The sequence below is a fragment of the Myxococcota bacterium genome (assembly GCA_040387835.1).
Lineage (GTDB): Bacteria > Myxococcota > UBA727 > UBA727 > JABDBI01 > JAZKCZ01.
In genome coordinates this window covers 497768-613110 of sequence record JAZKCZ010000002.1, presented here as the reverse complement: position 1 = coordinate 613110, position 115343 = coordinate 497768, and the positions used below count along the sequence as shown (strand labels likewise).

General features: G+C 47.5%; 110 protein-coding genes, 2 tRNA genes and 1 pseudogene (1 of these 113 cut by a window edge). 63 read left to right on the top strand and 50 right to left on the bottom strand.

Annotation, left to right across the window (positions count from 1 at the left end; all coding sequences use genetic code 11):
• The 8 genes in view from recG to V4534_05650 are tightly spaced (at most 32 nt apart) and all read right to left on the bottom strand, a layout consistent with a single transcriptional unit that may run on beyond the window.
• Positions 1 to 1723, bottom strand: partial view of an ATP-dependent DNA helicase RecG gene (gene recG, locus V4534_05685; protein MES2504353.1) — the 5' portion only. Its footprint begins 284 nt before the window's first position; 1723 of the gene's 2007 nt are visible here — the first part of the coding sequence; the start codon lies at positions 1721 to 1723; its stop codon lies off the left edge, out of view.
• Positions 1713 to 1907 (bottom strand): hypothetical protein, encoded by a 195-nt coding sequence (locus V4534_05680; GenBank protein MES2504352.1) that lies wholly within the window; start codon positions 1905 to 1907, stop codon positions 1713 to 1715. Before V4534_05680 ends, recG begins: the two co-directional genes overlap by 11 nt.
• Before the next feature lie 8 nt (positions 1908 to 1915).
• On the bottom strand, positions 1916 to 2383 hold the full coding sequence (gene greA, locus V4534_05675; protein MES2504351.1) for a transcription elongation factor GreA: 468 nt from the start codon (positions 2381 to 2383) through the stop codon (positions 1916 to 1918).
• On the bottom strand, positions 2380 to 3390 hold the full coding sequence (locus V4534_05670) for an isocitrate/isopropylmalate family dehydrogenase (protein MES2504350.1): 1011 nt from the start codon (positions 3388 to 3390) through the stop codon (positions 2380 to 2382). The genes greA and V4534_05670 overlap by 4 nt, the downstream gene beginning before the upstream one ends.
• On the bottom strand, positions 3377 to 3622 hold the full coding sequence (locus V4534_05665) for a hypothetical protein (GenBank protein ID MES2504349.1): 246 nt from the start codon (positions 3620 to 3622) through the stop codon (positions 3377 to 3379). Before V4534_05665 ends, V4534_05670 begins: the two co-directional genes overlap by 14 nt.
• Positions 3623 to 3654: 32 nt before the next feature.
• A complete protein-coding gene (locus tag V4534_05660) occupies positions 3655 to 4326 on the bottom strand; it encodes a hypothetical protein (GenBank protein MES2504348.1) in 672 nt (223 codons plus the stop codon).
• On the bottom strand, positions 4323 to 5909 hold the full coding sequence (gene yidC / locus V4534_05655; GenBank protein ID MES2504347.1) for a membrane protein insertase YidC: 1587 nt from the start codon (positions 5907 to 5909) through the stop codon (positions 4323 to 4325). The genes V4534_05660 and yidC overlap by 4 nt, the downstream gene beginning before the upstream one ends.
• A gap of 21 nt (positions 5910 to 5930) precedes the next feature.
• Complete coding sequence (locus V4534_05650; protein MES2504346.1) at positions 5931 to 6614, bottom strand: RNA pseudouridine synthase; 684 nt, start codon at positions 6612 to 6614, stop codon at positions 5931 to 5933.
• A gap of 9 nt (positions 6615 to 6623) precedes the next feature.
• Here V4534_05650 and V4534_05645 point away from each other — a divergent pair, with 9 nt between their 5' ends.
• From V4534_05645 to V4534_05630, 4 genes are all read left to right on the top strand, one after another.
• Entirely contained in the window at positions 6624 to 7529 is a 906-nt protein-coding gene (locus V4534_05645; GenBank protein ID MES2504345.1) for a diacylglycerol kinase family protein, read from the top strand.
• Between the two features lie 19 nt (positions 7530 to 7548).
• Positions 7549 to 8172 (top strand): peptidoglycan-associated lipoprotein Pal, encoded by a 624-nt coding sequence (pal, locus tag V4534_05640; protein ID MES2504344.1) that lies wholly within the window; start codon positions 7549 to 7551, stop codon positions 8170 to 8172.
• A 25-nt stretch (positions 8173 to 8197) separates the two neighbouring features.
• Positions 8198 to 8836, top strand: a complete 639-nt coding sequence (locus tag V4534_05635; GenBank protein MES2504343.1) for a tetratricopeptide repeat protein — start codon at positions 8198 to 8200, stop codon at positions 8834 to 8836.
• Between the two features lie 108 nt (positions 8837 to 8944).
• Positions 8945 to 10639: a PD-(D/E)XK nuclease family protein gene (locus V4534_05630; protein ID MES2504342.1), complete on the top strand. Its 1695-nt coding sequence runs from the start codon at positions 8945 to 8947 to the stop codon at positions 10637 to 10639.
• Between the two features lie 109 nt (positions 10640 to 10748).
• Here the strand turns inward: V4534_05630 and V4534_05625 are convergent, their stop codons facing one another.
• Complete coding sequence (locus V4534_05625) at positions 10749 to 11345, bottom strand: hypothetical protein (protein MES2504341.1); 597 nt, start codon at positions 11343 to 11345, stop codon at positions 10749 to 10751.
• Between the two features lie 195 nt (positions 11346 to 11540).
• On the opposite strand from V4534_05625, the gene V4534_05620 reads away from it, so the two are divergent.
• Positions 11541 to 11807, top strand: a complete 267-nt coding sequence (locus V4534_05620; protein MES2504340.1) for a hypothetical protein — start codon at positions 11541 to 11543, stop codon at positions 11805 to 11807.
• On the opposite strand, the gene V4534_05615 is transcribed toward V4534_05620, so the two are convergent.
• Positions 11808 to 12824, bottom strand: coding sequence for a DUF1566 domain-containing protein (locus tag V4534_05615; protein MES2504339.1), 1017 nt, complete (start codon positions 12822 to 12824; stop codon positions 11808 to 11810). It abuts the gene before it with no gap.
• Positions 12825 to 13082: 258 nt separating this feature from the next.
• On the opposite strand from V4534_05615, the gene V4534_05610 reads away from it, so the two are divergent.
• From V4534_05610 to V4534_05600, 3 genes are read left to right on the top strand one after another with little or no spacing between them, the layout of a single operon-like run.
• A complete protein-coding gene (locus V4534_05610; protein MES2504338.1) occupies positions 13083 to 13412 on the top strand; it encodes a PqqD family peptide modification chaperone in 330 nt (109 codons plus the stop codon).
• Positions 13413 to 13438: 26 nt separating this feature from the next.
• Positions 13439 to 13735, top strand: coding sequence for a lasso peptide biosynthesis B2 protein (locus tag V4534_05605; GenBank protein MES2504337.1), 297 nt, complete (start codon positions 13439 to 13441; stop codon positions 13733 to 13735).
• A complete protein-coding gene (locus V4534_05600) occupies positions 13726 to 14706 on the top strand; it encodes a nucleotidyltransferase family protein (GenBank protein MES2504336.1) in 981 nt (326 codons plus the stop codon). The genes V4534_05605 and V4534_05600 overlap by 10 nt, the downstream gene beginning before the upstream one ends.
• Before the next feature lie 138 nt (positions 14707 to 14844).
• On the opposite strand, the gene pssA is transcribed toward V4534_05600, so the two are convergent.
• Complete coding sequence (gene pssA / locus V4534_05595; protein ID MES2504335.1) at positions 14845 to 15597, bottom strand: CDP-diacylglycerol--serine O-phosphatidyltransferase; 753 nt, start codon at positions 15595 to 15597, stop codon at positions 14845 to 14847.
• A 317-nt stretch (positions 15598 to 15914) separates the two neighbouring features.
• Here pssA and V4534_05590 point away from each other — a divergent pair, with 317 nt between their 5' ends.
• Both V4534_05590 and V4534_05585 read left to right on the top strand, forming a co-directional pair.
• The gene (locus V4534_05590) at positions 15915 to 17516 is read left to right on the top strand and encodes a M24 family metallopeptidase (GenBank protein ID MES2504334.1); all 1602 of its coding nucleotides are present in this window, start codon (positions 15915 to 15917) and stop codon (positions 17514 to 17516) included.
• Complete coding sequence (locus tag V4534_05585) at positions 17516 to 19054, top strand: cation:proton antiporter (GenBank protein MES2504333.1); 1539 nt, start codon at positions 17516 to 17518, stop codon at positions 19052 to 19054. The genes V4534_05590 and V4534_05585 overlap by 1 nt, the downstream gene beginning before the upstream one ends.
• Here the strand turns inward: V4534_05585 and V4534_05580 are convergent.
• Positions 19035 to 20240, bottom strand: a complete 1206-nt coding sequence (locus V4534_05580) for a M1 family aminopeptidase (GenBank protein ID MES2504332.1) — start codon at positions 20238 to 20240, stop codon at positions 19035 to 19037. The genes V4534_05585 and V4534_05580 overlap by 20 nt on opposite strands.
• A gap of 153 nt (positions 20241 to 20393) precedes the next feature.
• On the opposite strand from V4534_05580, the gene V4534_05575 reads away from it, so the two are divergent.
• Positions 20394 to 20783 (top strand): hypothetical protein, encoded by a 390-nt coding sequence (locus V4534_05575; GenBank protein ID MES2504331.1) that lies wholly within the window; start codon positions 20394 to 20396, stop codon positions 20781 to 20783.
• Between the two features lie 122 nt (positions 20784 to 20905).
• Positions 20906 to 21541: a hypothetical protein gene (locus tag V4534_05570; protein ID MES2504330.1), complete on the top strand. Its 636-nt coding sequence runs from the start codon at positions 20906 to 20908 to the stop codon at positions 21539 to 21541.
• 61 nt (positions 21542 to 21602) lie between these two features.
• Here the strand turns inward: V4534_05570 and V4534_05565 are convergent, their stop codons facing one another.
• The 6 genes from V4534_05565 to V4534_05540 are packed head-to-tail and all read right to left on the bottom strand — an operon-like array spanning position 21603 to position 26936.
• A complete protein-coding gene (locus V4534_05565; protein MES2504329.1) occupies positions 21603 to 22202 on the bottom strand; it encodes a peroxiredoxin in 600 nt (199 codons plus the stop codon).
• Between the two features lie 13 nt (positions 22203 to 22215).
• Positions 22216 to 23340: a tRNA guanosine(34) transglycosylase Tgt gene (gene tgt / locus V4534_05560; protein MES2504328.1), complete on the bottom strand. Its 1125-nt coding sequence runs from the start codon at positions 23338 to 23340 to the stop codon at positions 22216 to 22218.
• The gene (locus tag V4534_05555) at positions 23337 to 23993 is read right to left on the bottom strand and encodes a queuosine precursor transporter (protein ID MES2504327.1); all 657 of its coding nucleotides are present in this window, start codon (positions 23991 to 23993) and stop codon (positions 23337 to 23339) included. The genes tgt and V4534_05555 overlap by 4 nt, the downstream gene beginning before the upstream one ends.
• An 8-nt stretch (positions 23994 to 24001) precedes the next feature.
• Entirely contained in the window at positions 24002 to 24556 is a 555-nt protein-coding gene (gene orn / locus V4534_05550) for an oligoribonuclease (GenBank protein MES2504326.1), read from the bottom strand.
• 11 nt (positions 24557 to 24567) lie between these two features.
• On the bottom strand, positions 24568 to 26070 hold the full coding sequence (gene guaA, locus V4534_05545) for a glutamine-hydrolyzing GMP synthase (protein MES2504325.1): 1503 nt from the start codon (positions 26068 to 26070) through the stop codon (positions 24568 to 24570).
• 44 nt (positions 26071 to 26114) lie between these two features.
• Positions 26115 to 26936, bottom strand: a complete 822-nt coding sequence (locus V4534_05540; GenBank protein MES2504324.1) for a hypothetical protein — start codon at positions 26934 to 26936, stop codon at positions 26115 to 26117.
• A gap of 154 nt (positions 26937 to 27090) precedes the next feature.
• On the opposite strand from V4534_05540, the gene V4534_05535 reads away from it, so the two are divergent.
• Complete coding sequence (locus V4534_05535) at positions 27091 to 27342, top strand: hypothetical protein (GenBank protein ID MES2504323.1); 252 nt, start codon at positions 27091 to 27093, stop codon at positions 27340 to 27342.
• On the opposite strand, the gene miaA is transcribed toward V4534_05535, so the two are convergent.
• Positions 27305 to 28168: a tRNA (adenosine(37)-N6)-dimethylallyltransferase MiaA gene (gene miaA, locus V4534_05530; GenBank protein ID MES2504322.1), complete on the bottom strand. Its 864-nt coding sequence runs from the start codon at positions 28166 to 28168 to the stop codon at positions 27305 to 27307. The genes V4534_05535 and miaA overlap by 38 nt on opposite strands.
• On the bottom strand, positions 28150 to 29931 hold the full coding sequence (gene mutL / locus V4534_05525; protein MES2504321.1) for a DNA mismatch repair endonuclease MutL: 1782 nt from the start codon (positions 29929 to 29931) through the stop codon (positions 28150 to 28152). The genes miaA and mutL overlap by 19 nt, the downstream gene beginning before the upstream one ends.
• Positions 29932 to 30284: 353 nt before the next feature.
• Here mutL and gltX point away from each other — a divergent pair, with 353 nt between their 5' ends.
• From gltX to V4534_05505, 4 genes are read left to right on the top strand one after another with little or no spacing between them, the layout of a single operon-like run.
• Positions 30285 to 31706, top strand: a complete 1422-nt coding sequence (gene gltX, locus V4534_05520) for a glutamate--tRNA ligase (GenBank protein ID MES2504320.1) — start codon at positions 30285 to 30287, stop codon at positions 31704 to 31706.
• Positions 31703 to 32119, top strand: a complete 417-nt coding sequence (ndk, locus tag V4534_05515; GenBank protein ID MES2504319.1) for a nucleoside-diphosphate kinase — start codon at positions 31703 to 31705, stop codon at positions 32117 to 32119. The genes gltX and ndk overlap by 4 nt, the downstream gene beginning before the upstream one ends.
• Before the next feature lie 13 nt (positions 32120 to 32132).
• Positions 32133 to 32648: a hypothetical protein gene (locus V4534_05510; protein ID MES2504318.1), complete on the top strand. Its 516-nt coding sequence runs from the start codon at positions 32133 to 32135 to the stop codon at positions 32646 to 32648.
• Complete coding sequence (locus V4534_05505; GenBank protein MES2504317.1) at positions 32605 to 33075, top strand: TrmH family RNA methyltransferase; 471 nt, start codon at positions 32605 to 32607, stop codon at positions 33073 to 33075. The genes V4534_05510 and V4534_05505 overlap by 44 nt, the downstream gene beginning before the upstream one ends.
• Here the strand turns inward: V4534_05505 and V4534_05500 are convergent.
• From V4534_05500 to V4534_05490, 3 genes are read right to left on the bottom strand one after another with little or no spacing between them, the layout of a single operon-like run.
• Positions 33061 to 33813: an alpha/beta hydrolase gene (locus V4534_05500; GenBank protein MES2504316.1), complete on the bottom strand. Its 753-nt coding sequence runs from the start codon at positions 33811 to 33813 to the stop codon at positions 33061 to 33063. The two genes, V4534_05505 and V4534_05500, sit on opposite strands and share 15 nt — an antisense overlap.
• A complete protein-coding gene (locus V4534_05495) occupies positions 33788 to 34594 on the bottom strand; it encodes a symmetrical bis(5'-nucleosyl)-tetraphosphatase (GenBank protein ID MES2504315.1) in 807 nt (268 codons plus the stop codon). Before V4534_05495 ends, V4534_05500 begins: the two co-directional genes overlap by 26 nt.
• The gene (locus V4534_05490; GenBank protein MES2504314.1) at positions 34594 to 34860 is read right to left on the bottom strand and encodes a hypothetical protein; all 267 of its coding nucleotides are present in this window, start codon (positions 34858 to 34860) and stop codon (positions 34594 to 34596) included. Before V4534_05490 ends, V4534_05495 begins: the two co-directional genes overlap by 1 nt.
• 96 nt (positions 34861 to 34956) lie before the next feature.
• Here V4534_05490 and fmt point away from each other — a divergent pair, with 96 nt between their 5' ends.
• From fmt to V4534_05475, 3 genes are read left to right on the top strand one after another with little or no spacing between them, the layout of a single operon-like run.
• The gene (fmt, locus tag V4534_05485; GenBank protein ID MES2504313.1) at positions 34957 to 35910 is read left to right on the top strand and encodes a methionyl-tRNA formyltransferase; all 954 of its coding nucleotides are present in this window, start codon (positions 34957 to 34959) and stop codon (positions 35908 to 35910) included.
• An 11-nt stretch (positions 35911 to 35921) separates the two neighbouring features.
• A complete protein-coding gene (locus V4534_05480; GenBank protein MES2504312.1) occupies positions 35922 to 36812 on the top strand; it encodes a site-specific DNA-methyltransferase in 891 nt (296 codons plus the stop codon).
• 1 nt (position 36813) lies between these two features.
• Positions 36814 to 39387 carry an ATP-binding protein gene (locus tag V4534_05475; protein ID MES2504311.1) on the top strand — a complete coding sequence of 858 codons (2574 nt, stop codon included), beginning with the start codon at positions 36814 to 36816 and terminating at the stop codon, positions 39385 to 39387.
• Between the two features lie 90 nt (positions 39388 to 39477).
• On the opposite strand, the gene V4534_05470 is transcribed toward V4534_05475, so the two are convergent.
• The 3 genes from V4534_05470 to hemW form a co-directional block, all read right to left on the bottom strand.
• On the bottom strand, positions 39478 to 39864 hold the full coding sequence (locus V4534_05470; GenBank protein MES2504310.1) for a PIN domain-containing protein: 387 nt from the start codon (positions 39862 to 39864) through the stop codon (positions 39478 to 39480).
• Complete coding sequence (locus tag V4534_05465) at positions 39861 to 40070, bottom strand: type II toxin-antitoxin system VapB family antitoxin (GenBank protein MES2504309.1); 210 nt, start codon at positions 40068 to 40070, stop codon at positions 39861 to 39863. Before V4534_05465 ends, V4534_05470 begins: the two co-directional genes overlap by 4 nt.
• A 101-nt stretch (positions 40071 to 40171) precedes the next feature.
• The gene (gene hemW, locus V4534_05460; protein MES2504308.1) at positions 40172 to 41329 is read right to left on the bottom strand and encodes a radical SAM family heme chaperone HemW; all 1158 of its coding nucleotides are present in this window, start codon (positions 41327 to 41329) and stop codon (positions 40172 to 40174) included.
• 15 nt (positions 41330 to 41344) lie between these two features.
• Here hemW and V4534_05455 point away from each other — a divergent pair, with 15 nt between their 5' ends.
• The 10 genes from V4534_05455 (at position 41345) to V4534_05410 (ending at position 50361) form a co-directional block, all read left to right on the top strand.
• Positions 41345 to 42175: a sigma-70 family RNA polymerase sigma factor gene (locus tag V4534_05455; protein ID MES2504307.1), complete on the top strand. Its 831-nt coding sequence runs from the start codon at positions 41345 to 41347 to the stop codon at positions 42173 to 42175.
• Between the two features lie 16 nt (positions 42176 to 42191).
• Positions 42192 to 43478, top strand: a complete 1287-nt coding sequence (locus V4534_05450) for an aminotransferase class III-fold pyridoxal phosphate-dependent enzyme (GenBank protein MES2504306.1) — start codon at positions 42192 to 42194, stop codon at positions 43476 to 43478.
• A 125-nt stretch (positions 43479 to 43603) separates the two neighbouring features.
• Positions 43604 to 44479, top strand: a complete 876-nt coding sequence (locus tag V4534_05445) for a hypothetical protein (GenBank protein ID MES2504305.1) — start codon at positions 43604 to 43606, stop codon at positions 44477 to 44479.
• 416 nt (positions 44480 to 44895) lie between these two features.
• Positions 44896 to 45081: a hypothetical protein gene (locus tag V4534_05440; protein MES2504304.1), complete on the top strand. Its 186-nt coding sequence runs from the start codon at positions 44896 to 44898 to the stop codon at positions 45079 to 45081.
• A 3-nt stretch (positions 45082 to 45084) separates the two neighbouring features.
• Positions 45085 to 45357, top strand: coding sequence for a hypothetical protein (locus V4534_05435; protein ID MES2504303.1), 273 nt, complete (start codon positions 45085 to 45087; stop codon positions 45355 to 45357).
• Positions 45358 to 45463: 106 nt separating this feature from the next.
• Entirely contained in the window at positions 45464 to 45913 is a 450-nt protein-coding gene (locus V4534_05430) for a hypothetical protein (GenBank protein ID MES2504302.1), read from the top strand.
• 34 nt (positions 45914 to 45947) lie between these two features.
• Positions 45948 to 46232: a hypothetical protein gene (locus tag V4534_05425; GenBank protein MES2504301.1), complete on the top strand. Its 285-nt coding sequence runs from the start codon at positions 45948 to 45950 to the stop codon at positions 46230 to 46232.
• Between the two features lie 31 nt (positions 46233 to 46263).
• Positions 46264 to 47097, top strand: a complete 834-nt coding sequence (locus V4534_05420) for a hypothetical protein (GenBank protein ID MES2504300.1) — start codon at positions 46264 to 46266, stop codon at positions 47095 to 47097.
• A gap of 59 nt (positions 47098 to 47156) precedes the next feature.
• Complete coding sequence (locus V4534_05415) at positions 47157 to 48968, top strand: OTU domain-containing protein (protein MES2504299.1); 1812 nt, start codon at positions 47157 to 47159, stop codon at positions 48966 to 48968.
• 178 nt (positions 48969 to 49146) lie between these two features.
• A complete protein-coding gene (locus V4534_05410; GenBank protein MES2504298.1) occupies positions 49147 to 50361 on the top strand; it encodes a hypothetical protein in 1215 nt (404 codons plus the stop codon).
• Positions 50362 to 50900: 539 nt separating this feature from the next.
• Here the strand turns inward: V4534_05410 and rsgA are convergent.
• The gene (rsgA, locus tag V4534_05405) at positions 50901 to 51719 is read right to left on the bottom strand and encodes a ribosome small subunit-dependent GTPase A (GenBank protein ID MES2504297.1); all 819 of its coding nucleotides are present in this window, start codon (positions 51717 to 51719) and stop codon (positions 50901 to 50903) included.
• A 90-nt stretch (positions 51720 to 51809) separates the two neighbouring features.
• On the opposite strand from rsgA, the gene V4534_05400 reads away from it, so the two are divergent.
• Complete coding sequence (locus tag V4534_05400) at positions 51810 to 52082, top strand: HU family DNA-binding protein (GenBank protein ID MES2504296.1); 273 nt, start codon at positions 51810 to 51812, stop codon at positions 52080 to 52082.
• A 48-nt stretch (positions 52083 to 52130) separates the two neighbouring features.
• Here the strand turns inward: V4534_05400 and V4534_05395 are convergent.
• Positions 52131 to 52206, bottom strand: a tRNA-Val gene (locus tag V4534_05395).
• 51 nt (positions 52207 to 52257) lie between these two features.
• Between V4534_05395 and V4534_05390 the strand changes: the two genes are divergently transcribed.
• The gene (locus tag V4534_05390; GenBank protein MES2504295.1) at positions 52258 to 53664 is read left to right on the top strand and encodes a hypothetical protein; all 1407 of its coding nucleotides are present in this window, start codon (positions 52258 to 52260) and stop codon (positions 53662 to 53664) included.
• Positions 53665 to 53699: 35 nt separating this feature from the next.
• Positions 53700 to 54350, top strand: coding sequence for a hypothetical protein (locus V4534_05385; protein MES2504294.1), 651 nt, complete (start codon positions 53700 to 53702; stop codon positions 54348 to 54350).
• A gap of 17 nt (positions 54351 to 54367) precedes the next feature.
• On the opposite strand, the gene speA is transcribed toward V4534_05385, so the two are convergent.
• Positions 54368 to 56284, bottom strand: coding sequence for a biosynthetic arginine decarboxylase (gene speA / locus V4534_05380; GenBank protein ID MES2504293.1), 1917 nt, complete (start codon positions 56282 to 56284; stop codon positions 54368 to 54370).
• A gap of 25 nt (positions 56285 to 56309) precedes the next feature.
• Here speA and V4534_05375 point away from each other — a divergent pair, with 25 nt between their 5' ends.
• Genes V4534_05375 through lpdA form a run of 3 tightly spaced genes read left to right on the top strand, consistent with a single transcriptional unit; the run spans position 56310 to position 59531 of the window.
• The gene (locus V4534_05375; protein MES2504292.1) at positions 56310 to 57998 is read left to right on the top strand and encodes a hypothetical protein; all 1689 of its coding nucleotides are present in this window, start codon (positions 56310 to 56312) and stop codon (positions 57996 to 57998) included.
• Positions 57976 to 58146: a 50S ribosomal protein L33 gene (gene rpmG, locus V4534_05370; GenBank protein ID MES2504291.1), complete on the top strand. Its 171-nt coding sequence runs from the start codon at positions 57976 to 57978 to the stop codon at positions 58144 to 58146. The genes V4534_05375 and rpmG overlap by 23 nt, the downstream gene beginning before the upstream one ends.
• 2 nt (positions 58147 to 58148) lie before the next feature.
• Positions 58149 to 59531: a dihydrolipoyl dehydrogenase gene (gene lpdA, locus V4534_05365; GenBank protein MES2504290.1), complete on the top strand. Its 1383-nt coding sequence runs from the start codon at positions 58149 to 58151 to the stop codon at positions 59529 to 59531.
• 52 nt (positions 59532 to 59583) lie between these two features.
• Here the strand turns inward: lpdA and V4534_05360 are convergent, their stop codons facing one another.
• The 4 genes from V4534_05360 to V4534_05345 all read right to left on the bottom strand — a co-directional run bounded on the left by V4534_05360 (position 59584) and on the right by V4534_05345 (position 62944).
• Positions 59584 to 60099 carry an N-acetylmuramoyl-L-alanine amidase gene (locus tag V4534_05360; GenBank protein ID MES2504289.1) on the bottom strand — a complete coding sequence of 172 codons (516 nt, stop codon included), beginning with the start codon at positions 60097 to 60099 and terminating at the stop codon, positions 59584 to 59586.
• 128 nt (positions 60100 to 60227) lie between these two features.
• Positions 60228 to 61718 carry a hypothetical protein gene (locus V4534_05355; protein ID MES2504288.1) on the bottom strand — a complete coding sequence of 497 codons (1491 nt, stop codon included), beginning with the start codon at positions 61716 to 61718 and terminating at the stop codon, positions 60228 to 60230.
• Positions 61636 to 62604 carry an RluA family pseudouridine synthase gene (locus V4534_05350; GenBank protein MES2504287.1) on the bottom strand — a complete coding sequence of 323 codons (969 nt, stop codon included), beginning with the start codon at positions 62602 to 62604 and terminating at the stop codon, positions 61636 to 61638. Before V4534_05350 ends, V4534_05355 begins: the two co-directional genes overlap by 83 nt.
• On the bottom strand, positions 62588 to 62944 hold the full coding sequence (locus V4534_05345; protein ID MES2504286.1) for a hypothetical protein: 357 nt from the start codon (positions 62942 to 62944) through the stop codon (positions 62588 to 62590). The genes V4534_05350 and V4534_05345 overlap by 17 nt, the downstream gene beginning before the upstream one ends.
• Positions 62945 to 62959: 15 nt before the next feature.
• Here V4534_05345 and V4534_05340 point away from each other — a divergent pair, with 15 nt between their 5' ends.
• On the top strand, positions 62960 to 63997 hold the full coding sequence (locus tag V4534_05340) for a hypothetical protein (protein ID MES2504285.1): 1038 nt from the start codon (positions 62960 to 62962) through the stop codon (positions 63995 to 63997).
• A gap of 10 nt (positions 63998 to 64007) precedes the next feature.
• Positions 64008 to 64661: a glutathione S-transferase family protein gene (locus V4534_05335; GenBank protein ID MES2504284.1), complete on the top strand. Its 654-nt coding sequence runs from the start codon at positions 64008 to 64010 to the stop codon at positions 64659 to 64661.
• Here V4534_05335 and thiL read toward each other — a convergent pair.
• The 4 genes from thiL to V4534_05315 all read right to left on the bottom strand — a co-directional run bounded on the left by thiL (position 64622) and on the right by V4534_05315 (position 68584).
• Positions 64622 to 65563, bottom strand: coding sequence for a thiamine-phosphate kinase (gene thiL, locus V4534_05330; GenBank protein ID MES2504283.1), 942 nt, complete (start codon positions 65561 to 65563; stop codon positions 64622 to 64624). The two genes, V4534_05335 and thiL, sit on opposite strands and share 40 nt — an antisense overlap.
• Complete coding sequence (locus V4534_05325) at positions 65550 to 67115, bottom strand: hypothetical protein (protein ID MES2504282.1); 1566 nt, start codon at positions 67113 to 67115, stop codon at positions 65550 to 65552. The genes thiL and V4534_05325 overlap by 14 nt, the downstream gene beginning before the upstream one ends.
• Positions 67112 to 68110, bottom strand: coding sequence for an aspartate-semialdehyde dehydrogenase (locus tag V4534_05320; protein MES2504281.1), 999 nt, complete (start codon positions 68108 to 68110; stop codon positions 67112 to 67114). The genes V4534_05325 and V4534_05320 overlap by 4 nt, the downstream gene beginning before the upstream one ends.
• Positions 68111 to 68185: 75 nt before the next feature.
• Positions 68186 to 68584, bottom strand: a complete 399-nt coding sequence (locus V4534_05315) for a hypothetical protein (protein MES2504280.1) — start codon at positions 68582 to 68584, stop codon at positions 68186 to 68188.
• Between the two features lie 85 nt (positions 68585 to 68669).
• On the opposite strand from V4534_05315, the gene V4534_05310 reads away from it, so the two are divergent.
• The 4 genes from V4534_05310 (at position 68670) to V4534_05295 (ending at position 72373) form a co-directional block, all read left to right on the top strand.
• Positions 68670 to 69200, top strand: coding sequence for a hypothetical protein (locus V4534_05310; GenBank protein ID MES2504279.1), 531 nt, complete (start codon positions 68670 to 68672; stop codon positions 69198 to 69200).
• A 462-nt stretch (positions 69201 to 69662) separates the two neighbouring features.
• A complete protein-coding gene (locus V4534_05305) occupies positions 69663 to 69965 on the top strand; it encodes a hypothetical protein (GenBank protein ID MES2504278.1) in 303 nt (100 codons plus the stop codon).
• A 733-nt stretch (positions 69966 to 70698) separates the two neighbouring features.
• Positions 70699 to 71559 carry a hypothetical protein gene (locus V4534_05300; GenBank protein MES2504277.1) on the top strand — a complete coding sequence of 287 codons (861 nt, stop codon included), beginning with the start codon at positions 70699 to 70701 and terminating at the stop codon, positions 71557 to 71559.
• Positions 71560 to 71941: 382 nt separating this feature from the next.
• The gene (locus V4534_05295; GenBank protein ID MES2504276.1) at positions 71942 to 72373 is read left to right on the top strand and encodes a hypothetical protein; all 432 of its coding nucleotides are present in this window, start codon (positions 71942 to 71944) and stop codon (positions 72371 to 72373) included.
• Here the strand turns inward: V4534_05295 and V4534_05290 are convergent.
• The 10 genes and pseudogenes from V4534_05290 to V4534_05245 form a co-directional block, all read right to left on the bottom strand.
• The gene (locus V4534_05290) at positions 72367 to 72780 is read right to left on the bottom strand and encodes a GyrI-like domain-containing protein (protein MES2504275.1); all 414 of its coding nucleotides are present in this window, start codon (positions 72778 to 72780) and stop codon (positions 72367 to 72369) included. The two genes, V4534_05295 and V4534_05290, sit on opposite strands and share 7 nt — an antisense overlap.
• 37 nt (positions 72781 to 72817) lie before the next feature.
• Positions 72818 to 75352: a leucine--tRNA ligase gene (gene leuS, locus V4534_05285; GenBank protein ID MES2504274.1), complete on the bottom strand. Its 2535-nt coding sequence runs from the start codon at positions 75350 to 75352 to the stop codon at positions 72818 to 72820.
• Positions 75353 to 75354: 2 nt separating this feature from the next.
• Positions 75355 to 75431 (bottom strand) — tRNA-Met (locus V4534_05280).
• A gap of 23 nt (positions 75432 to 75454) precedes the next feature.
• Positions 75455 to 75802, bottom strand: a pseudogene (gene rplQ, locus V4534_05275) (50S ribosomal protein L17).
• A 2-nt stretch (positions 75803 to 75804) separates the two neighbouring features.
• Entirely contained in the window at positions 75805 to 76830 is a 1026-nt protein-coding gene (locus tag V4534_05270) for a DNA-directed RNA polymerase subunit alpha (GenBank protein MES2504273.1), read from the bottom strand.
• Between the two features lie 30 nt (positions 76831 to 76860).
• Positions 76861 to 77247 (bottom strand): 30S ribosomal protein S11, encoded by a 387-nt coding sequence (rpsK, locus tag V4534_05265; GenBank protein MES2504272.1) that lies wholly within the window; start codon positions 77245 to 77247, stop codon positions 76861 to 76863.
• A gap of 19 nt (positions 77248 to 77266) precedes the next feature.
• Positions 77267 to 77629, bottom strand: a complete 363-nt coding sequence (gene rpsM / locus V4534_05260) for a 30S ribosomal protein S13 (GenBank protein MES2504271.1) — start codon at positions 77627 to 77629, stop codon at positions 77267 to 77269.
• Between the two features lie 9 nt (positions 77630 to 77638).
• Positions 77639 to 77752, bottom strand: coding sequence for a 50S ribosomal protein L36 (rpmJ, locus tag V4534_05255; protein ID MES2504270.1), 114 nt, complete (start codon positions 77750 to 77752; stop codon positions 77639 to 77641).
• 621 nt (positions 77753 to 78373) lie between these two features.
• Entirely contained in the window at positions 78374 to 79930 is a 1557-nt protein-coding gene (locus tag V4534_05250; GenBank protein ID MES2504269.1) for a hypothetical protein, read from the bottom strand.
• 49 nt (positions 79931 to 79979) lie between these two features.
• Positions 79980 to 81104 (bottom strand): ATP-binding protein, encoded by a 1125-nt coding sequence (locus V4534_05245; protein ID MES2504268.1) that lies wholly within the window; start codon positions 81102 to 81104, stop codon positions 79980 to 79982.
• Between the two features lie 121 nt (positions 81105 to 81225).
• Between V4534_05245 and trpS the strand changes: the two genes are divergently transcribed.
• The gene (trpS, locus tag V4534_05240) at positions 81226 to 82284 is read left to right on the top strand and encodes a tryptophan--tRNA ligase (protein ID MES2504267.1); all 1059 of its coding nucleotides are present in this window, start codon (positions 81226 to 81228) and stop codon (positions 82282 to 82284) included.
• Here the strand turns inward: trpS and V4534_05235 are convergent.
• Positions 82278 to 83378 (bottom strand): hypothetical protein, encoded by a 1101-nt coding sequence (locus V4534_05235; protein MES2504266.1) that lies wholly within the window; start codon positions 83376 to 83378, stop codon positions 82278 to 82280. The two genes, trpS and V4534_05235, sit on opposite strands and share 7 nt — an antisense overlap.
• 603 nt (positions 83379 to 83981) lie before the next feature.
• Here V4534_05235 and V4534_05230 point away from each other — a divergent pair.
• Positions 83982 to 85655, top strand: a complete 1674-nt coding sequence (locus tag V4534_05230) for a hypothetical protein (GenBank protein MES2504265.1) — start codon at positions 83982 to 83984, stop codon at positions 85653 to 85655.
• 439 nt (positions 85656 to 86094) lie between these two features.
• Here the strand turns inward: V4534_05230 and V4534_05225 are convergent, their stop codons facing one another.
• The gene (locus V4534_05225) at positions 86095 to 92268 is read right to left on the bottom strand and encodes a PEP/pyruvate-binding domain-containing protein (GenBank protein ID MES2504264.1); all 6174 of its coding nucleotides are present in this window, start codon (positions 92266 to 92268) and stop codon (positions 86095 to 86097) included.
• Between the two features lie 115 nt (positions 92269 to 92383).
• On the opposite strand from V4534_05225, the gene V4534_05220 reads away from it, so the two are divergent.
• The 11 genes from V4534_05220 to V4534_05170 all read left to right on the top strand — a co-directional run bounded on the left by V4534_05220 (position 92384) and on the right by V4534_05170 (position 106441).
• Positions 92384 to 94177 carry a hypothetical protein gene (locus V4534_05220; GenBank protein ID MES2504263.1) on the top strand — a complete coding sequence of 598 codons (1794 nt, stop codon included), beginning with the start codon at positions 92384 to 92386 and terminating at the stop codon, positions 94175 to 94177.
• A gap of 100 nt (positions 94178 to 94277) precedes the next feature.
• Positions 94278 to 94562, top strand: coding sequence for an Asp-tRNA(Asn)/Glu-tRNA(Gln) amidotransferase subunit GatC (gene gatC, locus V4534_05215; protein ID MES2504262.1), 285 nt, complete (start codon positions 94278 to 94280; stop codon positions 94560 to 94562).
• 5 nt (positions 94563 to 94567) lie between these two features.
• Positions 94568 to 95995, top strand: coding sequence for an Asp-tRNA(Asn)/Glu-tRNA(Gln) amidotransferase subunit GatA (gene gatA / locus V4534_05210; protein MES2504261.1), 1428 nt, complete (start codon positions 94568 to 94570; stop codon positions 95993 to 95995).
• Entirely contained in the window at positions 95988 to 96329 is a 342-nt protein-coding gene (locus V4534_05205) for a histidine triad nucleotide-binding protein (GenBank protein ID MES2504260.1), read from the top strand. Before gatA ends, V4534_05205 begins: the two co-directional genes overlap by 8 nt.
• Positions 96330 to 96381: 52 nt before the next feature.
• The gene (locus V4534_05200; protein ID MES2504259.1) at positions 96382 to 96594 is read left to right on the top strand and encodes a CsbD family protein; all 213 of its coding nucleotides are present in this window, start codon (positions 96382 to 96384) and stop codon (positions 96592 to 96594) included.
• 75 nt (positions 96595 to 96669) lie between these two features.
• Positions 96670 to 98166, top strand: a complete 1497-nt coding sequence (pckA, locus tag V4534_05195) for a phosphoenolpyruvate carboxykinase (ATP) (protein ID MES2504258.1) — start codon at positions 96670 to 96672, stop codon at positions 98164 to 98166.
• 56 nt (positions 98167 to 98222) lie between these two features.
• On the top strand, positions 98223 to 100199 hold the full coding sequence (locus tag V4534_05190; GenBank protein MES2504257.1) for a protein kinase: 1977 nt from the start codon (positions 98223 to 98225) through the stop codon (positions 100197 to 100199).
• Positions 100200 to 100244: 45 nt separating this feature from the next.
• Positions 100245 to 102338 carry a protein kinase gene (locus V4534_05185; GenBank protein MES2504256.1) on the top strand — a complete coding sequence of 698 codons (2094 nt, stop codon included), beginning with the start codon at positions 100245 to 100247 and terminating at the stop codon, positions 102336 to 102338.
• A 45-nt stretch (positions 102339 to 102383) separates the two neighbouring features.
• Entirely contained in the window at positions 102384 to 102575 is a 192-nt protein-coding gene (locus V4534_05180; GenBank protein ID MES2504255.1) for a hypothetical protein, read from the top strand.
• Positions 102576 to 105494 (top strand): proline dehydrogenase family protein, encoded by a 2919-nt coding sequence (locus V4534_05175; GenBank protein MES2504254.1) that lies wholly within the window; start codon positions 102576 to 102578, stop codon positions 105492 to 105494.
• Positions 105491 to 106441, top strand: a complete 951-nt coding sequence (locus V4534_05170) for a lysylphosphatidylglycerol synthase transmembrane domain-containing protein (protein ID MES2504253.1) — start codon at positions 105491 to 105493, stop codon at positions 106439 to 106441. Before V4534_05175 ends, V4534_05170 begins: the two co-directional genes overlap by 4 nt.
• Here V4534_05170 and V4534_05165 read toward each other — a convergent pair.
• Positions 106393 to 106944, bottom strand: coding sequence for an NADPH-dependent FMN reductase (locus V4534_05165; protein ID MES2504252.1), 552 nt, complete (start codon positions 106942 to 106944; stop codon positions 106393 to 106395). The two genes, V4534_05170 and V4534_05165, sit on opposite strands and share 49 nt — an antisense overlap.
• 30 nt (positions 106945 to 106974) lie before the next feature.
• Here V4534_05165 and V4534_05160 point away from each other — a divergent pair, with 30 nt between their 5' ends.
• From V4534_05160 to V4534_05125, 8 genes are all read left to right on the top strand, one after another.
• On the top strand, positions 106975 to 108714 hold the full coding sequence (locus V4534_05160; GenBank protein ID MES2504251.1) for an ABC transporter ATP-binding protein: 1740 nt from the start codon (positions 106975 to 106977) through the stop codon (positions 108712 to 108714).
• 81 nt (positions 108715 to 108795) lie between these two features.
• Positions 108796 to 109605: an FkbM family methyltransferase gene (locus V4534_05155; GenBank protein MES2504250.1), complete on the top strand. Its 810-nt coding sequence runs from the start codon at positions 108796 to 108798 to the stop codon at positions 109603 to 109605.
• Positions 109606 to 109762: 157 nt separating this feature from the next.
• Positions 109763 to 111124 carry a hypothetical protein gene (locus V4534_05150; GenBank protein ID MES2504249.1) on the top strand — a complete coding sequence of 454 codons (1362 nt, stop codon included), beginning with the start codon at positions 109763 to 109765 and terminating at the stop codon, positions 111122 to 111124.
• A complete protein-coding gene (locus V4534_05145) occupies positions 111121 to 112065 on the top strand; it encodes an SDR family NAD(P)-dependent oxidoreductase (protein MES2504248.1) in 945 nt (314 codons plus the stop codon). Before V4534_05150 ends, V4534_05145 begins: the two co-directional genes overlap by 4 nt.
• The gene (locus V4534_05140; GenBank protein ID MES2504247.1) at positions 112043 to 112753 is read left to right on the top strand and encodes a sugar phosphate nucleotidyltransferase; all 711 of its coding nucleotides are present in this window, start codon (positions 112043 to 112045) and stop codon (positions 112751 to 112753) included. Before V4534_05145 ends, V4534_05140 begins: the two co-directional genes overlap by 23 nt.
• Positions 112725 to 113567 (top strand): glycosyltransferase, encoded by an 843-nt coding sequence (locus tag V4534_05135; protein ID MES2504246.1) that lies wholly within the window; start codon positions 112725 to 112727, stop codon positions 113565 to 113567. The genes V4534_05140 and V4534_05135 overlap by 29 nt, the downstream gene beginning before the upstream one ends.
• Positions 113534 to 114664 (top strand): glycosyltransferase family 4 protein, encoded by a 1131-nt coding sequence (locus V4534_05130; protein ID MES2504245.1) that lies wholly within the window; start codon positions 113534 to 113536, stop codon positions 114662 to 114664. The genes V4534_05135 and V4534_05130 overlap by 34 nt, the downstream gene beginning before the upstream one ends.
• 9 nt (positions 114665 to 114673) lie before the next feature.
• Positions 114674 to 115343: hypothetical protein (locus V4534_05125; protein MES2504244.1), on the top strand; the 670-nt coding region annotated here is incomplete at its 3' end.

Genomic DNA, 115343 nt, shown 5'->3' with positions numbered 1-115343 from the left:
GTTGGGACAGACCGAAACGCTCGGGGTGGATGATCATCATGCAAGTAGCATTGGGAACGTCTACGCCCACTTCGATGACCGTAGTCGATACCAAAAAACGCGCATCGCCTCTCGAAAATCTTTGCATCGCAGCGTCTTTTTCGGCGGCATTCATGCGGCCGTGGATGAGTGCGACCTGGGTGCCTCCAAAATGGCCTTCGAGATGCCTGAAGCCGGCTTCTGCGTCTAATAGGTCGAGTTTCTCGGACTCTTCGACCAATGGATAGATAATATAAGCTTGTTCGTTATTGCGAACGCATTTCTCTGCCAACAGCAGGATGTTTTTGGTCGGTTCACCTTGCAAAATATGCGTAGAGATAGGCGTTCGCCCAGGTGGCAATTCATCGATGACCGACAGGGCAAAATCCCCGTAGGCAGTTAGTGCCAAGCTTCTGGGAATGGGTGTGGCGGTCATGGCCAAGACATGCGGCAGCCTGAGGCCTGATTTGCCTTTGTTGCGTAGTTGAGTCCGCTGATCTACGCCGAAGCGGTGCTGTTCATCGATGATGCATAGGCCGAGTTTATGAAATTCGACGTCATCTGAAATCAGCGCATGGGTGCCAATGATGATTTTTGCTTCGCCGGATTTTAGGCGCTCGATGGCTAAGCGGCGCTCTTTGCTTTTTAAGCTGCCTTGCAGGCGAGCAATTTTTTCGGGGCCGAATAATTTGATGAATAGCTGGTAATGCTGCTCAGCCAGAATTTCAGTGGGCGCCATAATGGCCGTTTGATAACCAGCTTTACTCATGTGACGCGCAGCTGAGGCGGCGACTGCGGTTTTTCCAGAGCCTACGTCGCCTTGAAGCAGGCGCAGCATGGGAATGGGTCTAGCCAGATCACCAACGATCTCATTAATCACACGAGCTTGAGCATTGGTCGGGGCAAAAGGCATGATTTCGGCGAAAAGTAATTTCGCATCTACGGCAGCTACCTGTGGTGCCGCGGCTTGCTGTTGTGCGTTACGATGCTTTTGCAGGCGCAGTTGCAGAGCGTACAGCTCTTCGAAAGCCATGCGTCTAAAAGCGGGATGATGCGCCGGGTCTAAAAGCGTGTGAAGCGCAGAAGCCTCTGGCTGGTGGATGGCTTGGTAACTTTCCAAAAGCGGCATGAGGTTTAGCTTTTTTAAAATATCGGGCGAAAAATTTTCTTGGGGAGGCTTTTCTTTGATCAGGTTGAAAGCTGATTCAATCAGGCGATTGAAATCAGAAGGCGCTAAGTTTTTGAGTTCTGGGTATATCGGCCAGACGCCTTGAAGCTCTTCAGATTTGTCGCCTAGAACCACTTTGGGGTGAGCCATTTGAAGCATGGCGTTAAAAGAGTTCACCTGGCCGATGGCGGTAAGTACCGTCATAGGCTCTATGTTTCTTAAGTAGGCGACAAATTTAGGCTGGAAGAACACCAGTTTGATATAGCCGGTGCCGTCTTTCAGCATGATTTCCAAGCGTTGTGCTTTGGGCGAGCCCATGAGTTTGAGTCTGAGCACTTGACCCACTACCATGGCCTGCATACCCGGCTTAAGCTCATCCATCGGCAATCTTTCTCTGAGCTGATAGCTGCGCGGCAGGATGCCCAAAAGATCGGCAAGGCGATGAACACCAAGCGCTTCTAATGCTTTGAGTTTGACAGGGCCAACGCCGGTTAAAGATTTAACTGGGGTATCATAGACCGAATGCTCAGAGGACACGCGCTCCTCTGGTCCATAATAGGTAGCTAATCGCGGCCATGCCAATGATAGTGATCACGCCCACAATGATAGGAATCCACTCATTTAAATGGTGTTTGGATGTGGCTGGAGCGTCAGGAGTCGGCAGCGTAGCAGCTTCGTCTTGGACTTTTTCGATTTTATACTCGGCAGTGATTTCGTCCATAACAAACACTATATCAAAATTTTGACGATTTCACATTCACGTTTGCCTTTAGGGGTGATGAGTTCCATCTGATCCCCTACGGCTTTACCAATCATAGCGCGGGCCAACGGGCTGCCGATGCTGATTTTTGATCTTTTGAGGTCCGCTTCATCTTCACCAACCAAAGTCCAGGTCTGTTCTTCGCCAGAAGTTGTATCTGCGATAATCACAGTCACGCCAAAGACGACTTTGGAGTTATTGATCTGATGTGGATGAATGACTTCTGCGTTGGCTATTTTGCTTTCGATGTCTCGAATTCTGCCTTCGACCATCGAATGTTTTTCTCGGGCTGCGTCATATTCAGCGTTTTCGGACAAATCGCCATGAGATCTCGCTTCGGCCACATCTTGAATGACCTTAGGTCGAATTTCTGTTCTGAGGCGTCTGAGTTCTTCGGAAAGAGAGTCATAGCCGGTCTGTGTCATCGGGTATTTCATAGGATTTGAGCTCTGATATAAGTTCCTACTTCTCTGGTGCCTTTTTGTCCACAGAGTTCGATTGCTGAAATGACTGCTTTTTTAATATTTTTAGCGAGATCATGGTGGCCTAAAAACTCCATCATAAGCCCGGCGCTTAAGAATGCTGCCATGGGATTGGCTAGATTTTTGCCTGCAATGTCAGGCGCTGATCCGTGGACAGGTTCAAAGAGGCTAATTTTGCCAGGGTGGATGTTCGCGCTGGCTGCATAACCAAGCCCGCCGGTAATGCCCGCACCCAGGTCGGTTAAAATATCGCCAAACAGATTGGAGGTTACGATAACTTCAAACTGCTCAGGTGCTCGGACAAATTCCATGGCCATGGTGTCAATATAAAGTTCTTTAGGCGCGATGTTTGGATATTCGCGCGCCAGAGCCTGGAAGGTCTTTTGCCAAAGCGCGCCACCAAATTTGATAGCATTCGATTTGTGACCAAGCGTTACGGAGCTTTTGCCATGCTTTATCGCATATTCGAATGCTTGCCTGATAATGCGCTCAACGCCTGTGAAAGTATGCAGGCTTTCATCGCAAGTTTGCTCTTGGTCAGTTCCTGTGTGTAGGCTGCGCCCCGCACCAGAGTAGCAATCTTGCGTGTTTTCTCTGAAGACCATGAAATCAATAGGCGCACTGCTTTTCAACACGGCTAAGCTGGGATGCAAAAGCTGAACTGGTCTCAGGTTGATATAGAGATCCAGCCCTAAACGCAGGCCCAGCAGAATTTCGCGCCCATGCGCCATGTCGGGGATGCGTTTATCTCCGAGTGCGCCGAAATAGATGGCGTCGAAATTCTCGGACAGCATTTTAAGCGCGTCTTTGGGCAAGCCAATGCCATCGCGAAGCCATTTGTCTGCGCCCCAGTCGAAAAACGTCAGCTCAAAACCAAGGGCTTCAAGCAACTCGGCACCTTCGGCAATGACCTCTGGGCCAATGCCATCTCCGGGAATGACAGCAATTTTACCTAACATCATTGATTCGTCGCATGCGAGCTTGATGCTGAGCATCCATCAGGCGTGACAGCTGCTCGAGCTCTTCGGGCGTCGTTTTCTTTTGAAAGCCAATGAGCGAATAGGCACGCTCAAAACTCCCCTCGAAGGTATCTATTGGGGAGAGGCTGCGGCTAACGAGCGACACAAATAGGTCTACGCCCGGTGTCATGGGAATGATTGGACTTTTGGGTGGAAGCGTTGAAATAGGTGGCATATATATCATTAGCAGCAGCCAAATGATTTTGGCTACGCTGCTTTAACGGCTAGCCGGATTCGATCCGAGTGTGCGCGATTAACCATTTTGTTAACCAAAAAGTTCAAAGCAGCCATCGAAATCTCATCGTTTTTAAACAGTGGTGTTTTGACTGCCACTGAGACAAATGGTTTTTCGTTCACTTGTTCAACATGGCAAGTTAGCTCAACCGGGGCATGGCCTAAGTCGAACAACTTTTTAACGGTTTGTTCGATCTGCGCGCACTTTTCTTCCGGTGTGCTGGTGAGGCTGTATTCGGCGCGGTCATCTTCATCGAATTCGAATAATCTTCGCAAGCGTTTATCATTTTGAGCTTGATTTGAAACAGGCCGGGGGGTAGGGGCCGCTTCTGCGCCGGTGACAACGGCCGGGTTGTTATCGGGGTTTAAGTGGCTGAGGCCTGCAACCACCAATGGGTTAACGCCGCCTGCAAGGTAACGCCCTAGGCGCTGAGGTGCCGCATGCTCACTTTTTTTCCGTGTGACACTGCTTAAATGATGCGTTGGCGCTGAATCAATCGAGTTGCCCACATTATCCGGCGCGTAGTGAATCTGCCCGCCATGTTCCAATTGATTGCCAATGCCATCGTAGGGAACTTTGAGGTCTTTAACAGAGCGGCGATTGCCACCGCCATCGCCAGGTTCGTTGCCGAAGAAATTTCTCACGCGCTCACCTCTGAACGTTGCTTGATGTACATTTGTTGAGCGATGGTCAAAAGATTGTTCACCAGCATGTAAATCGAAAGACCGGCTGGCATGCTGAGCATCACAAAGGTTAGGAAAACCGGCATAAACCACATGACATACTTCATCTGTGGTTGCGATTCATCAATGGCTGGCGGCATGATCCATTGGCTGATCAACATGCTGAGTCCCATGACGACTGGCATCACATAATAAGGATCCGGCTTGGTTAAATCGGTGATCCAGCCGTAAAATGGCTGTTCGTAAAGCTCTACTGAGTTGCCGAGCATCTGATACAAAGCAAACCAAACGGGCATCTGGATCAAGATGGGCAAGCAACCTGCCATCGGGTTAATGCCTTGCTCTTTATAAAACGCCATTTGCTGCTGGCCCAACATGGCTTTGTCATGAGCATATTTCTTTTGAATTTCTTTAAGCTGCGGGCTGATCTTTTTCATCTGCTGCTGCGCACCAAAAGATTTTTGAGTCAGCGGAAAAGTTAGCAGCTTAATCAAGACCGTGAGCAGAATAATGGCTAAGCCGAAGTTCAATACCCACTGATTAATATAAATCAGCAACCATAGCAGGGGCCTGCTCAGCACCCCAAACCAACCATAGTCGATGTTTTCTGAAAGCCCGTGGCCCGCTGCATCCAAAAGCTTCAACTCTTTCGGTCCAATGTAAGATGAGTAGCTAAAAAGCTGAGTCGCGCCTGGCGCCAGTGTGAAAGTTTTATGACGCAGGCTAATGCGCATACCTTCATGCTCGCCTACTTTTAAAATCTGTGTGGTGGCGCTTTCAGTCAGATTATTTTGCTCAGGGGCAACGCTGATAAAGAAGTAACGACGGTCAAAGCCAGCATAGGTGAGCGTGCCGCTTAGGGTTTCTGGCTGTTCTTTGATGTCTTTCAAAGGAAAGCGTTCGTGCGTCTTGCCAAAGCGAAATGCTGCAGCCAATTGTTCCACATCGGCCTTTTGAGCCTCGTGTGTGTCCATGACCAAGTTAATCGAGATGGGCTTTGATACGGCGCTTAAATTTTTAAATTCAAGCTCATGTTGCAAGACAAAAGGTGTTTCGGAGAAACGATACCGTCTAATAACTCGAATGTCTTCTGGCGTTGTTTTTTGAAAAGCGATGCTGGAAGCGTCTTGGTTAACCAATTGGTATCTGGAAGCTGATGAGAGCGTCAAATTACCATCGCGTGATTCAGCAACCAGATAGGGCGCCAAATGAACTGGGTTTTGATAGCCAGTTAACGAAAAATCGCTGACACGGGCGCCTTCGCTGCTAAATGTTGCTTGATAACCGCCCCTAATGCCGCCCCTGTCGGGAAGCGTTCGGGTTAGACTTTGAGTGACAATCGGCGTGTTGAGCGTTTCTACGCGAGGAGGCGCTAAAGGCATCGGCGCAGTTTTCACTCCCGCGGTATCTGTGCTTTGAACTGGCGCAGGCGCAGGCTGCAGTGCTTTGGTTTTAGGACCAAAAAAGGCGTTATAGCCCATGAGCAAAGCAGTCATTAAGAAAACCGCCATAAATAGGCGTTTAAAATCAGGAGTATCTTGCATGAAGCCTCTTAGTTGCCCCAATCAGGGCAATTTAGCAAGGGCGGCAAAGCGTTCATCGGGCTCAGCCACGATTTTTTTGCGCCCGCCTTCTGGGACCGGAAAATCAACACTGTATGCATGAAGCGCTAACGAATGGGGTGCGTAATCTCGTTTTGACCCATACAAAATATCGCCAATAATTGGAAAGCCTAAATGACTAAGATGCGCCCTTATTTGATGCATGCGACCCGTGACGGGCCTAGCTTCAATGAGCGTTAACCCGTCTGTCGTTGAAAGCACTTTCAAATGTGTCAGTGCGCGCTCACCATCTTCTGCAATGGTTTGGTGCGCTAGGCTCTTTTTATTGTTGGGCGTATCCACGCGTTTCAGACGTGCATCGACGCTTAATTTCTTGAAATCGGGCACGCCTTCAATAATCGCCAGATAGGTTTTGTTAACCAAGTGCTTGCGAAAGGCGTTACTCAAAGCTTGTTGCCCAAAAAGGTCTTTGGCCAAGATGCAGCAACCGGTAGTGCCGCGATCGAGGCGATGCACTGGGCGAATGCCTTTGCCAAACTCGGCAATAGCCACATCGAGCAACGTTGGTTTAGGCGCACCGCGCCCTGTGACCACCACCATGTTAGAAGGCTTAAAGACCACAAGGTGGTGTTTGCCTTGATCTAAAATTTGAAGGGGGGTCTTGACGCTTGCTTGGATAGAACTCATTTTGTTTAGGTGAATGGCACTTTCGGCAACCCCTACCTAATTGTCAATCCCCAATCGAATCGGGGCTTGGCGAAGGCTAGTTTAGATCTCATTTTGCCCGAAATGTTGGCAACTTGGCCTAGCCTTAAGGTCCTTGAGACTGACCGCGGCGGCCATGCCACCGACTTGGCGCTTTTGGCCATTGCTGAAAATGCGACGGTGATTTTGGTGCTCGGTGGGGATGGCACTTTAAACGAAGTGGTGAACGCCATGGGTGATCAATGCCAAATTCCTTTGGGCGTTTTGCCTTGCGGCTCAGGCAACGACACCGCAAAAAGCTTGGGCATTCCAAGTGAGACCAAAAACTTGGTCCGGCATTTACTGAATGCTCGCGTTAAAATGATCGACTTAGGTTTGGTAACTTCTAAAACTCACACTCGATATTTTTTGAACGTTGCCAGCTGCGGCATTTCAGCGGTGATCGCCCAAAACGTGCGTGCACGAGAGAGCAATTTGAGCGGCTGGGCTTATTATTTCGAAACGTTCAAAGCCATTTTTTCTTTTAAACCTAAGCAATTAAGCGTTGATATTGATGGTAAAAATATTCGGCATCCCAGATGCTCGTTGCTGGCTTTTGCGAACGGTCGATATTTTGGCGGCGGTATGCAAATTGCGCCAGGCGCTAGTTTAGATGACGGTCGCTTTGACGAAATCGCGGTATCCAATATGGGCCTGGGATTTTTTCTGAGACATGGGGCCAAGGTATACCGAGGTTTGCATCTTGAGCTTCCTCAGGTATATAAGATGCGGGGTCGAGTCGCAAAAGTAGATTGCATCTCTAAAGAACCCTTCTATATTGAAACGGATGGTGAGGATGCGGGTACGCTTCCTGCAAGATTTGAAATTTTACCCAGGTGTTTGCCTGTGTTGGTTTAAAAAGGAGAGAAAGATGTTCTTGAAATTTGTAATGGTTTCCGCTTTGTTCATGATGTCCGCGTGCCATCAATCCACTTCAGGTACCTGCAAAAAAGACACCGACTGCAAAGAAGGCGTTTGCGTATTTGGAAAATGCCAGGAATGTGCGGTAGATGCTGACTGCAAAGACGGCAAAACTTGTCAAAACGCCCAGTGCCTAAACCCTGATCAGCAACCTAAAACCTGCACTGATTCAGGCGATTGCGGCACCGGCATGGTTTGCGCCGCTGGTATTTGCGCTCCGAGCACAGGTCCTACCCAATCTTTAAGCTGTGCGATCACAGGCGTGGTCCATTTTGATTTCAATGGCTACGACGTTAAGTCAGACACTCGTGATCAGTTAAATGAAATTGCCTCCTGTATGCGCTCGAATCCGGGTCAAAAATTTGTTCTTTCCGGTAACACCGATGAAAGAGGCACGGTAGAATACAACTTGGCTTTAGGTGAAAAACGCGCTCAAACCGTAGCTCAATACTTGCAAAACTCTGGAATTGATGGTTCTAGAATGACTATTATCTCTTATGGAAAGGAAAAACCCGTTGATACAGAACACAACGAAGAAGCTTGGTCTAAAAACCGGCGCACAGACATTACTTTGGACTAGTTGCCTTTTACTGCCTGCGTGCTTCGTGCCGCGGGCAGAAGGCGACCTCATGCGCGCTGACATCGCCAAATTAAGAGGCGAATTGGCCGTAACCCAGCGTGATCAAGGCGACGCACTTAAACTGATCGATTCCAGATTGAAGCATGTCGAAGACGGCACGTTTAAGCAAAATGCTGAACGTTCTCTTGAAAAAGACAAGCTTTTAACGGAAGTCGAACAGCTTAAGGCACAGCTTGAAGATTTGCAGAGTACCAAATCGAGCGCGCCAGCTGAAGTTTCCACCGAAAGCAAAGCCGATTTGGTTGCTCAAATCAAAACTTCCTTCGAAGACAAAAGCTTTGAAAAAGCGATTGCGGGTTGCGATGCATTTTTAACGAAGTATGCAGGTGACAAGCAATTTTCGCCGCAGGTTTTGTATTGGCGCGGAGACTCGTACTATGAGCTAGGTGAGTACAAAAAGGCCGTTTTGTCTTTTCAAGAATTGCTGACCAAATATCAAAATTTCAGTAAAATCCCCGAAGCTTTATACAAAGTAGGCTTGTCTTTAGAAGCGCTGAAATTTAAAGATGACGCGGCGGTATTTTATAACGAAATCATAGAAAAACATGCCAAAAGCCCGTTTGCGGCCAAAGCCAAAGACCAGCTCAAAAAGAGGAAGAAGTAGCTGACGCCTTCGCAAACCAAACTGTTAAGGGCGCTGATCCACGGATTTTGCAGCCCAGAAGAACTTCTGGCCAAGCCAGGTCTTTCTGCCAAACTGGCTGAAATCCTATTGCCATTGGTTGGGCAATCAGAAGAAAGCTCGGATTTTAGAGCGCAGCACGATGCGTTGATCGCCAAGCCTGCTTTTGATCAGTTGGTTATTTCGGGCAGGGTAGACTTAAGCGAGCTCGAGCTATCGTATCTGTTCAAGTTGGCTAGTCTAGGCGTCAAACTGAAGTTCGAACTACCGGTAGATGAATCGGGGCAAGGCTTTAGCTTGCCCACCACTGCGCTTGCTGCTCGCATTGAAAAGCATCATAATTTAGAAAATATCGAAATCGTCTTTAAGCCGTTTTCGAAGCCCCCTCGTTGGATGCGTTACGAAGCACCTGATTTGGTTCAAGAAGCACGTCTCGTTGCGCAAGTGGCCTCAGGCTACGGCGCTGATAAACGCATTGCTGTGTCTATGCGGATGCTCGATAGGCGGGCGTTGATTTTCCAGGACGCCCTAAAAGATCAGGGACTTGATTTGACCGTGATGGCGCTTCCTGACCTTTTGGGTAAAGAGTTCGACCTGGTAATTATCGCCGACGCAGCTCATGGCAGATTGACGCTTTCTAGAGAGCCCGATTGGCCACTATCCGATGCCGATTGCTTTCTGGTTAATCGCCTGATGGGCAGGCAAGTTTTAAGGCGCTTCGAAGAAGACCCGCTCGAGCCGAGCTTGTTTCCAGCGAGGCAAGCGCTGGAGCCTATGTGGTTTCTGGGCGCCTGCGATGCGGCGACAGAGACGCTGCTGGTGACTAGCTCTTTAGTAGATGAAGTGTATCAAGCTCAGGCTGCCAGCGAGCTTACTAAGCTTAGCTGGCTGGGTGAGCCGAGTTCTCTGGATCTGGTGAATAAGCCTTTAGGCAAGCTAGAGCGCCTGATCGAAACCGCTAGCCATGCTAAATCTTCCGCAAAGCAGGGCGCTTTTCAAATGGACACGGCTCGCTTCAGAGAAAAATTCGGTGACAAGTTGGGCTTGTCTAGGGAGCGCGCTTTCAGTGCGACGCGCATTGAAGCCTTCGCAAAATGCCCTTTTCGAGCATTTATTGAACGCCTATTAGAAGTAGATCTAAACAAGCCTTCCGGCAGTGATATCGACCCACGCATTTTGGGTCAACTCGCTCATAAGATTTTAGAAGGTGGTGATTTAGCGCTTTTTAAAGCTGAGGCCGACTTGGTGTTGGCTGAGCATCCTGAAATTCACAAAGGTGTTTGGGATGCCATGATGCTCTGGCTTCATGAAGCACTGGTTCGCTTAGAGTCCAACCTGCGCAAAAACCCGCCTATCCCCGGTGCGTACCAGGTTGCGTCTGAAAAAAAACTGGGACCGATGGTATTTCCCATTGCCGGAACTGAAATATTTCTGGGCGGCGTCGCGGATCGAATTGATAAAAGCCCGAGCGCTGATATCGTTGTGGATTATAAACTGTCATCACTCAGCAGCCTACGCATGCGCTTTGCTCAGTCGGAAGTGTTAAAGACGCATTTTCAGATACCGATTTATCTAAAGCTGCTTGGATCACAGCGATCGCTTATAGGCTACCCAATATCCATCAAAGACGGCGCCCCTGGCCCCATGATAGATATGACCGAGCGCCTAGATGAACTTGACCAAGCGCTCATGGAAGTCTTAACCCCGGTACTTCAAGGCTACGTTCCTCCGGGCGGCCCAGAAAGTTGCGGGGATTGCCGCCTAAAAGCCCTATGCCGCCAATAACCCGTCATTAACTCGTTACAAAACATGGGCAAATCGTCTGTTTCACAACGCCACGTTGGTCCGGTGCCAACGAATCAAGCTTTGTTGAGCCTGGAGCCTGGGAACCGACTCAGTTCAATTCACTCGAATAATTTTTCCATTCCAAAATCAACTCCGGTTCCAATGCTTGCAGGGCCTGGTGTGCGCTAGGCCATACAGCGTCGATAGAAGATTGGCGGTCATAGCTTTGGTTACAAAAAAGTTCGCGAACGGAATCATTCACATTTCTCAATAAAAATCGAGTACCGTCATCATTTGATAAAGCAAAAACTGACGCTCGATCATAGGCAGAAATCTTCGCCCCTCGAGTGAAATCCTTTAAAGATAGCTGCCAAATTCGAGAGAATGTGGATTTAGCGATATTACGTTGCTGCTTAACTTTAAAATTAATCTCATAAATATGAAAACATAACGAAGTTATTTTTTCGACACTTTTTTTGTTAATGGAGGCTAGTTTATCTAGGTTAAACTCAGCTTGCCACGAATCTCGCACCGCAGTATTCTCGACTTCATGAATTACGTCACAAAGATGCAAAAATAACCCTCGACGTACTTCGGGAAGAAAGCCATCGAATGATTCCTTGGCGATAGCTGACTCTAAAGGAAGAATACTGCAAACGACTGTTAGCATTAAGACTCTAAAGCAGATCCCATTTTTAAGCATCATGACACATCCTCTTGTATTGAGTTCCTAAATCTTTGGTAAGCGCAATATGCATCCCTCAGATGACCGATATACTGATAATATCTGACGCTTGCTGTAAAGTGCTGCTTTTTTGGGGTTAACATGGACGGGGTATGATCTCTTTCCGATTTACGATTGCATTCGCATTATCGATCCTTTAAAACATTTTCTAATATTTTGGAGTTTCTATATGTATGGTCGGTATTATTTCGCTGGATTATTTGTGTTAGCTTCTCTGAGCGCTCAGGGGCAGGTGCTGCGCAGCAAGCGCTGCAATCGATTGCAAAAAGTGTCGCTTCCGCCACGGCGATCAAGACAATTGTTGAAAAAAGAGAAGCTGGATTTTTGATCCAGCCTAAGCAAAAAGCTTTGGGCTCAGCGGTTCGAGAGCATCGAGAACAGACCGAAGCCTTAAATCAATTCGGTGGTATCCGGAACAGCTAATTATAGACCAATAAACCACCCGTCTCGTGAGCGAACCAACCGAACGCGACTACGGATGAGCAGGCGACTGCTGTACACATGTTCACCGCTGAAGTGGACGAACCAATGAGCTCTGGGACGGCTAACGACCGCTGTATCTGACCAAAACCATTCGGTATCCAAATCACTGCCTAAAACATTCTGCTGTTGATACAAAGCTTCTAATTCCCAAATCGTTGGCAAACGCCAGTCAGCATGTGCACGCGATGCTGCATAGGCTTGCGCGTCTTCAAAGGTCATTTTAGTAGTGCCCATTCGCCCGAGCTCCCACTCTAGAGCAGGAACAGTTTTTGATTCTCTAGGACCTTGGTACCAATCTCCCACACGCGCCAAAGGCGACACTGTCATCGGCTGAGTGCGAACCGTAGGCTCAGCGGCAACAGCAAGAGTTGGGGTGGGGTTAACTATCGCTGATAGAGGTGCAGGTGCCTGCGGAGCAGGCCCAAGTTGCGGCGATGGACCGCCTGCGCCAGCAGCTGCAGTACCGGCCGTGGGTGCTGTCCAAGCAACTGGGCCTTGAATACTCTGAGCTTGAGCCGATACATCACAAAAAGTTCCTGGCACATCTTGCTGGCCGAACAGAGATGACTCTTCGCCTTGTTCGTCTGCTGGCTTCTTGTTCAATAAATCGTATAGTTCGCTCCGTACCACATTGGCCGACCGAGGATCGTTGACGCGTACATCTCGCAACGCTTCACTCAGCTCCGAGCGCAATGTTTTAATTTGTTGTCGGTGTTTTCTGACGTTTGAGCCTAAAGATCTCTCTTTGCCGAGAACAGACATGCCGCTCTCTCGTTCGGCAGCATTGCGCTTAATCGTCTCTGCTGAAGCAACGCTTTTTGTAATTTGGCTGAGCGCTTGTTGTGCTGGGCGAAGGCCAGGTGTCCATATTTCTGGCGCTCGCATCTTTAGTATCTGAGCTTGAGCCGTTATAGAAGCAAATAGAAATATTCCGGCAAGATAGTGTCGATAATGCATATATGAGCTCCAATTGCCCGAAGTATTTTAAGGGATTAATTGTCAGAATGCAATTGCAAACTAACACGGGGATTTTTACAAATCCGTGTCAAACTTTCTTGATCAAAAAAACCGGTGGCTCTAGTACGAATTGACCAACGAATCAACCTACGTTGAGAATGGAGCCTTAAGTTTTGACATTTAGTCGGTGGGCATTTCGTAGGGTGTTTTCCTATTGCAAATCGGGAATGGGTTGTTTCGCTGGTTTGGCGATCTCTAATGTCATTCACCAAATTAGGCCCGAAGCGTATAGCAGGTAATATGACCATCGCATTGAACGAACGAATCATCAGAAACTCCGACCTGATCAGCGCTTCGTTTGATGAAGACTTGGTGATGCTCAGTATACAAACAGGCAGATATTATGGCGTTAATTCCGTTGGAAGGCGTATTTGGGAGTTGCTTGAAGAATCCCGGACCGTGGCATCACTATGTGACCGCCTGGTCCAGGAATTCGAGGTAACACCACTTAAGTGCCAAGAAGAAGTTTTGATTTTTTTAAACGCGTTAAACGAGCAGGGCTTGTTGTTGAAGCAGTCTGCTGTCTGATTTTAGCGAGATTGATTTTATTGCGAATGCCCTTCCAGTCCATTGCTAACAAGTTGCGTGGTAAAGCCAAAATCGAAAACCCTGCCGTTAATCAATGGATTCGCAGCTGGGTGCAGCGAGTTTCTCTACAAGTGCCTTGGCAGGCAAAGTGTCTCGAGCAAACCTTGGCAACCAAGTTGATGCTGCGGCGGCGGCGACTCGCTAATAAACTTTATTTAGGCGTTAAACGCGAGCATCAGGTCTTTACCGCTCATGCGTGGCTGGAACATGAAGATGCGGTCGGCTACGTGGCGCTTGAATGCTTCGAGGATGTATGTCCGTAAAAGCGCTTTTCGCTTTAAATCAGGTTTCAGAACTGGTGCGTTTGGTGCGGCTATTTGAAGCTAAATCGATACCGTTGGTTTCTATTAAAGGTCCGCTGTTGGCATTGGAGCTTTATGGTGATTTAGGGGCACGGAGTTCTAACGACCTTGATTTTGTCATTCGGCCACAAGATATATTCTTGGCAGATGATATTTTGTGCACGGAAGGTTATGAACGGTTTTTGTTTAGTCCTGCGCAACGGAAATCTCATTTGAAGCACAGCAAAGACTTTGTTTATTGGCACCCTAGAAAGCAGATTTGCTTAGAACTGCACTGGCGCTTATTTCAAGATATAGGGTGTTTTTCGGTGTTTGATGTCCCGCTTCAGGAAATCCGAGTGGGAGACCAAAATATCAAGCAGCTTTCGCCTGAATATAACCTGTTATATTTGTGCGCCCATGGCAGTGAGTCTTTGTGGCAGAGGGGGCAATGGGGCTTAGATATCAAGTTTCTATTGGAGCGGTATGGCAATTTGGACTGGCATCTGCTTTGGAAAGTCGCTGAGAATTATGATTTAACGCGCTTTTTAAAAGAAGGTCTAACTCGTCATTGCGAGGCGCGAAGCGACGCGGCAATCCAGGATCCTGGATTGCTTCGCTTGGCTCGCAATGACAATTACGTTTGGCAGCTCAACGCTTGGGTGCATCGGCTGAACTTACGAGCGAAACTAAAAAATAAAGCCAAGTTCTGTTTAAGTTTGTTCATCCCAAGGGTGAACGACTTTCAGGACTTGGCTTTGCCAGATTATCTGTTTTTCGCTTACTATCTGGCGAGACCGATCTTAGCGCTGCGACGGAATTTGGTTCGGATCCGTGCTGCAGCTAGATTTCGAGCAGCATTTGCAGTCACTTCGACCGCAACTGCAGCTACCGGACTTCATGCAGCAATTGCACATGCCACCAAAAGCTTTTTGAAGACCGATCAAGATTAGCAAGATTGGCCAGGCCAAATTGGCGGTATGAAGGGTGATGGTTCCCAATTCAAATAGCAACCAGGTTAACCCAATCAGGGCCACAAAAATGAAAGATATTGAATGGTGGGGACATTTGCATTTCGAGTTGTACATCGCTTAACGCTCCTTTGATTTGGAGTATACACGAATCCAAATAAAACGTGAAAATCCAGCCAGAATATAAATACTGAGGAGGGTCACGATGCCTAAACTTGTGGGATAATGCAGCCTAAACCACCAGCCCATCAAAACGAAAACCAGCCCGAGCATCACGGTTTGGCGGTTAAATTTGTAGTTTTTGAAAGTCCAGTAAGGAACCGTGCTAACCATCAACACGCCTAAGATAATTACCAGCCACAAAATCCATAATGGATGCTTAACGGCATCGCCTTCAAATAATTTGAGATGTGCGATCAGTGAAGCGATCATGACGGATGCGGCCAAAGGAATGGGCAGGCCGATAAAATAGCTTGAAGCGCCATTGTCCCGGGCAGCCATCACGTTGAATCTGGCGAGCCTGATGGCGCCGCAGGCAGCGTAAAAAAATACGCCGATAAACCCAACAGCTTCGAGTGGTTCTAGGGCCCATTTGTACACTAGCAGTGCAGGGGCAATGCCAAAGCTGATCACATCAGCGAGTGAATCGAGCTGGACGCCGAATTCGCTTTGCGTTTTGGTCATGCGAGCAACGCGACCATCAAATAGATCGAAGAATCCGGCAAAAAATACTGCAATGGCGGATTCATAAAGGGTTTCAGGTGTGTTGCCGGTTAGGCCATGCCAGATGGCGTACATACCGCAGAATATGGATGATACGGTAAAAGCATTAGGCAAAATAAACAGGGCATTTCTTAATTTAAAGCGGCTCATTTTCGGGTAAATCCACATTTCTCAAATTGATTCGATAAAATAGCTTCGCAGGTACAATCTGGGCTATCTAATATTTCTTGGCATCTATTTTCATCGACGGCTTGCCCAAAGTATTTATGCTGCTTGGCGAAGTCTAAATTCTTCTTACACGCTGTTGCATCGCTCTGGCTGGTCCTGCAATCACAAATTTTTTCGGCCAAATTTCTGCAGGGGCTGCAAGCCAGTCCTGCTAACATTAACACTATTACCAACCATCTCATAGATACATTTGTTACAGAAATTGCTTGAGGGTGCAAAGTGGGTTATAAATCTCGACCATGAATCAGCGCCTAACACTCTTTCTGGAAATGCTTCAATCCCACCGGTTAGACGGCGCCTTGGTTCGCTCGACCGACTCATATTTGAACGAGTACGTGCCCTCCGAACAAAGTCGCAGGGTCTATTTGACGGGCTTTGCTGGATCTGTGGGCGATGTCTTGGTGGTGCGTCAAAAAGGTATTTTGTTTGTTGATGGCCGTTATGCCATTCAGGCCAAAAATGAGGCCACTGATTTCGATGTTCGCGTGCTGCCTTTGGGTCAATCTATTGAAGCGGCATGGCTGAGCGAGCTTGCTAACTTTCCGAATACGCGTCTTGGCATTGAGTCAGACCGTATGTCGGTCAATCTTTACAATCGGCTTAAGGCAGAGGCAGAAAAGCACGGCATTAGTTTGATTGAGCTTCCTGCATTTGGGCCAGAAATTGCTCAGAGCACCGCAAAACGTTGGCAGGCGCCGCTTGCTTGTACGGGTGAGACCACGGCTGATCGGTTAAAACGTGCTGCGCCATTTTTCGCGGCGAATAAGCTGGATGCATTTTTGGTGGTTCCGCTGGATGAGATTGCTTGGTTGAGCAACGAGCGTAGCAGTGAGTTTCCCTATCAGATGGTCTTTTCGGCGCGTGCGTTGGCCTATGCAGATCATTTGGAAATTTTGCAGGGACCGATTTTCCTTAAAAAGAAAGCTCGTATTGGCCTGGATCCAGCGCTGACACCCGAAGCGGTGCGCCGAGAACTGGAGCAGGCTGGTGCCGAGATCGTTTTTGTGCAAAGCCCGTTTCAAGCGATGAAATCCATCAAAAATAGCGCAGAGCTCGCTCATATGCGCAGCGCCATTGCACGCGCAGATCGCGTGGTCGATAAAGTGCAGCAATGGGTGTGCGGACAGATGGCTTCAGGCACTTTCTTAACCGAGGCAATGGTGGATGCGCAGACTCGCGTAGAGTTTGAAAAATCTGGGGTTACGGGCCTGTCGTTTAAACCTATTTGTGGTGGTGGCAAGAATGGCGCACAGATTCATCATGGAACGCCCGAGGATAAAGAGCCGTTGCGATTGGGCGATTTATTTTTGCTGGATGTCGGTGCTTATTATGAGGGCGGGTACGCTACTGATTTGACCCGTACTTTTTTGTTGGGCGGCCCCGATCAAAAAGCCAGCGAATTACAAAAGAAGATCTATACAGCGGTTTTAAAAGGCTCTATTGCTGGCATGTCAGCTAGATTTCCCAAGGGCACGGCTGGAGCGAGTTTAGATGGCATTGTCCGCGATCCGATTTGGAGGCAGGGCTACCAATATAACCACGGAACAGGGCATGGTGTTGGCATCAATGTGCATGAGAATCCTCCTAGGATTTCCACGGTTGGTACCGCACCCATTGAAATCGGACAGGTTTTTTCGATTGAGCCGGGTATCTATATCGAAGACTTCGGTGGTGTTCGCATTGAAAATCTTTGTACCGTGAACGAAGATCCTGAACTTTCAGACTTTTTGAAGGTTGAGCCGCTCTCTTTTTGCCCTTTGGATAAGCGACTGATTGATGAAAGTGTTTTAAGTGCGGCAGAGAAGCAGTTTTTACAATATTATGACGGCAGGTATGAATAATGGCAGAATTTGAAACGATCGAGGCTCTGGTCTCGCTGATGATGGTGGCCACCATTGTAGGAATCGTGGCCTCTCGAGTTAAAGTTCCTTATACCGTTTCCTTGGTATTGGTTGGGCTTGGCATTAATGCGTTAAACATTGTTCCCAACTTAAAATTAACGCCTGAATTAATGATGACAGTATTTCTGCCAGCATTATTATTTGAAGCAGCCATCCATTTTCCAGCTCGGGAACTTAGGCAATTCTCGCCGACCATTGCCACATTTGCATTGCCTGGCGTCCTTTTGGCTGCGGTTTTAACGGCTTTGGCTTTATGGCTCGGCTTTTCGATCTTTGGCTTGTCTCACGCCTATGGTTTTTTACACTTTCTGTTGTTCGGCACGATTATTGCAGCGACCGATCCAGTTTCTGTGATCAGCCTGCTGCGTCAGCTGGGGGTTGATAGGCGTTTGGCGCTTTTGATTGAAGGCGAAAGCTTATTTAACGATGGAACGGCGATTATTTTCTACCATGCAGTCTTGACGGCGTTGAGCCTGGGACACTTCGAGTGGTCTGAGAGCATGCTTCAGCTGATTAGTTATTCGATGGGTGGGCTGCTGATTGGATCGATGTTTGGTCTTTTTGCCAGCTTCATCATCACTTTAGCAGAGGATCATTTGATTTCCATCGCGATCACCACCGTGACGGCGTATGGGTCGTATTTGGTGGCCGAAAAGATTCACATGTCGGGCATTTTGGCGACTGTGATGGCTGGTCTTTTTGTGGGTAACTTTGGTTATCAAAAGGGTTTTAACCCCAACACCCGTGTAGCCGTGACCAGCTTTTGGGAATACGTGGCGTTCTTTGTCAGCAGCATTGTTTTCTTAATGATGGGGCTTGAAGTCAATGTGCCTTTGCTCATGAGCAATATACCTGTGATTATCATGGCCTATTTTGCTGTCTTGGCTGCTAGAGCCGCTTCTGTTTATTTGCCACTGCCGATTTTGCGCCGGATGGGCCAGCCGCTCGATGGCAAAAGCGCGACAGTGATTTGGTGGGCAGGCCTGCGGGGGGCATTGTCTATGGTTTTGGCATTGTCGCTGCCTGATAGCATTGAGTTTAAGCAAACTTTAATCGCCATGACTTTCGGGGTGGTGGTGATGTCGGTTGTTTTCCAGGGCTCAACCCTGGGCATGTTGCTGCGTTGGCTAAAAATGATGCCTATTAGGACCGAAGCGGTTTCTTTCTTAAGCAAAAGCTTGGCACGTCTCAAAGCAATCAAAGCCCAGCTGGAAGCTATTTCTAAGTTGTCATCTCAAGATTTGCCAGCTGCTAAAGCCCTGATCGCAACGCTTCAAGCGGAGCGCGTGGAAATTTTGAAAGGCATGGAAGCGAGGCAAGCAGAAGCTTCATTTCAGCAAGCCGCTGGCCTTCGTTTGACTGCGATCGAAAAGCAACTCAAGCAAATTGCTCGAATTTCTTACCGAGATTCTCTGGAGTCTAATTTGCTGACCGACAAGGAAGCTGAAGATTTGATGCTTAATCTCGAGACGCCGTGACAAATGGATGGCCTAGGTTGACATGGTTTTCTATCAGTTGGTGTGCTTGGTCACAGTTCATATAGTTGCCTTCGCAAATGACGCCCAAGATGCTTGCCTGCGTTAAGTAAAATAGCGGATCTGCTTGCGATCGCCTAACAATATGGCGCATCAAATGCTCAAGCTTACGACTTGAATAATTTTGGATTGCTTTATCCATATCAGCCGCGATTTTTCGGCCTTGTATGTACGGAACATCAAAATGAGTTTTCATGTCAGAGACATAATTTTTAAGGCTGACATTCTCGAACCTATTGCTGAAGTTTGCTGTGTGCCCTGAGATGGAAAAGGCAAAATAGTCCGTGAACCCTTCCACGAACCAGCGGACTTCATGCTGTGTGCTCACTGGTACGTTGATTTTAATGCCGTTCCATTGATGGAAATATTCATGCGCAATCAGATGATCTAACTCTTTAGAAGCGTCAGAAGGCGTAAAATCAGCAAGCGCTAATTGAAAAGACTGAAATTGCGCGGTACCACCGTGCTCGTTGCCATTCGCTGGATGAATCAAAACAAAATAATATTCTTTGGCATCGTCAAGCTCGCCCCAGAAATCTTTAACTTTCACCATGTTCTTTTTAACTGTCGCAATTAATTTCTTATTAACCTTTTCGGAAGCGTTATTAGAAATGGCCACGGTAGCTAAAGGGGTTTCGTAGAAGCGCAGGTTGGTTCCGCCAGCATATAGAGCGTTTTGAAGTTGATAACAGCTCGCTTTAAACGATTGCTGCGTAGCTCCGGCTGAAAAGGAATTGGCAAACCGCCAGGGTTTTGGAGCTTGCCAGGTGATGCGAACTGATTTGGCTTCATCCCATTTCCGGCCCAAGCAGGCGATTAAGCCATATCCTGAGGTTTTGAAAAAACCTTCAGATAGATCTATTTGGGTATCCGAAGGGCCATGTGCCTGTCTGCGAGCGGGCTTGATAAAATAGCGGACGGTATGGTCATTTCCGCTGGATTGCAGAGAAAAAGTCGAATAGTAAGCTGGCGAAGTCATGGTCGGGGCAACGGACGCGTCGTGCGTGATCTCCACCAAAAATCCATTTGCCTGGGGCGTGATCTTGTAATGAATTTCAGATGGCTCTGAATTAAACTGAGGCGCGCACGCGCTCAGAAAAATCAAAACTATGTAAAATATTCGACTCATTATTGAGTGGCAAATATTAGTATATTAAAACAATGTGTCAAGTCCAAAATGCGCCCGTCCGGAATAAAGAATCTTACACAAGGAGTTCTTGTGGGCAGGTGCAACCACAGTGGAGGCGCCTGATGAGATCTAAACAAAAAAGAGGTATACATTATGGGCGGATTAACACCAGCAAGCAAAAGCCAAACACAAACCCAAGCTCAACAACAGGTACCAGTACCTGCAGCTAAGGGTCAAACACAATCACAGTGCCAAACAGCTCCTGCTAAAGGCGCGATCCCAATCGACGTATTGGCTGCTCCTAAATCAGCTAGCAAAATGACTGAAGTTCCATGTGCAAAAGGCCAAACACAGTCACAAGCTCAAACTGTGCCAGCTGCTAAAGGTCAAACACAAACACAATCACAAACAGTAGCTGCTAAGTCTTGCGGTACTGCAGCTCCAGCTGCTAAGAGCGAAGCTAAAGGCCAAAGCCAAAGCCAAGCTCAATCCGTTGTGCAACAAGCTGCCCAACAAGTTCCTACTTTTGTAGCTAAGAAGTAGTTACTAGTTAGATCCTTCCTCTTTGAATCCAAAGAGGAAGGATCACTTCGAAATAGATGCCGCACCAACAATGTTGTTCTTTTCGTGACCAACGAGGTCACCCGAAATAGGAGATAAAGAACATGGGCGGAAAAGATATGGTAATCCCTGCAAAATCCCAAACTGTAGTTGCACAGGAAGCTGCAAAAGGCGCAAGCCAAGTTGCGACACAAGCTGCCCCTGCGAAAGCAGAAGCCAAACTCGAAAGCAAAGTTGCGGCTAAAGATCATTTTGAACCTAAATCACCGATGCAAGCGATGAAATCGCCTGTGGCTCCTATGGCCGCTGGTTCAGCTCAAATGCAAGGAACTGTAGAAGTGAAGGTGTCTCATCCTCATCTACATGCTATTCAAGCTGCGTTTCAAGATCTAGGCAGCAAAATTGAAGCTCTGTTTCATCACGAATCGAAAGCTCAGCAAGTTTCATCACAATCCCAAGTGGCTTCCAAAGGTGAAGTTGCTGCTAAAGGCGCGATTGTGTCTAAAGACTCAGCAATCGCTCCAATGCCAGCTGGCGGCGTATCCTTGACGCCAGGACCTGTAGCACCCGCTGCTCCAGTAGGCCCAGGCGCTGCACCGAGCCCAACACCTGCAACACCCGCTGAACCCGCAGCTCCTGCAAATCCTGTAACACCAGGTGGTGGCGCTCCAGTGGCTGTTCCTGTGAATGTTGTGGTAGAAGGTGGCGTTAGTGCACCAGCTGCATCAAGCAACAGCTAAGAGGGGACCTCACCCTAAATCCCTCTCCAGGATCTGGAGGGGGACTTTGGAAACCTAGCTTTTATAGGTTTGCAGCGTTTTCTTTCAGATAGGATGCTACGCCGGCTGTATTAGCCTTCATCGCGGTATCACCTTTTCTCCAGCCTGCTGGACATACTTCGCCATATTTTTCAGTGTGTTGCAAAGCATCGATCATGCGAAGGGTTTCATCAACATTTCGGCCCAGTGGCAGATCGTTCAAAGTTGCGTGACGGACAACGCCAGCCATATCGATTAAGAATGTTCCGCGCAAAGCGACTGCATCTTCAACTAGTACGCCATAATCACGAGCAATTTCCTTGGTGATGTCGGAAATTAACGGGAATTCAATCGCACCAATTCCGCCGTTGTCCACGGGCGTTTGTCTCCAGGCGTAATGGCTAAATTTGGAATCAACCGATACACCTAAAATTTGGGTTTGGCGCGCTTCAAAATCTTTTGCGCGGTGAGAAAATGAAATGATCTCAGATGGGCATACGAAAGTGAAATCTAGTGGGTAGAAAAATAAGCAGACATATTTTTTGTCTTTAAAGCTAGAAAGCGAAATTTTTGAAAATTCACCGTTAGCCATCACAGCTTCGGCATTAAAATCAGGGGCTGGTTTTTGAATCAGGCTGTACATGTATTCTCCGTGGTTAAATCTGGTCGTCCAAAATTTGCTGTCGATAACGAGCCATCATCTTTACCATGATATGCACATTGTGAATACTGGCTAGGGTCATGACGGTCGGTTCGTGGGCTTTGAACAAATGATGAATATAGGCCGCTGAATAATTCTGACAGGTGTAACACTCGCAATCAGCCACCATCGGCCCAAGATTATCCGCATGCTTGCCCCGGGTGATATTAAAATGGGTGCTGTCCATGGTCATCAACGTCCCATGCCGGGCGGCTTTGGTCGGGAACGAGCTATCAAAAGTATCCACACCCAGTGGCACACAGTCTCTTATCGATGGCAAATCCCCGATCCCTAAAAGGTGATTCGGTCGCTCCGGCGGGACAAAAGGCATGACCTCGGTCAACATATTGATCATTTCAGGGCGATTTTTGCCTAAGCTGCCACCAATGCCAAAGCCATCAAAGGGCAGATTACCCAGATAAGCACAGCTTTTCTTGCGAAGTTCAACATCAACCCCACCGTGGATCACCGCATACAGTGCCTGATGCCGCGGGTCTTTCAAATGCTCATCCAGCGACCGCTTTTCCCAACGATGGGTGCGCTCCATGGAGTCGATCAACGCGGTCTGATCCATATGATAAGGTGGCAGTTCATCAAAGCTGATCATGATGTCCGCGCCCAAATCTTTTTGCGCCTGAATGGAAGTCTCAGCCGTCAAAAAGACTTTATCGCCATTGCGATAGGACCTAAACAAAACGCCTTCTTCGTTGATCTTCAGAACGCTGCCGTCTATTTGCTTGGTCCCTTGGCTTTTGAGCTCACTGGCAACCGAACCATAAGCCAAGCTAAATACCTGAAACCCACCCGAATCCGTAATGATCGGCATCGAGCGATTCATAAACTTGTGCAAGCCCCCGGCTTCAGCAACCCGTTTAGATCCGGGCTGAAGCATCAGATGGTAAGTATTGCAAAACATCAGCTGAATGCCCAAAGCTTCAACAGTCTTGCTGTCCAAAGCCTTCAAAGAACCGTTGGTGCCAACTGCTACAAAGTTAGGCGTATCGATCACACCATGTGCGGTATGGATGCGCCCAACGCGAGCACGAGATTTTTTAGATTGGTGTAATATTTCGAATTTCATAATTTATGTCGGGGGAGCAGGTAAGGCGTGATGCCCATGATGGCAATCACGATGACTTTCATCAAGTAACTAAATATAAAAATCTGCGGCAGCGAATCAACCAGCCCCCACAGGCCCAAAGTGCTAAATAGAAATGTGTCGAGCAGTTGAGAAAGTAGCAGCGAAATCGTACTGCGCACTCCGAATCGCCAAGTTGGCAGTTTTCGCTTTAAAAATCCATAAAATCGAACATCGAACTGCTGCACCAAGAAAAAGCTGGTCAGCGAAGCCCAAAATAATCTAGGCGCGGGATTTAAAAGCTCTGCATAATGCGGGTGCATCGTATCCGTAGGACTTGGCGTATATAAGAGATGTATCTGCGTACAAAGTGCAAAGAAAAGCATGCTGCCAAAACATAGCCAAGTGGCCAGTTTAGACTCTTTTGCCCCAAATTTTTCTTGGAGCAGATTGAGACTCAAGATGCTTCCGACCGCAAATGCATCGGAGCAAGTTACATGTAGCCCAAACAAATAGGTCTGTTTTAAAACCAGCAAGTTCGCGATAATCGCTTGCAAGCTGATGATAATAAATAGGGCTTCTTTGCCAAGCTTGGCGGCAAAAAGGCAGGCTGCGACCACCGTGCCGATTTGACCCAAAAGAATGATTTCGTTCATGAGTAATTTTAAGGCAATCTAAAACAATTGTTTCGGAAATATTTAAGTTCTTCGATACTTTGTTGAATGTCATCAAGTGCGGTGTGGGTGCTTTCTTTCTTAGGCGCCTGCGTTTTTAACCATTCTTGGCAGAGTATCTTAATCGAAGACACGTCCACTTGGCGGTAATGCAGGTAGCCTTCCAAAGCAGGCATATATTTACGCAAAAAGAGCCGATCCATGTAGATCGAGTTGCCCGCCAAAAAGCCTCGTTGGTACACCACATGTTGGGTCAAAACTTCCATTAGCTTGCGTTCTGCATCCTGAAGTGAGACCTCAGAAGCGCGAACTTTCTTTAGCAAACCGTTGTGGGTGTGCATGTTCTTAACAAAAGGAACCATGCCAGCCAGAACGGAATCAGGCTGCCAAATGGTCATATCAATGCTGGCAATTTCATTGAGCTGCAAGTCAGTAATCACCATGGCGGCTTGAACAATGGCGCAAGTATTCTCATCCAAACCGGTCATTTCCAGATCGATCCAAACGAGGCGTTGAGGATTTAGATTTCGTGTTTTGCTATTCATGTCTGATGGTCTCATTCCCACTCAATGGTTGCTGGTGGCTTGGAGCTGATATCATAAACAACCCGGGTAATGCCATCAACTTCGTTAATGATCCGGTTGGATATGCGGCTCAAAATTTCTCGTGGCAAATAAGCCCAGTCAGCGCTCATGCCGTCTTCGCTTTCGATGCACCTGACGCAAATGGTTTCGCCATAGCGCCGGCCATCACCCATGACGCCAACGCTTTTGACGGGGAGTAAGATCGCAAAGAACTGCCAATAGCCACCACCGATTTCGGTGCGTACGATGGCATCTGCTTGAGCAAGAATTTCGCAGCGCTGCTCAGTCACTTCGCCTAGGATGCGAATCGCAAACCCTGGCCCAGGAAAAGGTTGGCGTGCTAGGGATTTCTCAGGCAGGCCGAGCAATTTGCCCAAATCGCGCACTTCGTCTTTAAATAGAGTTCGCAGCGGTTCAACCAACTTCAAGTTCATGATTTCAGGCAGGCCACCCACATTGTGGTGTGTTTTAATGCCGTCGCTCGGGCCACCGTCTCTGCTTGGGGATTCGATTACATCGGGGTAAATCGTGCCTTGCCCTAAAAATTGTACATTGGGGAATTTCTTCGATTCTTCATCGAAAATCTCTACAAACAAACGGCCGATAACTTTGCGCTTTTCTTCCGGGTCAGTAACGCCTTTCAGCCCTTCAAAAAAGCGTGCTCTGGCATCGACGATTTGTGGTTTAACGGCTTCAATTTCCGCAATTTCGCCAAGGCGATGCAAACCATGGTTCACATAAATCGGGATAAGCTGGTCGCCAATGGCATTTTGAACCAGTTTTGCCGCGACCATTGAGTCAACCCCACCTGAAAGCGCCATAATCACCTGGGCGTCTCCCACTTGTTCTTTAATGCGGGCTGTTTCTTCACTTAGGAAATCAGAAAGCTCGTAAGTAGGCTTCACTTTGGCGATTTCAAACAAGAAGTTCGTCAGAATCTGGCGACCATGAACGGTGTGCGTCACTTCAGGGTGGAACTGAACGCCATAGATTTTGCGCTCTTCACAAGCAATGCCTGCATGAGGGCAAGTTGGCGTTGATGCCAAAGTGACAAAACCTTCTGGTAGGCGAGCAATCTGATCACCGTGGCTCATCCAGACTTCTTGATGATCAAGCCCTTTAAATAGCAATGAAGTTCGCTGCAAACTAATAAACGATCGCCCATACTCGTGATGCTCCGATGGGGATACGAGACCGCCCAATGTCTGGGTCAAAATCTGAGCGCCATAACAGATACCTAAAATTGGCAAGCCTAATTCAAGCAATCCTTCTGGCAGCGGAAACGCGTCTTTAGAATGGGCCGAATTAGGCCCGCCCGACAAAATAATCGCCTTAGGCGCATGAGCCTTCAGCGTTTCAATGTCGATATGGTAAGGGAAAATTTCAGAGAATACTTTAAACTCTCGAAGCCGACGGCCAATTAGTTGAGTCGTCTGAGAACCATAGTCCAAAATAGCAACAAAATTTGAATGCATAGCCGCCCACCTTAGCTGATTAAGCCATTATGCCTAGTGGGTGGCTACCTGTCTTGAAAGCTGCTGCTTAAGGGCTGTAGTTCTTTCTGGATCTTGGCTAGCTGAAAGGAAAGATGGGTTTTGTATGCTTCTAAGGAGGGCAGCATTAAAAGCCTTCCTATTAAGGTTGAAGCGCGGAAATAGTAATCTTTACTAATCATTGGCTGACCTTCTTCGAAAGCTTGAAGTGCGAGTGCCATAAGCATCTCGATGGCCTGATCAAAACTAAGAAATGCTGCTTGGGTGTCAGGTGTCCGTAGGTATGAATTACCCGCATTAAGGAACGCTTTCACCGCAGCCTCCAGCTCATCCCTCGCCCGGTATTGTCTGGCAGCTTCGAGAAATGATGCTGAGGCTAGATTATGACGACCCTCTTTGGCCAAATCCAAAGCTAGTCCATTCGTACTGTTATCATCTCGATCTCTTACATAAGGAGCTGGTATGCCTGAACTTTTACTTTTTAACGGCAACCTGCGTGCTTTTTCACCTTCAGCCCTCATGGCGTCTTCTCGCCGGCGCGCCATTCTGTCGGCATCTGCATATTGTCCCGCATTTTTATAGAAGGTTTCTGCGTGCGTAAAATGGGCAGCGGCAGACTCGAAATCGGAGCTGGCATAATCAGCTTCTGCTGTTTCTTCAAAATTCTCCCCTTCCGGAGCAGCGACTGCGGCTCCGTCACCGTGGCATGAATTATTGTGTTTTTGATCCGGACCACTTGGTTTTAAAGGGCCTCGCTGGGGAGGATGTCCGTGATTACCTGCTATAGCGATGCTTGTTAGACTGACAGCTAGCCAAAATGTTGTGTTTAAAAACGGGTTTGATGACATGTGAATATGATATCAATTAATGTTACCTGGTCAAGATGCGCGCTTTCAGCGCTAACTTTACGAATGTCTATAAAGGTGCAAGTACAAAGGCATGTCGCGAATTTACATGCTGTCGTTCATTTGTTGTTTGACGTCGATAAATAGTTCTAATGCCATGAAGAAACATGTCGTCCTGCCCCCTTTGGTTATTTTTCCCCACCCAAACCAATGGTTTGTGCAAAATAACGTCACAGGTATATTTGCTATTGAAAATTTGATAAACCAACCCGGATTCATCAATTACATGTTGGCTGAAATAGAAGCTAACCCTGATTTGGAGGAAGTTTTCGTTTGGCATCACAAACAGCTTCCCGCGATTTATGCCTTGGTTAAAGCGCCCACCAACTCTCCTTCTGAAACCAGGTAACCTGCTGCTTGGCGTATTGTCTATGGCGGATGAACGTCCTTTCGAACATTTCCTGTTCGGTTAGTAGTCCATCCACGAGTGCCAAGCTCTCTGCATAACCAGGGGTGCCCAACAGACCTTTTGGGGATGCTGCAGGGCCTAGGTAGTCTCTTAAAGCGACAGCTTCTGCGACTAAGCCGGCTTCGAACATTTGATCGACGCGTTGTTTGAGCCTTTGATCCAGTTCTTCTTTCGATGGCTTAAGCAAAAGCCAGCGGGCATTGACGCGCGGCTCGCGAGCCCAGTCGGTGTGTCTGAGTTGGCTGGCGGGCTGGCCGCTGATTTCAAGGATTTCCAGGGCGCGCAGGATGCGTACGGGGTCTGTGGCTTTGATTTTAGCTGCGCTTGCGGGGTCCACTTCCTGGAGTTTTAGATACAAATCGCTTAAATCTTGTTGTTCCAGTCTTGCTCGCACCTGAGGGTCGGAGGGCAGCACGTCAGCTAGGCCGAAGCGCCAGGCTCGTAGATATAAGCCTGTGCCTCCGACAATCAGGGGCACTTTGCCGCGGGATTGGATTTCTTGCACAAAGGCGTCTGTATCGGTCACAAATCGGCCTGCGCTATAGACTTCTTTAGGGTCTAGGTGCTCGAAGCCGTGGTGTTTGACCAAGATATATTCTTCTTGGCTCGGAGCGGCAGTGCCGATGCTCATGCGCTCGTAAATTTGCCGGCTGTCGGCGCAGACAATTTCGCCGCCCAGCTCTTTGGCCATTTTCATCGCCAGGGCACTTTTGCCAGAGCCGGTGGGGCCGGCGATTACAATTGGGGTTAAGTCCTGTGAAACCATTGAGCGATCTCGGTGAAAGGTATCGCTCGTACTACCGGGCGTCCGTGTGGGCAGTGCGCGGCGTAGTCGATAACGTCAAGTTGTTCTAATAGGGCTAGGATTTCTGAATTATCTAGGCGCTGTCCGGCTCTGATGGAAGTGTGACAAGCGATTTGTGCGCAGATGTGATCGGAGAACTCTTGCAACGCATCTGGGCGGTCGGCGTTTCGTAAATCGGACAGGGTGTCCTTAATGATCGTCTCGGCATACTCCGACTTAAGGCCTGCGGGAGTGGTTTTGACGATCGCTTGGTGATCGCCAAAGGGCTCGATTTCGAAGCCGTAGGGCAAAAAGACATCTTTCTTTTCGATCAGCGTCTGCATATCCCCGGGAGAAAGCGTGATGGAGACAGGAAATAGTAAAGCTTGAGAGGAAACACCGTTTTGTTTGGTTTGTGCGCAGACGCGTTCGAATACGACCCGTTCATGCGCTGCATGCTGATCCAAAACGATCATAGAACGCGCGCCTTCTAGAAGAAGATAGGTAGAATCAATCTGCCCCACCACTCGAAGGTCTGTGTAGCGCTCCGCGCCACCCAGCCCATGCTGAACGTAATACCCTCTCCCACTTGTGGGAGAGGGAGATTTTGGCTCGCCAAAATCGGGAGAGGGTAGCCTCACCCTAAATCCCTCTCCACCAAGTGGAGAGGGACTTAAAGCCCAGCTTCTCCCCTCTCCAGATTCTGGAGAGGGGCTGGGGGTGAGGTCCCGGTAGGAATTTAACCAAGGTGTGGTTGATAGAAAATCGCTTAGAAGGCGGATTAGGTGGCTTTGTACTCTCGATGGTTCTGAGAATCTCACTTCCAGCTTTTGCGGGTGCACGTTGACGTCTACCACCTCAGGGTCGACTTCAATGTTGATTGCACCAATGGGGTGGCGGCCGATTTCCAAGATGGTTCTATACGCAACACGAATGGCTTGAACCAGCTGTTTGTCTTTCACAAAACGGCCATTCACATAGACGTATAGCCCTAGGCTATCTTTGCGTGTTGCCAATGGGGCGGCCACATAGCCAGATAGTCTTAGAAAGTCGGTTTTTAAATCGATGGGGTATAAATATCCACGTGTATCTTCGCCTAAGCAGTAGATTGCGCGCTCGAATTGGCGAGCTTCGCTTGGCGCTTGCCGAACATCCAGCTTAGTGGTGGCGTCGATTTGCAGTCTAAAGCCCACTGCCGGCTTGGAAAGCGCAGCTTGGCGCATAATGGTTTCGATGGCGCTGGCTTCTGAACGTGGGCTTTTCAAAAATTTCAAGCGCGCCGGGGTGTTGTAAAAGAGCGATTCGACTTCAATGCGTGTGCCTACAGGTGCGCCGGCTTCGGTTACTTCTAAGATACGACCGCCTTCAACGACCACTTTAGTCGCGAGCACTGTATCCGCTTGTCTGGTGGTGAGACTCATGCGGCTGACGGATGCGATGGAGGCTAGGGCTTCGCCTCTGAAGCCGAATGAATTCAGGGTGGCGAAATCGCTCATGGATCGAAGTTTGCTGGTGGCGTATCTGGAAAAGCACAAAACGGCATCATCTGGCGCCATGCCGCAGCCGTTGTCGGTGATAACCAGCTTGGCGATGCCACCTTCGATGATGTGCAGATCAATTTGGGTTGCACCTGCGTCTAAAGCGTTTTCGATTAATTCTTTCACGATGGACGCTGGCCGCTCGACCACTTCGCCCGCTGCAATTTGATTGGCAATAATTTCGTTTAATATTTGTATTTGGCCCATTTAAGGCTTGTATAAATAGCCTTTAGTACTCAAGCGCACAACCGCCTTTCTTACAAACTGCCTTTTTGGCTTTGCAGGTAGAATGGGTGCTGACGGACTGAATGCATAGGCGATTTTCGCAATTAGGCTTGGGCGTGCTTTTATGGACGGCCGCGACTCGTCCGCCTTTGGTGCAGCCGCAACAGTTGGCCGACCTGAGCACGCAGTCGGTATCTTGTAAGCAGGTAAATTGTAGAGAAAATAAAAGCAATAAACCGAGCATATGAACCCTAAGGTAAAGCTTATTCTGGCTGATTAGCAATTCAAAACAATGACCTTGATTTTTAACCTAAAAAAACTTAAGCCCTCACTCGATGTCCAAGCCAAATCCTCAGGAAATACGGGTCCGTATAGGACCTTCGCCCACTGGTGACCCTCATGTGGGCACGGGATATATTGCCCTTTTTAACTATGCTTTTGCTAAACAGCATGGCGGCAAGTTTATCCTGCGCATTGAAGATACTGACCAAAAACGCTCGACGCTGGAAAGCGAGCAGGCCATTTTGTCATCGCTCAAATGGCTTGGCATTCAGTGGGATGAAGGTCCTGATATTGGCGGGCCATGTGGACCCTATCGCCAGAGTGAGCGCCTCGAGATTTATAAAGAGCATGTGGACATGTTGCTTGCCAGCGGTCATGCCTATTGGTGTAGCTGTACGCCTGAGCGTTTGGCGGAAGTGCGAAAGCGCCAGCTGGCGCTGAAACAGCCGACTGGCTATGACGGCCATTGCCGTGAACTACATCATACTTCAGGCGTCGTACGTCTGAAGACACCCAAAGAAGGTGAAACCATCGTGGGCGATTTGCTGCGTGGTGATATTAAAATCAACAACTCAGAGGTTGATGATCAAGTATTGTTTAAAAGCGATGGCTTTCCTACTTACCACTTGGCCAATGTGGTTGATGACCATTTGATGAAGATTACCCATGTGATTCGCGGTGAAGAGTGGATTAGCTCTACGCCTAAGCACGTGTTGCTTTACCGCTTTTTTGGTTGGGAAGCGCCTAAATTTGCCCATTTGCCGCTGCTTCGCAATGCGGATAAAAGCAAGGTTTCTAAACGTAAGAATCCGGTTTCGTTGAGTTATTTCCAAGAAGCAGGTTACTTGCCGGACGCACTGCTCAACTTCTTGGGCATGATGGCTTTTTCGTTTGAGGATGCGCGCGAGATTTTTTCGCTCGCTGATTTTGTCGATAATTTTAAACTGGAACGCGTGTCGCTTGGTGGACCAGTTTTTGATTTGAAAAAGCTCTTATGGCTGAACGGTCGTTATCTGCGGGAAAAACGTAATGATGCGGACATGGTTGAATATTTGCAAAATCAACTGTTCTCTGCTGAATACTTGAGCAAAATCGTGCCTTTGGTGAAAGAACGTGTAGAGAAGTCTGAAGACTTTATTTCTTACGCCGACTTCTTCTTCGCAGGCAGTGTGCTGGTGGATCCAGCGAATTATTTGTTGCCAAGCATTGAAGACAAGAAAAAGCTTATAGAAACCTATGAACTATTGATTGAAAAGCTCGAGAACTTAAGGCCTTTCGATGCCAAAACCATCGAAACGGCGTTTCGTGCTTTCTGCGAAGAACAAGGCATCAAATCCAAAGAATTATTTATGGCCACACGCTTGATGACCACAGGCAAAAAAGCGACGCCGCCTTTATTTGAGACCATGGCGGTGCTGGGCCGGGAACGCTGTAGAACTCGATTACGAGCTGCTTTAGGAGAAATAAAAAAATGAAACAAAGAACCTTTTCGATTATTAAGCCAGATGGCGTGAGACGTAACTTGATCGGTAAAATCATCGGTCGGTTTGAAGAAGAAGGCTTGCGCGTTGCCGCCGCTCAAATGAAGCAATTGAGCCTTCAAGAAGCACAAGGCTTTTACGCTGTACACAAAGAACGCCCTTTTTATGGTGAATTGGTTGAATCCATGACCTCTGGCCCAGTATTGTTGATGGTTTTGGAAGGCGAAAACGCGATTTTGAAAAACCGCGAAATCATGGGTGCCACCAATCCTGCGCAAGCTGCTGATAACACCATTCGTAAGCTTCACGCCCTGTCGATCGGTGAAAACACCGTGCATGGCTCAGACGCTCCAGAGACCGCTGCAACCGAGATCAGCTGGTTTTTTGCTCAAAGCCAAGTAAACTGATACACTGTTATGAGTGCTAAAGAGAATACTGCTATATACAGTTTTATCTGTTAGTTTGTTGGGCTTGGTGGACGCATCCAGGGGGGATGTAGACACACAAGCTCAGATTCTTGAGCACAGTCGAAAACTTTCCAAATCATCTAAATATCTAGCTGCCCTGGAAGTCTTGGATGCCGGCATGGAGCTGTATCCTAAAGATGAGCAGATTTCGGAAGAGTTTAAGAAAAACACCCAGCTCTATGTCGTACACCAAATCGCTGTATATTATGCACGTTTGGAAAAAGACCCACATGACATTGAAGCTTATGTCTCGTTGGCAAATCTATTCTTATTGATGAACGATCGTTTTGAAGCGCTGAGAGTGTTAACCGAAGGGACCTTCGTTAACCAGACTTCTGGCGCTTTGTGGCAAGAGATTGCCAAAGTAGAAATCATATCAGGCCGTTCCCTGGAAGCTCAATCTGCTCTAAGAGAAGCCCAACGTTATGGAACTTCTAAGCAATCCTTGGTTACACTTGGTACTCGATAGACCCCGCATTATTGCTAACATTGCCTCGATTGTTCGCCTTTGTGCTGGCACAGAAGTGGCTTTGCATGTTTGCGGGCCGCTGGTGTTTGAACAAAATGATAAAACCAAATGGCGTGCGGGGCTAGATTACTTCGAAGGCGCCAGGGTGCACTTTCACGGGGATTTGCCAAGATGTTTGAAGCTCTTGGGCAAGGAGCCTTGGTTGGTTGAAGTCGGTGGTAGTAAGACACCTTGGGAAGCAGATATACGTGCAGGCGATGTGATGGTGCTGGGGCCCGAAACCGATAGCGTTTTGTTGGAAGTTCGGGAAGCTTATCCTGAGCGGATTTTAACCTTGCCGCAGCCAGGGCCGGTGAGATCGCTTAACGTAGCGCAATGTGCTGCAGTAGCTGTTTACGAAGCCATGCGACAATCATGGCCGGGATGACAAGGAATCTGCGAATTGTTTTGCTAGCGATACGAAGATTTCCGGCTGAACCAAGCCCCATTCGTGGAAGCCACCACTAACAGGTGCGATTTTAGCACCTGGAATCAGTGCCGCCATTTCTTCTGCATAAACAAACGGCAACATCTTATCGCAATCGCCCCATGCAAGCAGCACGGGTACTTTGATTAAAGGCAACAGCCTCCGCAAATCATGCCTAACCGGCACTTTCACCGAACGAATCAAGCCTTTCAAATTTTTTGCCGAGTTCATGGCAAAGGCAATCAGGATGCGCCGATCAAAGCCTTGTGCCCAAAGTTCATGCACACGGTCTCTGATCGATGGCTGCCCATTGCGCATGGGTATGCCCGCGCTGTTCATGACCACAACACTTTTAATTCGCTCAGGAAAAAGAGCTGCAGTGGCCAAAGAGATGCCACCGCCCATGGATTGGCCCATCATATGCGCTGAAGGAATCTTCAAGGCGTCCATAAAATCAACGACAAACTGCGCATAAGCTTCGAACCCCCAAAAATGAGAGCCATGAGAATCACCAAACCCAGGCAGGTCGATGGCAATCACCGGATAATCTTGGGCTAATCCGTGAATCAGATGTTTGAATGATTTGCCTGAAAGCCCCCAGCCGTGCAGAAATAGCCTCATTTCGGACGGATCTTTGTCGCGTCCTTCATAGTAGTATGAAACTTTGAAACCGTTAACTTTCAGCTGATGCTTCAACAAAAATAGCTCCGTCTTCTAAGCGATAGGCACTCAAGGACTGCCCCCAAACGCAGCCAGAGTCAAGGGCCACGCAGTTGGCAAATGCTCTTAAACCCAGAGCGGACCAGTGTCCAAAAAGAATTTGATGATCGATGCTTTCGCGCCCAGGAATCATAAACCATGGCAATGAACCCGCCGGCGCGTCTTTGGGCTCCCCGCTGAAGCCAAATAATAGCCGCTGTTTGTCTATGCACAGGCGCATATGCACAAAGGCATGCAAAGCCAGCGCTTGCCTTTCAAAATCTTGCAAGCCCTCATGCCAACTCGAATCTTGATGCGCATAAGCATAGGCAAGAAACTCAGGCAGATGCTCGCTCTGCAGAATGCTTTCAATGGCTGAGGCTTCTCGCCGGGCTTGTTGCACCGACCAACAAGGAATCAGCCCTGCATGCACTAAAACATGTAGTCCCTGAACGCGCATCAATGGCCATGTTCGGACCCATTCGACCAACTCGTGAGCATCCGGCGCGTTCAAAATCTCATGCATGGTGTGCGGCTTTTCGCTAGCCATTACGCCATAGTGAAGCGCCATCAAGTAAATCTCGTGGTTACCCAAAACCGGCACGGCGCTGTCGCCTAAGTCTTTTACAAATCGTAAAATATCGAGCGATTTAGGACCACGATTAATTAAATCGCCAGCGAGCCATAGCTTGTCGCTCGAGGCATCGAAGTTAATGCGCTTTAATAAACGGCTAAAGGTTTTATAGCATCCCTGAATATCGCCAATTGCATAAGTCACCATTAGCGGTAACTTCCCGAGGTATGTGGTCTATGTGGATGTGTAAGCATGTAAAATAATTGCTGGGTTCGGTTGGTGAAGCTGTCCTCATGGTCGGAGCTAGTATCGCTATCGCCATCCGAGTTAACGACTTGAACCCCTGGGACATGTACCACCTGGCGGCTGAGGGATCTTACATAAGCTTGAATCACCGCTCGCTGCGTCTCATTGTAATAGGGAATGGCCAAGATGCTTTGACTGACCAGAGCGAGTGTTAAAAACCAGCGCATGGGAGGGCTCATGGCACATTTGTTCTGGCAGGTGAAGAACTCTTTGAAGCTAACAACTTGTTATATGTGACACCTTTGTGTAAAAGGCCGTATTCCATGTCTAATTTAATTTTTTTTGGTACGCCTGATTTCGCAGTACCGAGTTTGCAGGCGCTGTATGAGTTTTGCCAAAAAAAAGGCGACCGCTTGCTCGGCGTTGTTTGCCAGCCAGATAAAGCGGCCGATAGAGGCCAAAAATTGCACGCGCCGGCCATTAAAACGTTGGCTGAGCAGCTTGGTTTGACGGTTTGGCAGCCTGAAAAAATGACGCCCGAATTTATTGACTGGTTTTTAAGCCAGAACGTCGATTTGGCGGTGGTCGTGGCTTATGGAAAGATTTTACCGAAGCGACTTTTGGATGCCTCGCGTCTTGGTTTCGTGAACGTGCATGGCTCGCTTTTGCCTAGATGGCGCGGTGCGGCACCGATTCAACGGGCGGTTGAAGCTGGCGATGGGGAGACTGGCGTTTGTATTATGAATTTAGTGCCTGAGATGGATGCGGGCGAGGTTTATCTAACGGCGAAGACGCCGATTGGTGTGCAAGAGACTTCGGGCGAGTTGTTTGAACGGTTGGCGCCATTTGGCGCGGATGCTTTGATTCAGGCATTGCCTGGGATTTTAAATGGGACGCTGGGTAAAATCCCGCAGCCTGAGGCAGGGGTTACGCATGCGCCTAAGGTGCGTAAGGACGAAGCGCTGATTGATTGGACGCTTTCGGCTGCGAAATTAGTGAATCATTGTCGGGCGATGGATCCTTGGCCCGGGAGTTATTCTCATTACCAAGGCAAGAAATTACGATTATTTGGGGGCGAAAGTCTGGATCCCGGCTCGGTGGCCGGGATGACAGCGGGAGCAGCCGGGCAAATTTTAATGCTGGGCGACAGATTAGTGATTGCGGTGAGAGATGGCGCGGTGGCTTTTTCTGAGGCGCAGCTGGAAGGACGGCGCAGAATGCCGATTAGAGATTTGATGAATGGATTTGAGATGCAAGTGAGTGAATACCTATGCTAACACCTTTGAGTATGAATCAGTGGGCAAAAGGGGAAGTTGAGCCTGTAGACTTGGGCAAAGAGTACGAGCCGATTGCGCGGCCTCTTTCTGTGCTTTCTCCCCCCGAAGCTGAAAACCTAATTTACCCGCTGCCTGACCAGCTTTATATGGGTGACAGCGTCGATATCATGCGTTCTTGGCCAAGCGCCCATTTTGACGCTTGCATCACCGACCCGCCGTATAATATCGCCAGAGACCGAAAAGGCCTTTCTTGGGCTTTTTCGTCCCATGTCACTTTGCAAGATGATTGGGACCGTTTCTCTAGCAGCGAATACGAGACTTTTACCGCTAATTGGCTTGCTGAAATTTGCCGCGTGACCAAACCCAATGGCAACATTTTCGTCTTCGGCAGCTATCATAATATTTATACGATGGGCGCCATCGCAGCTCGCATGGACTTGCGTGTTGTAAACAGCATTATTTGGGCTAAGCCAAACGCGCAGCCCAATATTACTTGCCGAATGTTCACTGAAAGCACCGAGCAAATTTTATGGCTTTGCAACAACACCAGCAAAAAAGCCAAAAAGTGGACTTATAATTATCAGCACATGAAAGAGCTCAATGGCGGGAAGCAAATGCGCAACTATTGGGAAATTCCGCTCACGCCTCAAAGAGAGCGCGTCCATGGCAAGCATCCTTCACAAAAACCTTTGCGCCTGATGGAAAGGCTCGTGCTCGCTGGCACGAATCCGGGCGATGCCGTTTTGGATTGTTTTGCAGGTTCGGGCTCCACTTTGCTGGCCTGCGACCGATTGGAAAGAAAATGGGTTGGCATTGAGCGAGACCCTGTTTACTGCGATATTGCCCACAAGCGATTGGATGAGGAACGAAGGCAACGTCGTTTATTTCCCGTGAGCCCGTAATATGGACAAAACCTCGCTGCCTGAACGACCAGATGCTGACGCATTGCTGGCAGCGATTAATACTCAACGCCGCCGACGAAAAGGGGGCAAGCTTCACCTCTACCTAGGCATGGCGCCTGGTGTTGGCAAAACCTTTGCCATGTTGATGGCCGCCAGAGATGCCTTAGCGGAAGGTCAAAATGTTGCCGTAGGCCTGGTGGAAACCCACGGCCGCGTGGAAACGCAGAAGCTGTTAGAAGGCCTAGAAATCATCCCGCGCCAAAAAATCCAATACCGCGGGATTGAGCTCGAAGAAATGGATTTGGATGCCATTTTACTGCGCAAACCTAAGATTGTGTTGGTAGATGAGTTAGCCCACACCAACATCCCCGGCAGCAGGCATCAAAAGCGGTGGCAAGACGTCTTTGAGCTGCTCGATGCTGGCATTGATGTTTACTCCACTTTAAATGTTCAGCATTTGGAATCCCGCAAAGAATCGGTCGAGCAAATTGCGCAAATTACCGTTCGTGAGACGGTTCCGGATTCCGTGCTGGATAGAGCGTTTCAAATTCGCTTAATCGATTTATCTCCTACCGACCTATTGAAGCGCCTCAAAGAAGGCAAGGTCTACCTGGGAGACAAGGCCGAGCATGCCTCAAAAAACTTTTTTCAAGAAGAAAAACTGACTGCCCTGCGTGAAATCGCGCTGAGATTAGCAGCAGAAAAAGTTGACACCGACCTGCAAACCTTTACCGCCACCCGGGAAGGTAAAACACCTTGGCAGGCCGTTGAGCGCCTGATGGTTGCAGTTGATTACCGGAGAGAGGCTGGCGATTTAATTCGCTCCACGCGGCGATTGGCGTTTAACTTAGAAGGCCCTTGGATTGCAGTGCATGTGGATACTGGCCGCCTGGTTTCCAAACAGCGTCAGACGATGCTTGCAGCCAACCTGGAACTTGCCAGAAGCTTGGGTGGTGAAGTCATTACCGTGTCTGACACGCATGTAGCGGATGCGCTGATTCGCTTAGCTCGCCAGCGCAATGTTAGTCAAATCGTTGTCGGCAAATCCAAACGTCATTGGCTGCGCAATACTTTGCGTGAACTGGTGTACGAGCAAGATGATATCAATATTTTGGTTCTGGGAAGTTTGGTCAAATCGGACAAAGAATCCTATTGGCGCGGTCTGTTTCAAAAAAGGGCAGCGGTTTCAGAATATGTCCGTAATTTTTGGTTCATTTTGCTGCTTACGCTGCCGGTAGCGTTTTTTCATTCGGAGCTGATGTACTTGGTGGCCATTGCCCTTTTGTGCCTATCAAGCTCACTCGGACCGCTTATTTTAGCCGCCAGCATTGCCAGTGTGATGACCTACTATTTGCAGTTCGGTCAGTTTCTATTCGCATCAATCAGCTATTTTGCATTGGCTGCTGTGGGCGGAAGTTTAAGCACTCGGCTGAGATTAAGCAGAGAGCTTTTGAACGAGCGTGAAGAGCGCTCCAGCATGCTTTACGAGCTGATTCGAGATATTTCGTCGATTCCCAATCGAGAAGAAATGCTGGCAGCCGTTGAAGCCCGAGTGGGAACTTTCTTAAAAGGCCAATGCGGTGTTTGCCTGAGACGGAGAGATGACTCTTTAAGGCCTCTTCTGCCGGATGCCGAATTAGGCGTGGCCAAATGGGTTTTAGAAAATCAAAAGCCTGCTGGTTGGTCGACCGACACCCTCTCCGGCGCTAAGGCGTTGTATATGCCTTTGACTGGGCACACGGAAACTTTGGGTGTGTTGATTTTTAAGCCCAAAGAGACAGGTTTATTATTAGAAGCGGACCGAAATCTATTGCAGACAGTTTGCAAACAGCTTGCCTTATCTTTAGAAAAAGAGCTGTTTAGAGAGCGTTCTCAGGAAACCGAGCGGCTGCAAGAAGTAAACCAGCTGCACAAATCGATTTTAAGCTTCATGTCGGACGAGCTTCGAAGCCCGCTGTCGGTGATTGTGCAAGCAGTAGCGATTATGTCCGATAGAGACAGCTCGATATTAGAAAACCGTCGCATTGAGATGGGCCTTCATTTGCTCAATGCCACAGAAAAACTGGGCCTTGTGATCGATAATCTGCTGACGATTTCCAGGTTGTCCGTTGGGATTTTCCCACTGAGACGCGTTCTTTGTGATCCGGCGCGTTTGATTCAGCTTGCCAGAGAGCATTTGAAGCGGACTTTAGAGAATTATCAAATCAAGTTGACCATCGAGCCTGATTTGCCGCACATCTATGTAGACGTGGCGCTATGTGAGCAAGCCGTGACGAATATTCTCCTCAACGCTTGCCAATATACCCCAGAGGGCGGACTTATTCGCATTGATATCCGCACGATTGAATCAGACGTGCAAATCGCTGTGCTGGATCAAGGCCCGGGCGTGCCAACAGAATACTTGGGCAGAGTGTTCGATAAATTCTACCGCTATCCAGGCTCCAAAGGCCAAGGCGCCGGTATTGGGCTAGCAATCGCCAAAGGTGTCGTGCGGGCGCATGAAGGTAAAATCATGGTTGCCAACGTTAAAAACGCTGGCGCTTGCTTTACGATTATATTGCCGGCGGCGAAATAATGGCGTTGTGCATGGCCCAGCTCAAGGCTGGGATGAGACAAAGTGACACCTATGTGTCATCCCGGGCTTGACCCGGGATCCAGATCTACTTTAAAAATTAAAAATCTTTAGCGAAGTAAAACGCGAGATAAAATCAAAATCTCGATCTCGGTGCCAGACTGGGATTTTCGCTCCGATTGCTAAAGCGGCGATTAAACAGTCAGTAGATGAGCGTATTGTGTAACCCTTTTCGCGTCCTAGTCGGTAGATCTCAGAGGCAAATAGGTAGTCTTCGAGTTTGATCGAATTTGCAATCAAAGGAAACGCCAGCAGGGCTTCTCTAATAGACATATGCGCGCGGTCTTCTCTGATGCCTTGCAAAATTTCTTGGACTACGGGCGGGCACAACATAATCTGTGAAAGGAGTTCCTGGGAAATATGATAAGAATTATTTTTTGAAAATAAATGAATCCAAATCGAAGTATCAACCAAAATCATGGTTGAACAACCTTGTCTTCTCTCATTTCTTCGAGCTTTCCTGACCATACGTCTGTTCCAAAGTGGCTGGTAATACTTCGGATTTTAAAGGTTTTTACTGCCTCAGCTAAGGCTTTATTTACTACGTCTGAATAAGTCTTTAAACCAAACAGAATCGTGGCATCGTGGAGCAATTTTTCGTCAAGCACAAGATTTGTACGTTTCATGTGTATATTGTGCCTGATTTGTTAAAAATAGGCAAATTGCTGAAGCAGAATGGGAACTGGACCCCGGCGGGGTGCGGGGGTGACAAAGCGAGACCTATATGTCATCCCGGGCTTGACCCGGGATCCAGGCTTAAAATCTCCCGTGCCACGGCATCAGCAAAACGAGCGCCCAACTGGGTCATGTGAACACACTGTCCTCTTTGCTTCAACCAACCTTGGTCGATTAATTTAATCACCAGCGGTTCAAACCCCAGAGGTAGCTTCGTTTGATGCTTCTGGGACAAACCATCTGGCCAAATCCCCGCCTGCATATCTCGAATCCCGAACGCGAGTGCCTCCAGCAGCGCTTCGTTTTGACTCAGCCTCTCTTCTTTAAAAGATGCTTCGCCTGCTTTTTTTTGCCAGTCTTGCAAAAGCGCATGCGTATGCCGCCTAGTGATGGTTCCATCCGCATGCATGAGCATCGAATGCGCGCCTGGCCCTAAGCCTAGGTAGCTGCCCTTAGACCAGTAGATGCGATTGTGTTGACTTTCATGCCCCGGCATCGCGTAACTCGAAACTTCGTATTGCTCGTACCCGAGCGTAGGTAGCCGCGCTTGCATCTCTATATACGCGTCTACCTGCGCATCTTCGCAGGGTGCTTGCAAACGACCTTTTTTTATCAGGCGATCCAGGGGCGTCAGGTTTTCAACCGTGAGTAAATAGACGCTCAAGTGGCCTATCTTTTGCTCTGCGAGCCAGCTGGTGGCACTTTGTGTGCTTTCACTGGCCACGCCTACAATCAAATCCACCGATATACGCTCAAAACCAGCTGCTTTCGCATCCAAAATCGCTTGTTTCGCTTGCTCGGACCGATGCTTGCGCCCCAGATATTTCAATATGGGGTCTTCAAAGCTTTGAACACCTAGGCTTAGGCGGTTAACACCGGCCCGTCTAATTTCTGCCAGATATTGCGGCGATAGATCTTCTGGGTTTGCTTCCAAGGTAATTTCGCCCGCTTTGGGGCCCAGGGCGGTAATTAGCGCCCCAATTTGCGCCGGTGATAGCAAACTTGGCGTTCCACCGCCAAAATAAATGGTCTGCGGCTCACCAGGCGCCTCATGTTTTCTGGCTTCCCATTCCAATAAAACGTTTTCATGAAATTGCTGTGTATTTTTACCTATTTCGAAATAAAAATCGCAGTAAATACAACGTCTTCTGCAAAAAGGCACATGAATATAGATGCCAAATTTCTCTAAATTATTGTATACTGAAAACACTAAAGGGATGTTTTCATGTTGATACGAAAAAGCAAGCCAGGACCGCAGGCGCAAGACGAGGAAATCCAGCCTGAAAAGGATCTCGCGGATGCGGCGTTGCTTTTAAGCCTGATTGACGCGGGAACATTGCGAACAGACAAGCCGCTTTTCACCAAAACTGCCAGCTCTCAGCGCCTGGGCATTGAAGACGAGTATGAATTGGCCCGACGTATCCAAATATGGGGTGATGTGGATGCCCGTAATGCTTTGGTCATGGCTAATGTGGGCTTGGTGCATATGATTGTGGGTCAAATGCTGCGGCCAGGCTATAAATATGAAGACCTCTTGCAAGAGGGTACCTTGGGGCTTATCCGCGCGACTGAAACTTTTCAGGCTGACAGAAATATTCGATTCTCCACTTACGGCGTATTTTGGATTCGGGCAAAGATCCAGCGATTCATTCAAACGCATGAAAAAGACGATAAACCTGCCATGGGCCCGCCCAAAGAAGATGCCGCGGGCAACAAGCAGACCATTCGGGCGCGAACCATTAGCATCGACAAAATGGCTTCGGCGGAAGAGGGCTATTCCGTTGGCGATACCTTAAGTTCGGATTTGGAGAATCCCGAAGAGGTTGCGCTGCGGCTTGAAAAAGCATCAACGATTAAAAATATTTTGGCCGGCATTGTGAGAGAGTTGAACAACCCTCATATGAAGGTCATTTTGGAAAAGCGTATCTTAGCCGAGGATCCCGAAACCTTGGAAGAGTTGGGCGCAAGCCTGCATATCTCTCGAGAAAGCTGCCGCCTGTTAGAAAGTAAGATGCTTAAATTAGCCAAAGAGCAGCTTGTTAATTGGCGCGCTTAAGATTAGAAATTACGTCATGACTCCTGCCGATGCCTTAATCTCCCGTCAGCGAAAACATCTATTTTACCCCTGGAGCGTTCAATCGACCGCCAAGCCGATTAGCTTAGACGGAGCAAAAGGCGTCTATCTAAAGAGCCTAGATGGCCAGCCGGTGCTGGATTTCAACAGCGCCATTTTCAATGCCAACTTAGGTCACGCCCATTCTGGCATTCAAAAAGCCATGATGGCTGCATGCGCTGACCCTAAGGTTGGACATCCTGCACTATTAGACGAGCAGAAAGCCCGCTTGGGTGAAAATCTAGCGCGCATTGCCCCAGGCGATTTAAATAAAACCTTTCTCACCATGGGCGGCGCTGAAGCCAATGAGAATGCCATCAAAATAGCCCGCCTGGTCACTGGCCGGCACAAGGTTATGACTCGATATCGATCTTATCATGGCGCGACTTTGGCCACGATTGGATACAGCGGTGACTATAGACGCATTCCTTTTGACAACACGGTCACAGGTGTGGTCCGTTTTCCTGATCCCTATCCCAGAGGCTCAGGGCAGGTGATAGACACCGTTCGCCTATTAGAAGAGATGATCGAAATCGAAGGCCCTGAAACCATCGCCTGTATACTATTAGAGGGTGTTACTGGCGCCAACGGTGTTTTTATACCCCCGCGCGATTATTGGAAACGCATTCGAGAGCTCTGTGACCGCTTCGGCATTTTGCTCATCGCCGATGAAGTTATGAGCGGCTTTGGCCGAACTGGCAAATGGTTTGCCGTAGACCACTTTGGCGTTGTCCCAGACATGATTACTATCGGCAAAGGCTTAACCGGTGGTTACGCCCCTTTGGCGGGCGTGATCGTAAGCGATGCCATCGCCAATAAATTCGAACACGAAATGCTTTGGTGCGGCCTAACCCACTACGCCCACCCCTTTTGCTGCGCGGTCGCCAATGCAGCGATCGAAGCCTATGAATCCGAAGGTTTATTGGAAAATGCCCACCAAAGAGGCCTAGAGCTCAAATCACTATTGGAAAAGATGCAAAAAGCGAATCCCAATATCGCAGAAGTTCGCTCCATCGGTCTGTTAGCTGCCATCGATTTGAAAGACTTCGTCAGCTACAGAGCAACCGGCGCGGAGCTTGCCAAAGCGTCCAAACTACAAACCCTGCTATGGGATGCCGGCGTATACTGCACCGTCCGTTTTGGCATGCTGGTGTTAGCGCCCCCATTATGTATAACCCAGCATGAGTTGGAAGAGGGCCTAAAACGCATCTCTCTTGTGCTTAGAGATTTGGCGGATATCGAATAAGACCGCGAATCATCAACCGAACCAGAAACGGTCAACATTTAATAACTTTTCATTTTTCGATATGCCATAACTGCCCATAGTTATTGACAGATGAAAACCTTGTTGTGTAGTTAATGCTCTAACTTTTGGAAAAATCTATTATGAACAAAAATATTCGCACCATGCTTTTGACGTCCGGCATCTTAATCTGCATCGGTTGCGGTAAAGGCGCAGTGACTCCAGATTCACTTCCGGCTACATCGGAGTCAAGCGGCGAACCTTTTGGGGTGCCAACTGAGCCAACCATGCCAACTGAGGCGGTCGAACGAACTGACATTAATGCCGATGAAGAACAACTTAGGCAATATCGACAGGCTGCGATCACGCAGATGCCTTTAAGAAAGCTGGGTTACAGCCTTTTAGATTTGTCGATGCTTTACAGAGACGCTTTAAGGACGGCTGAAAAAGTTAACTCTAGCAGCGAAAGGGGTATGGTTTCTAAGGCAAAGAAAGAAGTGCCTGCGAGAATGCAAATTGAGATATGCCAAGCACGTAAAGAAATTAAAAAACGTAATTTCAAAGCTGCCATAGAGGCGATAGATGCTGCTACGGAAATATTCTTGCACTCCATCGGAGATGATGAAGAATATCTTAAGATTTGGGCTCGCGGAAAACTTGTAGTGGCGGATGACTATTACTCACGGCTTGAGGAGATAGTGGAAAAAATTAGGGCTAGTAAAGAAGGGGGTATATCTTCTAGGGCAAAGGAAGAAGCATTTGCGAGAATGCACATTGCGATAGGTAAAGCACGTGAAGCGTTTAACAAGGGTGACTTCGAAGCTACTATATTGTCGGCAGACGCTGTTAGAAATATATTCTACGAGGCCAGCTACCACCCGGCCGGTCTAGTTGAAGAATCTAATATGCTGGAAGGGCACGATGTTGTCTGCGAAGTATTCCCTGTGCTGTGCAAGCCCATGCCCAATATTGCTAACCTAACCAAAATCTGTGAAATCCCTTGATAAAATAAACAATAAACTACACTTAGCCGCCAGGGTCTAAGTTTCGATTGTGATAAATTAAAAGAAATTTTATGCATTTAGTTTGCATGAAATCATAAATTGCTATTTTAACTATGTCAGTTTATTTCCAGAGCCAAGCTTTTATGATGAAATGAGCATGTTTAAGCTTGTTCTCCTACTAAGTCTTATTTCTTCGATGGCAATGTCTCAAAATCGCACAGCGGCAGCCGGTGACGAGGGCTTGCCAAAGCATCCAAACTACAAACCCTGCTATGGGATGCCGGCGTATATTGCACCGTCCGCTTCGGCATGCTGGTGTTAGCGCCCCCATTATGTATAACCCAGGATGAGTTGGAAGAAGGTCCTAAACGTATAGCTCTTGTGCTTCAGGATTTACCCAGCTAATAAGGCAACATATGAAACTATTATTTTGCCTCACAAGCCTATTAATGCTGACCGCTTGCGGAGAAATGGCGCCAATTGACCAAATCGCTCATCAGCACGCTCACGGCGACCATACTGGCTGTAAGCATAACGACGAAGAACATAGCGAAGAGCATGGTCACGACCACCACCACCCTCACGCTCACGGCCATAATTAGTCTATGAAAGTGCTTCTATTTATGACTTTAATCCTGGGAAACCAGGTTTTGGCTCAAAATCGGACTGATGAGTTGCCCGACGGGCTGGCTGATCTGAGAGGACCAGGCGGTTCCTTGGTGGCCGTCGACCCACACGAAGGTGGGGAGCCCGCAACGCAAGTGGTCATAGCGCCAGGCACGCAGCCACACCTACAAAGTCCAACATTGGCGCCCACGATACTAATCACTCAATATGGCTCGCTAGGATTCGGTTCATCGGGTAGCACGGCTAATTAGGTATTTGATCGCTAACGATTGATTTATACACTATGCGCATTAGTGTTTGACAGCCGATTAAATCTTGATATAGAGCAGGTCTCAAAATAGTTTTAAGGAACAACATATGAAGAAGAATAAGTTTTCTATTTTATTGGCAATCTCTTTTTTGGCTTGCGTCGGATGTGGCGGCAAACAGTCGCCAGAGTTGCTAACTATTGCCGCAGCGCAGTCTGATGCTCAGTCTGAAGGCCAATTGGGTCTTCCTGTAAACGATGGCAAAGTTGAGATGCCTTCTGATGCACCTGTTATTGCTGAACAAATTTTGACCATTAAAGAGTTAAACAAGCAATTGGAACTTCTTGACGCTGAGGGCTACCGGCTCGAATCATTGCCAGCCGGAATTCAGTCGAGTGTTGCATTCCATGTAGCTAATGGCGCTCAGTTGGCTGAGATGTTGACGAATGACGAGCGGTTCGACTCTACCCAGGGGAAACTAGTAATTTTGGATGCAGAGTTCGCCCGTATAGCTCGAAATTCTCCAAAATCAGCCGGTCTCTTGCGATGGATTGAATAGGTTATTCTTAAGCTGTTTTTGGTGGAGATTTTAAATGCGTATTTTATTGAATATTATTTTTGTATTAGTTTTTTTGGTTTCTTTTGGTTCGCCGGTTTTTGCTTTCAATCTTGATGCTTTGCGAGAGCATATTGTTGACGAAGCAACGGCGTCACAGGATGCTCTTGAAGCGACACCTGCTGAAGATGTGCAACCTGGCAACTCGATTGGTTCGGTGACATATATTGTTGCTGGCGGGGGGCTGGCAATTGCTGTGGTGCTGCAGCAGCTTTATTCGCGTGGACTTAAGGCGGCTGCTTTGGATGCAACAGTCCGTTAATTGGTTGAATTGGGAAGGGTTGGGAGTATTTATGAACAAATTTAATTTAGTTGTATTGTGTGTTCTTTTTTCGGTTTCGAGCTTAGCTGGTTTTAAAGCACCGTCTTTGTTTAATACGATTTCTTTGGGGATCGGTTCGTTACTGAGCCGAAACGGTGGTGGACAGCCTCCTAAAAAGCCGGTGAATCCTCGATTCACCGATGAGGCGGCCCGCGCTGGTAAGAAGAAGAGTGTAAGAAAACTTTCAGGTCAAAATGCAGTTCAGTTGTTGCAAACGATGCAGACAAATTTGGCAAGTTTACAGGCTGCAACCAGCTTGGAAGTCGCTCAGCCTTTCTATGATCATTTGGTTGATGCCTATGAAGAGTATGTAGAAATGATCGCTCGCAGTGGTCTTCGTTCTGGCAACGGCCTAACTCAAGCCCAAGAGTTCATGCTTGCAGCCGATGCAGCATATTCTGGTGTCATGAGGGACGTAGATTTTTCTCCGCAAAATCGTGCGACGGCTCGCAATGCGGAGAGAATTCTTGCTACGTTTCGTGACAGTGCTGATTTTGCCCAACCTAATTTTTTCGCCGAAGATGACGTAGCACCAGCAAGGCCTTCCTTGGGCAGTCGTGTCGTGGTGGCAGTCCATGAGGCAATCCATGATGTGAGAATACAAATGGCGGATTTGACTGACCAAGTTCGTGGATTGAGCAGACGACAGGCATCTGCGGCGCAAGGCCCTGCTCCCGCTGGTCATCCTGACAATGTGTTTGACGAAGCTCCTGCCCCCATTGTTGATGGCGATGAAGCGCTTCTATCAAGTGATGATGACAATGATGACGCGGATGCAAACCCAGGTGATAACCAAGAGCTATAACTCTTACTAACGAAGTGGCCCGTTCGGGCCTCTTTTAATATTTAAGATAAATAAATTATATGAATAAAATTGTTTTTGCGTTTTTGGTTTTGATAGCGTCTCTAAATTCCTTCGCTGTTACAGCAGAAGAAGTTAACCAGCGGTATAGCTTGCTGAAGAATCTATATCCTAACGGCAACTGTCCTGCAAATGAATTGGAAGCCCTCTATTCCCTTTACAGAGACTATTTGTTTTCCCTAAAGCCAATTAAGATGCCTCATATCCTGCAGATGGGTCAACGGTTGAGCAGGTTAGCGCAAGGAAATCCTTCGCGCGCGGATGAGTTCGTCAGTCGATTTACTCGTGAGCATGAAGCCAGGTCCTTAGCTGCTAGAGCCCGGTCTGTTAGATTCGTTGAATCTTCGATGGCGGCTACTGCTAATAGACCTTTGATGCAGAGTATGGCTCCAGGGTTTTTCTTGAGTTTCGATTCTCAGACCTCCCCCGATCAGAGATGGAATGTGCTTTTAAATGCCCATAAGTCTATCTCAAAATCAAAAGCTGCGAAAAACGTTCTTCGGCGGCGCGTATTGGCAAAAGTGCTTCATACTATTGCTGATAGCGAGTTTCGGACTCAACAGGCTTTGGAGTTGGATCCTAGTAACGGTTCCGCGTCCGAAATCGCTGAACACTTGATCAATTGGCTGGGGGAAATTTTTGCGGAACTTCGCTCTCAGAAAAAATACACTGAAGATACTGAAAATATCGACGCGCTGAAAACAGCCTATCAATTATGGAGTACCATATCTCATTACGCAGCGGTTACTGGTAATCAGGGGTTGCTTGAGGGTTTGAAATTGATTCGCCTTACGTTTGAGGAAAGCGCCGGGGCGCAACAACGCATTGGACGCGCCCAAAGTCATTGCATGGCGAGAGCCGGCTCAGTCGTTGGAAGCAGACAGGGTTCCACCGTACCTGGAATGACGCCAATGCAAATCGTTGCGAGAGGTGCTTATGTGTTGGATCAATCAAATCAGCCTAGTGGTTCTCGCGCTCGCGGCCAAGAACGTACGGAAGTAGAGGATGAGGTTATAGATAGCGCTAGGGAGTCTATCAGTGCCATCCGTACTGCTCAGATCGGGGGCGAGATATTCGACGTTGTATCCAATTGGGTCGCGGACGATGGTGACTGTGCCTACCATTCTCTGAACATATCTCGCGCCGATTTTCTGCGGCAAGTTATGAACATTATGGACTTTCAAACTCCATCTTCTCAAACACTGGCTCGAGTTTTTACGGGTAATGGGGTTAACTATAACAATTGGGTTCATTCAATGGCAAATGGCCCAAATTTATATGCTTCAGAATTGGAACTTACTCTTTGGGCTCATCTTAACCAGACGCAGGTACACGTGCTAACGATTCAAGGTGGCATCTTCGTAGGAAATACCGAAAATGTTTTCGGACCAGCGAATGCTGCAAATCATGTTTATTTGGGGTATGTTAATACTCGGATCAGTGATGTTGCTAACCATTATATCCGATTACATTTAACTCGACGTCGAAATGTCTTAAATGTACCTGCCCAAGAATCTTCTAATCCTAATCATCCACGTCCACGGAGAGACGATGATGATGAAAATGACCGTGGTGGTGCTGGTACTTCAGGTCGGACACGTCCTCCTTTGGGCAGGCGGGTTAATGATGCCAAGCCGGCAAGTGGTGGTGAGGAGAGAGACCCCAAAGAGCATCGTACTGAAGGGCAACGCCGTGCAACAGGCGCTAATGATTATGCCAGTGCCTTGAAGGAAATAGCTATTCCCGCATCTGTGAAAACACTTGTAGGGCGCACTCGACTGCTGAATCGGTTTACCGCTCCAGCTAGCTTCTAGTTAGTTTTACAGCTGGATCTTATAGGGCTCCTCTTGTTTAGAGGGGCTTTTTTTGTGTGCTATTGCTTGCTTTTTAACTTTACTATGTTACTATCCCGGCATTGAACCAGTATTAAGTGTATGTTTATTCGGATTCTGAAGAAGCATTAAGCTGGGATTCAGAATCAGAGGTTTCATTGTGAATTTTGTAAAATATATAATTTTTGTTGCTATTTCCTCTTTCTCTTGGGCTGATGAATTTGACCTCGAAAAGGCTAATTGTGCCATTGAAGTAATTACTACAACTGAGTCTATTTCTAGCGATGCTACTTTAAGACTTGTTCAAGATGGATTGAGTTATCTGAGTGCGAATTTAAGGTTTTTAAACAGTGCAGATTTGGGGAACGCGGAAACTGCGATTGCACGTGCTCAGTTGTTAATTAATGACTATCATTCGACAGGTTCTGCGATAGTCGGCCCGCGGAGGTCGGGTCAATCGATTACTGAAGCTCAAGCTGTGATGGTTAAAAGGGCTCGAGACATTTTAGCTTTTATTAAGAGTCGTACGGATAAGAAAACTAACGAGACGCTCATTATATTACATTATGTTCAATTTTTGGATTTGCTTAAAGCCTTAAAGTTAGATTCATTTGACGAAGACGTGATTAACGGTTTAAGGAATGAAAGTACCCAAATTGTTCCATTGCAAAAATTATTGAGTCGCGGTCCGCGTGTTAGGATATCCCCTAGAAGTGCGCCTAGGCCAAATGTTGGTCGAAGAGCATCTATGCCCTCAAACTCTTTGATTGGGCCTTCGGATATGATCCCTCGGGGGCTAGCTGCGCCCAAGCCGAGCGGTCAAAGTAATATAATGCTCCCAGACTCTGGGGCGACATTGATTAACGGTCGGCGTAGGTCAGCCCCCAGAAGTGCGCCTGGTTTACATGTTAATAATCAAATTTCCAACTTGATATCTTTAGGAGCCAATCCAGAGTCTGACGTTGCAAGAGACGACCTGCAGCAGATAGCGAGCCAACATGGAGTGGTCATAGTTGTGCTAGTATGGCGAGATGGCGGTTGGGTGGAGCTATATCGGGTAGGTGAAGAAGGAGAAGAACTTTTTGTTTACCTAACTAGAGTAAATGACACTGACTGCTACCCTTCTTTTTACCGGGGCCCTCATAACCCGCCCCCTCCTCCTGGAGGAGCAGGCGCTGCTGGTGGTGGGGCAGGTAATGCCAGCGGTTCAAGCGATGGCTACGATCCGAATGGGGCGGCGGCTCCAGATGAACCGGCACCACGTGCAGCAAAGCAGCATCGTCCAGAAGGTGGCGGTAAACGACATAATGCAAATTTACTACCAACGGCCGTGAAAGCATTGCTGAATCGGTTTACCGTTCCAACTAGCTTCTAGTTAGTTTTACAGCTGGATCTTATAGGGCTCCTCTTATAGAGGGGCTTTTTTTATGCAAAAATTATTGTTCGTAATTAGTATAATTTGCCTGAGCTTTACTTGCTACGGAGGCACTCCGATTACAGCGCATCGGGATAAACATTTGCAAGTTGGGAGAGGGTACCTAGAGGGGACAAGGGGCCGGGTGGAGGTAAACCGCCGGGGAAAGGTGGAGGCTCTCCTACTCATAGTTGTACTTGCACTGAAGAGCTAAATAGCTTGCTTGCTCGTCTTTTACTTTACTTGGATCAATTGGGATGTGCCGATCTGAATTATGATGAGGCAACTTCGATTTATCATGCGATCTGTGCCCTGGGTCAGACAGATGCAATGTTTACTTGTTATGATTTACCGTTCCTTGCAAGAAATCCGCACGGCATAGATGTAGGTTCATTGCTTCAACGGATTAGAGAGTTAGTAATTTCGGGTGCTCAGATTTTTAAATCACTTCATACATAGTTGGGTCAACGCGCTTTTATGTTGAAATCCAAATGGGCTCCTCACACGGTCCCGTGCTGGGTCTTGAAATCTAAATAGCGCTGGTAGACTTTTGGGTCTGCGTATTCTCGAATAGCGCAGCCAGGGTCAGTTAAATGTTTGCAGTTTCTAAACCTGCAAGGTCTGTCCATTAAATTTTCGAAACCGGGGAAATACCTGGCTAGCTCTTCGGCATTTAAATCGACTGGCGTGAAGTCTCTGACGCCTGGGCTGTCGATGAGCTCGCCGCCGCCTGGGAGGTCTAAGAGTAAGGAACCGGAGGTTGTGTGGCGGCCCTGTTCGCTGTGTTCGCTTAAGGAGCCGACTTTTTGAGCGGCGTCGGGGATTAGGTGATTGATGAGCGTGCTTTTGCCGGCGCCGGAGACGCCGACGAAGATGTAACGAGCGGGTTTGAGGAAAGTTTTAAGCTCGGTGACGCCTGCCAAAACGGGCACGCTGTTTTGGTAGATAGATTTAATATTGCCGAAAAAATCGCCGGATTCTGATTTGTCGAGTTTGGTGACCAAAATAAACGGCTCTATGCCTACCGATCTGCACGAAACAATAATTTGATCGATGAAGTAATTCGGTGTTTTCGGAGTGTAGGAAATTACAATACCGACGTAGTTTAGGTTAGCGGCAATAACTTGATTGCCGAAGGGTGTTTTTCGGATCAGTTCGTTTTCTCGGTCTAAGCGCGTTAGGCGGCCGTCTGTCACCTGCACTTTGTCGCCGACGACATGCCCTGAATTTCGTGAAATTTTGATGCGTGATAGCTCTCCAGACGGCGCCTGAACCAGCACTTCTACACCAAAATGCGCTTTAATTTTGCTTAAAATCATGTTTTTTGTTGACCTTTGATCTCATATCAGACAACAAATAGGCTAGCAAAAGCCAAATTGGGCTTTTTAAAAAAATGAAAAGGATGAACCATGACAAAGACTGAACTTGTCGATTTCGTATGTAAAAACCAAAGCGGCCTAACCAAAAAAGCTGGCTCTGAAATTATTGATTCCGTGTTCGAAGCTATGCAACACAGCATCAAGAAAGATCAAAAGTTTGCTTACCCAGGTTTCGGTACATTTGTTTTGCGCTCTCGCAAAGCAAGAACTGGCCGTGACCCACGTACAGGCGCAGAGATCAAAATCAAAGCTTCCCGTACTGTTGGTTTCAAACCAGCTCGTGCATTCAAAGATCAGCTGTAATAAAAACCAAAAAGCCTTTCGATTTATTTCTCGAAAGGCTTTTTTTATTGGTGGTCCCGACTGGACTCGAACCAGTGACCTCCACCTTGTAAGGGTGGCACTCTACCAACTGAGTTACAAGACCACACTGCTAACCCACTTGTCCTCTATGCTATAAAAGAACAGTTTGCGCAATATGGACGTTCAAAAAGCTTCTGAAGTTTTGCGAAAATCGATAAAAACGCCGAAAAATCCGATGACTATCGCGGATGCTGCGAGCGATACCGGCCTTTCTTTTGCCGAAGTTGACCGCGGATTGATGTCTTTGGTGAGCGAATTTCGTGGCGAATTAATCCCAACCGAAAAAGGTGAGCTGCTTTTTAGATTTCCTTTTGGCTTTAGTAAGCCTTGGGAAAGAAAGGAGGCTTTTGACGTTGCTTGGTCCCGGATAAAACGTAGCGTTTTGGGGGTTGCCAAGTTTGTTGTTAGGGCGTGGATTACCATTGTGATGGTCGCTTATGTTGCGATCTTTGCGGCAATTCTCATAGCGCTTGCGTTTGCGCAAAAATCCGATCGGGACGATCGCGGGTCTTCTTTTGGCAACTCGTTGATGCTGCATTCGTTGCTGCGGGTGATTTCTGATTCATTGTTTTGGACATTTCATCCATTTTCGCCCTATCGCATTCAAAAAGCGCAGCGTGGGTACGGGCAGAGAGGCCCGGCGTTTTACGAAAAAGTTAATCGCTTCTTTTTTGGGCCACAGGAAATTCCTACAGATCCATTGGAAGCTAAGAAGTTGGTATTGGAAGAAATTCGTGCACAGAAAGGCCGTATTGGGATGCTCGATGTGCTTAAAGTTACCGGCATGACCAGGGAACAAGCGGATCCATTTTTAGCTTCGCTCATGCTTGAGTATAACGGTGATGTGCATGTGTCTGACTTCGGGGGCATCACTTATTCTTTTCCTGAGCTGCGCAAAACTACCAGTGATGCTTTTCGAAGTAATGCCAAAGCGCCCTCTTGGCTGCGTTCTAAAACATTGGCGCCACTTACTGGCAACGAAACGAGCTCGAATGTTTTGATTGCTGGTTTGAACGGCTTTAATTTATTTATGAGTTTGGTGGCTATTGAAAATAATTGGACGCTTGAGCATTTGCGATATCTATTGTCGGGGATTCCGCCGCATCTGATTCCAGATACCGGGGCGCCTTTAATTTTGGGCTGGATTCCGTTTTGGTTTTCGGTGGTGCTCTTTGCGCTGCCAGTGATGAGGCTTTTCACAAGACCCGCAAAACAAAAAGAATTGGATCGCGACAACGGTAGACGCGGCATGTTGTGGGCGATTCTGAGCAATCTAACGCCTCGAGGAATTTCGGAGCGCATTTTAAAATCGGGTTGGCAGGGCCTTGCGCAGAAAGAGCCGTCTTCGCAAGAGTTGACACGCGAAGTGGTAAAACTCGGTGGTGATTTGGACCTCGATACCCAAACGGCAGAAATGACCTATCGATTCAAAAGTCTTGAGCTTGAAGTTTCGGCGCTGGAAAAAGAACGAGCGAGGGCAGGGGCCTTTGAGCGTGATGTTGGCGCTCAGATTCAATTCTAACCGTCCAAAATAGCGGGCTGGCGCGTAGATTCTGTATGCCCATCACGCCAGCGCTGCAAATCTCAACGCCTCCCCATACGCCGCATCTACCTTACGGGGAAAGCTCGCCCGTGACCTTTCGCACACCGGCGCACTCACCAGTCGAGGAGCAGATTATCCATTCTTTGGAAAATTCGGTCGAGATAGCACGGGATACGCTGCACATAGGCCAAAGGACCTCGGCCGAACTCGATATTCAGCAGGAGCAAATCGAGCGCATGGTGGGCAAGGTGAGCGCGATTGATAAGCAAATGGAGAAATCGGAAACCACGGTCGAGAAGATGGCATCATTGACCGGCCATGGATTATGGTATCGATTTAAAAAGGCCCTTTGCTGTTGCACCGCCGATACGGTGGATAAAGGCATCCGAAAGCACCGCGAACAGCTGCATAAAGAAGAAGAGATATTAAGGCAGGATGCGGTGAAGAGCCCGCCACCCGTTTTGGTAGTTACCGTGCCGGAAAGCGATGAAGATCGGCTGATGAGGCAACTGTCTAGTCAGCTGACTGAACTCAAAGAAAATGCGCTGCACATGAATCACCAGTTAGTGCATCACAACACCTTGCTCGATGTGGTCAACGAGGGTGTCGTGAAGTCCAAGCAACACGCTCGAGTAGTCACTCGAAAAGAAGAGAAGGTGACCTGATGCCGGTTAAGCGTGGATCAGTCGATATCTTCTAGATAGGTGTAGCCAGCAAGGCCTTCTTCGTAACGTTTCATGAGTTTGGCGGACTCTTCGAAAGTGATATCGCCTTCTCGAACAGCAGATTCAGCCATGTTGCGGATGCGTTTTAGCAGATCCAGGCGATCATACTCCACATAGCTTAGCACTTCACTAACTGTGTCGCCTTGGACCACGTGATCCAGGCGGTATTTACCGTCGGCTCGTAAGGAAACATGGACGGCATTGGTGTCGCCGAACAGATTGTGCAAATCGCCCAAAATTTCTTGGTAGGCGCCGACTAGAAATGCGCCAAGGTAATAGGGCTTGCCGTTGGATTGATGCAGTCTAAGTGTTGCTTTAACGTCCTGAAGGTCGATAAATTGATCGAGCTTGCCATCGGAATCGCAGGTCAAATCAGCTAAGATGGCTTCGCGAGTGGGCTCTTCATCTAAACGATGGATGGGCGCGATCGGAAAGAGATGCCCCACGGCCCAGGAATCGGGGAGGGACTGAAAGATAGAAAAATTGCAGTAGTAAGTGTCGCTGAGTTTTTTCTCCAGACCTTTGAGATCTTCGGGAATAAAGCTTTTTTCTTGCAGCATCCCTTGTTGGATACGCTCGCAGGTTGCCCAGTAGAGATCGTCGATCTTGGCTTTGGTTTCTAGGTCAATGACGCCATGGCTAAACAGTGTGACACTTTCTTCTTTGGCTGCTTGGATGTCGTTGTAAGCCTCTTGAAACCTTTTGCTGGCCACAGACTGGTAAGCTTCCCACATGGAGTGCAAAACACCGTGCTCTTCTTCTGAAGGGCTTTCGAAGTCCTTGCGGATATGGCCGGTCATTTCATTGACACCCAGCACGTTGAAAACCAACATCGCGTGATGCGCGACCAGCGCTCTGCCTGATTCCGACACGATGGTCGGGTGAGGCATATCATTTTCGTCGCAGATTTCTTGCACGGTGGCGATAATGTCGTTGGCGTACTCTTGGGTAGAGTAATTCATCGATGAGTGAAAGTCGCTGCGGCTACCGTCATAATCGACTGCTAAGCCGCCACCGATATCAATGTGAGACAGCATGTTGCAGCCCATGCGGCGCAAGTTGCAATACAGATGCGCTGCTTCACGCGTGGCGTTCTTGATGGACCTGATGGAGGTGATTTGCGAGCCAATGTGGAAGTGGACCAGCTCTAAGCAATCCAGCATATTTTCTTTTTTAAGCAGTTGAACGGCTTCGACCATTTCCCTGGCAGTTAAGCCAAACTTGCTGCGATCTCCTGAACTGTCCTCCCAGCGGCCTTTGCCTTTGGTGGATAGCTTCGCACGCATGCCAATGTGCGGGATGACTTCCCGTTGTTTCGAGATGGCAATGATTTGCGGCAACTCGGCAAAACGGTCTAAAATTAAGAAAGGTCTAAGGCCTAGTCTCTGGGCGTCTAAAGCAATTTCGATGTACTCGCTATCTTTGTAGCCGTTGCAAAGCAGCAAGGAATCGGCGTCATCGAGTAAGGCCATGGCGACCAGCAGCTCAGGCTTGGACCCTGATTCAAGGCCTAGCCCGTAAGGCTTGCCGTGGCGCACCAGTTCTTCGACCACGTGACGTTGCTGGTTGACTTTAATCGGTAAAACACCGCGATATTGAGCTTGATAGCCGTACTCTTCGATGCTTTTTCTAAAGGCGTCCGAGATGACTTGAACGCGACTGCCTAAAATATCGTTGAAGCGCACAAGTAGAGGCGGTTGAATGCCGCGGCGGCATAAGTCATCGACTAATTCTTTCAAGTCGATAGGAAACTCACCTTTGCCGGTTGGATCGCAGGTTAAATGTCCCTTATTGTTGCTTGAAAAGTAGGGCGCACCCCAACGGGAAATCAGGTATTGTTCCAAGCTATTCTGTATGGTCCATTTGCTTTCCAACTCGCACCTCGTATATATTTAATACATGTTTAACCAAAAGACTGCTTACTTGATTGGGTTGCTGTCGTTAGTTGGACATGGCTTGTGGGCTGTTCAAAACGCTCAGTTCTTCCCGTTTCAAGACCTTCGTCCAGGAATGAGGGGCATAGGGTACACAGTTTTCTCAAGTTTAAAAGGGATTGAGACCTTCGATGTCGAGATCCTGGGTAGGATGGAAAACTACGTCGGTCCCGCTCAGGATTTGATTATCGCCCGCGTCGTCGGTGGCCCTTTTGAGAAATCCAGTGTTGTGGCGGGCATGAGTGGAAGCCCAGTGTATGTAGATGGCAAATTAATCGGTGCTTTATCTTATGCTTTTGGCAACTTTACCAAAGATGCCATCGCGGGCATCACGCCCATTGCCAATATGGTGAATAAAACAGGTGGCATGCAACCCATCGATACGGGTAACCAGATGAGGCCAATTGCGTTGCCTTTGGTTGCGAGCGGCCTTTCGCCTCTGGTAGCAAAAAGCTACGCGAGCGAGCTTAGCCGGCGCGGATTTGGAAAGCCCATTGCGGGTGCCGGTGGTTTTGGTTCAAGTTCCCAAAATACAGAAAAGTTAGTAGCCGGCGGGCCATTTGCGGCGATCTTAGTTAGCGGGGACATGAATCTGTCTGCCCTGGGGACAGTCACTTGGACCAATGGCAATGAATTCGTCGCTTTAGGCCATCCATTTTTGCAAAACGGGGTAAGCGAACTCCCGGTGGCCGGCGCATATGTGGTCACCACAGTTTTTGGTCAGCAGGAGCCCTATAAGATGGGCCAGCCAACGGGAATCGTGGGTGTGCTGGAAAGCGATCGCAGCTCCGGCGTGCATGGCTTTACCGGTTTAAAACCCAGGATGATGCCTTTGGAAGTTAAGATTAACGGCAAGACCTGGAAGTATCAAATCGCGCGAACGGTGCGAGATACGCCTTTTTTGGCATCTCTGGCCATTAGCAATAGCTTGGCCATGGCGATGGAGCACGAGTTGGGCGGCACCTATGAGCTGGATGTTTCAGCCCGCTTGAGTTCAGGGGACGATGTTCGCTACCGCCGCATGTTATCGGCTTCAGGTCAGCCGATTGAAGTGGGTGCAGTGGCGACTTTTTTAGAGCCGTTATTTATGCTGCAAGATCAAGATTTTAAAAAGATCGAGTTCAACGCCATTACAGCCAATATTAAGCATACAGATGATGTAAAAAATATTCGTCTCATCGGACTGAGTTTGGGCGAAGAGCCTCAAGGTGGCCAGGATTTGGAAGTGGTATTGTATGCACAACCTTGGAAACAAAGCGCCAAAAAATACAGGGGTGTTATGAAATGGCCGGCGCTTAATTGGACAGGCAATTACCAAGTTTTGGCGCTCGATCGCTTAGGGGCGATGGCCTTAGAAAGGGAAGTGGGCATTTCGGCGGAAGTGACCAGTTATGCAGACATTTTGGACCAAATCAGAACGATGCCCACTGACACCCAAGTATGCCTTTATGCGAAACAACAAACTTCCGTGAATCATGTATTAGGCTACAACTTGACGGATTTGCCTATTAGCTTTAAAGAAACTCTGACAGATATGGCCGCAGGGACCGAAGTCTTGTTTAACTCACGCGCAGTGCGCTTGGGCTGCATGGATCTGGGTGCTGTGGTTACGGGGAAGGTTTTAAAAAGTTATGGCGAAAAAAGGCAATCGTGAGCTAATCAAGCTCGAATCAACTGCTGGCACTGGATTTTTCTACGTTAGCCAGAAAAATAAGAACAATACAAAAGAAAAACTTCTTTTGAAAAAGTACGATCCAAAAGTACAACGGCACGTTGATTTTAAAGAAGTTAAGCTGAAATAAGCATGACATACACATACGACTTGGTGGTCCTGGGCTCAGGTCCAGGAGGTTATGTGGCGGCTGCCCGGGCATCGTCCTTGGGTTTGAAAGTCGCAATTGTTGAAAAAGATCCGGCTTTAGGTGGCACTTGCTTGCACCGCGGCTGTATCCCTACCAAAGCATTGCTGCATGCAGCGGATGTCTACTCGGAGCTCAAGGAAGCGCCTCAAATCGGTATTTCCGTGGAAGGCGTACGCGTAGAGTGGGACAAAGTCCAAAAATATAAATCCCGAATCGTAAACACCAACGCTGGCGGCGTGGCTCATTTAATGAAGTCCCGCAAGGTAGAAGTGGTTCAAGGATTCGGCAAGCTTACCGGCCCGAACGAAGTTCAGGTGGGCGATAAAAAGCTTTCCACCAAAAACATTTTAATCGCAGTAGGCTCAACCCCTAGAGCTTTGCCTTTTGCGCCGTTTTCTCAGCGTGTTTTAAGCTCCGACACGGTGCTTGATTTGGCTGAGATTCCCGGATCGCTAGTGATCATTGGTGGCGGCGTTATTGGTTTAGAGTTCGCGTCAGTCTTTAGCCGAATGGGCTCGCAAGTGACCATTTTGGAAGCGTTGCCGAGAGTGCTTGCGCCCGCTGATCCGGACTGTTCCAAAGAGTTAACCACTCAGCTTGAAGCAGCTGGCGTGAAAATCCATACCAATGTCCAAGTGAAAGCCATTGCTACCAAAGGTAAAAGCGCGAAGACCACCTATCAAACCGCCAGCGGTGAACAGGTGGAGGTAAGCGCGGACTACGTTTTGGTGAGTGTGGGTAGGGCGCCGCTCACCAGCGAAATTGGTATCGACAAAACGAAAGCTCAGCTTGAAAAGGGCTTTGTGAAAGTTAATGGCTTCATGCAGTCGGATGAACCAAGCGTTTACGCCATTGGCGATTGCGTCAATACGCCTTGGCTGGCGCACATCGCATCCGCCGAAGGCATCTTGGCCGCGGGTCATATGGCAGGCCAAAAGGTAACTGCGATCAACTACGATCACACGCCTTCCTGCGTGTATGTAGATCCGCCGGTCGCGTGGTCGGGTCTGACCGAAGAAGAAGCCAAAAAGCGTGGCTACGAAGTAAAAATCGGCCGTTTTGATTTCGCCAGAAGCGGCAAAGCGTCTATTTTGGGCAAGAAACGCGGCTTTATTAAGTTCGTCACAGATGCCAAATACGGCGAAATCTTAGGCGTCCATATTATCGGCCCCGATGCCACGGAACTATTAGCAGAGCCATCCTTCGCCATGCAAATGGAAGCAACGATCGATGATATCGCCAGCACCATTCACGCCCACCCGACGCTATATGAGGCCATCTACGAAGCGGCCGCCGCCACAGTAGGTAAAGCAATCCACGGTTAAGCCATATCCCGTCATCCCGGGCTCGACCCGGGATCCAGCTCAAACTTATCGACTATAGACCTTTAACCTGCTCTTCCAATTGCTCCAAAACAGTCGCATTACTCACAATGTGATTCACCAATTCTACAATTTTATGTGAAGGTCTGAATTGCTTGTTGAAATGCGGCTTAATATTTTTCGGCCAAATAGATAACTGAATCATCTTGCAATGAATAAGCTGAGTCAGATTACCAATAAAATCCGCAGACAAAGCTTCAGCCTCCGAAGGCTCAAAGACTTGAATGCCTAACTTGTTGGTATTGCCATCTGTACCTCTCACTTCATTTGCGCCCTTCATCGTTTCTGGGCGCCCTTGTGTGATCCGACCGTCATTTTCGACATAGTAATGTCCACCCGGTCCGCACCATTTGCGTTCTAACACTTCATGCTGTGCGACCTCGTTGAAATCTGTCAGTTCTGTGTAACCCGGGACCCGGATGACCATGCGGTTGAGATAAGCGTTCTGTTCCGGCTTACAAGGATCCGCTGGATCCGTTTTCACCCGAGTCATACTTGGATAAACTTCCATATTTTCGCAGGGATCATATGCAAAGGACATTGAGGTAAAAAATACTGCTAATAGTGAGATGTTTTTTCGCATTTGGGTATCATATAAAATTGAACAGATTTTACAACTGTCGCAATGACGATTTAGGCTCAGTTTACCTCAAACCAATCTGATTGAGCCTCTGTTTTCGCGGTTTTTTGTTCTAGCACCTGCACACGATATAAGCCTTGCGGCAATTTATCGCTGGGGTAGCTAACGCTCAAACTTTTAGCGTAGGGTTGCATGATGACTCGATCGCCACCCAGTGATTCGAGTTCGAATTGATAAGCTCGGGTGGGGTTAAGCTCGCTGTTTGAGAGTTCGGCTCGCGCGATAATTATACCCGCTTCACGCTGGTTGATATAAACCGTTTGCAGACGTGGTTCGGATTCGCGTTGGGTATAGCCAAAGTAGATTCGGTCGACTGGTTTGCCTGGGGCAATTTGAACCTCGGCTTGAGCGAATAGGCCTTCTTTCTTCTTGTTGCTTTCGTGATTCCACCAGCTTGGGTCTCTGACTGGTGTATTGCCAAGCCAAATGGTGCCTAAGTTTGCGCCGATTCGGATGGGTTTTGAAAACTGAACGACGGGAGATAAATAGCGACCCGATTTTGCTTTCTCTGCCAGGTGGAGTGTGAAAACTGCCCCATTTTGTGCGGTGGCAATGGTTAATTCTTTGCCGAAGGGGTCGATCGCCATGATTCGGTGTTGTTTTTCCAGGCTGAATAGAATGTCAGCATTGCCATCACATTTTGGCTTCATCGCGAATAGATGACCATCGGGTCCCGATCCCCAGAATAGTTGGCTTTGATAGTAAGCTAAGGCATAGATTATCTCGGATGAAGACTGCCAGATGAGGCAGCTCGTGCCTTTTTCCTCAAGTTTCCATATTTGCGAACTTGATTTTGTTGTATTGATCGCAGCGAACACATTTCCTGAAGAATCTCCCGTTAAAGCCACGACTTCACCGGGGACTTTTAATGCCGGCGTTTGATCTCTGTATACCGTTCCGGAGTTTGCCGAGCCGAGATAGTTTTTGTAAATGCTGCGTAGTTGGTTTTCGGCAGGAAGAAGAGGCGTTTTTTCTAGCTTTAGACCCGTGGCTCTGAAAATAAATGGGCTATCGCCTACCAAAGAGATGGTGCTGGCTTCGATGCTTGCGCCAAATAGGGTTCCCGGGACTGCGACGGAGCGAAATTTCTTCCAAGCCCCGGGGCGAACGTAGGTAATGCCACCTTTTGGTCCGGAAATGATGGCTAAGTCGCCATTTGGCATGCGAAATAGATTGGTAATCAAGGGCTGCTTCAACTCGAAAACAAGCTTTGGCTTTCGGGAGGGCTCGACCTGCCATACTTGGCCGGGACCAGAAGTTGCCACATAGGCCACCTGGTTGTCCCAGCGAACCAGCGCGGTGACGGCGCCTTGCAGTTCTTTTGTCCAAGGCTTCAGGGGGTAGCCTGCCTCGAGTTCTCCCGAGGAAGTCAGCGTGGTGTTTTCGAAGTTACCTGCAGCGAACTGTTTAAAAGTGCCCCAAATTTGTGTTTGGTAGGTATTCGCCCAGGCGAAAGGCGTCAAAAAAAGGATGATGAGCTTCAAAAACATGTTCTACTCCATCAAGTTCAAAATGAATGCGTTGAGCATGTAGAGCTTGACGTGGTAGTGGCAGTAAAGTCAAATTCGCTTCACTTCGCGTGTAGGCATCGAAGAATTCTTCGCCCATGCCGTAGAGCTTATCGCCGGCAATTGGGTAGCCTTCTAAGGCTAAATGCGCTCGAAGTTGATGCTGCCGCCCAGTTTTAGGCTCGCATTGAACCAAAGTCCAGTTATAAACAGGGTCGTAGCGAAGCGGTGTGATTTCCGTTTTGCAGGGCAGGCCACCAATGGTATCTTCAATCATCTTAATAGCGACCAGGCCTCGGTCACCTTGTAGCGCTAGGGGCCTAGTGGAAGTGACTGGCTGCGCCATACGCCCTTCAACCAACGCCAAATAGACTTTACGGATTTCCCCGTTTTGAAAAGCACGTTTAATTTGTGACTGCGCCTCACGGGTCTTCGCGCAGATTAAAATGCCACTCGTTTCTCGATCTAAGCGATGGCATGGATGCACAGACTGGCCAGGGTAATGCACTTTAAGCCAGTGCGTGAGGGTCTGGTACAAGTAACGGGCGCTCGGATGAATGGCTAAGTTGCCCGGCTTATTAATCACCAGGATATGATCATCTTCGTAAACGACGGGAATTTGGATAGCGTCGATTTTAGGTGAGTCCGGTGGAACACGCCACAGTTCAACCAAATCGCCTGGGTGTAGGCGCTTGGATGGCTTCAGAGGCGATTTTTCCAGCCGGAAATCCCCTGATTCGATAATTTGGCGGGCTTTGGTGCGAGAGATGCGCCCAATATGATGCACCAAATAATGATCAGCGCGAATGCCGCCTAAATCTACCGGGATTTTCCAACGTTGAACAACTTTCTTAGAGGATACAAGCATTGTGAATAGATTTAATCTCACCAGTCTGATCGATGGACCAGATGTCGTTGTTGTTTTTAGCGATAATAACGAAATGTTTCGAGTCGTGACTTTGAGTCTCGTAGATGTAATGGATCTCGCGGGATTTAACCAAGCCTTCTTTGAGTAACATCTCTATAGAAGCATACTCCTGATGGTGGGCAAAATAATACTTCTCAGCCTCATATAAATGCTTAAGCCAAGCTTTGGCCTCACTTTGCCTGGATCGACACTGGAATAATTCGTACTTGGGCCAAGCTATGTAGGCCAGTACTGCCAATCCCACCAAGATTAGGGCAAGTTTCCAAAAATGTCTTTTCATAGTATGTTGGCTAGCATGCGGCACTATTTTTGGCTAATCCTGCTGGCTTTTCAGCTACAGGCGTCTGAGTTTTTTGTAATGATTGATGCAGGTAGTACCGGCTCTCGTGTATATCTCTATGAACACGACGCTAAGACGATTAAATTGTTGGATAAAATGCGGGTCGAGCCAGGCCTTTCTAGTTTTCACAATAACGTAAATGGTATCCAAAAATATTTGGAGCCATTGATCGCGTTCTCTAAGAAGCTGCTTCCTGAAGGTGTGGAACCTAAAAACGTGTCTATTACCTTGCAAGCTACAGGGGGGTTGCGTGCGCTTTCCAATAAGAATCAAAAGGCTGTGATTGCCAAAGCTCAAAAAGTATTGGCTGCCTCAGAGTTTAAAGAGGCTCAAGCAGAAGTCATTTCAGGTGCTACGGAAGGCGTTTATCAATGGACCGCTATCAATTATTTGCTCGGTAACTTCGACAATCCCAAGAAACACACCTTTGGGCTAGTGGAGATGGGCGGTGCTTCCCTTCAGGTGACTTTTTTAAATCATGAACCTTTGCTGCCCGGCAGATACGAGCCGCAGCTCTATTCTAAGTCTTATGACGGTTTTGGAGAAACTTGGGCTTGGAATAAGTATGGCTCTAAAGCTTGCAAAAATATCCCTCTCGATTATAAAGCCTGTCGCCGTTTTGTGGCAAAGCATATCACTGTCTTGCACAAACCAAAGCTGCAAGGCGATTTTTATTTAGTAGATAATTTTGAGCAGTTGGCGACTCTGCTGAATTTAAAAAAAGTCTCTTCCAATATCTTGGATGAGCTCGGGCCTGCGAACTGCTTAAAGAGTTTGGAGAGGTTGAAACTAGATTTGCCATTTGCTTCTGAGCATTATTTATCTAAAATCTGCTTTGATACAGCCTATATGTCGGTGGTGCTGGAAAAGTTAGGCTTTGCGCGGGAGAGGGAACTGATTGCGACGCGCGAAATTGCCAATACCGCTCTGTCTTGGACGCTGGGGTCACTTCTAAATAGGTTGTCTTCCCTAAAACCGCCAAGCGTGCCATAAGAAGGACAATATGGCCACTTCAAAAGCACCTCCATTTACTTTGTATGAATATCGCGTTTCCCCATTTTGTGTCGCAATCAGAATTGCGCTTCACGAATGCGAAGTGGGTTTCACACCTAGGGAAGTCGATCCTGAAAAAGATCGCACCGCTGCTTTTTTAAGAAGAAGTCCATTTGGACGATTGCCAGCGTTGGTTGAACATAGACCGAGCGGTGAATTATCCATTTTTGAATCGCCCGCTATTTTGTTGTTTTTGGCAGAGCGTTTCGAAAAATCTTCGCTCAGCTTCAGCGATTTGAGCTCGAAAGCTCAAGCCTTGTCGTGGCTTAGCTTTTTGGCCTCTGGCTTTGGTGATTTGCTCTGGCGTGTGCTCACTGAGTCACATGTATACGAAGGACCGGACGGACGTCCAAAGATTCTGGCTGGCTTTCATGAAGAACTGGAAAAGCAATTAGATGTGCTGGACAAGCATTTGGCCAGACGCGCGTTTTTGGCGGGTGATTACTCAATCGCCGACACTTTGGCGACACCGTTGTTAGATTTGCTTGAAAAAGTGAAAGATTTGGACCTGGACCGCTACCCCCATGTGATCTCATGGCGTGAGCGCCTCAGGGCTAGACCAAGCTATAAAGCTGCTTGGCCGCTAGAAAAAGAAGAAAAGTGATCAAATCCGTCTTCGTTCAGGACAGTAAAACCCTCAGCATTTTTCAAAAGAAGCTGGGGGTTTTTAGTTATCTCGCCAATTTCGATGCCGAATGTTGACTCAGACGCTGTGAATAGCAAAGCGTAGTCCTCGCCTCCGTAAAGCGCCTGTTCTAAGCTTGCTCCAGAGCATATCGGAATATGGTCTAACTTGGCACCGACTCCAGAGGCTTTGCATAAACGATACAAATCTTTAGCTAGACCGTCCGAAGTATCCATCCCAGCCGTAGCAAGCCCCACTAGCATCTGGCCTAACAACAGCTCAGGCACTGGCTCCAAATGCCGCGTAACATTGTCGTCGTGGCCTTGACCGGGCTGATAGTTGGTTACCAAAGCTTTTAATCCTGCCGCGCTGCCGCCTAATGGCCGGCTCACGTAAATTTTATCCCCAGGCTGCGCCCCTCGACGGCTTAGAGGCTTGCCGTCAACATCCCCAAAAATGGTGATAGCGCAGCTGAAATTTGCTTGTGCACCGCTTAAATCGCCACCATAGAGTTGAAGATTATATTGCTGGCAAGCAGTCACCGCACCTTGGCAAAACTCTCTTAAGAACTGCGCATCGTTGGCAAGCCATAACTCCGGCAGTTCCAGTGACCAAAGAAAACCAACCGGCTTTGCCCCCAACGCAGCTAAATCCGAAAGATTTTGTACAATGGCTCGATATCCAGCAGATTGAAGCGGCCCAAGCCCGATTTTGAAATCATTATGTTCTTGAAAGGCGTCCAAGCTCACAACGCGTGTATGCGTGGCAGCACAGGGAGGCAGTGCGGCACCGTCATCGAGTAAATCATTCGCACCCGGCGCTAGAACTGGGTTAATAATTTCTCGAATAATCTCGAGAATTTTCGTCTCAGTTAAACTCAAACACCAGTCCGAAGTTAAGCATCAAAGGAAAATCTTCCGTTGGCCAAGCTGGGGAAAAGTTGAGGCCTTTGCTGTAGAAGTTGTTAATCGGCATGTAGGCCGCTTCGGCTTTAAGATAGACATGGCGATAAACACCATTGGCGCGTGCAGCCTTTGCAACTGATGGCTCCATGAAGGCCATGGAAAGCATCAGTCCGGCCGCAGCTTGCCAACCAAATACAACGCCGAGCGGTTTAAAACCATTTTCTTTATCTAGGCCGTCTTGGTAACGCATCATATATCCAACTGCGACCAGTCCAACCCGCACGTAAGGCACCAGTGGGAAATCATCGACCCAAGTATCCATCACGTAAGTAAGCTGAGGGCGCAAATGCAGAGTATGCATCGCAACCGAATCAATTGCCTGCGAACTGCAGTCAGGCTTGCCATTTACTTCTTTAAGAGCTTTACCGCCAAAATAAGCGTAGTCAGCACCCATACCCAATTGTAGGCTGCCGAAGTCGTCGTTGAGATGGACGTCTACTTCAATACCCATCAGCGGCGACAGCTTATTATCATACATGCATTTATAAAACGGCGAGATTTTGCTGCCATCACCCTTGGTACTGCCATCAAGATTGGGACGATATGGTGTACCAATAATCCCAAAGTTAATCTGACCTGCGTCTGCCAGAGCAAGGGTCGAAAATAAAAATCCGAGCACCAACAAAACGGCTTTCCGCGAGCGAAAAAATCGTAATGCTCCAAGTAGACTTAATAACAATACCCAGGTGGCTGGCGCGTTAGAGGTTTGTGCACAGCTGAAGGACACGGGGTTGCCTTCACCATCATAGACCCCACCAATGCCGTAGGATTTTACGGGAACTACGGGCCCAACAGGATCTGTCCACTGAGAACTGGGAGTATTTACTTTGGCTTTAAAAAAGTAGGGCTTATCATTCGTTAAGCCTGAGATGGAAATATCTTTGGTTTTCTTGAAGTCATTCTTAGAAAAGCCCGAACAATCTTGCGATGCTTTTAGCCCATCTCCAGTGTCCGCTTGGGTGTAGCAAACTTGGTAGCCAGGGTCGTCTTGCAGATTTTTGTCGTCCTTGATCGTAAACCGTACTCGCTCATTACCGGCGGCAATGTTTTCTAAAGAAATAACGTTCGGTGTCGTATCATAACGATAAATTGCTCTCACTACGATTGCATTATTTTGATACAAACAAAGTGTGGCGTAACCACTGGCTTTGCCTTGGGACCCGCAAAATGGAGTCAGTAGCGCATTTGCCGCGATGCTTCCGCTTTTATTGACATCGGCCCCAGTGACCGTGACAGGTGTATATTGAGCTTGTCCAGTGGGCACTTGTCCAGGACAATCAACCGGTGCGCTGCTCGGCAGGGGAAAAATATAGCCACTAAGAGGTACGCTGGCCATGAAAGCGCCTTGTTGGAGTGCAATAGGCGTTGCATCATTGCAATCAGTTACAGTGCCTTGGAGAGCGATGATAGGCTGCGTGGTTTGCTGTGCGATCGCAAAGGAACCTATCAGAAACAATATTATCTTCACGCCAAATACTCCTTAGCAAGAATTTCTGCGATTTTAACCGCATTCAGCGCAGCGCCAGTACGCAGATTATCGCTGGAGTACCAGGCGGCTAAGCCGTTTGGTACGGACTCGTCGATGCGGACACGTCCGATCAATGTCATATCTCCTCCAGAGGCGACCATGGGCGTGGGGTACGCGTTTAGATTCAAATCGTCAATGATGCGTAGGCCTTTGCTTTGGCCTAATAACTCGCGGGCGGCGTCTACTGAAATTGGTTTTTCGAATTCCATGTGAACCGCAGCGCTATGGCCGTTGAATACCGGCACGCGGACGCAAGTTGCAGCTATTTTAAGCTCTGGCAGGTTCAAAATGCGGCGAGTTTCAGCCACCATTTTTTCTTCTTCGCCGGCAATATAAGGGATTAGGTTAAAGGCGATGCGGTGAGCAAATAGCTCCGGCTCGGTCTCGCGCATGTTGAATAAATCGCGGGTTTGCTTTTCGAGCTCTTCCATGCCGGCTTTCCCAGCGCCTGAAACAGCTTGGTAGGAAGCAACGACGACGCGTTTTAGTCCAAATTGATGATGCAAGGGCGCCAACATTTGAACCAACGGTGTTGAAGTGCAGTTGGGGCAGGCGATGATATTTTTGAGCGTGTATTTTTTGATGTCAGCAGGGTTGACTTCGGGCACCACCAAAGGCACGTCTTTATCTGCCCTAAACGCGCTAGACTTATCGATGAAAACTGTTTTGGTTTTGGCGATCCATCCAGCGATTTGATGAGCTAAAGCATTGTCCACAGCGCCGAAAGCAATGTCGATGTCCTTAAAAGAATCGGCTGTGAGAGCATCGACCGTGAGCGATTGCTCGCCAAACTCCATTTCTTCACCTGCTGATTTAGCAGATGCCAATAAGCGAAGTTCTGCCAGTGGAAAACGACGCTCATGTAATATTGAAATAAGTTCCTGACCAACCACACCAGTGGCACCAACAATCGCCACTTTCAATTTTCGATTCATATGGAGGATGCTTAGCTCAGGCCTTGTGCTAAATCAATCCAATATAAATATCTACCGTTGCCTTTTGTCAGAACGCTAAGCGTTCTTCAAAAAATAACCTACAACTAGCCCAGCAATAACCGACTCTAACCAGGTGCAAATGAACCATCCAAATGCAAGATGAAGTGGGATAGGCATAAACAGATACATGCCGCCCATCGCGAACCCGCAGATTACCCCATACCAGCATCCGAACTTGAGACCTTGTGCCAAATTTTTCGGCCTTACCATTGTCTGGTAGAACAGAACGAATAAAAGCGCGTAGATGGCCATAAATACAGTGCCCTGAACATGGTCCATTTCGGCCAGTGGGCGCCAAAGGTGCGCTGTCTGTTCGTAAAGTCCTGCCAGAATGATGCCGTGAAACACCGAGTCAAGGCCGAACCACAAGACCATAATGCAGATCACAGAAAGAATGACTTTTCCTAAATTCATGATTAACTCCTGCGCAACAAGATAGCAAAATCCGGGTTACCAATGCAAATTTTGACTTACGAAATTCGTGATGTATGTTTTTCAAATGAGCATGTACTTAAAAAAAATATTTTTCAGTCTTTCGATGATTTTCACTATGCAAGCTGGAGCTGAGTCTCTGCAACAGCAAATTGGTATCAAAGCGATGAAGAGCGCTGCTAAAGGTGGAATTTGTGCGCTTAATACTACTTGGAACGCAATCGAAGCAGGTGCGAACAGCCTATTGAAAGATCATATCGTGCACGATGGCACGCGCGGACAGGTTGCGAAGGCTGCTGCAGCATCCACTGCGGTGGTGATCCCGTTAAGTATGTGTGCATTTGTGAGCCACCCCTATTGGGCAGGCCTAACAGCGACAGGCGCCGTTTTAGGAGGATATTATTACGAAAATCCCGAGAGTATTGGAAGTAATAGTCTAATGCATCACCTGCCTGCAGCAGCCGGCGCAGTCGTAACGGGAGCCACCGTCACCATGGGCAGCAAAGCATTGGGAATGGGCACTCAGGTATTTAGAGCGGGGCTAGTCGCTGCCTTTTCCGTGGCGGGGTATTTTGCTTTTAATAGGATGGTACATTAATATTTCAGCCGAGCCTTCGGCTCTCAGGGGGTGGTGGCATACACCATACCCAGGGTTCCGCTGCGCTTCACCCGCGGCTGTATTCATCAGACCGCTTCGCGGTGCAAACGTAAATCGTAAAATCTAGCGTTCCGCTCCTGGTCCGCGATGCGGACACCGAATACAGCCCCGGGTGAAGCGCAGCGGAACCCGGGGTCAATGTCGGATAATACGTGAGAGAGCCGAAGGCTCGACTGACGACTTGGGTTGATAATAGCAATTGGGCATGGAATCCCCAGGCAACTGGTTGTACGGCTGGAGTTAGGGCTAATGAAATATCGGTTTTTTTGTTTGTATCTTGTGGTCATGACAACGGCAGACGCACATGGAAAGAGCTACCGCGAGCATATTGAAGGTAGGCTATCTCGATGCACTCACAGTCAGCACTTGCGAACGTGTTATACCAACCATATTTCGGAGCCTATGGATCGGACCCAAATGTTTCGCAATTTGCGCCATATTGAAGGAGCTTGTTTCTACTCGCTTAGCGAATCCGCTCAAAATATTTATCAATCCGATAGAAAATGTTTGCGCAGTCTTTGGGACTCTGTGAACACGGTGTTTTACTACCGAACGGTTAATACCATTACTGACGAAATGGGCACCACACATCAGGAACTTGTTCGTAGATTTTGTGGAGAACTAACTGAAGCGCAAAAAGTCTCTTTACATGCCCATCCCAGTACACCGATTACTCTCGATAGGTATTCTACACGACGATATTAACAATCCTGTCAGGTACGGCCACAATCTTCTTAGGCTGCGCGCCATTTAGGAAAAGTTGAACCTGTTCGGATGCTAAAGCTAGTTTTTCTAAAGTTTCTTTGTCTTATGTTCTTCGACTAACTTGACTGTTTTGTGATACATGCGCCAAAAACTTGGGTTGCTTGCGCCTGGCTCGTCTAAGCGGTCGGTGTTGCTGCTTATGTCATAGGAAGCTAGGCATTCGTTTTATGGGACCTTGAATGCTGACATTTGCAAACCAAATCAATGCTCTGATATCATTTATATTAGAGGAGCTTAATTTATGGATAAAATGCGCCCTGGTTCATCTGGATCTGAATCAAATGATAACTTAAATTTCAAAAGCGAAGGAAGAAGTGGGTCTGATACTTCTCAGTCTCGTTTAGAGGATAGTTTAGACAGTTCGGTAAGCAGACCGGTAAGCAGATCGGTAAGCAGATTGGACATTAGCCCTCCTCGAGAACCGGAACTTCCCCAGAACCCACAACAACCTAGAACTGCGAATCCGGCGCCCCGCCTCGGGAGGAGGCTTGGAGAAGCATTAGAGGCAGGTAAAGCTAATGAATATTTGCAAAAGCAGGCTGAAGAGCGTGAAGAGACTTTAAATAATCCTGGTAGCGAAAAATTTTGGCGAGACACTAATGGGGACAACGGTCTGACCCGCCTTATTCGAGCTTCCTCTGATCAGCCGGAACGGGTTGGCCAGACTTTGGATATGATCCGAAGAGCGACTCCCACACAGCTGAGGCAGCCGGTCGGTTTAACGACCCCTGAACATCTTCAGGAACACAAAAAAGCGATTCAGAGAATGCATGATGCTAACAAGGAGTATCGAACTGCGACCAGTGCTCTAGACGCTGGTGATGAAAGCAGCCCTCAATATTCTCAGTTGAGGGACGCAGTCAACCAGGCCGAAGACCGTTACCATGCTGCTTTAGTCGAAAGCTCGGCAAATCCCCCCCCCAATGTAACTGCTTTGCAAATTGCTTTAGCGACTGGGAATCCAGTGATAACATCGGCAATTATTGCTAAACTTCGAGAAGCTCCCGTCAAGTCAGGTGTTCCGAGTTCTGCGTTCAGCACAGAAGAGCTGGTTTCTGCGTTGGCGTACAATCGGTCGAAGGAAGTGGGCGATATATTGAGAACAATGCCAGAAGGAACGATGGATTCGCTGACTGGGCTCCCGCCTCTTTCCCTGGATACCATTAAAACTATTTTGGAAAGCGAACATGCCATGTCGGAAGATACCGTCGCAGAGGTGGTGAAGAGCTATTCCAGACGAGCGACTGAATTCGCTCAATATCGAGAACTTACCGGCATCGTGCAGCCAAATTACCATATATCCCAAGGACGTGGCGATTTAGCTGTTAAACAGTTAATTGAAGGTGTTAAAACAGTTCGAGCGTTCGGGGGTATAAGAAACCGCAAAGAGACTACTGAGGCGACCCATGCTCGCATAGAGGCATATCTGGGCTATCTTGATGCCGTTCGAGATTCGATTGAAAGAGCTGCAAAGCTTAAGCCAGTACCTTCCCGACTACAGGAGTTGCGAAAATTGGTTGAAAGCCCATTGTGAGGAGAGAGGTTGACCTTAATCGGTAGACGCCTTCAACGCCGGTTGTTTGCCAGGGCTTAACTTAGCAAAACAATGCCTAAGGAAGCAAGTTTACGCATTGTTTAGAAAGTGACATCGATGCAAGGATGTTTTTAAGAAAATTAACTTTTTGTTTGATGATAATTTGGACCTTCCAGGTAAAAGCACAGCCAGTTCGGCAGGACGATTTACTCGCGGCTCGGGTGGTCAAAAATTTGATTCAGCGCCTCGTATATCGGGCTTGGAATGCTGTTGCTGGCGTAGGGAGCCCTGAATCTTTTCATGAGGATCTGATAGACGATAACTTTTCATGTTTTTCATGTATATTGATGAAATCTTAAATAGGAGTTAGTGCATGTGTATTTTGAAGAGAGTTATAGTTTTGGCGGCTTTAATTGTGACAGTCCAAGCCAATGCGGAAGGCGGTTTCGCTCAGCAGGCTGGACGGGAAATGTTAGAAAAAGCGGCAAACGTTGGTATCCATGTCGCCAATGTGACTTTCCATATAGCGTTAGACCACGCGGATGAACTGCAGGCTGGACTGGAAATGTTAAAAAAAGTGGCAAACGTTGGTATCCATGTCGTCAATGCGACTTTCCATATAACGGTAGACCACACGGATGATCTGCTGGAAGATCGAATTCCTCATAAAGAGACCCGAAAAAACGTAGCCCATTGTGTTGCATCGGCAGTGGTTGGATCAACCGCAGGTTTCGGCCTAGGCATGGCGATAGCCAAAGCTTCCGTAAGAGTAGCGGCAGTAGTCGGCATCGCCGGCTATCTAGCACTTCAATAGCTATTGGTCGGACTCAACCCGATATAGATATCGACCACGGCATTTGCGGGATCTTGAGCGCGAATGTCGTACAGTTCGAAATCCGTTTCATAAGTGCGTTTTCCGCCAAGCTCATCGTCTGTCATGTTCCAAATGCTCATCCAGGCTTGGATAACCACGCCCGGTAATGGTCCTGGTTCAGTCATGAATTTTGCATAATGTTGGGCTGGAATGCGGTGAGAGACGAATCCTTCAGGTAGCTCAGCTATTTCGGATACGTCTTCACCTGCGAAATATGTGTAATTGCCTGTGTGATCTGATTGGTAGTTAATACAGCTATCGACCAACATGGCACGACCCAGCAGGAACTTGTTCCTAGATTTTACGGCGTACTTGACGAAAGGCAGGAAGCCTCTCTGCTGTCCCATCCGAGTACTCCGTTAGGGAGAGAAGCCGATCCTCGGTCTAGACCACTATATTAACAATCCTGTCCGGCACAGCCACAATCTTCTTTGGCGTAGCGCCGTTCAAAAATAGCTGTACTTGTTCAGAAGCCAGGGCCATTTTCTCGAGGACCTCTTTCGCCGTTCCCTTGGCAACCCTTATCTCATCGCGCCGCTTGCCGTTGATTTGCACCGCAATGGTAATTTCGTCATCTTCGCATAGCGCAGGGTCAAATTTAGGCCAGACGGATGCGCTCACAAAGCCTGCTTCGCGCATTTGCTCCCAAATCTCTTCACATATGTGAGGTGCGTAAGGTGCGAGGATGCGGATGAACCCCTGCATAATTTCTTTCGGCAAAGTTGCAGAAGCAGTCGCTTCATTCACAAAAATCATCATTTGCGAAATAGCTGTGTTGAATTTGAGAGCTAGCGTATGCTCTTCGACCAATTTAACTGTCTTGTGATATAGGCACCACAAGGCCGGGTTGCTTGCACCTGGCTCGTTTGAGATTTCGCGTTCAGCTAAGCGCCAGACGCGGTGTAGGAAACGATACACGCCTTCAACGCCTGAGGTTTGCCATGGTTTCACTTGATCTAGAGGCCCCATGAACAATTCGTACAGACGCATCGCGTCGGCACCATATTTCGCGATGACGTCGTCTGGGTTCACGACATTGTAGCGAGATTTCGACATCTTTTCGACTTGGGTTTTGACTGCCTTGCCTGAAGCTTTGACCACGAAGCCATTGCCTTTTGGTTCGACTTCTTCTGGATAGTAATACTTGCCGGCATCATCTTGATAGCTGTGGGCTAGAATCATCCCTTGATTGAAGAGCTTTTGGAAAGGTTCTTTGGTTGAGACAACGCCGCAGTCGAACAGGACTTTGTGCCAAAAGCGCGCGTATAATAGATGCAATACTGCATGCTCAACGCCGCCGATGTAGAGATCGACTGGCATCCAGTATTGCTCGAGCTCAGAGGCACAGAATTTCTCAGCGTTTTGAGGGTCTAGATAGCGTAGGTAGTACCAGCAGGAGCCGCCCCATTGAGGCATGGTGTTGGTTTCGCGGCGGCCGATTTGCCCGCCGGGGAGTTGTACTTTGAGCCAGTCCTCGGATGCACGGGCCAAGGGGGGCTCGCCTGTGTCTGTGGGCTTATAGGCGTCGACCGGTGGTAGCTCTAAGGGTAGGTCTTTTTCGGAAAGAGGTAGCAAGCTGCCATCTTCCAGATGGACAACGGGAATGGGCTCACCCCAGTAGCGTTGTCTGGAAAATAGCCAGTCTCTCAATTTGTAGGAAACTTTTGAGGTCGCGTGGCCTTTTTCTTGGCAGTAAGCGATGATAGCGTCACGACATTCTCCGGCGCGTCTACCTGTGAACGGGCCCGCGTCCACCAGAATCCCATGCGCCATGTCAGTGTAACAGACTTCGAATTTTCGAACACGTTCTTCCAATTCTGGATTGTTTGGTGGAACTAACCCTATTTTTAAAGGGATGCCAAATTTTTTGGCGAACTTGAAGTCTCTTTCATCGTGAGCCGAGCATTTTACTACGCCCGTGCCATAAGTCGCAATGGCAAAATTGGCTACCCAAATTGGGATATCGACACCGTTAATGGGGTCTTCTAAATATCGGCCTGTGAAGATGCCATTTGGTTCGGGGTTTTCTTCAGCGCCGCGGCTTGCAACCATTTGCTGACAGAAAGTGGCAATCTCATCGGCATTTTCAACTCCCTCTAGCAGTCGGGGCAGTAAAGGATGATCGGCAGCTATAACAACATAGGTATCTGCATGAAACGCTTCGAAGTGGGCGCTGAAAGTTTGGATTTCAAGATCGATGCCTTTAACTTTTGCTGTGAACAGCAAGCCTTCGGATTTACCGATCCAATTGCGCTGCATTTCGATGACGCCTTCGGGCCAGTCTAGGCCTTCTAGGTCTTCGAGTAATCTTTCCGCGTAAGCAGTGATTTTTAGCATCCATTGGCGCATGACGCGTTGCTCTACCGGATCGCCAGTTTCTACGTACTTGCCGTCTTTGACTTCTTCGTTAGCAAGTACCGTGCCTAGTGCGGGGCACCAGTTGACGGGGACGTCGGATAGATAAGCCAAGCCTTTTTCGTAGAGCTTTAGGAAGATCCACTGGGTCCATTTGTAATAATCTGGATCTGTGGTGCTGACCTCTCTGGACCAGTCGTAGCTAAAGCCCAGGCGTTTGATTTGGCCGCGGAAATTATCGATGTTGCGCTTGGTAATGATCGCAGGATGGATGTTTTCGCGAACAGCGGCGCGTTCAGCTGGTAGTCCGAAAGCGTCCCAACCCATGGGGTGCATGACGTTGAAGCCTTGCGCGCGTTTGATGCGGGCGATGACGTCTGTGGCTGTATAGCCTTCAGGATGCCCGACATGTAGGCCTGCCCCGGAAGGGTAGGGAAACATATCTAACACGTAATATTTGGGTTTTTTTCGAAGTTCAGCGAGATCGCGGGGAAGTTCAAAGACTTTGCTTTCTTCCCACTTGGTTTGCCACTTCGATTCTATTTTGGAGGGGTCATAGGCCATATTGGTGGCGAAAGGGGGATTCGAACCCCCGACCTATGGATTATGAGACCATCGCTCTAACCAACTGAGCTATCTCGCCACAACGAGCCTATGGCTCTAAGCCACAAGTTCAATGATAGACATCGGTGCAGCATCGCCCTTACGGGTTCCGCATTTGAGCACGCGGGTGTAACCGCCTGGACGAGTCTGATAGCGTGGTGCAATGACATCAAACAACTTCTTCAAGATTTCTTGGTCTCGAATGGTTTGGTAAGCTTGTCTTCTAGCATGCAAATCACCTCGTTTACCGAGTTGAATGAGGCCTTCAGCAACGCCGCGAAGGTCTTTAGCCTTAGCGTCGGTTGTCTGAATTTGCTCGTGCTTGAACAACGAAGTAGCCATGTTCGCAAACATTGCCTTTCGGTGAGAAGAAGTTCGGTTAAGTTTTCGACCTTTATTTGAGTGACGCATGATTAAAACCCTTCACTGTTTTCCAAAGGAGTTGCCGTAGGTGTAGTGCCTGGCTTTGCTGGCCAGTTGGTGATCTTCATTCCTAATGAAAGACCCATTTCACCTAAGATTTCCTTAATTTCTTTTAAGCTCTTACGACCGAAGTTCTTTGTCTTCAGCATTTCGCTTTCGGTACGTTGAACCAAATCACCAATCAAACGGATGTTCGCGTTGGCCAAGCAGTTCGCAGAACGAACGGAGAGTTCAAGCTCGTCAACCGTACGGTTTAAGTGGTCGTTCAGACGATCAACGCGCTGAGTTGCTTCTGGAAGAACAGGTTCTTCATCTTCAGAGAAGCTGATGAACACAGTGAGTTGTTCTTTCAAAATCTTCGCAGCAACGCCGAGAGCATCTTCAGGAGACACTGAGCCGTTGGTGGTGATTTCCATAACCAATTTGTCGTAGTCAGTTTGCTGACCCACGCGGGCGTTGGTTACATGGTAGTTACATTTGCGGATCGGGCTGAACAAAGCATCGATTGGAATGGTCCCAACCGGTTGCTCTTCATCACGCATCTGGCTTGCTGGAACGTATCCACGGCCGCTCTTGATGGTCAAGTCAGCTTTGAACACGCCGCCTTCGGCCACGGTGCAGATGTATTGTTCAGGATCCAAGATTTCCAAAGAAGCATCAGCTTCAATGTCTTTAGCACGAATCTCACAAGGTCCCTTTTTAGAGATCCGAGCGGATTTTGAAGTGCCTTCATGAAGCTTTAAGTTGATTTCTTTGAGATTCAGGATGATTTCCGTGCCGTCTTCCTTTACATCAGGAAGAGACATGAATTCATGCTGAGCACCTTCAAGCTTAAACTCAGTGATTGCGGCGCCTTGCAAAGAAGACAACAGAATGCGACGCAAGGAGTTACCCAGGGTTACTCCGTAGCCGCGTTCCAAAGGTTCTAGGACAAATTTTCCATAACGTTCAGTGCTGACATCTCGGTCAACGACTAAACCTTTAGGCCGAATCAGTGTTCGCCAATTACGATGCATATGAAATCACCTTCTTAAACTGTATTAAAATCAAACTCTTCTGCGCTTAGCAGGCCTGCAACCATTGTGGGGTACAGGTGTGACATCTTTAATCAATGTGACGCGCATGCCGCAGCTTGAAATTGCACGTAGTGCAGATTCACGACCAGCGCCAGGGCCTTTGATGTACACTTCCAAAGCTTTCATGCCGTGGTCTTTTGCTTGACGGCAAGCTTCTTCAGCGGCTACCTGAGCAGCAAAAGGTGTGCTCTTTTTAGAGCCTTTAAAGCCTTTAGCACCGCAAGTAGACCAAGACACAGCAGCACCAGTGGTGTCTGTGATGGTCACGATTGTGTTGTTAAAGGTGGTGTAAACGTGAGCAATTCCTTGCGTAACGTTTTTCTTAACTCGTTTTTTTGTTTTTGCTGTTGCAACCATTTAAATTCTCACCAAATCTTTAACGACGGACCATAGAACTGCGTTTTGCGCGACGTGTACGGGCGTTGGAGTGGGTTCTCTGACCGCGGGTAGGCAAACCTTTACGGTGCCTAAGACCACGATAGCAACCAAGATCCATCAAACGTTTAATGTTCATGGAAACTTCGCGCCTGAGATCGCCTTCTACCTTGTAGGTGCCTTCGATCACATCACGGATGCGAGCGACTTCATCTTCGGTTAGAGCGTCAGTGCGCTTGTTTGCATCCACTTTAGCTCGAGTGAGCACATCAATGGAATTGACTGGGCCAATACCATAGATGTAAGTGAGGGCGATGCCCATTTTCTTGTTTCGCGGTAAATCTACGCCTGCAATACGTGCCATAATCTAATCTTATCCTTGCCTTTGCTTATGACGGGTATCCTCGCAAATAACACGCACGACGCCCCGACGTTTAACTACCTTGCACTTGTCACAAATCCTCTTAACTGAGGCTCGTACTTTCATAAAATAAGCTCCCAAAAGCGTGAACCTTGGACTTGTAGCGATCTCATACATAATGTCAATAGGTCAGGGGAAGATCACTGGCGGGCGAGCAGTTCAGCCGAGCCTCCGGCTCTAATGGGTGATGAGGCGGTGTTCATAGACCCCCAGGTTCCGCTGCACTCTACCTGGGGTTATAGGCAGCCACTGCTCCGCAGTTCAATCAGGCTGCGCTTTCTATCTTAAGATAAAATTTGTTCGTCTTCACCGCGGAGCAGTGACCGAATAAAGCCCCAGGTGTAGCGCAGCGAAACCTGCGGGTTAACCAGATGCCTAATTAAATGGAAGAACCTGAGGTTCGAATGAACCTTTGGGGCCTTACTCAACGCAGGGTTTAGCCGAGCCTCCGGCTCTATTGGGTTGGGGGAGTGTTCATAAACCCTCAGGTTCCGTTTCGCTGCACCTGGGGCTATAATCAGCCACTGCTCCGCAGTGCAGGTAAGTTTAGACTTTAGTAGGTCCCTTCATGCCACGAAACATATTAATTTTAGGCAACTTTCATGCACCAGCCTAATGAGCGTTGGAACAACATATTTCAGGAGGCAATGGTGGTTTTCACTTGTCTTTGGCTTGTTTCATACGCTTTTAATAAAGTGCAAGTTTAAGTTCAACTTCTAGCGTTTTTTGGGCTAGACTATACATGTCGACAGTTGACTCTCTTAAGCGTGTTTCTAAAGCGTCAATTTCAGCGCGGGTGTGTGATGTGTCTTCATCTGTTGAATATGCTTGAAGGAGCGCTAAGCGCTGGCATGCCAGCGCACTTTCTACGTCTTTTGCATATTCTGTAATTCTAATTTCGATGCGCGAATAATCATCGCTTGTCTTAATTTTTGCAATACCTTCCAATAGCTGGCAACGCTTGTCAGCAAAATCACCTTCTAATTTTAGGATTGCCGACTTACTATGCGTCTTTTTAATGTCTGGTGCTCCGCTTACAACGCGAGGCGTCATCAACGTTGCGATTTCTGGAGCGATGCATGCTTGACGTTCTGCAAATTGCAGCAAGCGTTGCCAAAGTAATGTAGCTAAGATGTCATATGTTTTCACAACTTCCTTTCTTATATCTACTAATGATGCCTCTATCATAGTATGAGTGCGTGAAACTTCGTCGATTGTTAAACTTGTTTGAAGAAGGTCTGATCTTATGTCTACTAATGATGCCTCTATGTTAGTATGAGTGCGTGAAACTTCGTCGATTGTTAAACGTGTTTGAAGAAGTTCTGAGCGGAAGTTTGCCACTTCATTTTTAATATTTTGCACCCTATCTGAGCTGCGCCAGCTAAGCGCAGATGCGAGGGGTCTATAAACAACAATCTGATTTGCCTTAGGGTCTTGCGTGCTTTCCTGCAGTTGCACTCTAAGGAACTTTAGCTGTTTTTTTATGGAAGTTGCATCTAGTGACATAATTAAAATTGGATACTTTTCGGCAGCTATCCTTCTAACCAGCATTAGCAGTGCGTCCATTTTAAAATGAATGCGTGAAACATCGTCCATTTGAGTATGGGCGGGAACTAAGGTATGCCAGCCAAGAACAGGTGCGATGGGCCTATAAACAACAATCTGATTTGCTTTAGGGCCTTGCATACTTTCTTGCGGTCGCGCTCTAGGAAAACTCAACCGCGTGACCAAAGGTGTCATCAGAAATGTAAGTTCCTGAGCAATGTAAGAGATGTCATTATGGCCCTTTAATCGCGCATCTTCACGACCCAATTGTTGTGCAACTTGACACTGATAGGAGTTAGCGTAGACGTCACAAACGGAAGGGAGAATGGAGTTCATTATTTGTTTTATAAATCGTATCAGTTGCGAGTTGGGATTGTAGGCGAGCAGAGGGTCTAATTTGGAGTAAATTCGCATTTCTTGCGACCGTTCGGCTCGATCTAATCCTTTAGGAGTTCTAAAATACGCAATTGTGCGATCTAGGCTGGCAAATAGAGAAATTGGATACATGGGAATTGCTAAAGGAATCGTTAAAGGATTACTGCTCGCACATAGCGACAGCAGATAATTTGTGCAAAACTCAATCCCGGGTTCATAGTAGCCTAGCAAGTAGGGAACTTCGTAGGACTCTTTAGGTTTTTCAATCGGTTTTGTTTCAGCAACGACGGTAAATGCGAAGAAGATCGTAAATAGAACGTTCATGCGTCCTTATGTTTCGCTGAATAGTTTAGTCAACCCATGGCAGGGATGTTTAGATTAAAGAAAGCTCGCTAATCCAAGTAGCTAGGCTTCGGATTTGTGGTCCATCGCGCACTGTTTGCTCTTTATTTAGTTCGTATACCAGCTGAATCATTTGTGCTGTAGGCCAAAACTGGTGAAAGTGCTTAAATGCCTTGGCAGGTGAACTGTCGCTCTGCTTTACTTCAATGAGATATGTCGGAATTTGCGCCTGAGTAATTAGGAAATCGATTTCTTTACCATCGGTAGATCGGGTGTAATACAGGCTTGCTGCGGTCCCTTCAGTGTCTTCGATGAATTCGAGTTCGCGTTTTAAAGAAGTAGCAACAAGATTTTCGAGTTTTGCGCCTTCGTTGTTGGCCACTTGGGCGTTGTCAAAGAAGTAGTATTTTGGCTCTTTGAGTAGTACCCGGGCAGCGTTTTTGTGATAGGGGGGTACTTTAAAAATGACATATAAATTTTCGAGGATTTGTAGCCACTTTTTGACCGTTTTAGGATCTCGTTGAAGATCTCGCGCCAGAGAGCTCGAGGAAATGGGCGACCCGACCCGGTAGCGGAGGAGTTCGGTCAAAGTCTCCATGCCTTGAATATCTCTCACAACTTCCAAATCCAGCATATCTTGTCGCAAGATAATGTCTAAGTGGCTGCGGCGCCAGCGGTTATAGTCTCTCTCAGTGCCCGACAAAAAGGGCTCAGGAAATCCTCCGAATTTGAGCAGGCGCTCGCAAGCTTCTTCTGCGCTGAAACTGTCCTTTAATTCTTTGGCAGTGAATGGGTGTAGACGGTATTGGAAATAGCGGCCTGCCAGTGAGTCGCCTACTTTTCGATAGGTATCTAATTTAGCGCTGCCTGTTACCAGCAAATTGGGTTTTAGCCCTTGGGTATCGTAAATCCCTTTTAGCCAGGATTTCCATTTGGGCATTTTATGCAGTTCATCAAAAATGATGACTTCTTTTTGTCTGTCCCAGCGATTGTTTCTAATAATGAGTCTGTCTGCGCTAGCATCCCAGTTTAAGTAATCATAACTTTGAGATAGGCTCTTTGAAAGCGTGGTCTTGCCGCACTGGCGTGGGCCGGTGATCAAAATGATTTTCTTGCCCAAATCTTGGATAATATAGGGCTCTAAACTGCGTTGCATTCTGATAATTTAGGACAGTAATCCCGAAAAATCAAGATTATTTGGGAGCTGGCTCCCGAAAAATCGGAATCGCGGTCGTCCGATTGATTTTTAGTGGGTTTTAGGTCACTTTGCAGGCTCTATGCATGCAGACACCTTTGAAGAAGCCAAAAAAAAGAGCGATACCATTTGGGCGGATTTGCATAAAAGCCCGGGTAAATATCGGGTTCTTACGGGTGATAGGCCGACTGGGCCTTTGCATATAGGCCATCTATTTGGAACTTTAGCCAACCGCGTTAAACTTCAAAACTTAGGTCTCGAGACTTTTATTGTTATAGCGGACTACCAGGTTCTAACGGATCGCGAGAGCGCAGGCCAAATTGCGGCGCACGTACATGAGATTTTGCTCGATTACCTGGCGGTAGGTCTTGATCCTTTTAATGCCAAGACAGTTATATTTGCGCATAGCTATATTCCGGAATTGAACCAGTTGTTACTGCCATTCTTAACGCTGGTGAGCGTGCCTGAGCTTGAACGTAACCCCACAGTTAAGGAAGAGATAAAAGCCGCTGGCATTAATATTATGAATGGCGCAATGCTGATGTATCCTGTGCATCAAGCGGCAGATATCCTGTTTTGCAAAGGTAACTTAGTGCCAGTGGGCAAAGATCAGTTGCCGCATTTGGAGCTTTCCCGGAAAATCGCTAGACGTTTCAACGATAAATATGGCGTTACTTTTCCGGAGCCTGATGCGCTTTTAAGCGAAGTGCCTGTGGTTTTAGGTTTGGATGGTGGCCAGAAGATGAGTAAGAGTCGCAATAATGCCATATTTTTGAAGGCTACAGCAGACGAAACTGCTAAGTTGATTAAGGGTGCCAAGACAGACGCCCAGCGGCATATCACTTATGAGCCTGATACCCGGCCGGAAGTGGCCAATCTTCTGAGGCTGATTTCTCTTTGTACGGGTGAGACACCTGAGCGGATTGCTGAACAAATCGGGGATCAGGGCGCCGGCCGCCTTAAGGGTCTGTTGACCGAGAGTTTGAACGCATATCTAGAGCCGATGCGCTTACGTCGTGTTGACTTTTCGAAAGATCGTGTGCTGCTCACGCAGGTTCTTCAGGCCGGCAATGCAAGAGCTCGGGAGATAGCGGTTCAAACGCTGGGTGAGTTGCGTCGGGCTATGGGAATGGTCTATTGATTTTCTGACCAGCCAACTCCTATCTCGCGGAGATTGTGCTCCGCAGGAACGTCTTTCTGTACCAAGACCGGACAAAGAGATTTAGTACTTAAAGCTGAAAGCTGCTCGCCAAATGATACTTTGTGTTCCCGTTGTTCGTAGATGACTGGTGTTCTTGCTGACAATGCTTCTTGTAAGCTGCATTCTCCCGTCGATAGGGCATATCTGCTTATCAACAGTAGCGTCTTAAAGTCTTCATGACTTAATCTGTGAACTTGAACGATTTCCCCCTCAGGATTAGAAGGCAAGAAGTATTGATTTACCTGCCCATTGCCAACGAGGATTACTGTGTACTTGCGGTGATGTTTTCTCGACATGGATTCCGCCATATGAGCGAAAGCAGCTCGCATCTCCCAATGGGTAGAATACCCTAAATAGATGTCTCCATCTAACAGTTTGTGTCTAAATGTTGCTGCAGTCGATAGCTTGTCAACAGATGCCGCTTGATGAATGGGCTTAGAGGATAAACGCATCAAATCTGGGTCCAAAAGAAGACCAATATGCATTTCCCCTATCCCCAAAGAGGGCTCTCTCGGCGCAGGGGAGAAGCCACATTCTACAATGGCGAAACTTGGAATTTGCTGGTTAGCAAAGTCGTATTGAGTGAACGGCACAGAAATGCCGAAAAGAGGTTTTTTTTGTCCATATTCGTAGGCACCTTGAACTGAAACCGAGTAGCCAAGTTCTAGCAATATAGCACCAATTTTATTGGCGGTCTGTAAATCTCCCTGTCCGTCACCATAATCGTGATAGAGAATTACGACTTTCTCATGAAAACCCAGTCCGTTGAAATCATTAACACGCGCGTCGGTTACCCGATAATCCGATATGACAATTTGTTCCCCATCGGTTTGAGTAAGTGCGTTTGGCTTGGTAATCCGGTTAGACGCTAAACTGACTAAGGGCAGGGCCAAAAAGGTGAGTTCTTGAGCGATATAGGAGTTGTCAAAAAAGCCAGCTTCTTTTCCTTGAGCAGCGCCGGCCTCCAGATCCCTCTCACACTGTTTGACGTCCCAGTGAATGCTACAAAATGAGGGTAACATATCTTTAAGCATGCTTTTAAAGAGGGTTAGGATTAGTGAATTCGGATTTAGAGCTAAAGCGAAATCTAAAAACTGAAAATGCCGATTATCTTGAGAACGTTCAGCTCTATTCGGGCCCTCAGAGGTAAAAAAATAGGCTAGAGCTCTGTCCGCACTCGCAATTAACGAGACCGGGTATAAGATTGTACTGATAGGTGAGGGCGCCAAATGAGCGCATCGAGCCAAAACCAAATTTGAACAGAAAGATGTGACCGGCTCATAGTATCCTGCCAAATATGCCAAGGAATTAGGTTGAATTTTAAGTATGTTTACATTGCGTTCGTGCCCGAATGCAGTTTGTGTTAACAAGACAACAAATAAATATTTCACGTGCGGCATTTAACGTATACTTGCATCAGAGTCAAAGGGTTCCAGAATGTTGTTGCGCTCCCACTTGTCAATATCACTTCAAGCCCAAACTTGGGTGAAGGCAAGACATGCATTTTCCTCTGTCGCGGCAAAACGATTTAACCAATATTTTGGGTTATGTGGATAGCCTGCATGTAGCAAAGCACCGTTTTAATTTTGTGCATCTGACTTAGTTGACTATCTAAACGGTTTATTTATTTTGATTCAATGAGATCAATTTTTGCGTTGTTTTTATTGAGTTCTTTTAGTTGGGCAATGCCAAAACCGGCAGGCTCTTTTTCAATGTTGAATCTTGCTACTCTTCTATTTGGCGTGGCTCAACAGTTTGTGAGCCATCATACTTTTGGGACAGAATTCGGAGGAAACCAGATTACAATCGGCGACCAAAGTTTTGAAATTGTGGAAACGTCTGGATTAAATAATAACTGTTTTTTTGCAGCCTTGGCGCACGCTGGGATTCAATTTGAGAGGCCAGATTTGGTTAATCTCTTATTGTCCGCTCCTATTGCGGATAGTGTCTTGTACCAACAATGGATAGTAAATGATCAGATTGAAGCCGATTTTCAAGGAACTGTTCAGGATTACATATTAAACCATATTGGCGCTCCAGAGAGCGAACATGGATTTCACATGTTTGGCTTCGGGTTGCACGACGCTGGGATCTTAGACATTATCGCTGATAGTTTGGATGTGGAAATTCAAATAATTTATTATCCTGAAAATGGTGACGCGCCGATAATCAGGACAACATTGGGTGGGGCTAATCCTGCGCGAAGAAAAATTACTTTAATGCTCCGAGGCAGACATTTTCAATATTTGAGGCCTGTATCTTTTGGGATTATGCAAGATAACCCTCCGCTTATAGAACGTCAAAATTCTGCAGACCCAGGTCGGAATACATTAATGTCTTATGGGAATAAAGAAGGTCATGAAATCTTCAAAGATGCGAGAGAAAAAATAATAGCGGTCGCGCTTGAAAGCGAGAGATCGTTTGACGATATTATCAAATTATTTGCATCAACACGCCAGAAGATTGCAGTAGACACTGAGTCAAAGGCAGCGCCCCAATTTGGCGAATTCAGGACTGAAAATAGGGTGTCTGGCTCCTTGGTAATGCTGTATCCTATTATGCGACACCGATTTGGAGATATATTAGCTCGTTACAATCTAGACTCAAAAAACTGGACATCGCTCGACGAAAATCTTCAATACAGAATCCGTGAAATCGATTGCTACCAGCCTAATATAGATTCATTTGAAGCAGGTTCGTTCCCTATCTACATTACTGCTTTTACCATAATGGCGAGCAGCGGTGGAGGGCGCATCATGAAGCGTTCGGACTTTAATGCTGACGGAAACATCGTGTTTGAAGGTCGCCATTTGCGCTTTCTTAATGCGGTGAATGAAGGTACAAGCGCTTGCCGAATTTTATATCTTGAAACCCGCGTTCGTCCCAACGCAAGATCGCCATGGCTATTCGGCCGAAGCCTTATTTCGGGAGTGGTTGGCCCTAACCCGAATTTTCATGCTGAATCGGCGATGTTTTTAGTCCATCCTGGCAGTGAAGCAATTGCCCAATTTTATTTACCCCGGTTAAAAGAGCAATTTAATTTGATTAAATCAGGGAAAAATACGTTTACCGAGCTGCAAGCGCGGGAGGCCATTGGGCGATTAATATATTTGTCTTCAGTGGCTATGCTCACTCGTAGAGGATGGAGTGCGATTACGGAATGGATTGCTGAATATTCTTATCGCCTCCTTAACGTTCAGGGTCGACCGGTGGGAAGAGCGTTTGCTTACTGGGATCAGATTGCGCAAAGTTGCCTTACTGAGGAGGAGTTTCTAGCGATATATTTGGGTAGTTTTCCTCCCATCCGCTAAATGTAGCGCAACGAGCAACTGCGGCAATCCATGTAGCAAGTCATGGACGCGATGGGTATGCTTTATTAAAAGGCGATCTAATAAACCAGATGGTTGTTTACGATCCGATTTAGTGCGTTGCCATAACCTAGGTCTACTATAGAGCGTTTATGTTCGGATCCATTGGTGCGCATTCTACCATTGTGATAGGGTGGTAAACACATAAGGGATAGAGGTAGGCATCCATGGCACGAATGGCCGCGGTTCCAGCGACAACCTCAACTGCGCCGGTAGCAATGCCCAGTTGATGTGCATAAGAGGTAAAGTGAGCATGGTTTTGAGAAAAGGCAGTTAATGTGTATGTCTCAAAATGCAATCAGAGCCATAGGTTGCAATTCAAACCCTTGCGGAAGTGAGGAAAGCAATGGGCATGGTGTACTAAGCGGTCTTAACGGTCACTCTATTTCAGTACCTTGGGCATATCTTTTATTTTCCGAGTTAACTCATACTTCAAATACTCTAGGTTATAGGGTATAAATTCTGGTTCCAAAATGGCTTGTTCAAGACAAGTGTTAATCTCGTTCAATTTGTAATCATGCTTGACGAGATTTGTGAACACTCCAATGGCGTTAATTTGTATGGGTTGAACATTGAGCTTAACACCCTCGGAGGCTATCTCAAAGGCATCTTCAAGACCAAAGTTTTGTTCTACCAGAGAGTCAAAGAGTTTTAGAATGTTGCTGCGGTCCCACTTGTCAATATCACTTCGCGCCCATAGCACTTTGGCTGCTGCAGCGACAGTTTCAAGTTCCGTTTTTTGTGCAACCAGTGCCTTCAGCAAACTGGTTATTGCATAGATTCCGGAGGTTTTTGCGGCCTCTATAACAATCTGTGGTGCTTGCTCTAGGCCCGCCCCCTTATTGACCAGCTCGACTAGCAGATGCAACACGCTTGAACGCTCGTAGGCGTCGCCACTCGTCCAAATTTTTTCAACCAATAGCAGAGCCTCATTTAAGCCTTCTCCCTTTGGAACCAATATTTGGATCAAGCTTAGGCAATTCGACCTAACTTGGCCATCGGTGCTGTTAGATAGTTTTCTGACCGCCTGTAATGCTTCCGGCAAGCTCAACTCCTTGCCTGCTAACTTAGCGAACACGCTGAGCCCACGTGCCTGAGCGTTTGGGTCCGAACTATTAACCCAATCCAGGGCAATTTTTTGAGCTTCTTCCGTACCTTTTCCCTTCGACAATAGGGCATCCAACAGGCTAGACAAAGCATATAGAACGTGGCTGGACGTGCTGCTTTCAAGATGTCTTGCTGCTTGCAGGGCTTCGGGAATCGCCAGATCTTTTTGCACCAAACTGGTGAATAAACTAAGCCCATTTGCCTGAATACTTGGGTTCGAGTCGTTAACCCAATCCATGGCGAGTTTTGGGGCTTCGTCTGAGGCATACCCTTTAGAAATTATACTGTTTAAAAGTTGTGATCTGGATGAGCGCACATTGGTGTCTGAGGCATTTTCGAGCTGCTTGAACGCTTGCAAAGCCTCTGGAATCGCTTGATCTTGCCTTACCAACTCTGCCAACAGTCGTAATCCCTCATCTTGGCTCCCGGGGTTAACGCTGTTAACTAAACTCATTGCAGTCTTTGTTGCCCCTTCAAAGGCATTTTGCAAAACCTGGTTTTTTGAGGTCAGAATGCTTATGAGTTGTAATCGGGCGCGTTGAACGTGCCCGACCGGGCTGTCGGTCAGATTATGAAGCGCCTTTAAGGCTTCGGAAATTGCCAAATCCTTTTGAACCAGATCGCTCATCAAGTTAAGCCCATTTGTCTGGGCATTTGGGTCTATGCTATTGGCCCATTGCACAGCGATTTTTAAGACTTCCTCCAATGCATGACCTTGAGAGACTAAGACGCTGAGGAGATACGTGCATTGTGATCGGACATAGGGATCCGTGCTGCTTTTTAGCTTATTGATTGCTTGCAAAGCTTCTGAAATGGATTTGTCTCTGTGGACTAAGGTACCGAGTAAGCTGAGGCCTTTTCCTTGGCTGGTGGGGTTAGTGCTGTTGATCTGAGCCATGGCAACTTTTGCAGCTTCGTTCAAAGCATAACCCTCAGAGGCTAAAACCTCTATAAGGTCTGTACGAGCCAATTGCACATTGGCGCTGGGACTATGTTCTAGCTGTCCTATTGCTTGCAAGGCTTCTTGAATGTTTAGCTTTTTTCGAACGAGACTTGACAGCAATCGAAGGCCGCCTGCCTGCGAATTTGCCGAAGGACGATCCAGAGCTCTTTTTACTAGCTGACTCCCAAAATCAGTCCCAATATTCTTACTTAATAAATTGTTCATCGCATTAACCGCTACATTGAATCCCTCATCTGAGCTGCTGTTGGCAAGTTTCTGAATTGTTTTTAGTGCCCACTCATTATCAGAGTTTCCAATTTGAAAATTCATGAGAATACTGCCAATAGTCTGAAGAACTTCGGGTGAGTCGCTAGAGGCAGCCTGCTCGATAGCTGCCTTTGCTTCCTCTACGCCAATCTGTCTTCCAACTAACGGCCCGAACAAGCTTAGCCCCTTTGCTTGTGCAAGAGGAGATTTGCTTTGAGTCAGTTCTCTTGCTAATAGTTGGATAGGCTCTACCTTAAGGCCTTTATTCAACAAGGCTGTCAGGATCGCTATTACGCTCCTTTGAATATTCGGGTCAGGACTTAAAATTTCTTGTTTTGCTAACTCAAAAGCAGACTCAATTCCCAAATCAAATCTTATTAACCTGGACAACAGTTCGAGACCCGCGAGTTTAACAAGTGTGTCTGGATATGTGCGTGCTTCTTCCGCTGCTATTAAAGCAGTGGCCCTGTACTGCTCTTGGGTTATAATTTGCGAATAATATACGAGAGCTACTGCTTTTAGCACGGATTCAGGGCGGTATAAGTTCTCTTCGGCGATCTGAGCAATTTCCTTAAAACCAACCTCCTCGCGAACCAGACTGTCGGTTAACTCAGATAATGCCATTTGAATCGAAATATTAGGAACTTTCGATAATTTACTTAACAACGCCAGAGCTTCTGGAATGCCAGCTTTATTGCGGGTGACTCTAGCCATGAGAGAGATGGCGGCAGTTTGCTTGGTCACTTCCAAACTATTTGCGCCCTTTGCTGCCAGTTGCAGAGCCGTCTCTTGCACAAGGCTCTCTGGGTACAACGCGTTTGCTATGCCAAATGCTTCATGTTTCAAAACCCAGTCGGCTAAAGCCTGTCCGGGTAATTTTTGAGTAATGTTATTCAACACGGCAGGGGGGAAACGTTGTTCGTTGGCAATTTCAGCGACCACGTTTTTAAATGAATCAATGGGCATGGTCGAGTTAAGATTCACTGAATCAAGGGTGAACTCCAGTTCGGAGTCATTTTGGACAATATTTGAAATGGCGATCCTGCTTTCTTCACATTGCAGCAGGGTGTAATCACGAATCATATCCCAGCGGTCTCTTGCAGGTCCTAGGAAGTGAACCGTGAAATCGACGCTATTGTTGGCACGTTGATAACTAAGTCTAAACTTGGCGCTGTGATTTCGAAGGGGCATATTAATTGAGTAGTTAAGCTGCCCGTTGCCAACACGCACGCCAGTTAAGAAGACTGGAAATTGTGGATCCTGTAATTGACGCCAGGTATGCCCAAAATTGTCTGGAGTTATCAAATCGCCAAGGGCTTTGGTGTTCCAGGCACCCATGAAGGTATTCAGGGACTGGTGAACGAGCGTGAAAAAATCTTCTAAGTTGACGGGGAAATGTCTCTCAAACGCGGTTGCAGCGCCTATTGCTGCAGCGGCCACACTGAACATCTGAGAAGGCTGCAACTCTGTTGCTTCTAGGTCTTTCTTTGCTGATAGTAGTTCGTCGACTTGTTTCAAATATCGCTGTAGATCCCATTGCGGAAAATATTTCACGTATTCCTGAGGAGCAGCGGGCCCCCACGCTTTCAATAGGTCTAGATAGTCTTCGATGCGGGTCTTGAAATTCTTAACGCTGGGATTTGGGGTCGATTTGAGTGTTTTTATCGAGTTATCAAACAGTTCGACATACTGTTCCATGATACTGGTGGCAGCCATGATTTGAAGGTCATTTTTGAAACCTAGGAAATGTGAGCTGATAAAATAGTTCTCGAATTTCTTCTTGAAATCCTGACGCGCTTTTTCAAAGTTTTTTGGGTTGCTCCAAATAGACAAGTCATAACTTGCAAGTTCTGCCTTTTTATCTTCAAGGGTCTGCAGGTAAGCTTTCGAGCTTTGATAGGCTGCGTGGAATTCAGCAAGAAGTTTGGAGCCGCTCGGGGCAGAGAAACCATAGTCTGGCTTTAGCAGTGGCCAATCGTAGGGGCGCCGAATTTCCTGCGCGTCGACGGTTTTGGCCACTGACATAAATTGGCCGTTGAGCCACATGGGCAAGATACCCAAATTGTCGAAGGCCGTGATTAGTTCCAAAAGTTTTGGTTTTTCTAAATCAGGTATTTGGTCCACGAAGCGCATAAAACGCTGGCTGGTTTTTTCCGTTAGAGAGGCTTTCTCGCCTAACTGGGCCATTTTGAATAGCTCTGGGTCTCTTAAAATGCGCTCGCTCAGAATCTGCGTTTCAATTAACGGTTTTAAATTATCTTGGATAAAGTGGGTTCCCTCATCATATTCAGTTTGGATGATTTCCAAGTAAGAAGGCAGCGCAAGGCTTGGCCTTTGTGGTTGGCTCACGAGAGTTTCTAAGAAGCGTTTGGGAAATAGTGCCAGGAGTTCGGGCAAGTCATGGTTTGGATCGGCCCTGATCTGGCCCATCAGTTCATGAGCATGCGTGTTCAAATCTTCTAACCTCGGCAACAGCTGGCTAGCAAGGGCCTGCTGCTCTAAGCAGCCAGGTTCACTTAAATCGCAATGGGCCCGGGCGCGCATGAGTTCGGTGAATCGGTTTAATTCTCGTACTTCTTTTTCGAGGCGGCTTGTTAAACAAGTGATTTCGCCGAAAAAGGTTTCGGCACGCATTTGCGGTGCTAGGCAGTATTCGGGTTGATGCGCACCCACGCTGACACGAAACGGCAGAGGGTAACTAAGCCAGCCTGATTTTAAGATGCGCTTTTCGAATAAGGCCCTCGCGTCATCAGTGGCCCAACTTTGGGCTTTGATGTTTAAAATTAACCCGCGTTGACTATCGATCATAATATTAAGGGGTTTTTCTTTGAGCCAAGCTTCGAGACTTGCTAAATCATCGGTCACAAAAATTGTCTTGGAATCACCGCGAAACACCGCAGCAGCATGGCTGGTTGGATCAGCCTGATCTTGGACAATCACCGTCTTAAGGCTGGTTCGATCGAGACCTGAACCCGTATAGCGATGCAATGCGTCCTCAAGGGTGCGAGCGCTCAAAATTTCTTCTGGGCGGTTAACCCGAAGTACCGCGCTATCACCAGGGCTAATGCTGGTGATACGCAACACCTCGTCTTTAGTGAAAGATGTTACTTCAGTCAGATAGCTAGGTTCTTGGGTAGACTGTGGGATGACCAGCGGCCGAGCTTGAACGATATAAAGTTTCTTTGACCAGGGTTCGTAAACCAGCTCAATGTCCATACGTTTTCGATAGTAGCCGTCGATCCGTTTGCCTGCTTTCGCTACCAGCTGGATGGCAGCTTGACCTAGAGCAGGCCTGGTTTGAATTGACTCAGGGTTTTTTTGTTCTTCAAGACCAAACACCCCATGCTCAAGCATGGGCACCATGCGCTTGGTTTTTCGTTTAATCACGCTTTGAATTTGGCCGGCTGGCTGTATGTAGTAAGTATCCAAAGGTACAAGACTTTCGACAACACCTTCATTGTGGCCGAAGGCGCATTGCAACGTGTAAATTTCAGCGATTTTAGCGGCGCTTTCCTGAGTATAGAGCACGCAACCTACGGGGATTTTAGCTGGGTCGCTCGCGCCATTAAGCTCTTCGCCAATCATGCGCTGGATTAAAACCGGTGTCAGCGGCAGGTCAAAAAGCGTTTGATCACCAGCACTCAGGCGCTGCGAAAGAGATTTTTCCTCAAAATAGGAAGCGATGACTTGCCCGATCGCTTTGACAACGGCCTCGTGCTCTGGAGGCACATTACCCACACTTAAATTACCGCCTGCGTTTGCCAGTTTATCTGTATCTTCTTTACCCGTGCTTCGAACCATTAAACGCCAATTGTTAGCCCTGGCCCGTGCCAAAAAAGCTTGAAGTTCAGGCGAAGGAGCATGAGAAAGCTTCTTAAAGCGCGATTTAATCTGCTCAGCTATCTCTAAAGAAGAAGCGAGAAAAGAACCGGGCAAAACCTTGGTTTGCAAGGCTTGTCCCAATGTCTGACTCCCAATGCCTTGGCCGGCAATGATTTGCGACCAAGATTTTCCCAGGTTAAGACCTGTCTGAGCCAAAAGCTTTTGAATTACGGGACCCGGGATGCCAACAAATTCAGGAACTTTAATGTAGGGCTCGGCCTTTAAGAGACGGTCTAATTCAAGCAAATTGCTGGTTTTATAGCCATATCCTAGAATTTCAGCATTGTGCTCGAGTGCCGCCGGATCGAAATGAGCGCTTAATGCCGAAAAAGACACAATTAATAGAAAATAGCGCATAGATTAAATATATCAAAATTTAGAGTTTTTATGTTGGTGGGAATAGCAAGGCATCGTTTTAATTTTAAGTACCTGACTTGGTTGACTATTTAAACAGATTATTTAATTGGAATCAATGAAGTTATTTTTTGCGTTGTTTTTATTGAGTTCTTTTAGTTGGGCAATGCCAAAACCAGCAGGCTCTTTTTCAGTGTCGGATGTTGCTACTCTTGTAATTGACACGATTCGACAGTTGATGAGCTACCATACTTTTGGGACAGAATTTGGAGTGAACCAGATTGCCATCGGCGACCAAAGCGATGACAGTTTCTTTGCGGCCTTAGCGCAAGCTAGAATTCAATCTTTGGGGACAGAATTTGGAGTGAACCAGGTTACCGTTGGTGACCAAAGTTATCAAATTGTACCAACGTCGGGAGTAGATAATAACTGTTTCTTTGCAGCCTTAGCGCACGCCGAGATTGAATTTGAGAGACCAGATTTGGTTCAACTCTTAGAATCTGCCATTAATAATCCTATGTACCATCAATGGGTAGTAAATGATATGGTTGAAGCCGATTTTCAAGGAAGTGTTGAGGAGTATATATCAACCCATATTGGAGGTCCAGATGGCGAACATGGATTTCACATGTTTGGCTTTGGGTTGCACGACGCTGGGATCTTAGACATTATCGCTCAGAGTTTGGATTTGGAAATTCAAATAATTTATTATCCTGAAAATGGTGACGCGCCGATAATCAGGACAACATTGGGTGGGGCTAATCCTGCGCCAAGAAAAATTACTTTAATGCTCCGAGGTAGACATTTTCAATATTTGAGGCCTCTATCTTCTGGGATTACGCAAGATAATCCAACATTTATGGAGCGTCAAAGTTCTCCAAACCCCGGTAGGAAGGTATTATCTAGTTTTGGGAATGAAAAAGGTCATAAAACCTTCAAAGCTGTGCGAGAAAAAGTAATAGAGTTCGCACTTGAAAGCGAGAGATCGTTTGATGATGTGATGAGTTCTTTTGCTAAAGCACGCCAGCAAGTTGCAGTGCTAACAGAATCAACTGATGCGACTCAATTTGGTGAACCGAAGAATGCAACTACTCAATCTTACTCTCCAGTAATGAGATATCCTATTATGCGGCATCGATTTGGAGATTTATTAGCTCGTTTGAATCGAAGCCCAAAAGGTGTTTGGATAACGATTAATGGAAATCTTGTTTACAGAATACGTGAAATCGATGTGAGCAAACCGGCCCAACAGAACCAGTTTAGTATGGATTTATTTGAAACAGGTTCGCAAGAGCTCTTCTTAAGTGCTTTTGGCGTTTTTTTGGAAAAGGACGGAGCGATTATTATGAAGCCTTCTGATGCTGATGCTGACGGAAATATGGCATTTACACATCGCCATTTGCGCTATCAGGACGCGTTCAAGCAATCTTCAGAAGGTAAAACAAACGCTTACCGAGTTTTATATCTTGAAACCCGCATTCGTCGGAACAAAAACTCGCCCTGGTTATTTGGCCGAAGCCTTATTTCGGGAATGGATGGCTCTACGCCGAATTTTTATGCTGAATCGCCTATGTTTTTGGTCCATCCCGAGGGTTCAGTAATCGCTCAATTCTATTTACCCCGGTTAAGAAAACAATTTGATGTAATTAAATCAAAGAAAGATACGTTTACCGAGTTAGAAGCGCGTGAGGCCATTGGGCGTTTCATGTATCAGTCTTCAGTGAGTATGCTTACTCGTAGAGGGTGGAGCGCGGTTACGGAATGGTTTGCCGAATATTTTTATCGCCTCTGTAAGGTTCAGGGTCGACCGGTGGGAAGAGAGTTTGCCTATTGGGATCAGATTGCGCAAAGTTGCCTTACTGAGGAGGAGTTTCTAGCGATATATTTGGGCAGTTTTCCTCCCATCCACTAAATGTAGCGCAACTGGCACCCGCGCCTTCTCGCAATGATAATTCGGTGGGTTTTAGCGGATAGGTGTTTGCAGATATTCATACATCGTTTATAGCTTTGCCATGCAATTTTCCGCAGAAGACATGAATAAATTAGCCAGGCTTTCACGCCTGGCTCTGGATGACGAGCAGCTTTTGGCCAGACAAAAAGACTTGCAGAATATTTTGGGCTACGTGGACAGCCTGCAGGCCATTGACGTCTCGAATGTGAAGCCGATGACGCATGCGGTGCCGATGGAATTGTTTCGCCGCGAGGATGAAGCAAAAGTGGGTATCGGACGCGAGGGCCTTAAAGGCTCGCACGGGTATGAAGACGGGTTGGTTAAAGTTCCTAAGATTATCGAGTAAAATTCATGAAAACACTTAGCGAAGTCAGCCGCGCCCTTGAAGCCGGCAAAATATCGAGCGTTCAATTAACTCAAAGCTGTTTGGACAGAATTTCTGCGCAAGATGAGCTTTTGGGTTGTTACTTATATGTGGATGCAGCTGGCGCATTGAAAGCCGCGCACGAATCAGATGCCCGGCGCGGGCAGGGTAAGTCTCTGGGCGATCTGGACGGGGTACCAGTTGGCATTAAGGACATGATCTTTTGTGAAGGTCTGCCGGTGACCGCCGCCAGTAAAATTTTGGAAGGTTATGAAGCGCCGTTTGATGCAACGGTTGTCAAAAATTTGAAGCGCGCTGGTGCGGTCATCCTGGGCAAGCTCAATCAAGATGAATTTGCGATGGGATCGACCGGCGAAAACAGCGCTTATAAGGTTACTCGAAACCCGGTTGACACCAATCGAACACCCGGAGGTTCATCCAGCGGTTCTGCAGCAGCGGTTGCGGGCGATTTGGCTTTTGGCACTTTAGGGACAGATACCGGTGGTTCGGTTAGACAACCTGCGGCTTTTACAGGGACTGTGGGACTCAAGCCAACCTATGGTCGTGTTTCCCGGTTCGGGGTTATCGCTTTTGCGAGCTCGCTCGATCAGGTTGGCGTATTTGGCCACCAGGTGGAAGATGCAGCCATGATGCTTGCCGGCATTGCCGGATACGACGATAGAGATTCGACCAGCGTGAATGTACCGGTCCCTGATTACCGGGCCGCATTGACTGGCAAGATTCAAGGTTTGAAAGTCGGTATGCCGGCCGAATATTTTATTGAAGGCTTGGACCCTGAAATCAAGGCTTGTGTGGAAAATGCCGTTTCGGCCTTCGAAAAGCTTGGCGCTCAAATCGTGCCAGTGTCATTGCCTAATACGGCTGCGGCAGTCGCGACCTATTATGTGATTGCCACAGCCGAAGCATCGTCAAATTTGGCGCGTTATGATGGCGTGCGCTACGGACCACGTAAAGGGGAAGAGCAAGGCTTGAAATCGATGTACGAGCAAACGCGCGGTCAATTGTTTGGCAACGAAGTGCAACGCCGTATTTTGCTCGGGACTTATGTTTTAAGCGCGGGCTTTTATGATGCGTACTATGTGCGTGCCCAAAAAGTGCGGGCTTTAATTGCTGCGGATTTCAAAAAGGCCTTTGAGCAAGTAGATGTCATTATTGCGCCCACGACACCAAGCACGGCTTATAAATTGGGCGAGAAGGCAAATGATCCGTTGCAGCTTTATTTGGGCGATATTTTTACCATTCCGGTCAATATGGCTGGGCTTCCGGGCATTTCATTACCGGGCGGGAAGTCAGCGACTGGTCTGCCTATTGGCGTGCAACTTATTGGCAAGCCATTTGATGAATCGAGCTTACTGAACGCAGCTTATGCTTTGGAGAACGCGCTTCATGGTTGATTGTTTATTTTGCAAGATAATCGATGGGCAAGTTCCTGCAAAAGTGGTTTTTGAAAATGATTTTGTGATTGCGTTTCACGACATCAACCCATTGGCGCCGGTTCATATTTTGGTGCTGCCTAAAATACATGTTGAATCCGCTTTAACGATGGACCCAAATCTCGTTGGTTGTATCAAAGACATGATGCTTGTTGCGCAGCAAATTGCACAAGACAACGGTATCGAAAATTGCGCGCGCCTGGTGATGAACAACGGTGCGCGTGCAGGCCAAAGCGTGTTTCATCTGCATATGCACTTGATCGGTGGCCGAGATTTTACTTGGCCGCCGGGCTAAACTTGCAATAAAATTTTGTTTCTCTTAGGCTGAACTTTCATAGGAGACAAAAGTGAATAAAGAAATTTTTGAAGGCAAGTGGGAAGAATTGAAAGGCACCATGAAAAAAACTTGGGGCAAGCTGACCGATAACGATTTGACCCAAATTGAAGGCAATCAACAAGAAATCTACGGCAAGCTAGAACAGCATTATGGCTATACGAAAGATCAAGCTTCGAAAGCAATTAAGGACTTTCAAGATGCTTATAAGGCGACCCGCTACTAGCTAAGAGCCGTGTCGAAATCTGCTTAGTCAAATGTCCGATTGCCTTTTGTTGTTGAAATTTGCTAAGTGGCCTCGATGCAGCGAAATCTTTCATTTAGCGCCTTGATTGAAGAAGCCATTAAAAGACAGGAAGGTTTGCTGAGTAATCAAGGCGTTTTTGTGGTGAAGACCGGTAAATACACTGGTCGTTCGCCCAACGATAAGTTTACGGTAGAAGATGATTCCACCCGAGAAAGTATTTGGTGGGGGCCGATTAACCAAAAGATGACGCCTGAGAAGGCGCAAAAACTTTATGAGCGCCTTTGGGCCTACCTGCAAACCAAGGACTATTTTGTGCAAGATCTGGTAGCTGGTGCCAGCGAACAGCACCGCTTAAAGATCCAAGTGATTAATGAACGCGCTTGGCATAGTGCTTTTGCACGCAACATGTTTCTACATCCCTCAAGCGATGAGTTGAAAAATTTTGTGCCCGAATTCACTGTGATTCAAGCGCCCGGGTTTAAATCAGACCCAGAGCGAGATGGCACGCGTTCTGAAGTTGCGGTGGTGCTTGATTTTTCGGCCAAACGTATTTTGATTTGCGGCAGCGAATATGCGGGCGAGACGAAAAAGAGTGTGTTTACTTTGCTCAACTATCTCCTGCCAGCCAAAGGCGTCATGGGCATGCATTGCTCCGCTAACATGGCTAAAAGTGGCGATGTGGCCATATTTTTTGGTCTCAGCGGGACGGGCAAGACCACACTTTCAGCAGATCCGCATCGAGATCTGATTGGCGATGATGAACATGGTTGGGATGAATCGGGCGTGTTTAACTTTGAGGGCGGCTGTTACGCAAAAGTTATTCGCTTAAGTCGTAAGGATGAACCTGAGATTTTTCGCACCACGCATACTTACGGCACATTGCTTGAAAACGTCGTGATCGATCCGGTAACTCGAGATCTCAATCTTGATAGCGACGAGTTGACCGAGAATACTCGGGCCAGTTACGATATTTCGCAGATTCCTCATGCCTATTTGCAGGGCGTGGGTGGGCATCCTAAGCATATTATCATGCTCACTTGCGATGCTTTCGGCGTGCTCCCGCCGATTGCGAAGTTGACCAAAGAGCAAGCCATGTATCATTTTATCAACGGCTATACAGCGCGCGTTGCTGGCACTGAACGTGGGGTAAAGGAGCCGACAGCGGTATTTTCGGCCTGTTTTGGTGCGCCATTTATGGCTAGGCCGAGTGTATATGGCAAGTTACTGGTTGAAAAAATCGAAAAACACGGTGTGCAGTGCTGGCTGGTGAACACAGGTTGGTCGGGCGGTCCTTATGGTGTTGGAAACCGCATGAAAATTAGTTGGACCCGTGGCCTGCTGGAGGCAGCGCTTTCAGGTGAGTTGCAAAATGCGGATTTTGTTACTGAGCCATTCTTCAATTTGGCGATTCCGCGCCATGTGGAAGGTATACCGGCAGAAGTGTTAGATCCTAAAAAAGCTTGGTCGGACCCTTCGGCGTATGATGCCAAGGCCGCAGAGTTGCAAAAACTCTTTAAGGATAACTACGAAGGCAATACAAATCTAAGATAGCCATGGTTTTTGGCTACCCGTTTGATTTTTGGCGTTGGTAAAATAGTGGGAACTTCATGTTCAAGTTCGTCGCTATTTTGTGCTTCGCGGTATTTCAAGTAGATGCCTTCGTTGTCAACGACACAAACTCGTCTGCACCAGGGTTATTCTCGAATCCCGATCTTTCTAAGTTAGGATTTCCGGGGGAAGATTCACCCAAACCTCCATTCGATTTTCGTGGAGGTGGAAGTGAAGGCGTTGTTTTGCCAAACGCACTTAGGGCGGGCTTTCTTTTTGCAGGGGCTGGTAACCAGACCACCTTAGATGCCGGCCTGGCTACCATGAACTTAGAGGTTGATGGGAACAACATTCCTGCCGAGGTTTTCCCCATATCAGGCGAAGACAACGACTGCTTTTTTCACGCTCTCCAAGCGGTGGGCATTCGACTAACGCGCGATTTGGCCATTGAGATGTTGGAGCAGCTTGAGGATCCAAGATTAAAGACGATTGTGATGGATTATATTCGCTCGACTACCGGCAATGCGTCAATGGATGTCCAGCAATTTTTGTATAATCACTTTGGCGCTCCTACGACGGGGGGCGGCTTTCCGCTCCTTGGCTTTCGAGTAGACGGTGCTCTTTCGATTGTCGATGTCTTGGCTGAAATTCTACAAATTAGGATTCAGATATTCGACAGATCTGGATTAATGATTTTTGAAACGACGACAACTGAGAATCTTCCTGCTGAAAGTCCTGTGGTGCGGTTACTGTATGGAGATAGTCATTTGGATTTACTATTGCCCAGAATTCGGAGCTATGAAGGTTCTAGTTCTACAGAAGCATATAATTTAGGATCTCAGTTGGGCTCTGGTACCTTTGCAAATGTATTTAAAGCCATCGAGCATTCCACCGCAAGGGCCGTGGCTTTAAAGTGCGTCAAATTCCCTAACCTTTGGAGCGAGCTAATTTTTTCTGCTCTACCTAGACATCCACATTTGCTTCAACTTGTCAGTGCATTTGTTACAACGGACGGTTTGGTAAGACTTGGGTACGAGCTACATCTTGGACCGATGGATAAGTGTCGCAATTTAGACATGAAGCGCTCTTTTCGGCGCATGATCGGCATTTTTCGGGCTGTCTATCATTTGCATGCCTTAAATGTCGCTCACAATGATATTAAGCCGGAAAATATTCTGGTGGCAAAAGATGGGCGCTATATTTTAGGGGATTTTGGCAATGCGAGGTTTATTTTTCTGCATGCGCCGATATGGCGTCCAGCAACCACCATGTGTTGGGCCTCGCCTGAGCAATGTGCCGGACGCGAGTATGGCAGAGCCAATGATGTCTGGTCTTTGGGCTGCGTCCTAGTCTGGAACGCTCTGGGACGCGTCCCATTTTTAAAAAATGGATACCTTGACAATGCATCGCATGCTGAGCAAGGCGAATACACTTTGTCAAAGCTAAATGAAACGATATCAGAAATTGAGCCTCTCGTTGAGCCTGAAGTTTATGACCTGATAACCCGCATGCTGGAGGTCGATCCGCAAAAACGTATTACAATCGAAGAAGTTTTATCTCACCCAGCTGTAGCAAAACATCAAAAAATAACTGTTCTTCCAATTAATAGACCGAGTGCACAGAGTGCTTTACAAACGCGGTGGGCGATGTTGCCCGGTTTTCTGACACGTCGATTAGAGCGAATTACGGGTACAAGTTTTTCATTTGAAATAAGCGAGCTAACGCGTGACGGTTTTACACTTGAATCTTGGCTATCAGCCTTAAATTTGTTCAAAGTCTACTATCAACCTGGAAGTGATGACATAAGGGTGAAATCGTCGTTGTGCCTTTTGGCGTATATTAGTAAAACCATTTTGTTGAACAATGCGATGCGTCCTGAACCGAACTGCGGAGAAGTAAACATTGCTAGCATGCATGCTCTATTAAGGGCTTTAAGAGTTTACGCTAGCATAGGTGTTCAACTTGAAAGACTAAACGCGAAATTTGAAGAATATATCTTGCGACGCTTGCCAAAGCGACGGGCGTTAACTGCTTAAGCAGATCCCTGTTGATATTTTGTAAGAGCAGATTAGAGCTCGCGCATGTTGAGAATTGTTTTAGGCTTTGTTGCTCTTTCGGCCATTGCAAACCCTTTTAATCAGTCGAACCACACTGCTGGCCCATTTGGTAATAGCTATGACAAGCCATCGAATGGATTGGGTTTCGATGACCCTGATTTTAAACCTCCTTTTCATTTACCGCCACCTTCTGATCCGACTTTAGGTCTTCTTGCTGGCTATGAGCAGTTTTTACACGCCGCCAAAAAGACTGTGGGGATGCTATTTGCGGGTGGGGATTCGCCGCTGGCTCCTATTTTCGAGTTCGGCGACACCGTGGCGGTGGATATCGGTGGGATCTCTATCGCTCACAATGTGATCCCTGTCAGTTCGGACAGCAACAATTGTTTTTTCGCAGCTTTACAAACGGCGGGTATCAGTCTTTCCAGGGCAGCAGCAATTGAGATTCTGGAGCAAGTTGAAGAGCCACGTTTGAAGGCGATTATCGTTTCGTACATTAAAAGTTTTCCAGCTTACGCTTTGCTTAAAGACAGTGAAATTGATGTCAGAAGTTTTCTGTTGGACAACTTTGGAGCGCCAGCAGACGCGTTGGTCTACCCTATGATAGGCTTTCGGCTGGACGGCGTCCCTTCCTTGATCGATGTATTGGCCGAGGTGTTACAAATTAAAATTCAGATTTTCGACCAATTTGGCCAGATGATGTCACAAACGATTTCTGCATCAGATAGCCATGACCTGCGAGTCATACGTTTACTATATCAAAGCAGTCATTTTGACTTGCTGCAGCCAAGAGTGGTTGGGTACACAGGAGCAGCGGGTGCTACACCTTACGTTACTTCACTGCCTCCGTTGGGCGGTGGTACCTACGGGTTAGTGTACCCAGGTACTTATGTGGGTTCAAATAAACCGATTGCCGTCAAGGCGTTGGGCCTCTCAATAAAACGACTTTGGAGTGAAATACTATTTTGCTTGTTGCCAGAGCATCCGGGTTTGATGCGTTCGAAAGGTTACTCTATTGAGTTGCCTCAGTATGACGTTCAAATTGCTTTTGACAGAATGCGTTGTAGCTTGGCGGTTGGTGCAAACTGCAAATTATTGCTCTTTGAGCACATGATCGTTGTTATGGAAGCGGTACATCATTTACATACGATTGGGATAGCTCACCGAGACTTGAAACCCGCCAATATTTTGATTACCAATGAAGGCAATCTGATCTTGGCAGATATGGGCAGTGCGGCAATTAGTACGGGTTACGGATGCTTTGAGGAGGCGACTACGATACATTATGCCTCACCTGAACACTGCGCGAAATTATATGCTTTTAAGCCGAACGATGTTTGGTCGCTGGGCGTTATTCTAACAGAGATTTTTTTGGGGCAAAATCCGTTTAAACTGAATCCCCATCCCCCGAATACGACCACGTATGAACAAGGTAACTTTACGTTGAAAAAACTTCCTACGGTGCTCGATTCGATTAAAAAAGACGTGCCCGCGGACATCGCCGACTTGATCGAAAAAATGCTAAATAAAGATGGCGAAAGCCGGATCGATATGGCTGGAGTTCTCAACCATCCGGCAGTTGCAAAATTTAGAAAGGGAAAAGTTCTGCGGATTCCTAAAATGCCGGTAAGCCCCGAAACGCTAGATCAGAATAGGATACAGCGTAGATTGGCAGTGCTCCCAGGCTTTTTAAACATATGCTTGTCATATTTGTCGCAAAGAAGCGTAGGTATTGATACGCGTCGCTTAAGCAATGCTAGCCTTGGTCTGCATGCTTGGCTGGCCGCGGTAGTTTTGCAGGAGTCTGATCGATTGGTTCAACCAACAGTTGAGGCGGTGGCTGATGCTTATTTTGATCATGCTAGATTTGCGGCAATCATATTAGAAGGCGCTGAACTAGAGGATACTCATGTCCCTAGATTTCTTTCGATGCTTCCTACGTTATCTACTTTGAGTACGACCATGCGCAGACTGGCTCAGGTTTACGAAGAGTTCTATGCGTATTCGGTGAGAGTTGACGCTGGTAATGCCGCGAAAGCACATGATGGTTGGCATCGGCGTTCGCTATTCGAGTTTCTCGAAAATATTTTGGCCGGATATCGGCGACGCGCCGCATAAGCGGCCTGAGTTGTTTTTACTCGCTCGCCGTGCTTTGTTTTGGTCATGAGCACCTATTTGACCGAAACACGTCGAGTTGAGAAAAATAAGCGCATTGCGTTTTTAGGAACCAGCGGCGCTGGGATTTTGTTTTCAATATTTTCCAGTGCTTTTTTAGGCTTGCCTCTGCTTGCGTTGGGTATCTTCTTGGGCGTGCGATGGTTTCGGTATCGCGCTCAAAATGGAATGCGATTTTAAATGATGCAAACACAAATTGAAGCGCTTGGCGTTCAGCTTTTCGAAGATATGAAAGGCGAAAAGCCTGGCATTTTTAATAGCGATTATTGGCAGGGTAAGCTCATGGACTGGGTAATGAAAGACCCCAGTTTTAAGGTCGACTTGTTTCGCTTTGTGGATGTTTTGCCTCAGCTTGAAACGCCTGACCAAATTGCATCTCACATTCGTGAATACTTGCTTAAAGAAGGTCGCTCTTTGCCGGCCGTCATTCATGTGGCGCTGAAGGCTGCGACCAGTGGCTTAACTTCGGGCATTGCTGCTAAAACGATTCGAAAAAATATCAGTGATATGGCCGAGCGCTTCATTATGGGATTTGACGCCCAAAGTGCTTTGTCTGAGCTTCACAGCCTGCATAAGTCCGGTATTGGTTTTACCGTTGATTTGCTGGGCGAGTATACTTTAAGCGAAGTTGAGGCTGACAAGTACCAAGAACGGTATTTGGATTTGATTAAAAACCTCGTTTTAGAAACGGCCAAGTGGAAAACGGATGAGGTGATTGACTCGGCACCACGTGTCAACGTTTCAATTAAAGTGAGTGCGCTTGATCCTCAGCTGAAGGCTGCAGACCCTAAGGGTGCAGTTGAGCGCTTAATGAAACGCGTGCTCCCTTTGTGTGTGGCTGCGAAGAAAAGCGGCGTTTACTTGAATTTGGATCTGGAGCAGTGGGAAATCCACGGCATTACTTACGATTTGTTTGAAGCTTTGGCTTTGCATCCGGAGCTTAAAGAATATCCACACTTAGGGGTGGTTGTTCAGGCGTACTTGAAAGAGGCACATCACGATTTGACCCGGCTTTTGAGTTTGGCCAAAACTCGCGGCGCGCCGATTGGTGTGCGCTTGGTCAAAGGTGCCTATTGGGATTACGAAGTAGTTAACGCTCGGCAAAAGGGGTTTGAATGCCCGGTGTTTACACAAAAAGCCGAGACGGATTTAAATTTTGAAAAGCTGAGTCGGTTTTTATTAGACCACATTGAGCATTTTAACCCGGCCTTCGGTAGCCACAATTTGCGGTCTATTGCGCAAGCGATTGTGCATGCGGAAAAAAAGAAGATTGCACCGACAGCTTACGAAATTCAGATGCTTTATGGCATGGCTGAGCCAGAGCGAAAGGTCTTAAGAAGTCGCGGGCATCGGGTGAGGGTTTATGCGCCGATTGGCGAATTGCTGCCAGGGATGGCCTATTTGGTGCGTCGCTTACTCGAAAATACTTCGAACTCAGGATTTTTGAAGCTGAGTCATCAAGATGATGCGGACCCGAGAGAGCTGCTTAAAGAGCCTAAGGCTGCACACAAGCAAACGAAGTCTGTTGAAGATGATTTCGTTAACTGTGCCTGGCTGGATTTTACCAAAGCTTCGAATAGAGACGCGTTTCAAAAATCGCTTGATGATTGGGATGTGCAGTTTCCTGTTTCTGTTCCCGTGGTGATTAACGGTGAGAAACAAGCCGGCGAGTCGGTTTTTGAACGGGTGAGTCCGAACGATGGTCAAAAGGTGGTCGCGAAAGTATCGTTGGCGAGCATTGAGCAAGCCGAAAGTGCGATTCAGGTAGCGGATGAAGCTTATGCTGCCTGGCGCGATAGGGACATGAGTGAGCGCGTGCAATTGCTTGAGCGTTTAGCCGATGCGCTTGAGCGGGACAGGTTTTTGCTGGCTGGCCTTATGTGTCATGAGCAAGCTAAACCTTGGGCAGAAGCGGATGCGGACTTGGGAGAAGCCGTCGACTTTTGCCGCTATTATGCAGCTAGAGCATTGGACGAGTTGGCACCAAAAAAACAAGGCAACTTGTGGGGCGAGTCGAATATTTTAACCTACGAAGGTCGCGGCCCAACATTAGTGATTGCACCGTGGAATTTTCCATTGGCCATCTTGTGCGGCATGGTTTCTGCGGCGTTGGTTTCCGGCAACACGGTAATCATGAAGCCGGCCGAAAATGCATCGTTGATTGCTAAACTGCTATTTGACAGGATTTTAGAAGCTGGCTTCCCTAAAGAGGTTTGTCAGTTTTTGCCGGGCAAAGGTTCTGTGGTTGGTAATTACTTAGTCGAGCATCCGAAAATTGCTCAGATTGCGTTTACTGGCAGCAAAGAAGTGGGCCTTAAGATTATTGAGAAGGCAGCTAAAGTGCACCAGGATCAGCCTCAGGTTAAGCGGGTTGTTTGTGAGATGGGCGGTAAAAACGCCATTATTATTGATGACGATGCCGATCTCGATGAAGCGGCGCTTGGGGTGGTGCATAGCGCGTTTGGCTACGCCGGACAAAAATGTTCTGCAGCTTCACGCATTTTGGTTCATGAGAATGTCTACGATGTTTTTGTCGGCAGATTGGTGGAGGCTTGTCGAAGCGTTACCGTTTCGGCGGCAACTTCGCCGGGATGTCTACTGCCGCCAGTGATTGACGCTGCTGCGCAAAAGAGGCTTTTGAAAGAAATTAAAGAAGCGCAAAAAGAGCATCGCTTGTTGTTTTTGGGCGAAACACCTGAACAGGGTTTTTTCGTGCCGCCTGCGTTGGTTGCCGTGAAAAGTGCGCAAGATCGCTTAATGCAGGCTGAGCTGTTTGGTCCAGTGATTGCTGTTTTAAAGGTTAAGAGCTTTGAGGATGCTTTGTTGGTGGCGAACTCGAGTGAGTTTGCTTTGACCGGTGCGGTGTATTCTCGAAGTCCGGCGCATCTCGAGCTGGCACGCAAGACATTTAGGGTGGGTAATCTTTATCTCAATCGCGGCAGTACAGGGGCCATGGTTCACCGACAGCCATTTGGTGGATTTAAAATGAGTGGTATTGGGACTAAGGCCGGCGGGCCAGGATATTTGCTTAATTTTGTGGAGCCTCGGGTTGTAACAGAGAATACGTTGCGCCGTGGTTTTACGCCGGATCTTGATTGAAGAGATACCACGTAGAGATTGCCGGATTCGTTGGCATTTGCATTGTTTTCCTGTTGATCTATCGGACAGGTTTCGATGTTGTTTTTCGAGCGGTTGCTGAGGCAGTCGTGTATATGCCGATTATATTGGCGTGTGAGTTTCTGTTCTGGGTTTTTGGAGTTTTGTCTCAAAGATCTTTGTATGGGGAAGATGGCAAAAAAATACCCTGGCGCGTGGTGATTAGAGCTGGGTGCTCTGCATATGCGTTTATGGGCTTGCTCCCAATGGGCAGGTTGGTGGCTGAGTCCTCGCGGGCGGTGATTTTTGCTCCCTATGTCGGTCGTTCCCGAGCCGCATCAGTTGCGGTTCAAGTTCAAATTGTGGCGCTTTTTGTGACAAGTGCAGTGGGCACTCTGTGTGCGTTGGCATTTGCTTGGGTGCTAGGGGCCGGGATCGTTACTTTGCTGGCTTTTTTGAATGCATTGTTGGTGTTGACGGTGGGTGTCTTAGCGTTGCTGGCAGCGAAGCATTTTCGATTGGGCAAAAGATTGGCTCGATTTTTGCCTCGGATTCAGGTTTTTGGCGAACAGTTTGACGCTTATTTGCTGAACTGTCGGATTTTGATGCCGAAGGCGCTGATGTATGAAGGCTTTTGTCGGACCAGTCAGGTGGTCCAAAATGGATTTTTAGTTTTGGCGGTTGGTGGAAGCTTAGGAATTTTGCCTGCTTTTTGTTCCGAAGGATTGCACTTGATTGGCGCCACTTTGGGGGATTTTGTGCCAGGGCAGCTTGGGGTGACGGAGCTTGTGTTCAAAGAAGCCAGCGCTGCGCTGGCGTTAAATACCGAACAGGCGCTGTCGATTGCACTTTTGGCACATGCTTCTCAGTTGTTTTGGATTCTCGTTGCTTTAGGTGCACTTCATTCGCCGGTGCTTCGGGCGACCCACTCACAAAATTTATCGACATAGTTTGTTAGAAACTTGAGCGAGCTCTCGTTGGAGATGTTTCCTGAGTCATCGATGAAGTCTTTGGTGAACTGGATATAGGCTTCAGGCTGTCCCATTAAAATGGTGTCCAGGTAATTTAGAACTGGCCTTAAACTGTGTTGAGCGCAAGCGGTAGCGATGCCGCCACCGGAGGCGCCGATGACGCCAACTGGCTTTTGGGCGAAAGCGTTGGCTCCGTAGGGGCGAGATGCCCAGTCAATGGCATTTTTCAGCGGGCCCGGAATCGAGCGGTTGTACTCCGGTGTGAAGATCAAGACACCATCAGCGCTTTGGATTGCTTGTTTAAGCTGAGTGGCCGCAGCTGGAAAGTCAGCTTCCAAATCTTGATTAAACAGCGGCAATTCATGAATCGGCAGCACCTGCGCTTCGAACTTGTTTTGTCCGAGCTTAATGAGGGCTTTGGCCAGTTTTAGATTGATTGAGTCTTTACGCAGGCTACCGACGATGATGGCTATTTTGAACATTTGTCTGTTTAGGTGCCACAAAATAGCTAAGTGTTCAAACAAAGCATCATCGATTTGTTTACGCCACTTGAGCGAAGGCACATGGCTGCGCTGTTCGCGTTTGCTACCTTGATGGGATTTCTTGAAATTGCAGGCGTTGCTTCGATGATGCCTTTGGCGGATTTGTTGATTCATCCACAGAATCAATCGGCACGGCCAGTTTTTATTTGTTTGGGTTTGATGATTGTGATCAATTTGTTGGGGATGCTGTTTAATTGGTATTCCTATCGGGTCATTAATCAGCATGCCTTTACGCTGTCTTGCAGATTGCTCGCATACTATTTGCAAAAGCCTTTTATCGCGTTTTTGGCAGACGATGGGCCGGCAATTGGCAATCGATTGTTGGTAACGGTGAAACAGTATTCGATGGTTTTTTTGACCGCGAGCGTCAATGTTTTTTCGCGTTTGATTGTTGCTGCGGCGGTGATTGCTTTTTTAATCTATTTAAGCCCACCGATGGGCTTTTCGTTGATGGCTTTTATGGCCGTAAGCTATGTGTTGGTTTCAAAGATTATTGGGCGCCTTTCGCTCAAGTCAGGACAGCAGAGGACTTCCAGTGAGAATCTCAAATTCAAGTTGATTGAAGATTTGGTTTTGGGCTTTAAAGAAATTAAGATTGGCCAAGGTGAGAAAGTGGTCATGCGGCAATTTGAGAAAGAGTCGAGACTCGAATTTGCGGCTGTTGCCAATGGTTACTTTTTAGCAACCATCCCTCGTAATGTTTTGGAGATGGTGGGTTTTTTGGCTGTATTTACCAGTTTTTTGGTCATTCATTATTTTTCGAAAAATCCTGCTGACTCGATTGCAATATTGGCAGCGTACGGAATGGCGGGCCTTAGGTTATTGCCGATTAGTAATCAGGTATTTCAGGGTATTGCACAGATGCGTGGCGCGAAGCCATATTTTGATTCGTTCGCCAACGAGGTGAGTCTCTATCCTGCAGACTACACGAAGATGTTTGGGGAGCAGCTTGAGATGAGTTCGCCTGCGAGCACAAGTGTTCGTCTGGAAAATGTCTCGTTTCGCTACCCTGCTCGATTTGAGCATGCGGTTTCAAATGTGAGCATGGATATTAAGAAGAACTCCGTTGTGGGTTTAGCCGGCGCGACCGGTGCTGGCAAAAGTACCATCGCCGAAATTGCCTGCGGTCTTTTGCCACCGAGTGAAGGAATTGTTACCGTGGATGGGCAGGAACTGACGATATTGCCCGGATCTTCGTGGTTAAGTCAGGTGGGTTATGTGCCTCAGCAAGTGCACATTTTTGCAGACACGGTTTTGCAGAATATCTCTTGTTTTGGCAAAGGCGCGCCTGATTTGGAGCGGGTGATGGAGGCGGCAAAAACGGTGGGTTTACATGATTTTGTTATGGGTGAATTGCCGCAAGGGTATAACACGATTTTAGGCCGGGGCAGAACGTTGTTAAGCGGCGGTCAAAAACAGCGCCTTGGTTTTGCTCGCGCCATCTATCGGGAGCCACGTTTTTTACTGCTGGATGAGCCTACCAGCGCTTTGGATGGCATCTTGGAACATCAAATTTTGGCATCTATTAAGCATATGTCGCAAAGTAGTCCCATCTTGTTGATTGGGCATAGAGCGGCATCGCTTCGGATTTGCGACCAAATATATTTTATGGAGTCAGGGCTGATTAAATCCAATGGAACTTTTGAGGAGCTGTATGCGCTAGAGCCGAGGTTTAAGATAATGATGGATCTGCAATCGAACAATTCATGAGACTGCGGCGTCAAAGGGTTAATGGAACTTACGGCCAAGACCAGATTGTTGAACTCTGTGCGGTCTATCTTTTGCTATCCTATGTTGGAGAACTACTTAGTTCGCCAGGTGCAAGGACGGGAAAGCAGTCATTGGATAACTAAGCTAGCGCCGAATCACTATCAGTATGCCAAGCCGGCAGCTAGAATAGCCTTAAGAAATGGCATCTTGTTCGATCTGGACATTTCCAATCTTTTGGATTGGTGTGTCTATTTTGGTATTAAAGAGCCGGCCAGAGATAAGTTATATGGTTTGGTCGGTCCTGGTGACTGTGTTGTCGATGTTGGTGTCAACATTGGTGAAACAGTAACCTATATGGCGCAATTGGTGGGCAACAGTGGCAAAATATACGGATTTGAGCCAGATCCGGTTAATTTTAAAATCGCAGCTGATGCTGTTCAGCGCAATAAAATGAACCAAGTACATCTTGAAGAGCTGGCACTTTCGGATGATGAGGGTTGTTACAATTTGTACCGAATTGACAGCCGTAACCCCGGCGCTAACCGAATACTGCCGGAGGGTAATCGAGCTGATGCTGTTCCGGTCAAATCAATTCTATTGGATTTGTTTGTTAAGCAGCGGCAAATAAATCGCATCGATCTTATTAAAATTGATGTTGAGGGCTTTGAGTATCACGTGCTGCAAGGCGCTCGTGAAACCATCGCGCGCTTTAGGCCGAAGATTTTTATGGAGTTAAACAACGACATGCTGGGCAAGCATGGGCATTCGGCGCAGAAAGTCGTGAAATTAATGAGCGGGTGGTCCTACCAAATGACCCGAGCCGACACCGGAGAGCCGGTGGATGCGTCGTATAATTTCGCGGGTTGCCATTTTGACCTAGTTTGTATTTAGGAACGCCAAATTTTTGCTCGTAGCTCTATGTGACTTTAATGGGCGGAGCCTGTCTTCCACCTCGTCATTGCGAGGAGCGCAGCGACGCGGCAATCCACGCTGCGTAAGTTGCTAGACCCCGGGTCGAGCCCGGGGTGACAATGAGTGGTTTAGATTTATGAAGCCTTTGCTAATATTCGAAGCCAATGAAGTTCCTTGGCGTTTGATTGATTATCTAAAAGATGACCCGCGTTTTTCGAATCTGTCGCGCTTTTTTTCCGAAGCGAGTACTTGGACCACCCACGCTCAGCAGGAAAAGGAGCTGTCTCCGTGGATAACTTGGCCTTCCCTGCATCGAGGCATGACCCCTGACGAGCATGGCATCAACTTTTTAGGGCAAGATCCAAGCCATTTTAAGGGCACGCCCATTTGGCAGGAGTATCGTGAGCGGGGCCTTAGCATTGGTGTTTGCGGCTCATTGCAAAGTTGGCCGCCGACAGAGCCTGGCCCTAAGGGCTTTTTTGTGCCGGACGTCTTTGCACAGTCGCCTCAGTGTTATCCTTCCTGGCTCGAGCCTTTTCAAAGCTTTAACCAGCAGCAAGTTAGAGAAAATGGGCTGGTGGTTAGACGCAACTCCATCTTTTCGAAAGAAGTGCTTAATGTGATGAAAGCTTTGCCTTCATTAAAGCTTCGTCCAAAAACCTATGTCCGCATTTTGGGTCAGTTATTATTCGAACGACTATCTAAAAGACACATCGCAAAGCGGCAAACTTTTCAGGCAATGTTGTACTGGGACGCATTTAAAACACTTGTAAAGGCGCAAGGTTTGCCTGAGCTTTCCACCTTTTTTACGAATCATGTGGCTAGTGCGATGCACCGCTATTGGCATGAGTTGTTTCCAAACGATTTTAAAGACGACGCGCCCCCGGGCTCAACGGGTGGCTTGTGGTTTGCGATCAAAATATTGGATGAAATGTTGGGCGAGGCCATGCAGTTGGTTAAGCTAAATCCGAATCTGACCATCGCTTTCGCTAGCAGTATGGGGCAGGGCCCGTGTACCAGACCAAGATATGAGGGCGTGAGCCTGTTGCTGCCCAAAGTGGACAGGTTAATGGCACTATGTGGCTTGGCGCCAAATGAATATCGGCAGAATTTTGCCATGGTGCCACAGGTTGCGTTGCGGATCGATAGTGACAAAATTAGAGCTAAAACTCAGGTGGCGCTAAGATCGGCGCGTGTTGGCGGCAAGGTTTTATTTGCCATCCATGAAATCGGTGAGACTTTAAGTGTGAGTGTTAACACACCATCTAAATCATCACTCAACACTGGCTATTTTAGCCTTCTGGGCAATCAAGTGTCTTGGGCCGACGCTGGCATGACCATTGAGGCCGTGGAAGTTGGTACGGCTTATCACATCCCAGAAGGTATTTTGGGGATTTGGGGCACTGGTGAACGAGCCGGGCAGAGGCTGTCTGACAGAGTCGATATGCCGCTGAGTCAGGTTAAGTCTTTGCTGATGACTTATGCAGGAGTTTTATGAAACGCATTTTGATTACCGGTGGTAGTGGGTTTTTAGGTAAGCGTCTGGCCTTGGATTTGCGCGAGAACTACGAGGTGGTTTTAGCCAGCCGTAATAATAAGCAAAATCTAAACGCAGAAGCGATAACGGGTTGTAAAACATTGCCCATGGATGTGGCACGCATCGAATCCGTTCGAGATGCTTTTTTGGAGGCGAAGCCGGACATTGTCATTCATGCGGCAGCGACAAAATTCGTCGATCTTTCAGAGAAACAGCCGATGGAGTGTATTGATGTCAACGTGATTGGTTCACAAAATGTCGCACGTGTTGCCATTGAACGCGGCATTGAAGCGGTCATTGGCATTTCAACCGACAAAGCAGCACCGCCCATCTATAATACCTATGGCTTGTCTAAGGCCATGATGGAGCGAATGTTTTGTGCGCTTGACGGTGATACGCAGTTCATGTGCGTGCGTTACGGCAACGTTGTTTGGTCAACGGGTTCAGTGTTTCCGATCTGGAAATCGATGCATGCTGACACTGGTGTCCTGCGGTCCACTGGCCCTGAAATGACGCGTTTTTTCTTCTCGGTAGAAGACGCGGTTCAGCTGATTAAGACCGCGCTCGCTGAACGCTCAAGTCTGCACGGCAAAATCTTGTCGCAAGATATGAAGTCAGCGCGCATCAGCGATATCTTGGATGTCTGGGTGGCAGAAAAAGGCGGCCGCTGGGATCGAATGTCTGGCCGTCCAGGTGATAGGCCTTATGAATGCTTAATTGGGCAAGCTGAGTTGGCTTATACGGGCGAGGCACTTTTTGGCTCGCGCAAGCATTATGTGATCTCCCCGAATGATGCCCGCAGCCACGCAATTTTAGATGTCGTATCGTCCGACAACACTCAGCGGCTGAGCCGGGGAGAAATAAGTCAGCTTATTAACGATGTCCCAAGAGAAGAAGTCTAGTCAGATTAGCCAGGCAGTGATTATGGCCGCAGGCAGAGGGCAGCGCATGGCACCGCTCACTGACTATCTGCCAAAGCCCATGGCGCCACTTTGGGGTTCAACGCTTATTGCGCACGGCATTAAGAATCTGTCTCAGTGCATTTCGCAGATCCATATTACTGTCGGTTATCGCAAAGCGGCTTTGGCCAGTCACGTGATTGAAAGTGGTGCAGCGTCTGTGTTTTGCACTGAAGGTCATGGCAATGCTTGGTGGCTTTACCATACTTTGTTGAAGCATTTAGACCAGCCTATTTATGTTTTGACTTGCGATAATATCAGCCGACTAGATTTCGATCTCCTGGAACAGGCTTATTTCGAGATGCATGCACCTGCTTGTATGCTGGTACCCGTGAAGCCAGTGGCTGGTTTAGAGGGCGATTACATTTTTCACCACAATGGCGTTGTTTTGCGCCTATCTCGGCAAGAGCCAGCCGATATCTATTGTTCCGGCATTCAGATTTTAAATCCGGCGCAGCTGAACCGGTTGACGAATGTCTGTGAAGATTTTTCCGAGGTTTGGGCGCAGCTCATCGCTCAAAGGCAGCTGACGGTTTCCAAAGTCTACCCCAAGCAGTGGATATCCATCGATACTTCTGCCCAGCTTGAGAGTCTAAGTAGCAATGTCGCTAATTTCAATAATTATACCTAACCATAACTACGGTCGATTCGTGGGTGCCGCGGTAGAAAGTGCTTTAGCGCAGAGCTATCGAGACATTGAAGTGGTGGTTGTAGATAATGGCTCTACCGATAATTCTGTCGAAATCCTGCGGCAATATCAAAGTCGAATAAAACTCATTACACAGGAAAACCGCGGCCAGGCGGAAGCACGCAATCGTGGAATCATTGAGGCGAGTGGCAAATATTTCGCCTTTTTAGATGCTGATGACGTTTGGCTGCCGCATAAACTTGAGTCGCAAATTAAGTTGATGAACTCTCCAGAGATCGGGCTTGTTTACTCTGGCTGTATGAAGGTTGATCAGGATTTAAATCCGGAACAGGCCATGTATCCCAAATACACGGGCAGGGTTCTAAAACAATTTGCCAGTGGCATAGGTGCAGTTGTAATAGCGGGTGAAAGCACAAGTTTAATACGGCGGGAGTGTATTGAACGTTGTGGCCTTCTAGATCCTAATCTGTCCACATCATCCGGGTGGGATTTGTACCGACGGATTGCTACTCGATACGCTTTTGCGGCGGTCTTTGAGCCCTTGGTCCTATATCGGCAGCATGGCGACAATTGGTCGCTGCGCACCAAGGTTTTCGAAACGGACTGGTTATATTGCTTGAAAAAGATGTTTGATGATGAAAATGCGGCAGCGGTTCACCATTTGGAAGCGGCGTGCTTTAAAAATGCCTATCGAGCGCTTACGATTACCAGCTGGCGTGCAGGCCGAAAATCAGATGCAACAAAGTTTCTGGGGCGATATTTATGGCAGACGGCCAGAAAAAGCATATCACTTTAATTGTCTCGAATGTTTCAGATATTCGCCAGTTTGATTGGGTAACGGATCCGATATTGGCTGAAGACTATCGCTTTTCGTTTGTTTTGCTCAATGTGCAAGCAGGTGCATTCGAGCGCGAAGTGCAGATGTTAGGCTTGTCATTATTGTCGATTAGGTACAGAGGAAAACGCGATTTATTAAATGCCATTGCTTCAATGACGCGATTTTTTGTGCAGGCTAAGCCAGATATTGTGCATGCGCACCTTCTCGACGCTAGTTTGGCTGGATTGATTGCCGCATGCTTGGTGCGTGTCCGTCATAGAATATATACGAGACATCACTCAAATCTGCATTATGAGTCCCATTGCCATGGCATTCTTTATGACCGCCTAGTCAATTGGATGGCGACTCGCGTGGTTGCTACTTGCGCTAACGGTAGGCGATTTTTGGTCAACTCAGAGGGGTTATCTTCGAAGAAGATTACTACTCTTCCATTTGGAATTAACGCGAACGACTATCAGCAGATTGCCCCTAGCCGAATACGGCGGCTATCTGCTTACTATCAAATTGATTCGCTGTGGCCTGTAGTTGGCATGGTTTCTCGATATGAGAAATATAAAGGCATTGAGTATGTGGTAGGAGCCTTTAAGAAATTACTAAACATTTATCCAAATGCATGTCTGGTCATTGCCAATGCAAAGGGACGTGATTCAGAAAGTATTAAAAAGAATTTGAAGACTTTGCCAGCCCTAAGTTATCGCGAAATTGATTTTGAAAGCGATATGTATGCGTTGTATCAATTATTCGATGTTTTTGCCCACGTTCCCGTCGATCCCGTTTGCGAGGCTTTTGGTCAGGTATATATTGAATCTTTGTTGGCAGGCATCCCCGCAATATTTACGATGTCAGGGATAGCGCCTGAATTTGTGAAGCACGGTAAAAACGCCCTGGTGGTGCCTTTTTGTGATTCGGACGCTATTTTCAACTCTCTCTGTCGGATCTTGCAGGATTCGGCATTGGCAAATCGATTGAAAACTCAAGGTCAAGAGGATGTTGCGAGGCAATTTTCTAAAGTGAGCATGATTCAAAATCTAAAGCAGCTTTACCAAACTTGTTGACCATTTAACATGTGCGGATTTATTGGCGGTGTCTTTTTAGACCCTAATACAGAACTTGATATGCCAAGCGCACTACAGGCGTTGAGGCATCGAGGACCTGACGATGCGTCTTGGTTTAAGGAAGCGGACTACGCCTTTGGACACACTAGGCTTGCGATAATCGATAAGCGATCTTTGGCCAATCAGCCTATGGTGAGTCCAGAAGGCAATGTCCTGGTATTCAACGGAGAAATATATAATCATAACCAACTCAGAGACGAGCTTTTTGCCCTTGGTTACAAGTTTCAAACACGCTCCGATACTGAGGTAATATTGCACGGCTATGGCGCTTGGGGTGATTCGCTCGTTACACGTTTAGATGGTATGTTTGCGATCGCTATCTACAATAGGCGCTCAAGCGAGCTTCTTTTGGCCAGGGACCGTGCCGGTAAAAAGCCACTTTTTTACGCAACTCTAGGCACCCAAATTATATTTGCCTCTGAACCGAAAGCGATTTTTGCGTCAGGCGCAGTCACACCCACGTTATGCCCTCAGGCTTTACCGTTCATTTTAACTTTTGGCTATGTACCCTCGCCCAACACGAATTACCACAATCTGAAGCAAGTCCCGCCCGCCACATGGGTTAAGTTCGATGCCCAAGGCAATTGGGTGAATAAACGTTATTGGAAAGTACCTTTTG

Excerpts from the sequence above, each read along its gene's own strand:
- trpS (MES2504267.1), top strand. The coding sequence starts at position 81,226 with ATGCATGCAGACACCTTTGAAGAAGCCAAAAAAAAGAGCGATACCATT.
- V4534_05300 (MES2504277.1), top strand. The coding sequence starts at position 70,699 with ATGATCCGAAGAGCGACTCCCACACAGCTGAGGCAGCCGGTCGGTTTA.
- rpmG (MES2504291.1), top strand. The coding sequence starts at position 57,976 with ATGGCGAAAAAAGGCAATCGTGAGCTAATCAAGCTCGAATCAACTGCT.
- V4534_05440 (MES2504304.1), top strand. The coding sequence starts at position 44,896 with ATGAAACTATTATTTTGCCTCACAAGCCTATTAATGCTGACCGCTTGC.
- V4534_05575 (MES2504331.1), top strand. The coding sequence starts at position 20,394 with ATGGGCGGATTAACACCAGCAAGCAAAAGCCAAACACAAACCCAAGCT.
- V4534_05250 (MES2504269.1), bottom strand. The coding sequence starts at position 79,930 with ATGAACGTTCTATTTACGATCTTCTTCGCATTTACCGTCGTTGCTGAA.
- V4534_05455 (MES2504307.1), top strand. The coding sequence starts at position 41,345 with ATGTTGATACGAAAAAGCAAGCCAGGACCGCAGGCGCAAGACGAGGAA.
- V4534_05220 (MES2504263.1), top strand. The coding sequence starts at position 92,384 with ATGAAGTTATTTTTTGCGTTGTTTTTATTGAGTTCTTTTAGTTGGGCA.
- V4534_05450 (MES2504306.1), top strand. The coding sequence starts at position 42,192 with ATGACTCCTGCCGATGCCTTAATCTCCCGTCAGCGAAAACATCTATTT.
- pssA (MES2504335.1), bottom strand. The coding sequence starts at position 15,597 with ATGAGCCGCTTTAAATTAAGAAATGCCCTGTTTATTTTGCCTAATGCT.
- V4534_05590 (MES2504334.1), top strand. The coding sequence starts at position 15,915 with ATGAATCAGCGCCTAACACTCTTTCTGGAAATGCTTCAATCCCACCGG.
- V4534_05580 (MES2504332.1), bottom strand. The coding sequence starts at position 20,240 with ATGAGTCGAATATTTTACATAGTTTTGATTTTTCTGAGCGCGTGCGCG.
- V4534_05225 (MES2504264.1), bottom strand. The coding sequence starts at position 92,268 with ATGCGCTATTTTCTATTAATTGTGTCTTTTTCGGCATTAAGCGCTCAT.
- rpsK (MES2504272.1), bottom strand. The coding sequence starts at position 77,247 with ATGGTTGCAACAGCAAAAACAAAAAAACGAGTTAAGAAAAACGTTACG.
- V4534_05350 (MES2504287.1), bottom strand. The coding sequence starts at position 62,604 with ATGCTTGTATCCTCTAAGAAAGTTGTTCAACGTTGGAAAATCCCGGTA.
- V4534_05155 (MES2504250.1), top strand. The coding sequence starts at position 108,796 with ATGTTGGAGAACTACTTAGTTCGCCAGGTGCAAGGACGGGAAAGCAGT.
- leuS (MES2504274.1), bottom strand. The coding sequence starts at position 75,352 with ATGGCCTATGACCCCTCCAAAATAGAATCGAAGTGGCAAACCAAGTGG.
- V4534_05190 (MES2504257.1), top strand. The coding sequence starts at position 98,223 with ATGTTCAAGTTCGTCGCTATTTTGTGCTTCGCGGTATTTCAAGTAGAT.
- V4534_05150 (MES2504249.1), top strand. The coding sequence starts at position 109,763 with ATGAAGCCTTTGCTAATATTCGAAGCCAATGAAGTTCCTTGGCGTTTG.
- lpdA (MES2504290.1), top strand. The coding sequence starts at position 58,149 with ATGACATACACATACGACTTGGTGGTCCTGGGCTCAGGTCCAGGAGGT.
- V4534_05310 (MES2504279.1), top strand. The coding sequence starts at position 68,670 with ATGAGCATGTACTTAAAAAAAATATTTTTCAGTCTTTCGATGATTTTC.
- V4534_05205 (MES2504260.1), top strand. The coding sequence starts at position 95,988 with ATGGTTGATTGTTTATTTTGCAAGATAATCGATGGGCAAGTTCCTGCA.
- V4534_05375 (MES2504292.1), top strand. The coding sequence starts at position 56,310 with ATGTTTAACCAAAAGACTGCTTACTTGATTGGGTTGCTGTCGTTAGTT.
- orn (MES2504326.1), bottom strand. The coding sequence starts at position 24,556 with ATGAATAGCAAAACACGAAATCTAAATCCTCAACGCCTCGTTTGGATC.
- V4534_05360 (MES2504289.1), bottom strand. The coding sequence starts at position 60,099 with ATGGAAGTTTATCCAAGTATGACTCGGGTGAAAACGGATCCAGCGGAT.
- V4534_05270 (MES2504273.1), bottom strand. The coding sequence starts at position 76,830 with ATGCATCGTAATTGGCGAACACTGATTCGGCCTAAAGGTTTAGTCGTT.
- gatA (MES2504261.1), top strand. The coding sequence starts at position 94,568 with ATGAAAACACTTAGCGAAGTCAGCCGCGCCCTTGAAGCCGGCAAAATA.
- fmt (MES2504313.1), top strand. The coding sequence starts at position 34,957 with ATGTCTAATTTAATTTTTTTTGGTACGCCTGATTTCGCAGTACCGAGT.
- V4534_05165 (MES2504252.1), bottom strand. The coding sequence starts at position 106,944 with ATGTTCAAAATAGCCATCATCGTCGGTAGCCTGCGTAAAGACTCAATC.
- V4534_05490 (MES2504314.1), bottom strand. The coding sequence starts at position 34,860 with ATGCGCTGGTTTTTAACACTCGCTCTGGTCAGTCAAAGCATCTTGGCC.
- V4534_05235 (MES2504266.1), bottom strand. The coding sequence starts at position 83,378 with ATGCTTAAAGATATGTTACCCTCATTTTGTAGCATTCACTGGGACGTC.
- V4534_05415 (MES2504299.1), top strand. The coding sequence starts at position 47,157 with ATGAATAAAATTGTTTTTGCGTTTTTGGTTTTGATAGCGTCTCTAAAT.
- V4534_05335 (MES2504284.1), top strand. The coding sequence starts at position 64,008 with ATGGCCACTTCAAAAGCACCTCCATTTACTTTGTATGAATATCGCGTT.
- V4534_05290 (MES2504275.1), bottom strand. The coding sequence starts at position 72,780 with ATGGGACAGCAGAGAGGCTTCCTGCCTTTCGTCAAGTACGCCGTAAAA.
- V4534_05320 (MES2504281.1), bottom strand. The coding sequence starts at position 68,110 with ATGAATCGAAAATTGAAAGTGGCGATTGTTGGTGCCACTGGTGTGGTT.
- V4534_05420 (MES2504300.1), top strand. The coding sequence starts at position 46,264 with ATGAACAAATTTAATTTAGTTGTATTGTGTGTTCTTTTTTCGGTTTCG.
- gltX (MES2504320.1), top strand. The coding sequence starts at position 30,285 with ATGTCCAAGCCAAATCCTCAGGAAATACGGGTCCGTATAGGACCTTCG.
- V4534_05585 (MES2504333.1), top strand. The coding sequence starts at position 17,516 with ATGGCAGAATTTGAAACGATCGAGGCTCTGGTCTCGCTGATGATGGTG.
- V4534_05425 (MES2504301.1), top strand. The coding sequence starts at position 45,948 with ATGCGTATTTTATTGAATATTATTTTTGTATTAGTTTTTTTGGTTTCT.
- V4534_05605 (MES2504337.1), top strand. The coding sequence starts at position 13,439 with ATGCCCTTCCAGTCCATTGCTAACAAGTTGCGTGGTAAAGCCAAAATC.
- V4534_05305 (MES2504278.1), top strand. The coding sequence starts at position 69,663 with ATGGATCGGACCCAAATGTTTCGCAATTTGCGCCATATTGAAGGAGCT.
- V4534_05390 (MES2504295.1), top strand. The coding sequence starts at position 52,258 with ATGGACGTTCAAAAAGCTTCTGAAGTTTTGCGAAAATCGATAAAAACG.
- V4534_05135 (MES2504246.1), top strand. The coding sequence starts at position 112,725 with ATGTCGCTAATTTCAATAATTATACCTAACCATAACTACGGTCGATTC.
- V4534_05610 (MES2504338.1), top strand. The coding sequence starts at position 13,083 with ATGTCATTCACCAAATTAGGCCCGAAGCGTATAGCAGGTAATATGACC.
- V4534_05430 (MES2504302.1), top strand. The coding sequence starts at position 45,464 with ATGAAGAAGAATAAGTTTTCTATTTTATTGGCAATCTCTTTTTTGGCT.
- V4534_05245 (MES2504268.1), bottom strand. The coding sequence starts at position 81,104 with ATGCAACGCAGTTTAGAGCCCTATATTATCCAAGATTTGGGCAAGAAA.
- V4534_05555 (MES2504327.1), bottom strand. The coding sequence starts at position 23,993 with ATGAACGAAATCATTCTTTTGGGTCAAATCGGCACGGTGGTCGCAGCC.
- V4534_05435 (MES2504303.1), top strand. The coding sequence starts at position 45,085 with ATGAAAGTGCTTCTATTTATGACTTTAATCCTGGGAAACCAGGTTTTG.
- V4534_05540 (MES2504324.1), bottom strand. The coding sequence starts at position 26,936 with ATGTCATCAAACCCGTTTTTAAACACAACATTTTGGCTAGCTGTCAGT.
- V4534_05140 (MES2504247.1), top strand. The coding sequence starts at position 112,043 with ATGTCCCAAGAGAAGAAGTCTAGTCAGATTAGCCAGGCAGTGATTATG.
- V4534_05565 (MES2504329.1), bottom strand. The coding sequence starts at position 22,202 with ATGTACAGCCTGATTCAAAAACCAGCCCCTGATTTTAATGCCGAAGCT.
- rsgA (MES2504297.1), bottom strand. The coding sequence starts at position 51,719 with ATGATTTTAAGCAAAATTAAAGCGCATTTTGGTGTAGAAGTGCTGGTT.
- mutL (MES2504321.1), bottom strand. The coding sequence starts at position 29,931 with ATGGGCCAAATACAAATATTAAACGAAATTATTGCCAATCAAATTGCA.
- V4534_05180 (MES2504255.1), top strand. The coding sequence starts at position 102,384 with ATGAGCACCTATTTGACCGAAACACGTCGAGTTGAGAAAAATAAGCGC.
- V4534_05315 (MES2504280.1), bottom strand. The coding sequence starts at position 68,584 with ATGAATTTAGGAAAAGTCATTCTTTCTGTGATCTGCATTATGGTCTTG.
- V4534_05130 (MES2504245.1), top strand. The coding sequence starts at position 113,534 with ATGGCAGACGGCCAGAAAAAGCATATCACTTTAATTGTCTCGAATGTT.
- greA (MES2504351.1), bottom strand. The coding sequence starts at position 2,383 with ATGAAATACCCGATGACACAGACCGGCTATGACTCTCTTTCCGAAGAA.
- V4534_05470 (MES2504310.1), bottom strand. The coding sequence starts at position 39,864 with ATGATTTTGGTTGATACTTCGATTTGGATTCATTTATTTTCAAAAAAT.
- rpsM (MES2504271.1), bottom strand. The coding sequence starts at position 77,629 with ATGGCACGTATTGCAGGCGTAGATTTACCGCGAAACAAGAAAATGGGC.
- V4534_05355 (MES2504288.1), bottom strand. The coding sequence starts at position 61,718 with ATGTTTTTGAAGCTCATCATCCTTTTTTTGACGCCTTTCGCCTGGGCG.
- V4534_05600 (MES2504336.1), top strand. The coding sequence starts at position 13,726 with ATGTCCGTAAAAGCGCTTTTCGCTTTAAATCAGGTTTCAGAACTGGTG.
- V4534_05465 (MES2504309.1), bottom strand. The coding sequence starts at position 40,070 with ATGAAACGTACAAATCTTGTGCTTGACGAAAAATTGCTCCACGATGCC.
- tgt (MES2504328.1), bottom strand. The coding sequence starts at position 23,340 with ATGAAATTCGAAATATTACACCAATCTAAAAAATCTCGTGCTCGCGTT.
- guaA (MES2504325.1), bottom strand. The coding sequence starts at position 26,070 with ATGCATTCAAATTTTGTTGCTATTTTGGACTATGGTTCTCAGACGACT.
- V4534_05680 (MES2504352.1), bottom strand. The coding sequence starts at position 1,907 with ATGGACGAAATCACTGCCGAGTATAAAATCGAAAAAGTCCAAGACGAA.
- V4534_05495 (MES2504315.1), bottom strand. The coding sequence starts at position 34,594 with ATGGTGACTTATGCAATTGGCGATATTCAGGGATGCTATAAAACCTTT.
- V4534_05175 (MES2504254.1), top strand. The coding sequence starts at position 102,576 with ATGATGCAAACACAAATTGAAGCGCTTGGCGTTCAGCTTTTCGAAGAT.
- V4534_05670 (MES2504350.1), bottom strand. The coding sequence starts at position 3,390 with ATGATGTTAGGTAAAATTGCTGTCATTCCCGGAGATGGCATTGGCCCA.
- V4534_05385 (MES2504294.1), top strand. The coding sequence starts at position 53,700 with ATGCCCATCACGCCAGCGCTGCAAATCTCAACGCCTCCCCATACGCCG.
- V4534_05340 (MES2504285.1), top strand. The coding sequence starts at position 62,960 with ATGCGGCACTATTTTTGGCTAATCCTGCTGGCTTTTCAGCTACAGGCG.
- yidC (MES2504347.1), bottom strand. The coding sequence starts at position 5,909 with ATGCAAGATACTCCTGATTTTAAACGCCTATTTATGGCGGTTTTCTTA.
- V4534_05665 (MES2504349.1), bottom strand. The coding sequence starts at position 3,622 with ATGCCACCTATTTCAACGCTTCCACCCAAAAGTCCAATCATTCCCATG.
- ndk (MES2504319.1), top strand. The coding sequence starts at position 31,703 with ATGAAACAAAGAACCTTTTCGATTATTAAGCCAGATGGCGTGAGACGT.
- rpmJ (MES2504270.1), bottom strand. The coding sequence starts at position 77,752 with ATGAAAGTACGAGCCTCAGTTAAGAGGATTTGTGACAAGTGCAAGGTA.
- gatC (MES2504262.1), top strand. The coding sequence starts at position 94,278 with ATGCAATTTTCCGCAGAAGACATGAATAAATTAGCCAGGCTTTCACGC.
- miaA (MES2504322.1), bottom strand. The coding sequence starts at position 28,168 with ATGGTTTCACAGGACTTAACCCCAATTGTAATCGCCGGCCCCACCGGC.
- V4534_05505 (MES2504317.1), top strand. The coding sequence starts at position 32,605 with ATGGAACTTCTAAGCAATCCTTGGTTACACTTGGTACTCGATAGACCC.
- V4534_05400 (MES2504296.1), top strand. The coding sequence starts at position 51,810 with ATGACAAAGACTGAACTTGTCGATTTCGTATGTAAAAACCAAAGCGGC.
- V4534_05615 (MES2504339.1), bottom strand. The coding sequence starts at position 12,824 with ATGCATTATCGACACTATCTTGCCGGAATATTTCTATTTGCTTCTATA.
- V4534_05345 (MES2504286.1), bottom strand. The coding sequence starts at position 62,944 with ATGAAAAGACATTTTTGGAAACTTGCCCTAATCTTGGTGGGATTGGCA.
- V4534_05650 (MES2504346.1), bottom strand. The coding sequence starts at position 6,614 with ATGAGTTCTATCCAAGCAAGCGTCAAGACCCCCCTTCAAATTTTAGAT.
- V4534_05535 (MES2504323.1), top strand. The coding sequence starts at position 27,091 with ATGAAGAAACATGTCGTCCTGCCCCCTTTGGTTATTTTTCCCCACCCA.
- V4534_05475 (MES2504311.1), top strand. The coding sequence starts at position 36,814 with ATGGACAAAACCTCGCTGCCTGAACGACCAGATGCTGACGCATTGCTG.
- V4534_05185 (MES2504256.1), top strand. The coding sequence starts at position 100,245 with ATGTTGAGAATTGTTTTAGGCTTTGTTGCTCTTTCGGCCATTGCAAAC.
- V4534_05145 (MES2504248.1), top strand. The coding sequence starts at position 111,121 with ATGAAACGCATTTTGATTACCGGTGGTAGTGGGTTTTTAGGTAAGCGT.
- V4534_05480 (MES2504312.1), top strand. The coding sequence starts at position 35,922 with ATGAATCAGTGGGCAAAAGGGGAAGTTGAGCCTGTAGACTTGGGCAAA.
- V4534_05570 (MES2504330.1), top strand. The coding sequence starts at position 20,906 with ATGGGCGGAAAAGATATGGTAATCCCTGCAAAATCCCAAACTGTAGTT.
- V4534_05625 (MES2504341.1), bottom strand. The coding sequence starts at position 11,345 with ATGATGCTTAAAAATGGGATCTGCTTTAGAGTCTTAATGCTAACAGTC.
- V4534_05230 (MES2504265.1), top strand. The coding sequence starts at position 83,982 with ATGAGATCAATTTTTGCGTTGTTTTTATTGAGTTCTTTTAGTTGGGCA.
- pckA (MES2504258.1), top strand. The coding sequence starts at position 96,670 with ATGCAGCGAAATCTTTCATTTAGCGCCTTGATTGAAGAAGCCATTAAA.